The 113,714-nt window shown below is 63.1% G+C and carries 105 protein-coding genes (2 of these 105 only partly in view); 46 read left to right on the top strand and 59 right to left on the bottom strand.

Annotated features, from left to right (window positions below; translation table 11 throughout):
• The 9 genes from AC3IQ7_RS10435 to AC3IQ7_RS10395 all read right to left on the bottom strand — a co-directional run.
• On the bottom strand, positions 1-500 hold the 5' portion of the coding sequence (locus tag AC3IQ7_RS10435) for a TetR/AcrR family transcriptional regulator (protein WP_034758777.1). It extends 172 nt beyond the left edge of the window; the window shows 500 of its 672 coding nt (coding positions 1-500); its start codon is at positions 498-500; its stop codon lies beyond the left edge, outside the window.
• A 138-nt stretch (positions 501-638) separates the two neighbouring features.
• Entirely contained in the window at positions 639-1,244 is a 606-nt protein-coding gene (locus AC3IQ7_RS10430) for a phasin family protein (RefSeq protein WP_489209406.1), read from the bottom strand.
• Between the two features lie 136 nt (positions 1,245-1,380).
• On the bottom strand, positions 1,381-5,019 hold the full coding sequence (locus AC3IQ7_RS10425; protein ID WP_322428029.1) for an EAL domain-containing protein: 3,639 nt from the start codon (positions 5,017-5,019) through the stop codon (positions 1,381-1,383).
• 302 nt (positions 5,020-5,321) lie between these two features.
• Positions 5,322-6,278 (bottom strand): esterase/lipase family protein, encoded by a 957-nt coding sequence (locus AC3IQ7_RS10420; protein WP_489209404.1) that lies wholly within the window; start codon positions 6,276-6,278, stop codon positions 5,322-5,324.
• Entirely contained in the window at positions 6,275-7,915 is a 1,641-nt protein-coding gene (locus AC3IQ7_RS10415) for a GMC family oxidoreductase N-terminal domain-containing protein (protein ID WP_489209402.1), read from the bottom strand. Before AC3IQ7_RS10415 ends, AC3IQ7_RS10420 begins: the two co-directional genes overlap by 4 nt.
• 7 nt (positions 7,916-7,922) lie before the next feature.
• Positions 7,923-8,444 (bottom strand): hypothetical protein, encoded by a 522-nt coding sequence (locus AC3IQ7_RS10410; RefSeq protein ID WP_489209400.1) that lies wholly within the window; start codon positions 8,442-8,444, stop codon positions 7,923-7,925.
• 77 nt (positions 8,445-8,521) lie between these two features.
• Positions 8,522-9,727 (bottom strand): MFS transporter, encoded by a 1,206-nt coding sequence (locus tag AC3IQ7_RS10405; protein WP_489209398.1) that lies wholly within the window; start codon positions 9,725-9,727, stop codon positions 8,522-8,524.
• A gap of 103 nt (positions 9,728-9,830) precedes the next feature.
• A complete protein-coding gene (locus AC3IQ7_RS10400; RefSeq protein WP_489209396.1) occupies positions 9,831-10,733 on the bottom strand; it encodes a LysR substrate-binding domain-containing protein in 903 nt (300 codons plus the stop codon).
• The gene (locus AC3IQ7_RS10395; RefSeq protein ID WP_489209394.1) at positions 10,730-11,494 is read right to left on the bottom strand and encodes an RNA methyltransferase; all 765 of its coding nucleotides are present in this window, start codon (positions 11,492-11,494) and stop codon (positions 10,730-10,732) included. The genes AC3IQ7_RS10400 and AC3IQ7_RS10395 overlap by 4 nt, the downstream gene beginning before the upstream one ends.
• A gap of 195 nt (positions 11,495-11,689) precedes the next feature.
• Between AC3IQ7_RS10395 and AC3IQ7_RS10390 the strand changes: the two genes are divergently transcribed.
• On the top strand, positions 11,690-12,472 hold the full coding sequence (locus AC3IQ7_RS10390; RefSeq protein WP_035826389.1) for an inositol monophosphatase family protein: 783 nt from the start codon (positions 11,690-11,692) through the stop codon (positions 12,470-12,472).
• Between the two features lie 77 nt (positions 12,473-12,549).
• Here AC3IQ7_RS10390 and AC3IQ7_RS10385 read toward each other — a convergent pair whose 3' ends face one another.
• The 14 genes from AC3IQ7_RS10385 to AC3IQ7_RS10320 form a co-directional block, all read right to left on the bottom strand.
• Positions 12,550-14,778: a hypothetical protein gene (locus tag AC3IQ7_RS10385; RefSeq protein ID WP_489209392.1), complete on the bottom strand. Its 2,229-nt coding sequence runs from the start codon at positions 14,776-14,778 to the stop codon at positions 12,550-12,552.
• A gap of 62 nt (positions 14,779-14,840) precedes the next feature.
• A complete protein-coding gene (locus tag AC3IQ7_RS10380; RefSeq protein WP_489209390.1) occupies positions 14,841-15,626 on the bottom strand; it encodes a LytR C-terminal domain-containing protein in 786 nt (261 codons plus the stop codon).
• 23 nt (positions 15,627-15,649) lie between these two features.
• Entirely contained in the window at positions 15,650-16,582 is a 933-nt protein-coding gene (locus tag AC3IQ7_RS10375) for a type II secretion system F family protein (protein ID WP_099380406.1), read from the bottom strand.
• A 41-nt stretch (positions 16,583-16,623) separates the two neighbouring features.
• Positions 16,624-17,598, bottom strand: coding sequence for a type II secretion system F family protein (locus tag AC3IQ7_RS10370; RefSeq protein WP_099380407.1), 975 nt, complete (start codon positions 17,596-17,598; stop codon positions 16,624-16,626).
• Between the two features lie 6 nt (positions 17,599-17,604).
• Positions 17,605-18,951, bottom strand: coding sequence for a TadA family conjugal transfer-associated ATPase (locus tag AC3IQ7_RS10365; RefSeq protein WP_099380452.1), 1,347 nt, complete (start codon positions 18,949-18,951; stop codon positions 17,605-17,607).
• Between the two features lie 46 nt (positions 18,952-18,997).
• The gene (locus AC3IQ7_RS10360) at positions 18,998-20,158 is read right to left on the bottom strand and encodes a CpaE/TadZ family protein (RefSeq protein ID WP_099380408.1); all 1,161 of its coding nucleotides are present in this window, start codon (positions 20,156-20,158) and stop codon (positions 18,998-19,000) included.
• Between the two features lie 37 nt (positions 20,159-20,195).
• A complete protein-coding gene (locus tag AC3IQ7_RS10355) occupies positions 20,196-20,477 on the bottom strand; it encodes a pilus assembly protein (RefSeq protein WP_489209387.1) in 282 nt (93 codons plus the stop codon).
• A gap of 10 nt (positions 20,478-20,487) precedes the next feature.
• Positions 20,488-22,011 carry a type II and III secretion system protein family protein gene (locus AC3IQ7_RS10350; protein WP_322428018.1) on the bottom strand — a complete coding sequence of 508 codons (1,524 nt, stop codon included), beginning with the start codon at positions 22,009-22,011 and terminating at the stop codon, positions 20,488-20,490.
• A gap of 24 nt (positions 22,012-22,035) precedes the next feature.
• Positions 22,036-22,872, bottom strand: coding sequence for a Flp pilus assembly protein CpaB (cpaB, locus tag AC3IQ7_RS10345; protein ID WP_489209385.1), 837 nt, complete (start codon positions 22,870-22,872; stop codon positions 22,036-22,038).
• A 16-nt stretch (positions 22,873-22,888) separates the two neighbouring features.
• Entirely contained in the window at positions 22,889-24,244 is a 1,356-nt protein-coding gene (locus AC3IQ7_RS10340; protein WP_099380412.1) for a DUF8689 domain-containing protein, read from the bottom strand.
• A gap of 27 nt (positions 24,245-24,271) precedes the next feature.
• Positions 24,272-24,865: an A24 family peptidase gene (locus AC3IQ7_RS10335; RefSeq protein WP_233516341.1), complete on the bottom strand. Its 594-nt coding sequence runs from the start codon at positions 24,863-24,865 to the stop codon at positions 24,272-24,274.
• A gap of 127 nt (positions 24,866-24,992) precedes the next feature.
• Entirely contained in the window at positions 24,993-25,160 is a 168-nt protein-coding gene (locus AC3IQ7_RS10330) for a Flp family type IVb pilin (protein ID WP_099380413.1), read from the bottom strand.
• A 391-nt stretch (positions 25,161-25,551) separates the two neighbouring features.
• On the bottom strand, positions 25,552-26,241 hold the full coding sequence (locus AC3IQ7_RS10325; protein ID WP_233516342.1) for a response regulator transcription factor: 690 nt from the start codon (positions 26,239-26,241) through the stop codon (positions 25,552-25,554).
• A 43-nt stretch (positions 26,242-26,284) separates the two neighbouring features.
• A complete protein-coding gene (locus tag AC3IQ7_RS10320) occupies positions 26,285-27,985 on the bottom strand; it encodes a sensor histidine kinase (protein WP_489209382.1) in 1,701 nt (566 codons plus the stop codon).
• A 273-nt stretch (positions 27,986-28,258) separates the two neighbouring features.
• Here AC3IQ7_RS10320 and AC3IQ7_RS10315 point away from each other — a divergent pair, with 273 nt between their 5' ends.
• The 3 genes from AC3IQ7_RS10315 to AC3IQ7_RS10305 are packed head-to-tail and all read left to right on the top strand — an operon-like array spanning position 28,259 to position 30,725.
• Positions 28,259-28,756, top strand: a complete 498-nt coding sequence (locus tag AC3IQ7_RS10315) for a TadE/TadG family type IV pilus assembly protein (protein ID WP_233516343.1) — start codon at positions 28,259-28,261, stop codon at positions 28,754-28,756.
• Positions 28,753-29,361, top strand: coding sequence for a TadE/TadG family type IV pilus assembly protein (locus AC3IQ7_RS10310; protein WP_099380416.1), 609 nt, complete (start codon positions 28,753-28,755; stop codon positions 29,359-29,361). Before AC3IQ7_RS10315 ends, AC3IQ7_RS10310 begins: the two co-directional genes overlap by 4 nt.
• Positions 29,361-30,725 (top strand): vWA domain-containing protein, encoded by a 1,365-nt coding sequence (locus tag AC3IQ7_RS10305; protein WP_489209379.1) that lies wholly within the window; start codon positions 29,361-29,363, stop codon positions 30,723-30,725. Before AC3IQ7_RS10310 ends, AC3IQ7_RS10305 begins: the two co-directional genes overlap by 1 nt.
• Positions 30,726-30,739: 14 nt before the next feature.
• Here AC3IQ7_RS10305 and AC3IQ7_RS10300 read toward each other — a convergent pair whose 3' ends face one another.
• A complete protein-coding gene (locus AC3IQ7_RS10300; protein ID WP_489209378.1) occupies positions 30,740-32,596 on the bottom strand; it encodes an amidohydrolase in 1,857 nt (618 codons plus the stop codon).
• 67 nt (positions 32,597-32,663) lie between these two features.
• Positions 32,664-33,317 (bottom strand): hydrolase, encoded by a 654-nt coding sequence (locus tag AC3IQ7_RS10295; RefSeq protein WP_489209376.1) that lies wholly within the window; start codon positions 33,315-33,317, stop codon positions 32,664-32,666.
• A 219-nt stretch (positions 33,318-33,536) separates the two neighbouring features.
• On the opposite strand from AC3IQ7_RS10295, the gene AC3IQ7_RS10290 reads away from it, so the two are divergent.
• The 7 genes from AC3IQ7_RS10290 to AC3IQ7_RS10260 all read left to right on the top strand — a co-directional run bounded on the left by AC3IQ7_RS10290 (position 33,537) and on the right by AC3IQ7_RS10260 (position 38,588).
• Positions 33,537-33,779, top strand: coding sequence for a hypothetical protein (locus tag AC3IQ7_RS10290; RefSeq protein ID WP_322428010.1), 243 nt, complete (start codon positions 33,537-33,539; stop codon positions 33,777-33,779).
• A gap of 188 nt (positions 33,780-33,967) precedes the next feature.
• Positions 33,968-35,338, top strand: coding sequence for a DEAD/DEAH box helicase (locus tag AC3IQ7_RS10285; RefSeq protein ID WP_035826342.1), 1,371 nt, complete (start codon positions 33,968-33,970; stop codon positions 35,336-35,338).
• 131 nt (positions 35,339-35,469) lie between these two features.
• The gene (otnI, locus tag AC3IQ7_RS10280) at positions 35,470-36,261 is read left to right on the top strand and encodes a 2-oxo-tetronate isomerase (RefSeq protein WP_489209373.1); all 792 of its coding nucleotides are present in this window, start codon (positions 35,470-35,472) and stop codon (positions 36,259-36,261) included.
• Between the two features lie 88 nt (positions 36,262-36,349).
• The gene (locus AC3IQ7_RS10275; protein ID WP_489209371.1) at positions 36,350-37,156 is read left to right on the top strand and encodes a hypothetical protein; all 807 of its coding nucleotides are present in this window, start codon (positions 36,350-36,352) and stop codon (positions 37,154-37,156) included.
• The gene (locus AC3IQ7_RS10270) at positions 37,141-37,608 is read left to right on the top strand and encodes a hypothetical protein (protein ID WP_322428007.1); all 468 of its coding nucleotides are present in this window, start codon (positions 37,141-37,143) and stop codon (positions 37,606-37,608) included. Before AC3IQ7_RS10275 ends, AC3IQ7_RS10270 begins: the two co-directional genes overlap by 16 nt.
• Positions 37,609-37,688: 80 nt before the next feature.
• The gene (locus AC3IQ7_RS10265; RefSeq protein WP_035826338.1) at positions 37,689-38,108 is read left to right on the top strand and encodes a VOC family protein; all 420 of its coding nucleotides are present in this window, start codon (positions 37,689-37,691) and stop codon (positions 38,106-38,108) included.
• Positions 38,109-38,216: 108 nt separating this feature from the next.
• Positions 38,217-38,588, top strand: coding sequence for a TraR/DksA family transcriptional regulator (locus tag AC3IQ7_RS10260; protein WP_322428006.1), 372 nt, complete (start codon positions 38,217-38,219; stop codon positions 38,586-38,588).
• Between the two features lie 174 nt (positions 38,589-38,762).
• Here AC3IQ7_RS10260 and phbB read toward each other — a convergent pair whose 3' ends face one another.
• The gene (phbB, locus tag AC3IQ7_RS10255; protein ID WP_322428005.1) at positions 38,763-39,509 is read right to left on the bottom strand and encodes an acetoacetyl-CoA reductase; all 747 of its coding nucleotides are present in this window, start codon (positions 39,507-39,509) and stop codon (positions 38,763-38,765) included.
• Between the two features lie 176 nt (positions 39,510-39,685).
• On the opposite strand from phbB, the gene AC3IQ7_RS10250 reads away from it, so the two are divergent.
• Positions 39,686-40,552: a universal stress protein gene (locus tag AC3IQ7_RS10250; protein WP_489209368.1), complete on the top strand. Its 867-nt coding sequence runs from the start codon at positions 39,686-39,688 to the stop codon at positions 40,550-40,552.
• 19 nt (positions 40,553-40,571) lie between these two features.
• On the opposite strand, the gene AC3IQ7_RS10245 is transcribed toward AC3IQ7_RS10250, so the two are convergent.
• The 7 genes from AC3IQ7_RS10245 to AC3IQ7_RS10215 all read right to left on the bottom strand — a co-directional run bounded on the left by AC3IQ7_RS10245 (position 40,572) and on the right by AC3IQ7_RS10215 (position 47,074).
• The gene (locus AC3IQ7_RS10245; protein ID WP_099380428.1) at positions 40,572-40,928 is read right to left on the bottom strand and encodes a hypothetical protein; all 357 of its coding nucleotides are present in this window, start codon (positions 40,926-40,928) and stop codon (positions 40,572-40,574) included.
• A 174-nt stretch (positions 40,929-41,102) separates the two neighbouring features.
• Positions 41,103-41,669, bottom strand: coding sequence for a glycine zipper domain-containing protein (locus AC3IQ7_RS10240; RefSeq protein ID WP_489209365.1), 567 nt, complete (start codon positions 41,667-41,669; stop codon positions 41,103-41,105).
• A gap of 114 nt (positions 41,670-41,783) precedes the next feature.
• The gene (locus AC3IQ7_RS10235; protein WP_489209363.1) at positions 41,784-42,527 is read right to left on the bottom strand and encodes an amino acid ABC transporter ATP-binding protein; all 744 of its coding nucleotides are present in this window, start codon (positions 42,525-42,527) and stop codon (positions 41,784-41,786) included.
• Complete coding sequence (locus tag AC3IQ7_RS10230; RefSeq protein ID WP_099380431.1) at positions 42,524-43,216, bottom strand: amino acid ABC transporter permease; 693 nt, start codon at positions 43,214-43,216, stop codon at positions 42,524-42,526. Before AC3IQ7_RS10230 ends, AC3IQ7_RS10235 begins: the two co-directional genes overlap by 4 nt.
• Positions 43,216-43,899: an amino acid ABC transporter permease gene (locus AC3IQ7_RS10225; RefSeq protein ID WP_489209361.1), complete on the bottom strand. Its 684-nt coding sequence runs from the start codon at positions 43,897-43,899 to the stop codon at positions 43,216-43,218. Before AC3IQ7_RS10225 ends, AC3IQ7_RS10230 begins: the two co-directional genes overlap by 1 nt.
• Before the next feature lie 128 nt (positions 43,900-44,027).
• A complete protein-coding gene (locus tag AC3IQ7_RS10220) occupies positions 44,028-44,858 on the bottom strand; it encodes a transporter substrate-binding domain-containing protein (protein ID WP_322428002.1) in 831 nt (276 codons plus the stop codon).
• Positions 44,859-44,953: 95 nt separating this feature from the next.
• The gene (locus AC3IQ7_RS10215; protein WP_489209358.1) at positions 44,954-47,074 is read right to left on the bottom strand and encodes a serine hydrolase domain-containing protein; all 2,121 of its coding nucleotides are present in this window, start codon (positions 47,072-47,074) and stop codon (positions 44,954-44,956) included.
• Positions 47,075-47,232: 158 nt separating this feature from the next.
• Here AC3IQ7_RS10215 and AC3IQ7_RS10210 point away from each other — a divergent pair, with 158 nt between their 5' ends.
• Both AC3IQ7_RS10210 and AC3IQ7_RS10205 read left to right on the top strand, forming a co-directional pair.
• Positions 47,233-48,882 (top strand): histidine kinase, encoded by a 1,650-nt coding sequence (locus AC3IQ7_RS10210; protein WP_489209356.1) that lies wholly within the window; start codon positions 47,233-47,235, stop codon positions 48,880-48,882.
• On the top strand, positions 48,879-49,580 hold the full coding sequence (locus AC3IQ7_RS10205) for a LytR/AlgR family response regulator transcription factor (RefSeq protein WP_099380436.1): 702 nt from the start codon (positions 48,879-48,881) through the stop codon (positions 49,578-49,580). Before AC3IQ7_RS10210 ends, AC3IQ7_RS10205 begins: the two co-directional genes overlap by 4 nt.
• Before the next feature lie 9 nt (positions 49,581-49,589).
• Here the strand turns inward: AC3IQ7_RS10205 and AC3IQ7_RS10200 are convergent, their stop codons facing one another.
• Together AC3IQ7_RS10200 and AC3IQ7_RS10195 are read right to left on the bottom strand one after the other, a co-directional pair.
• Positions 49,590-50,462 carry a M90 family metallopeptidase gene (locus tag AC3IQ7_RS10200; RefSeq protein WP_489209354.1) on the bottom strand — a complete coding sequence of 291 codons (873 nt, stop codon included), beginning with the start codon at positions 50,460-50,462 and terminating at the stop codon, positions 49,590-49,592.
• A gap of 338 nt (positions 50,463-50,800) precedes the next feature.
• A complete protein-coding gene (locus AC3IQ7_RS10195) occupies positions 50,801-51,337 on the bottom strand; it encodes a winged helix-turn-helix domain-containing protein (protein WP_077401602.1) in 537 nt (178 codons plus the stop codon).
• A 443-nt stretch (positions 51,338-51,780) separates the two neighbouring features.
• Between AC3IQ7_RS10195 and AC3IQ7_RS10190 the strand changes: the two genes are divergently transcribed.
• The 10 genes from AC3IQ7_RS10190 to AC3IQ7_RS10145 all read left to right on the top strand — a co-directional run bounded on the left by AC3IQ7_RS10190 (position 51,781) and on the right by AC3IQ7_RS10145 (position 63,827).
• A complete protein-coding gene (locus tag AC3IQ7_RS10190) occupies positions 51,781-52,017 on the top strand; it encodes a hypothetical protein (protein WP_099380438.1) in 237 nt (78 codons plus the stop codon).
• 396 nt (positions 52,018-52,413) lie between these two features.
• On the top strand, positions 52,414-53,415 hold the full coding sequence (locus AC3IQ7_RS10185) for an ABC transporter substrate-binding protein (RefSeq protein ID WP_099380439.1): 1,002 nt from the start codon (positions 52,414-52,416) through the stop codon (positions 53,413-53,415).
• Between the two features lie 27 nt (positions 53,416-53,442).
• Positions 53,443-54,252, top strand: a complete 810-nt coding sequence (locus AC3IQ7_RS10180; RefSeq protein ID WP_369812242.1) for an ABC transporter permease — start codon at positions 53,443-53,445, stop codon at positions 54,250-54,252.
• Positions 54,253-54,263: 11 nt separating this feature from the next.
• A complete protein-coding gene (locus AC3IQ7_RS10175) occupies positions 54,264-55,055 on the top strand; it encodes an ABC transporter ATP-binding protein (RefSeq protein ID WP_034786306.1) in 792 nt (263 codons plus the stop codon).
• Positions 55,056-55,297: 242 nt separating this feature from the next.
• Positions 55,298-57,187 (top strand): sensor histidine kinase, encoded by a 1,890-nt coding sequence (locus AC3IQ7_RS10170; RefSeq protein WP_278318298.1) that lies wholly within the window; start codon positions 55,298-55,300, stop codon positions 57,185-57,187.
• Between the two features lie 3 nt (positions 57,188-57,190).
• Positions 57,191-58,537 (top strand): sigma-54-dependent transcriptional regulator, encoded by a 1,347-nt coding sequence (locus AC3IQ7_RS10165; RefSeq protein ID WP_070278602.1) that lies wholly within the window; start codon positions 57,191-57,193, stop codon positions 58,535-58,537.
• A 105-nt stretch (positions 58,538-58,642) separates the two neighbouring features.
• Positions 58,643-58,933 (top strand): hypothetical protein, encoded by a 291-nt coding sequence (locus AC3IQ7_RS10160; RefSeq protein ID WP_099380443.1) that lies wholly within the window; start codon positions 58,643-58,645, stop codon positions 58,931-58,933.
• Positions 58,934-59,023: 90 nt separating this feature from the next.
• A complete protein-coding gene (locus AC3IQ7_RS10155) occupies positions 59,024-59,683 on the top strand; it encodes a hypothetical protein (RefSeq protein WP_489209348.1) in 660 nt (219 codons plus the stop codon).
• A gap of 92 nt (positions 59,684-59,775) precedes the next feature.
• The gene (locus AC3IQ7_RS10150; RefSeq protein ID WP_489209346.1) at positions 59,776-62,091 is read left to right on the top strand and encodes a T6SS effector phospholipase Tle3 domain-containing protein; all 2,316 of its coding nucleotides are present in this window, start codon (positions 59,776-59,778) and stop codon (positions 62,089-62,091) included.
• Between the two features lie 113 nt (positions 62,092-62,204).
• Positions 62,205-63,827 (top strand): type VI lipase adapter Tla3 domain-containing protein, encoded by a 1,623-nt coding sequence (locus AC3IQ7_RS10145; RefSeq protein ID WP_489209344.1) that lies wholly within the window; start codon positions 62,205-62,207, stop codon positions 63,825-63,827.
• Here AC3IQ7_RS10145 and pbpC read toward each other — a convergent pair whose 3' ends face one another.
• Positions 63,828-65,924, bottom strand: coding sequence for a penicillin-binding protein 1C (gene pbpC / locus AC3IQ7_RS10140; protein ID WP_489209342.1), 2,097 nt, complete (start codon positions 65,922-65,924; stop codon positions 63,828-63,830). It abuts the gene before it with no gap.
• Positions 65,925-65,941: 17 nt separating this feature from the next.
• Positions 65,942-71,686 carry an alpha-2-macroglobulin family protein gene (locus tag AC3IQ7_RS10135; RefSeq protein WP_489209340.1) on the bottom strand — a complete coding sequence of 1,915 codons (5,745 nt, stop codon included), beginning with the start codon at positions 71,684-71,686 and terminating at the stop codon, positions 65,942-65,944.
• Positions 71,687-72,157: 471 nt separating this feature from the next.
• Here AC3IQ7_RS10135 and AC3IQ7_RS10130 point away from each other — a divergent pair, with 471 nt between their 5' ends.
• Both AC3IQ7_RS10130 and AC3IQ7_RS10125 read left to right on the top strand, forming a co-directional pair.
• Positions 72,158-73,183, top strand: a complete 1,026-nt coding sequence (locus AC3IQ7_RS10130) for an OmpA family protein (RefSeq protein ID WP_099380448.1) — start codon at positions 72,158-72,160, stop codon at positions 73,181-73,183.
• Positions 73,184-73,253: 70 nt separating this feature from the next.
• Entirely contained in the window at positions 73,254-74,201 is a 948-nt protein-coding gene (locus AC3IQ7_RS10125; protein ID WP_489209338.1) for a YihY/virulence factor BrkB family protein, read from the top strand.
• A 62-nt stretch (positions 74,202-74,263) separates the two neighbouring features.
• On the opposite strand, the gene AC3IQ7_RS10120 is transcribed toward AC3IQ7_RS10125, so the two are convergent.
• The 3 genes from AC3IQ7_RS10120 to AC3IQ7_RS10110 form a co-directional block, all read right to left on the bottom strand.
• Positions 74,264-75,460, bottom strand: coding sequence for an AI-2E family transporter (locus AC3IQ7_RS10120; RefSeq protein ID WP_416208759.1), 1,197 nt, complete (start codon positions 75,458-75,460; stop codon positions 74,264-74,266).
• 71 nt (positions 75,461-75,531) lie between these two features.
• Positions 75,532-75,843: a BON domain-containing protein gene (locus tag AC3IQ7_RS10115; RefSeq protein ID WP_046682432.1), complete on the bottom strand. Its 312-nt coding sequence runs from the start codon at positions 75,841-75,843 to the stop codon at positions 75,532-75,534.
• An 82-nt stretch (positions 75,844-75,925) separates the two neighbouring features.
• Positions 75,926-76,480: a hypothetical protein gene (locus AC3IQ7_RS10110; RefSeq protein WP_034786326.1), complete on the bottom strand. Its 555-nt coding sequence runs from the start codon at positions 76,478-76,480 to the stop codon at positions 75,926-75,928.
• Positions 76,481-76,745: 265 nt separating this feature from the next.
• On the opposite strand from AC3IQ7_RS10110, the gene AC3IQ7_RS10105 reads away from it, so the two are divergent.
• From AC3IQ7_RS10105 to AC3IQ7_RS10095, 3 genes are read left to right on the top strand one after another with little or no spacing between them, the layout of a single operon-like run.
• Positions 76,746-77,192, top strand: a complete 447-nt coding sequence (locus AC3IQ7_RS10105; protein WP_070278587.1) for an outer membrane lipoprotein — start codon at positions 76,746-76,748, stop codon at positions 77,190-77,192.
• A 59-nt stretch (positions 77,193-77,251) separates the two neighbouring features.
• Positions 77,252-77,404: a DUF3309 family protein gene (locus AC3IQ7_RS10100; protein ID WP_010396415.1), complete on the top strand. Its 153-nt coding sequence runs from the start codon at positions 77,252-77,254 to the stop codon at positions 77,402-77,404.
• Positions 77,405-77,448: 44 nt separating this feature from the next.
• On the top strand, positions 77,449-77,751 hold the full coding sequence (locus tag AC3IQ7_RS10095) for a hypothetical protein (RefSeq protein ID WP_322427991.1): 303 nt from the start codon (positions 77,449-77,451) through the stop codon (positions 77,749-77,751).
• A 150-nt stretch (positions 77,752-77,901) separates the two neighbouring features.
• Here AC3IQ7_RS10095 and AC3IQ7_RS10090 read toward each other — a convergent pair whose 3' ends face one another.
• A complete protein-coding gene (locus tag AC3IQ7_RS10090; RefSeq protein WP_489209335.1) occupies positions 77,902-79,056 on the bottom strand; it encodes a patatin-like phospholipase family protein in 1,155 nt (384 codons plus the stop codon).
• 185 nt (positions 79,057-79,241) lie between these two features.
• Between AC3IQ7_RS10090 and AC3IQ7_RS10085 the strand changes: the two genes are divergently transcribed.
• Positions 79,242-80,210: an IS1595 family transposase gene (locus tag AC3IQ7_RS10085; RefSeq protein WP_489209334.1), complete on the top strand. Its 969-nt coding sequence runs from the start codon at positions 79,242-79,244 to the stop codon at positions 80,208-80,210.
• A gap of 51 nt (positions 80,211-80,261) precedes the next feature.
• On the opposite strand, the gene AC3IQ7_RS10080 is transcribed toward AC3IQ7_RS10085, so the two are convergent.
• From AC3IQ7_RS10080 to AC3IQ7_RS10055, 6 genes are all read right to left on the bottom strand, one after another.
• Positions 80,262-80,600 carry a hypothetical protein gene (locus AC3IQ7_RS10080; protein ID WP_035826249.1) on the bottom strand — a complete coding sequence of 113 codons (339 nt, stop codon included), beginning with the start codon at positions 80,598-80,600 and terminating at the stop codon, positions 80,262-80,264.
• Positions 80,601-80,621: 21 nt separating this feature from the next.
• Complete coding sequence (locus tag AC3IQ7_RS10075) at positions 80,622-81,008, bottom strand: phage holin family protein (protein WP_034758936.1); 387 nt, start codon at positions 81,006-81,008, stop codon at positions 80,622-80,624.
• 18 nt (positions 81,009-81,026) lie between these two features.
• Positions 81,027-81,329 carry an ElaB/YgaM/YqjD family protein gene (locus AC3IQ7_RS10070; RefSeq protein WP_035826246.1) on the bottom strand — a complete coding sequence of 101 codons (303 nt, stop codon included), beginning with the start codon at positions 81,327-81,329 and terminating at the stop codon, positions 81,027-81,029.
• A gap of 58 nt (positions 81,330-81,387) precedes the next feature.
• Positions 81,388-81,948 (bottom strand): ferritin-like domain-containing protein, encoded by a 561-nt coding sequence (locus tag AC3IQ7_RS10065; RefSeq protein WP_374106441.1) that lies wholly within the window; start codon positions 81,946-81,948, stop codon positions 81,388-81,390.
• 63 nt (positions 81,949-82,011) lie between these two features.
• Positions 82,012-82,911: an OmpA family protein gene (locus tag AC3IQ7_RS10060; protein WP_489209330.1), complete on the bottom strand. Its 900-nt coding sequence runs from the start codon at positions 82,909-82,911 to the stop codon at positions 82,012-82,014.
• A 19-nt stretch (positions 82,912-82,930) separates the two neighbouring features.
• Positions 82,931-83,335, bottom strand: a complete 405-nt coding sequence (locus tag AC3IQ7_RS10055; RefSeq protein ID WP_051992010.1) for a DUF4398 domain-containing protein — start codon at positions 83,333-83,335, stop codon at positions 82,931-82,933.
• 255 nt (positions 83,336-83,590) lie between these two features.
• Between AC3IQ7_RS10055 and AC3IQ7_RS10050 the strand changes: the two genes are divergently transcribed.
• On the top strand, positions 83,591-85,627 hold the full coding sequence (locus AC3IQ7_RS10050) for an AsmA family protein (RefSeq protein ID WP_489209328.1): 2,037 nt from the start codon (positions 83,591-83,593) through the stop codon (positions 85,625-85,627).
• 192 nt (positions 85,628-85,819) lie between these two features.
• Positions 85,820-86,038, top strand: coding sequence for a YMGG-like glycine zipper-containing protein (locus tag AC3IQ7_RS10045; protein ID WP_034758955.1), 219 nt, complete (start codon positions 85,820-85,822; stop codon positions 86,036-86,038).
• 95 nt (positions 86,039-86,133) lie between these two features.
• Here AC3IQ7_RS10045 and AC3IQ7_RS10040 read toward each other — a convergent pair whose 3' ends face one another.
• On the bottom strand, positions 86,134-86,910 hold the full coding sequence (locus AC3IQ7_RS10040; RefSeq protein ID WP_099380099.1) for a Crp/Fnr family transcriptional regulator: 777 nt from the start codon (positions 86,908-86,910) through the stop codon (positions 86,134-86,136).
• A 186-nt stretch (positions 86,911-87,096) separates the two neighbouring features.
• On the opposite strand from AC3IQ7_RS10040, the gene AC3IQ7_RS10035 reads away from it, so the two are divergent.
• The 4 genes from AC3IQ7_RS10035 (at position 87,097) to AC3IQ7_RS10020 (ending at position 89,334) form a co-directional block, all read left to right on the top strand.
• Positions 87,097-87,750: an outer membrane lipoprotein gene (locus AC3IQ7_RS10035; protein WP_489209326.1), complete on the top strand. Its 654-nt coding sequence runs from the start codon at positions 87,097-87,099 to the stop codon at positions 87,748-87,750.
• Between the two features lie 166 nt (positions 87,751-87,916).
• A complete protein-coding gene (locus AC3IQ7_RS10030) occupies positions 87,917-88,159 on the top strand; it encodes a hypothetical protein (RefSeq protein ID WP_099380097.1) in 243 nt (80 codons plus the stop codon).
• Between the two features lie 183 nt (positions 88,160-88,342).
• Positions 88,343-88,489: a lmo0937 family membrane protein gene (locus tag AC3IQ7_RS10025; protein WP_010396376.1), complete on the top strand. Its 147-nt coding sequence runs from the start codon at positions 88,343-88,345 to the stop codon at positions 88,487-88,489.
• Positions 88,490-88,695: 206 nt separating this feature from the next.
• Positions 88,696-89,334 carry a YiaD family glycine zipper/OmpA-like lipoprotein gene (locus AC3IQ7_RS10020; RefSeq protein ID WP_099380108.1) on the top strand — a complete coding sequence of 213 codons (639 nt, stop codon included), beginning with the start codon at positions 88,696-88,698 and terminating at the stop codon, positions 89,332-89,334.
• Between the two features lie 215 nt (positions 89,335-89,549).
• Here the strand turns inward: AC3IQ7_RS10020 and AC3IQ7_RS10015 are convergent, their stop codons facing one another.
• Positions 89,550-92,396, bottom strand: coding sequence for a M16 family metallopeptidase (locus AC3IQ7_RS10015; protein WP_489209323.1), 2,847 nt, complete (start codon positions 92,394-92,396; stop codon positions 89,550-89,552).
• 293 nt (positions 92,397-92,689) lie between these two features.
• Between AC3IQ7_RS10015 and AC3IQ7_RS10010 the strand changes: the two genes are divergently transcribed.
• The 3 genes from AC3IQ7_RS10010 to AC3IQ7_RS10000 all read left to right on the top strand — a co-directional run bounded on the left by AC3IQ7_RS10010 (position 92,690) and on the right by AC3IQ7_RS10000 (position 95,241).
• A complete protein-coding gene (locus AC3IQ7_RS10010) occupies positions 92,690-92,965 on the top strand; it encodes a hypothetical protein (protein WP_099380095.1) in 276 nt (91 codons plus the stop codon).
• Positions 92,966-93,047: 82 nt separating this feature from the next.
• Positions 93,048-94,595 carry a TerC family protein gene (locus AC3IQ7_RS10005; RefSeq protein ID WP_489209321.1) on the top strand — a complete coding sequence of 516 codons (1,548 nt, stop codon included), beginning with the start codon at positions 93,048-93,050 and terminating at the stop codon, positions 94,593-94,595.
• 67 nt (positions 94,596-94,662) lie between these two features.
• The gene (locus AC3IQ7_RS10000; RefSeq protein WP_489209319.1) at positions 94,663-95,241 is read left to right on the top strand and encodes a DUF3617 domain-containing protein; all 579 of its coding nucleotides are present in this window, start codon (positions 94,663-94,665) and stop codon (positions 95,239-95,241) included.
• Here the strand turns inward: AC3IQ7_RS10000 and AC3IQ7_RS09995 are convergent.
• On the bottom strand, positions 95,229-96,338 hold the full coding sequence (locus AC3IQ7_RS09995; RefSeq protein WP_489209317.1) for a porin: 1,110 nt from the start codon (positions 96,336-96,338) through the stop codon (positions 95,229-95,231). The two genes, AC3IQ7_RS10000 and AC3IQ7_RS09995, sit on opposite strands and share 13 nt — an antisense overlap.
• Positions 96,339-96,657: 319 nt before the next feature.
• Here AC3IQ7_RS09995 and AC3IQ7_RS09990 point away from each other — a divergent pair, with 319 nt between their 5' ends.
• The 3 genes from AC3IQ7_RS09990 (at position 96,658) to AC3IQ7_RS09980 (ending at position 100,489) form a co-directional block, all read left to right on the top strand.
• A complete protein-coding gene (locus AC3IQ7_RS09990; RefSeq protein ID WP_099380107.1) occupies positions 96,658-98,769 on the top strand; it encodes a site-specific recombinase in 2,112 nt (703 codons plus the stop codon).
• Positions 98,766-100,157, top strand: coding sequence for a cardiolipin synthase (gene cls / locus AC3IQ7_RS09985; RefSeq protein ID WP_322427981.1), 1,392 nt, complete (start codon positions 98,766-98,768; stop codon positions 100,155-100,157). Before AC3IQ7_RS09990 ends, cls begins: the two co-directional genes overlap by 4 nt.
• A gap of 101 nt (positions 100,158-100,258) precedes the next feature.
• Positions 100,259-100,489, top strand: a complete 231-nt coding sequence (locus AC3IQ7_RS09980; RefSeq protein WP_099380090.1) for a type II toxin-antitoxin system ParD family antitoxin — start codon at positions 100,259-100,261, stop codon at positions 100,487-100,489.
• A 106-nt stretch (positions 100,490-100,595) separates the two neighbouring features.
• Here the strand turns inward: AC3IQ7_RS09980 and AC3IQ7_RS09975 are convergent, their stop codons facing one another.
• The 3 genes from AC3IQ7_RS09975 to AC3IQ7_RS09965 are packed head-to-tail and all read right to left on the bottom strand — an operon-like array spanning position 100,596 to position 103,090.
• Positions 100,596-101,414: a metallophosphoesterase family protein gene (locus AC3IQ7_RS09975; RefSeq protein WP_099380089.1), complete on the bottom strand. Its 819-nt coding sequence runs from the start codon at positions 101,412-101,414 to the stop codon at positions 100,596-100,598.
• A gap of 3 nt (positions 101,415-101,417) precedes the next feature.
• A complete protein-coding gene (locus tag AC3IQ7_RS09970) occupies positions 101,418-102,332 on the bottom strand; it encodes a diacylglycerol/lipid kinase family protein (RefSeq protein WP_489209314.1) in 915 nt (304 codons plus the stop codon).
• Between the two features lie 5 nt (positions 102,333-102,337).
• Entirely contained in the window at positions 102,338-103,090 is a 753-nt protein-coding gene (locus tag AC3IQ7_RS09965) for a phosphatase PAP2 family protein (protein WP_489209312.1), read from the bottom strand.
• Between the two features lie 146 nt (positions 103,091-103,236).
• Here AC3IQ7_RS09965 and AC3IQ7_RS09960 point away from each other — a divergent pair, with 146 nt between their 5' ends.
• Positions 103,237-103,461: a hypothetical protein gene (locus AC3IQ7_RS09960; RefSeq protein WP_010396348.1), complete on the top strand. Its 225-nt coding sequence runs from the start codon at positions 103,237-103,239 to the stop codon at positions 103,459-103,461.
• 92 nt (positions 103,462-103,553) lie between these two features.
• Here AC3IQ7_RS09960 and AC3IQ7_RS09955 read toward each other — a convergent pair whose 3' ends face one another.
• The 3 genes from AC3IQ7_RS09955 to AC3IQ7_RS09945 form a co-directional block, all read right to left on the bottom strand.
• On the bottom strand, positions 103,554-104,690 hold the full coding sequence (locus AC3IQ7_RS09955) for an AI-2E family transporter (protein WP_489209309.1): 1,137 nt from the start codon (positions 104,688-104,690) through the stop codon (positions 103,554-103,556).
• An 89-nt stretch (positions 104,691-104,779) separates the two neighbouring features.
• Positions 104,780-105,964 (bottom strand): DUF1501 domain-containing protein, encoded by a 1,185-nt coding sequence (locus AC3IQ7_RS09950; RefSeq protein ID WP_322427978.1) that lies wholly within the window; start codon positions 105,962-105,964, stop codon positions 104,780-104,782.
• A gap of 21 nt (positions 105,965-105,985) precedes the next feature.
• The gene (locus tag AC3IQ7_RS09945; protein WP_489209307.1) at positions 105,986-107,530 is read right to left on the bottom strand and encodes a DUF1800 domain-containing protein; all 1,545 of its coding nucleotides are present in this window, start codon (positions 107,528-107,530) and stop codon (positions 105,986-105,988) included.
• A 248-nt stretch (positions 107,531-107,778) separates the two neighbouring features.
• Between AC3IQ7_RS09945 and AC3IQ7_RS09940 the strand changes: the two genes are divergently transcribed.
• Entirely contained in the window at positions 107,779-108,156 is a 378-nt protein-coding gene (locus tag AC3IQ7_RS09940; protein ID WP_099380083.1) for a c-type cytochrome, read from the top strand.
• Positions 108,157-108,200: 44 nt separating this feature from the next.
• Here the strand turns inward: AC3IQ7_RS09940 and AC3IQ7_RS09935 are convergent, their stop codons facing one another.
• On the bottom strand, positions 108,201-109,115 hold the full coding sequence (locus AC3IQ7_RS09935; RefSeq protein ID WP_099380082.1) for a LysR family transcriptional regulator: 915 nt from the start codon (positions 109,113-109,115) through the stop codon (positions 108,201-108,203).
• Positions 109,116-109,210: 95 nt separating this feature from the next.
• Here AC3IQ7_RS09935 and AC3IQ7_RS09930 point away from each other — a divergent pair, with 95 nt between their 5' ends.
• The gene (locus tag AC3IQ7_RS09930; protein WP_489209304.1) at positions 109,211-110,224 is read left to right on the top strand and encodes a zinc-binding alcohol dehydrogenase family protein; all 1,014 of its coding nucleotides are present in this window, start codon (positions 109,211-109,213) and stop codon (positions 110,222-110,224) included.
• A gap of 2 nt (positions 110,225-110,226) precedes the next feature.
• Here AC3IQ7_RS09930 and AC3IQ7_RS09925 read toward each other — a convergent pair whose 3' ends face one another.
• Complete coding sequence (locus AC3IQ7_RS09925; protein ID WP_489209302.1) at positions 110,227-111,495, bottom strand: glycerate kinase type-2 family protein; 1,269 nt, start codon at positions 111,493-111,495, stop codon at positions 110,227-110,229.
• A gap of 32 nt (positions 111,496-111,527) precedes the next feature.
• On the bottom strand, positions 111,528-112,859 hold the full coding sequence (locus AC3IQ7_RS09920; RefSeq protein ID WP_489209300.1) for an MFS transporter: 1,332 nt from the start codon (positions 112,857-112,859) through the stop codon (positions 111,528-111,530).
• A gap of 147 nt (positions 112,860-113,006) precedes the next feature.
• Between AC3IQ7_RS09920 and AC3IQ7_RS09915 the strand changes: the two genes are divergently transcribed.
• Positions 113,007-113,714, top strand: the 5' portion of a protein-coding gene (locus AC3IQ7_RS09915; protein ID WP_489209298.1) for a sugar diacid recognition domain-containing protein. The gene runs 507 nt beyond the window's last position; only the first 708 of its 1,215 coding nucleotides appear in the window; the start codon lies at positions 113,007-113,009; the stop codon falls past the right edge of the window.

Raw genomic sequence — 113,714 nt, 5'->3', positions numbered from 1 at the left:
TACGACAGCCAGTAGGTGGCAACGACCACCATATTCGTCGCCATCGCGGCCACTTCCATGTCCGATGCTTCCAGCGATTGTTCGCTGCGCAAGTCTTCGCACAGCTGCGTGGCGACCTTGATCTTGTGCGCCAGGATCAGCTTGAAGTGCAATTCCAGCTTGCGGTTGCGCGACAGCAAATCGTTGAGGTCGCGATAGAAAAAGCGGTAGCGCCAGATCAGTTCGAACATCAGGTGCAAATACAGCCAGACATCCTCGATATTCGAGCGGCGCCCGTCGGGCACGGTCAGGATGCGCTCGATTTCCGCCTCGAACTGGACGAAGATCGAATTGACGATATCGTCCTTGTTACGGAAGTGGTAGTACAGGTTGCCGGGCGAAATGTTCATCTCTTCCGCGATCACGGTCGTCGTGATATTCGGCTCACCAAACTCATTGAACAGGCGCAGCGACAACTCCAGGATGCGTTCGCGGGTACGGCGTGGTGCTTTTTGTAGCATGGCGGGCAATCTCTCTGTGTTCTGCCTCAAGCATACCACCTAAGATAGCTGTAATGAAACACTCCGCCCTTAGCCGCCGGCGAAAAGCACGGGCAAGAAAAAGCCTGCTCGCGCAGGCTGGAGGGATGCGGCGCCAGCTCAGGCGGCCGGCGCTTTTTTCTTCGCCGCCGGCCTCGCCGCCGGCTTGCTCGCCGGCTTGGCTGCGGCGCGCGGTGCGGTCCTGGCCGCCGGCTTGGCCGGAGCCTTGGCGACGGCCGCTTTCGGCGCGGCTTTTGGTGCTGTTTTCGGTACGGATTTCGGCGCCGCCTTCACGGCGGGCCTGGCCGCAGCCTTCGGCCTGGGTGCCGGCGCGGCCTTGGCCGACAGCGCCGCCACTTGCCGGCTCAAGGCGTCGATCTGCACGTGCAGCGCGGCGAGGTCCTGTTGCGTGGGCACGCCGATGGTGGCCAGGGCGCGCGCGACGCGCTCTTCGAACACCTGTTCCAGCTTGTCCCAGGAGCCGCTGGCCTGCTTGCCCACGCCATCGGCCAGTTTGCTGACGCTGTCGCTGACATCGGCCACCTTGTCTTCGGCCCGCTTCTGGAATTCCGTGCCTTCCTTCACCAGCTTGGAAAACACGCGCCCGCCCTCTTCCTGCGCTTTGGCAAAGGCGCCCAGGCCCGCTTGCCAGATCTGCTGCGCGGACGAGCGCACGGCGTTCGCCAATTCCTTGTCTTCCGCCAGTTCCTTCAGTTTCTTCACCATCGCCAGCTCCCGTCAATTGAAAAGGCCATGCCACTTCATGGATACTTTTTATTCTAGTGAGCAAAACTAGAGACGGGAGTCTAATTCGATGGAAAGCTGCTACTCAACGTGCGCCAGCGCACGCGGCGGCAAGCGCCTAGGCCGCTGCCTTCACCTGGCCATGCAGCAGCTTGTGCAGGCGGAAGCCTTCGCGGATATTCTCGCGCAGCACGGCGCCTTTCCACGGCTTGGTGTAGAAGCGGTCGACGGCGCCACGGTTGATGGCCGCCATGATGGGCGTCAGGTCGGCAAAGGCCGACAACATGATGCGGAAGGTGTCGGGGCACAGGTGCTTGACCCGCTCCATGAATTCGGTGCCGCTCATGAGCGGCATGCACTGGTCGCACAGGATCACCTGCACCTTGTGGCGCGCCAGGATATCGAAACCCTCGGCGGCCGTCTGCGCCGTCAGGATGCGGTAGCCATCCTGCGCCAGGAAGTCACTGAGCACGTCGAGCATGAAAACATCGTCATCGACGATCAGCAAAGTTTGCTGCTCTTCGCCAGCGGCATCCTGCGGCGCCTGCAGCAGTTTGCCACCCATCAGCATCTGCTCGAATTCCTCGTGCGGCACGGGGCGGCTGAAATAATAACCCTGCATCTCGTCGCAGCCGTGGCGTCGCAAATAGGCCAGCTGCGCATCGTTTTCCACGCCTTCGGCGATCACTTCCAGCTTCATGCTGTGCGCCATGCTGATGATGGCCAGCACGATGGCCGCGTCGTCCGGATTGCTGGTGACTTCGCGCACGAAGGCGATGTCGATCTTCAGCTTGTCGATGGGGAAGCGCTTCAGGTAGGCCAGGCTGGAATAGCCGGTGCCGAAATCGTCGATGGAAATCTGGATGCCCAGCGCCTTGAGATTGCGCAATACGGCGATGGTTTCCTCGGCATTCGACATGAGCGAGCTTTCCGTCAGCTCCAGCTCCAGCAGTTCCGGCGCGATATCGTACTTGCGGATCGCCTTGAGCACTTCCTCTTCCAGGCCGCCAACGAAAAACTGGATGCCCGACACGTTCACCGACAGGTGCACGGGCCCGATGCTGCTGGCGCCCCACTCGCTGATCTTCTTGCACGCCTCGTCGAGTACCCAGTTACCCACGCGCACGATCAGACCCGTTTCTTCCAGCAGGGGGATGAACAGGGCCGGCGAAACCATGCCGTGACCGGGGCGGCGCCAGCGTATCAGCGCCTCGGCGCCGCTGATGCGCCCCGAAATGATATTCACCTTGGGCTGGAAGAACAGCACGAATTCTTCGTTGTCGATGGCGCGCCGCAGGGCATTTTCCATGTCCAGCCGCGCCATCGACTGCGCATTCATTTCCGCCGTGAAGAAGCGGAAGGCGTCGCGGCCCGCTTCCTTGGCGCGGTACATGGCCGTGTCGGCATATTGAATCAGGGTGTCCGCATCGACGCCGTCGTCGGGGTACACGGAAATGCCGATGCTGACCGTCACCGTCACTTCATGCCCCTGCAAGTCGAAGGGCTTGCGCATCGCTTCGCGGATCTTGTCGACCACGCCCACGGCATGCTGGGCGCCGTCGGGCAGCACCAGGATGGTGGCAAATTCATCGCCGCCAAAGCGGCCGATGGTGTCGCGCACGCGCAGGCAGTCGACGAGGCGGCTGGAAAACTGGCGCAGCAGGTCATCGCCGATGGTGTGGCCCAGCGTATCGTTGATATTCTTGAAGCGGTCGATATCCATGAACAACACGGCCACGGCCCACTGGTGCTCGGCCGCCTGCGTCAGCGAATGGGTCAGCGAGGCATAGAACTGGCTGCGGTTCGGCAAGCCGGTCAAGGTGTCGAAATGGGCCAGTTTCATCAGGCGCTGCTCCGCATCCTTGCGCTCGGTGATGTCGCGCGCCACGGCTACCAGGATCCAGCTCTGCCCCGAGCGCAGGGTGCGCCGCTGCACTTCCACCGACAGCGGCGAACCGTCCTTGCGCTGCAGCTGCAATTCCGTCATCGGCCCGCCCTGGTCGCCCGCCAGCAGCTTGTTGTACAGCTCTTCCAGCTGCGATTCTCCCTCGTGCGCGTGGCCCGGCCCCACGCGCAGGAAATCCTCGCGCTCGAAACCAAGCATGCGGCACGCCGTCTGGTTGACGTCGACGAAGCACATGCCGGCGCGGTCGACGAGAAAAATCGCGTCGGCCGTGGCGTCCATCGCCAGGCGGAAGCGGCGCAAGTCTTCATCGAGGCGGATGCGCGCCGCCATGTCCAGGGTCAGCTGCTCGTGATGGCGCTTGATTTCGTCGTACAGCAGCAGGTTGTCGTAGGCGACGGCGATCTGCGCCGCCACCGTGGCGGCGACCCGCTCATCGACTTCGGAAAACTCATTCGCCCCCAGCTTGTCGACCAGGTACAGCCAGCCGTGGCTGCGCTCGCGCGAGGCGATGGCCACGCCCAGGAAGGAATGCACGGGCGGATGCGTGTCGGGCAAGCCCAGCGCGCCGGGGTCGCCCTTCAAGCCATTGACCCGGTAGGGCTGGCGCTGTTCCAGCAAGCGGTTCAAAATACCCGTGCGCGGCGCGCTGGCGATGCGCTCGAGGTTTTTCTCGGCGCCGCACGAGGAAAAATAGCTGAGCTTTTCGGCGCCCTCTTCCAGCACGCCAATGCAGGCGTACTTGGAGACGCAGATATTCTGCGCCACCTTGCAGCCCGCCTCGATCAGGGCGCGCGGATCGCGTTCGGCGCCCAGCTCGATGCCCAGCTCGATCAGGGCCGTCAGGCGCAGGCTGACCGCCTGCAGGCTGGACAGCGAACGCGACAGGCGCTCCGTCATGACGCCCAGGTCTTCGGGGATGGCGGCCTGGCCCTCGCGCTGGCTGGCCAGCTGCGAAATCTGCTGGCTGCTCGATTCGAGTTCATCGAGGTAGCCGCTGACCTGGTGCTCGATGCCGGCCAGCTTGCCCGTGGCGGGAGGCGCCGCAGCACCGCCAGCGCCCGGCGCAGCCGGCACCTGTGGCGCCGCCGGCATCAGCCCCAGCGCCTCGTTGACGGTGCGCACGATGACCTCGGGGTCGGATGGCTTGGGCAGCACCCAGCGCACGCCGCACGCCTGCGCCAGCAGGATCGCTTCCTGCTCGCGGTAGGTAGCCGTATAAAAGATGATGGGCACGTCGGTCAGCGCGGGATCGGCATGCACGCGCGTGACAAATTCGTAGCCGTCCATGTTCGGCATAAGGATGTCGGAAATGATCAGGTCCGGCCGCTCGGTGCGCAGCAATTCCAGCGCGTCGGCGCCATTCGCCGCCTCCAGCAGGCGGTGGCCGCCGTAGCCCAGCAGCGCGGTCAGGAACTCGCGGTTCAGCACATGATCATCGACGATCAGGATGGTGGCTATGTCGTTTTTAACTGGCGTCGACGGCGCCCCGGGTAAAAAAGACTCCAGCTCCGCGACGAACAGGTCGGGTTCGATCGGCTTGCCGATGTAGCCATTGAAGCCCGCTTCGAGCAGGCGCTCGCGGTCGCCCACCATGGCCAGCGCCGTCACGGCCAGGGCCGGGATCTTGCGCAGCTGCGGGTCCTTCTTCAGCTCCGCCACCACGCCGTAGCCATCGAGCTTGGGCAAATGCACGTCGCAAATGATCAAGTCCGGCAATTCGCTGCGCGCCATGCGCACGCCCTCTTCGCCGTCATAGGCGGCCAGCGGCGTGTACCCGAAGGCACGCAGCAAATACACCATCAATTCCATATTGGTGGCGTTATCTTCGATAATCAGGATACGTGCGGACAATTAGCGCCCCCAATAAAAACTGCATGGACTCATTTTCTGCCTGCGTTCAACTTTCCGTTTGCGCGATCTACATAACAATCCTACAACATCTTGCCATACATCCAGAAAAATATCTGTCCGCAGGATGCCTGCGGAACGGCACAAGCGGCCCCAGGAGCAAATTTCCGCCGGCTGTCTTCTGACGTTAGCTTAATACAGTACGCCAGTGGAAAACAGCATTTTCTACCCCTGGCGCTGTTAAATACGGGCAACAGCAGAGTCAAAAGAGACAGTCTTGCCATGCAGATAAAACACAACAGGACTCAGGCGAAATGGGGGGCGGAAGGGGGACGGGCGACTTCGTTCTTGATAGTGATTTCTGCCAGCAGCTGGCGCAGCACGCGCGCGTCGCTGGCCAGCGCCACGTGGCCGATGCCGCCGAAGGCGAGATTGCGCGCACCGGGCAGTTGCGCGGACGACTGCGGCGCGACGATATTATCGTGATGCGAATACATCGACGTGATCAGGGCACGCGTCTCTGGCGTCTCGCTGGCGGCCAGCTGCGCCAGCCAGCCGCTCGGCGCGCCATCGACGCGGCTCATCTGGCGCGCATTGGCGCCCGCCGCCAGGTTGGCCAGCGCCGTGCCGTGGTGCGGCGTGCCGATGGTGACGATGCGGGCAACACGCTGCGCACCATGGCGGCGCAGCCAGGCGCGCGCCACCAGGCCGCCCATGCTGTGGGCGACAAGAATCACGCGGTCGCTGCCCGTGCGGGCGCACAGCGCCGCGATGGCTTGCTCGACCTGCGGCACGAAGTCCTCGATGTCGGCTCCGATCGGTTCCAGGTCGACGCCCTCGTGCGCGATGCCGGCCCGCGCCAGCTGCCGGCTCAGCTTTGTCCAGTAGCCGCGGTTGCACACATAGCCGTGGATCAGCAGCACGGGCAGACCCTGGCCAGTGATGATGTCGGCCGCATGCAGGCGCGGACGCAGCATGCCCCAAGACGACGTCCACAGGGTGGCGCGCAACTCGCCCAGGAACAGGCGCGCGGCGCCCATGGCGTCCAACTGATGTTCCGCTGGCACGGGGCTGCCGGCGCGCCGGCTGTCCCAGAAATTGCGCGCCACGACCAGCGCGCGCACGGCCAGCAGCATGGCGCCCGCCAGCAGCATGGCCAGCACCGGCGAGGCGATGCCCCAGGCCTGCATGGCCAGGTACGCCACCCCCAGCACGGCCAGCACTTGCAGCAGCATCAGCCACTTGAGGATGCGCGCGATCATGCCGTCGTCGCAGCAGACATGGGAACGGGTGCCGGCTTGCCCGTCAACTCCCGCGCCAACCCGCTGGCCAGGCGCGCGGCCAGCGCATACAAGGTCAGTTGCGGATTGGCGCCTATCGAGGTGGGAAACAGCGAACCGTCGTGGACGGACAGGTTGCGCACGCCGTGGTAACGGCCATCCGCCCCCGTCACGCCCAGGCGCGCATCGTCGGACATGGCGCAGCCGCCCATCACATGGGCCGACACCACGCGCGCCAGCAAGGCCTTCATCGGCAAGGCGCCGATGGCTTGCTTCGCCTGCGCCCAGCTCGTGTAATGGCTGGCCATTTCATGCACGGGATACACGCTCTTGGCGCCGGCGGCGAACTGGATTTCCGCCATCGACAGCAGCGCGCGCCGCACGCCATCCCAGATGAAGGGCGTGAGCGGATAGTCGAGCACGGGCGCGCCGAAGCTGTCGATCGACACGCTGCCACCCACCGCTTCATGGTGAAAGCCGTCGCGCAGCAGGGCCAGCAAGGCGTGCGCATGGGGGAACTCACGCATGGTGCGCGCATGTTCATCGCCGAAGCCGCCCATGGTGGTGGCCATCAGCAGCGGGTGCAAAGGCGGCGCTTCGAGCTTGTAGCCGATCGGGCCATCGATGGGCGCCGTGTGCAGGAAATGGTCGGAATAAATCGTCTGCGGCGCGCCCGCATAGGCCTCGACGCGCTGCTGGAAGAGGCCCGCCGAAATCACCGTCGGATGCAAAAAGGTGCGCCGCCCCAGCAAGCCGTGCGGGTCGGGCGCCTGCGAGCGCAGCAACAGCGCGGGCGAGTTGATCGCGCCGCCGGCCAGCACAAAGTGTTTGGCGCGCAGCGTCAGGCGCACGCCCGTGGGAACTTGCCCGGCGGCGTCGAGCGCCGTCACCTGCAGGCTGTCGATGCGCTCGCCCTTGAAAGTGAAACGCTCGGCGCGCGCATGCACGAGCAAGCCCGCGCCCAGCGCCAGCGCGGCGGGAATCGTCGTTACCAGCATCGACTGCTTGGCGTTGGTCGGGCAACCCATGCCACAGTAGCCGAGATTCCAGCAACCGTTCACGTTGCGCCGGATGGCGGCCGTGGGGATGCCCAGCGCACTGGCGCCACGGCGCAACAAGTCGTTGTTTTCATTCGGCGGCGCGGCCCAGTCGCTCACGTGCAGGCGCTTTTCCATCATGGCGAACCATGGCGCCATGGCGTCGACGGAATAGCCGGACAAGCCGAAATGCTTGCGCCAGTATTCCAGCGTGCCGGGCGGCGTGCGGAAACTCGACGTCCAGTTGACAGTGGTCGAACCGCCGACGGTGCGCCCCTGCAGAATATTGATGGCCTTGTCGCGCGTCTTGCGGGCAGCCGATTCCTGGTACAGCGCAGGATAGGCGTCCGCTTCGCGCATCTTGAAATCTTTCGACGACTTCAAGCCGCCCTCCTCGACGATCAGCACCTTGAGGCCGGCCAGCGCGAGGATTTCCGCCGTCACGCCGCCGCCGGCGCCGCTGCCGATGACGACCACGTCGGCCTCCAGGGTGCGGTCGGTGTCCAGGGTGCTGGCGTCGGTGACGTTCCAGCCGGCGGCCACGCCGACGGCGATGGGGTCAGGAATGGGAGATGTGCTCATGGATGCCTTATGCGCTCAGTTCGGGCAGCGGTCCCGGATAGCCGATGGCGGCCCAGTGGGCGGCATCGGCATACCAGGCGCCGAGGATCAGGTCGTGCAGGGCCAGATAGGCCGTCTGCAGTGTGGCCAGGCGGTGCGTGCGCCATGACTGCAGAAAGGCGGCCACCTGGGCGGGGTCCGCTTCGCGCCAGCCATCTTTTACGCCGGCGACGAAGCGCCGCGCGGGCGCCAGCGCCAGCAAGCCAAACAAGTCCTGCACTTCCTGCTGCGCCGCCAGCGGCAAGCCGCGGATGGCCGTGTCCACGCCGGCGATGGCGCCATCGAGCGCCGCGGCCCGCGCGGGGGTTTCCTGCGGCAGCGCGCTGCCCAGCATGGCAGGCACGATGGCCGCCAGCGCCGCGCGTGCTGCGCCATCGAGCATGAAGCGGCCCGGCGGCGCCGGCCCCCGCACCAGCCGGTATGCGGCGCCGCCGGCAGCCAGCACCCCGGCGCCGAGCAAGCCCAGTTTCAGAAACGATCTGCGTTGCATATCCCCTATCCCCTTGTTTTGTACGGCCTTTTGCAGGCCAGTGTACGCCAAAGGCAGTGGGCGTTTGAACGCAAAAACTAGAGCGGAGAGTCTAGTTTTTGCGACTGAAACCACAGCAGCAGCATGGCCAACAACGCCGCCAGCGCGCCGCCGATGGCGATGCTGGGCAAGCCAAAGGCGACGATCAGCATCCCACCCAGCGCGCCGCCAAAGGCCGTGCCCGCATTGAAGGCGGCGATATTCAGGCCCGCCGCCACGGCGTCGCTGCCCGGGCAATGCTGCTGCGCCAGGCGTAGCAGCCGCATGGTCGACAGGGTCACGAGGGCGAAGAACAGCAAGCCCAAAGTGCCGCACAGGACCAGCATGGCCAGGGGATGGGCGCGCAGCGCATAAAACCCCAGCAGATTGAGCGCCAGCGCGGCCAGGGCCAGCACGCTGGAGCGCAGCGCGTGGGGACGATCCGCGCACCAGCCGCCCAGCAGGTTGCCGCCGATGGCGCACGCGCCAAAGCACAGCATGGCGGCACTGAGCCAGCCCGCATCGAGTCCGCCCAGCTGCAGCAGGAAGGGCGACACATACGTGAAAAAGCTGAAGGTGGCCACGCTGACCAGCGCCGCCACGCCGGCCGCCAGCAGCAGGGGCGGTTGCAGGATGGCGCGCAGGCTGGCCAGCGCCGATACGGCAGCGGCCTGCTGGCGCGCGGCCGGCATGGCACAGTACAAACCGGCGCCGCCGCACAGGGCCAGCACGCCGATGGCCGCAAATACCCAGCGCCACGACGAGACGGCTCCCAGCCACGTCCCCAGCGGCACGCCGCCCGCCAGCGCCAGGGTCAGGCCCAGCCAGACGATGGACAACGCCCTTCCTGCGCGCGACGGGTCGACCAGGCTGGTGGCCGCATGCGACGCGACGGCCATGAACACGCCATGCGCGAGGCCCACGGCAAAGCGCACACCGAGCAGCGCGCCCAGCGCCGGCGCGGCCGCCGTGGCCACGCTGCCGGCCGCCAGCACGAGCATGGTGGCCACCAGCACCTGGCGCGTGGGCAGGCGCGCCAGCAGGGCCGTCAGGATGGGCGCGCCGATGGCCGCCCCCAGCGCATACGCGGCGATGGCGCCGCCGGCCGCCGCCACGCTGGCGTGCAGGTCGCGCGCCATGGGAGACAGCAGGCCGGCGGCGATGAATTCGCACAAGCCGAAGGCAAAGCTGCACAGGGAGAGCAGATAAATGGAGAATGGCAGCGTGGCGGACGGCAGCACTGTGCGCGAGGACATGGTGGACATGGCAGTTCCTGACAATCAAAAACGCCATGCTGGCCCCTGGGCCATCATCTGTAAAATATCTTATTTATCTTGAAACGAGACGCTTAACGTCTCAATTCAAGTCTCAATGGGCGGAAAAGAGCCGCAGCTGCGCCAGCAGCCGCTCGCGCACGGGCGACGTGCGTTGCGGATCCCACGCCATGTACAGGTCAAGCTGGCGCAGCGCCTCGGGCGCGCTGCTTGCCAGCGGCAGCATGACAACGCCGGCAGGCCTGGACGCGGCCAGGCTGGCCGGCAGCAGCGCGACGCCGAAGCCGGCCGCCACCAGTCCCAGCACCGTTTGCAAACGGCGCGCCTGCTGCGCCACGTGCGGCACGAAGCCCGCGTGCAGGCACAGGCTGGCCAGCTGGTCGTGGAAACCCTGGCCCAGTTCGCGCGGCGAAGCGACGAAATCGTCACCGGCCAGCTCCGCCAGGTCCACCCGCGTCAGCCCCGCGCAGCGGTGGTTCAAGGGCAGCGCCACGACGATGTCTTCGCCGGACAGGCGCTCGAAGCGCAAGCCCGGCGTGCTGCGGCCTGGCGCGCGCAGCAGGGCGATATCGACCTCGTTCTTTTCCAGCCACTCGACCTGCTGCTGCGTCGACGCTTCGCGCAAGGTGAATTGCACGGCGGGCGATGCGGCGCGGAAGGCGCGCAAGGCATTCAATACGCGGGCATACGGCGTGATGTGGATGAAACTCAGGCGCAGATGCCCCTCGATGCCTTGCGCCACGCGGCGTGCGGCGGCCACGCCCTCTTCCAGGCTGGCCAGCACCTGGCGCGCCGTGGCAAGAAACGTGCTGCCGGCGGGCGTCAAGGCAACCTTGCGGTTGGTGCGCTCGAATACAGGGTAGCCCAGCGCCTCTTCCAGCCGCAATATCGCCTGCGACAACGGCGGCTGCGCCATGTGCAGCCGTTCGGCCGCGCGCCGGAAATTGAGTTCCTCGGCGACGGCGATGAACTGGCGCAGCAGCCGGGTCTCTATCATGGGCCTTTTTTGGCGACCGCCAGGATATGCCGGGCGATGCCGCGCAGGATATTGACTTCTTCCGTTTCCAGCCCCGTGCGCGAGAACAGGCGTTTCAGGCGCGGCATCAGTTTTTTCGGATTGTCGGCGTCGAGAAAATCGATGGCCACCAGGGCCTGTTCCAGGTGCGCATACATGCCGTCCACCTGCGCCAGACTGGCCGCGTCGCCATGGAAACCGACTGGGCTGGCGACTTGTCCATCGCCGAGGGCCGCCACGCGGCATTCATAGGCCACCACTTGCGCCGCCTGCGACAGGTTCAGCGAGGAATATTCGGCATTGGCAGGAATGTTGATTAGCACATTGCACTGCTCGACGATCTCGTTGGGCAAGCCAAAGCGCTCGTTGCCGAAGATGACGGCCGCGTGCAGCTCTTCGCTGGCCGCCAGCTGGGCCGCGATGGTGCGCGGGGCCGTGACGGGCGGCGAGAATTCGCGCAATCTGGCCGACACGGCGGCCGCGTAATTGCAGCCTTCGAGCGCCTCGGCAATCGAACCGACGATGCGCGCGCCCGACAAAATATCCTGCGCGCCGCTGGCGAAGGCCACCGCTTCCGCATCCGTCAAGGCGTCGGGAAAGCGCGGGTTGACCAGCACCAGATCGGAAAAACCCATCGTTTTCATGGCGCGCGCGACGCCGCCAATGTTGCCAGGACGACTAGTTTCGACAAGAATAAATCGCAGGCGTTTGAAAAGAGACGTGTTGATTTCGGGCAGATTCATTTAAAATAGCGCTATTGCGCGGTATCGATACAGGAAATTTCGGGAAACGGAGTCACAAAACGCTGACTCCAGGCCGGGATTTTAACCACTTCGGCACCGCTCCGCTCTTTAATTCATTCTTGCACTCTATCGTACCGGCGCCGAAAGGCGACGCTGGGCGGTCGCGTGCTTTTAACGGAAGCTCACATGCACCCAATGCTCAACACGGCGATCAAAGCCGCCCGCCGCGGCGCCGCCGTCATCAATCGCGCCTCTTTTGACCTCGACCGCGTCGTCGTCACGGAAAAACAACATAACGATTTCGTCACCGACGTCGACCAGGCGGCCGAACAAGCCATCATCGAGGTGCTGTCCAAAGCCTACCCGGACCACGCGTTCCTGGCTGAGGAATCGGGAGCTTCCGCCAACTCGCACGACGAGAATGAATATCAGTGGATCATCGACCCGATCGATGGCACCACCAACTTTATCCACGGCTTCCCGCAATACTGCATCTCGATCGCCCTCGCGCATCGCGGCGTCGTCACGCAAGCCGTCATCTACGATCCGGTCCGCAACGACCTGTTCACGGCCACCAAGGGCGCCGGCGCCTACCTGAACGAAAAACGCATCCGCGTCACCAAGCTGGACCGCATCTCGAACGCCCTGCTGGGCACCGGCTACGTGGCCGGCAGCGCCCGCGCGCTGGACGAATACCTGAAGATGTACGCGATCATGGGCGAACGCAGCCAGGGCGTGCGCCGCGCCGGCTCGGCCGCGCTGGACCTGGCCTACGTCGCTTGCGGCCGCCTGGACGGCTTCTACGAAAAAGGCTTGAAGCCTTGGGATATCGCCGCCGGCGCCCTGATGATCACGGAATCGGGCGGCATCGTCGGTGAGTTCAGCGGCGAATCGGACTACCTGTACAAGGGCGACGTCATCGCCGCCAGCCCGAAGATCTTTGGCCAGATGATTACCCTCTTGACGCCATTCGCCTGATTGCCAGGCAAGGGCTGATGTAAAAAAGCTGCCGGCGTTTCCTCCTGCAGCTTTTTTTTCGCCCGTACCGCCCGCGCTCAGTCCGTGACGCCGTACGACGCCGTCGTCAGGATGCCGTTAGGCGTGCGCACCGTCACCGTCAACAGGCCGTTGCGCACGCTGTTCGCCTGGCAGGTGGTGCCGTTCTGGGTCACGTCGCTGATCATCTGCACGGGATAGATCCAGCTGGCGGAACTGGCGCTGTCGATGCTGGGCACGACAAAGCTGTTGCCGCTGACGATGCTGCCATTGCTGGACGCGAAACTGATCGTCGTGCCGGCCGGCAGCGGATTGCCGGGCAAGTCGAACACCCGCTTGGTGACATCCTTGCCGTTGACGACAAACACGGTGTCATTGTTGTCGCGGATGGCCAGCTGGAAAGTATGCACCGTGTTCTCGAACAGCGTGCCATCGACGCATTTGTCCAGGTCGATGCTGGCCGCGCCCAGGGGCGTGAAACGCGCCGTGCTGCCGGACAGCACCTGCACCAGCGCCTGGCGTATGTGCACGGTGTTGGCGACCGTCGTATTGACGCTGGAGGCCGCGCGCAGCACGCCGTTGTACTGCCCATCGCCGGCCTGGTCCCAGAGGCCGTTGCCATTCGAATCAATTTTCATTTCGCCAGTGGCACGCACGGCATTGCCCGTGCTGTAGGCATCGTCCTTCAAATTGGCATTGCTGCCAACGATGGCGCGGTCGTTACGGAACGGCTCGCCCAGGTCGACATACGTCTCGCCGCTCTCGAACAGGTTGTTGCCGTTCGCATCGGCAAAGCTTTCCTCGCCCAGCGCATAGGCGAGGATGGTCACGCGGCCGTCAGCGGGACGGGGATTGCCGGGGCAGAAACGCACGCTGCACGAACCCGGTACGCCTTTCTGCGTAATCACGGTGCCGTCCGTCAAGGTCGTGTTGACCAGGCCCGTCAGGCAGGATGCATCGATGGTGCCGCCCTCGACCGAGAAGCTGACGGCCGTGCCATCGGGTACGGGATTGTGGAAATGGTCGCCCAGGCGCGCCGTAATGGTGGCGCCCGTCGGTGCGGTACAGCCGGCAAAGTCCCCCCCTTCCGTATTGAACATGGACGTGCTCAGGGTAAAGCTGTCCTGCTCGGGGATACCGGTGGATACAACCAGCTGGTCCGACACCGTCGACAGGCCCGTGCCCTGCAGGCTGGCCGTGATGCGGATCGGCGTATTCACGGTGCCCGAAGCCACCGTGGTGCTGACGCTGCCATCCGCGCCGCTGGTCGATTGCGCCGGGTTCAGGCTCAAGCCGCCCACCGTCGTGTTGAGCGCGAAATTGACCACATGGCCGCTGACGGGATTGCCGTTCCGGTCGAGCACCTTGAAGGTGACGATGGACGATTCTTGCCGCCCCGCCCCGCCCGTGCCCTTCAGGGCAATATTTTGCGGCAGGGCCGAGACAAAGCCGATCTGGCCTGCGCTGGCCGTCTGTACCGTCAGGGTGCCCGTCTGGCTCAGGGTGGTGGCATTGAAGACGGTGCTGGCCGTGATCACGTCGGGCGCGCCGCAGCCCTTGTCGATATAGGAAGTGCTGGCTACGCCATTCACTGTATTGACGGGGCTGCTGATGGCTGCCTTGCCGGCCGTCGCGCAAGGCGAGCTGAAGACGACCGACTGCACCGGCGCATATACGGCCGGGCCATTCATCACCGTCACGCTCAGGCCGGCCGTGCCGCCCGCCGACAGGCTTGCCGGAACGACACCCACGCCACCGAGAGTCAGGGTCGGGAAGAGCACCGTGTAATTGATACTCGACGTCAACACGCTGCCATTTACCGTGGCGCTGCCCGTCAGCGCAAAAGCGCCGCTCTGGCTGCCCGCCGCGATCACGATCGTGGCCACGCCATTCGCGTCCGTCAGGGCGCTGGCCGCCCCCGGGGTAAAGGTGGCGCTCTTGTCGCTGCTGTTCAAGGTCAGCAGGACGCCCGGCAACACGGCACCACTGCCATCCTTCACGACGGCTTGCACAGTGGCGCTGTTGCCGGGACCGACCGAGGTAGTCGCCTTGCCGGCGCCGTCTTTCAGGCTCAGCGCCAGGGTCGCAGGCACGGGCACGACAGGCGTCACGGGCAGCACCGGCGTGACGGGCGGCACCACGCAACCGGGCAGGTTCGGATTGCGGCCCGGGTCCAGGGTGCTGCAATCGCTGCCGCCGGAACCGCCACCACCACAGCCGGCCAGCAACGTCACTGCCGTGCCGGCAGCCAGACACAGCGCCCAGCGCGCCGGCAAACTGTTACTCATCAATCCTGACATGCACTTCTCCCTGTTATTTTGATGCTGATCATGTGTTGCTGCTATTGTGCTCAAGCCTGGTCGCGCCCCAGGATCAGGCGGATGCCGGCGCCGCGCCCCAGGCTGGCGACCGCCACCAGTGGCACGGCCTCCCCTCGCTGCGCCAGAATTTGCCGCAAGGCATCGGCCTGGCGAGCGTTGCCGGGCGCATACAGGATCTGGCTGCGTGCCTGGCGGAAACCGGGCAGATTCGCCAACCGGCTGACCGCCATGCCATGCTCCCGCACGCGCTGGCGCATGTGCGCCGCCATGCCGCGGATGCCATTGCCGTTGATGATTTCGATCTCGGCCGGCACCTCCGGCGCGGCGGCCACGACTGGGGCGGCTGGTGCCAATGCAGCCTGCGCCGCTTGCACCAGCTGCAAGTTGTTGCGCGCCAGCGCCGTGCCGCCGGCGCGCGCCGCGGCCTGCCCGAGCATGGAGGACGCTTGCGCCAGCTCCCCTTGCAGGTAGTACACATAACCAAGGTTGTTCCTGGGCTGGGCAGCGTCCGGGTAGTCGCGCACCAGCGCCTGCAGCGCCGTGGCAGCCTGTTCCAGCCGGCCCTGGCGCGCGTCGAGCACGGCTTGCGCATTGCGCGCGCCCAGCTGCCGCGGGTCGAGGGCGAGCGAAGCGGCATACGCGCCGGCGGCCAGTTCCAGCTGACCCCGCGCCTGGTAAAACTTGCCCAGTTCCAAATACGTGGCGGCACTCTGGCCGGCGGAATGGCCGATGCGCTGCACGCCCTGTACCTGCCAGTGCGGCGCGGCGGGCGTGGCCGCACAGCCTTGCAGCAGGCATGCCAAGAGCCACCACACAGGTATCCAGTACCAGCGCAGCGTCATAGCCCGCCCATCGCCGGCAGCAGGGCGCGGCGGATCTGCAGCAGGGCCGGCCCCATGAGCACGACCAGCAAAGAGGGAAAAATGAAAAAAATCAGGGGAAACAGCAGCTTGAGCGCAATCTTGGCCGCCGTTTCCTCGGCGCGCTGGCGCCGCTTGGTGCGCAGCTCGTCCGACTGCACGCGCAGGGAAGCGGCGATACTGGTGCCGAAACGCTCCGCCTGTATCAGCAAGGTGACCAGCGCATCGACATCTTCCACGCCCGTGCGCAGGGCCAGGTTGCGCAAGGCCTTGTCCTTGGCGCTGCCGGCACGCAATTCCAGTGTCACGAGTTGCAATTCCTCGGCCAGGATCAAGCTTTTCATGCCGATTTCCTGCGCCACGCGCGCCAGCGCCGCATCCATCGCCAGGCCCGCCTCGACGCAGACGGTCATCAAGTCCAGTGCGTCGGGAAAGGTTTCGAAGATTTCACGCTGGCGCTCCTTCAGGCAATGCTTGAGCCAGAAATCGGGCAGGTAATAACCGAGGGCCGCCGCCAGCACCAGCCACAGGAACAGGTTGTAGTCGCCATGCCGCAGCAGCAGATAGGCCAGCAGGGGAAACAGCAATGCCAGCCCCGTCTTGGCCGCATAAAACAGCGCCGGTGCGGCGCTCTTGCGCCAGCCCGCATTGATGAAGCGGATGCGGATGGGCGACACTTCCCAGCCCTCTTCGGGCAAGGACAGCTTGGCCAGCGGACGGGTCAGGCTGACCAGGTGTGCCAGCCAGCGCTGGTTCATGCGGCGCGCCCTGCCCGTATCGATCTTCTGCACCTCGAGGGTATCGAGGCGCAGTTGCACCGCGTTGCCCGCAAACAAGCGCGCCAGCACCAGGACGATGCCGAACACGATCAGGAACAGCACCACCAACAGACCCATCTGCATGCCGCTCATCGTGCCACCCTCTGTCTGGTCAATTGCTTCATTTCATGGCCTCACACGCGAATCCGGACAATCTTGCGGATGACAACGATGCCAATCAGCAGCATGCCGAAGGCCATCGACACCATCTTGCGGCCGCCGCTATCGAGGTACAGCACGGAGAGGAACTCGGGGTTCGTCACCTGCATCATCAGGGCGGCGGCAAAGGGCAGCGATCCGAGCACCCAGGCCGACATGCGCCCTTCGGCCGACAGCACGCGCACCTGGCCCATCAATTTAAGGCGGTCGCGGATGATGGCGCTGATGCTGCCAAGCAATTCCGTCAGATTGCCGCCCGTCTCGCGCTGGATCAGCACGGCGATGACGAAATAGCGCAAGTCCGTGCTCGGCACGCGCGCCGCCAGGCCCGACAGGGCGTCAGCCATCGACACGCCAAAATTGACTTCGTCAAACACGGCGCGGAATTCATCGGCCAGGGGGCCCGTCATCTCGTCGCCGACCATTTTCAGGGCCGTGGGGAAAGCATGGCCGGCACGCATGGCGCGGCTCATCATGTCGAGCGCATCGGGCAATTGCAGTTCGATGCGCGCCTGCCGCCTGGCCTTGGTGCGCAGCACCAGCAGGAATGGCAGCGCCGCGCAGGCAAGGCTGAGCAGCAGGCGCAGATACCAGGGCAAGGGGCTGAGACTGCCCAACAGCAAACCCAGCAGCCAGGCCAGCAAGCTGTAGCCGAGCAGCTTGCCCACATTCCAGTCTTTGCCCGACTGCAACAGCAAACGGTCCAGCGCGGCCACGCCGGGCAGCCATTCCAGCACGCCCTGGATGCCCGCATGCGAGCTGAGCAGCCGGTCCTTGGTGATCGACACGGTTTTCTGCGCGTCGTCGCTGGCCGTATTCATCGCGCGCAAGCGGCGCGCCACGCGCCCGGCGCCGGCGCCGCGCGACTGCCAGTTGAAATACACGGCGCCCACCAGCAGCATGACCGCCAGGAAGATCAGCAAATACACCAGATACGAGAGATAGCCCATGCCGCGTCAGCGCCCGCTGCCGGTCGGCTCGAAGACGGCGCTGGAAATGCCGATGCCAAAACTCTTCAGGCGTTCCAGGAAATGCGGACGGATGCCGCTGGCCGAGAAATACCCGACGACGGCCCCGCTCTCCCCCACCCCCGTCTGCTTGAAGCTGAAGATTTCCTGCATCGTGATGACATCGCCCTCCATGCCCGTGATTTCCTGGATCGACGTGACCTTGCGCTTGCCGTCGATCAGGCGCGACACTTGCACCACCACCGATATGGCCGAGCTGATCTGCTGGCGGATGGCCTTGCTGGGCAAGTTGGCGGCCGCCATGCTGATCATGTTTTCCAGCCGCGTGATGGCGTCGCGCGGGGTGTTGGCGTGGATGGTAGCCATCGAGCCTTCATGGCCCGTGTTCATGGCGCCCAGCATGTCGAGCGCCTCGGCGCCGCGCACCTCGCCCAGGATGATGCGGTCGGGACGCATGCGCAAGGCATTGCGCACCAGCGCGCGCTGGCTCACTTCGCCCTTGCCTTCGATATTCGCGGGCCGCGTTTCCAGCCGTACCACGTGCGGCTGCTGCAATTGCAGCTCGGCCGCGTCTTCCACCGTGACGATGCGTTCCGTATGGCCGATAAAGCCGGAAATGACGTTCAGCATGGTGGTCTTGCCGCTGCCCGTGCCGCCGGAAATGAGGATATTCATCTTCGCCTTGCCCAGGCCCTGCAGCACTTCGGCCATCTCGGCCGTCATGCTGGTGTAGGCGACCAGGTCGGCCAGGCGCAGCGGATCGACGGAAAAACGCCGGATCGACATCACGGGCCCGTCGATGGCCAGCGGCGGGATGATGGCGTTGACGCGCGAACCGTCGGGCAGGCGCGCATCGACCATGGGGCTCGATTCATCGATGCGGCGGCCCACGCGCGAGACGATCTTGTCGATGATCTTCATCAAATGGGCATCGTCATTGAACACGACATCGGTCAATTCCAGCTTGCCGCGCCGCTCGACATACACTTGCTGGTGGCCATTGACGAGGATATCCGACACGGTCGGGTCCGACAGCAAGGTTTCCAGCGGGCCAAAGCCCAGCATCTCGTTGCGGATGTCGCGCGTCAGGTTCTTGCGCTCGAGATCGTTGATCACGACGGCTTCCTCGTCGAGCAGGCGCTCGACCAGGCTGCGCAACTCGTCGCGGATCTGCTCCTGCGTCAGCCGCTGCATGCTTTCCAGGTCGACGCGCTCGAGCAGCAGCGCATGGATGCGCTGTTTCAGCTCGCGGTAGCTGCGGTTGTCGATCGACGGCGCGCGCTGCGGCGTCAGGGTGGCGATCTTGCCATTGCCGAGGCGCTCGCGGATCGACAGGCTGGAGACGGGAGAAGTGGCCATGAGGGTTCCTGTTCGAATGAAGTTAGGCGCGCTGCAGCACCCGGCTCAGCCAGCCTTGCCGCACGGGTTCGGCGCTGACGCCCGTCAGGCTGGCGGCAAACTCCTGCAGCGAGCGCGTGATGGGGCTGTTCTTGTCCAGCTGCAAGATCGGCATGCCCTGGTTGACCGAAGCGGCGGCCGATGCATAGTGATTCGGCACCGTGCGGTCGATCGTGGTGCCATACGCCGCCTCCAGGTCCTGCAGGCGGATTTCGCCGCCCTTGTCGTGCCGGTTGACGATCAGGCGCACCTTGTCCTTGTCGTATTCCAGCGAGCGGAACATGCCCAGCAGGCGCTTGCCATCGCGGATATACGGCAAGGTCGTTTGCAGGATGGGGAAGATCAGGTCCGCGTGGTCGAGCGCGCGCACGCTGACCGCATCGAGGTTGCGCCCCACGTCGAGCACCACGAAGTCGTACTGGCGCCGCGCCAGCTTGATGATGGCGTCGATATGCTCGGGCTGCACTTCGCTGGCATGGGCCGGGTCTTCCGGCGCCGCCAGGACGCTGAAATTGGGCAACACATTAAGCATGCTCGAGGCGAGGAAGGACGGATCGAGGCGGTGGATGTCGCGCGTCACGTCGGCCAGGGTGGCCAGCGGCTTGTTCTCGGAGACAAACAGCGAGGCATCGCCGAAGTGCAGGTTCAGGTCCAGCAGGGCAACACGCTTGTGTCCGCTTTCCGCCAGGGCATAGCCGAGGTTGGTGGCGATGAAGGTGGCGCCGCTGCCGCCCTTGCAGGAAATGAAGGCCAGCACCTTGCCATTGCCATTGTCGCGCCGCTCGAGTTTTTCCTCGATGCGCTCGAGCGCCGGGTAGACGCTGGCGGCCGCCGCCGGCGACGGCAGCACTTCGCGCACGCCTGCACGCATGGCTTGCAGCAGGAAATCAGGCGAATGCTGCGGGCACAGCAGGATGACGGCCAGGCGCGGAAACTGATTGCTAAGGCGCTCGATGGCGGCCAGGTCGGCGCCATCGTTGCCGGGCCGGTCGAACATCAGCACATCGGGCAGCTCTTGCGCCGAGTACAGCTGTTCCAGCGGTCCGCTGCGGGTATCGACGTCGTCGGCCGGATTGCGGTTGCCGACCAGGCGGCCCAGCTCGGCCAATGCTTTTTCATCGCGGGATATGATGGCGATTTTCACGATATGCCTTGCCTGTTCTGTGATAACGGTGACATCTTCATTGGCGACCACCCACGCCGATGGTCAGGGTGCTCGATTGCGGCACGGGCGCGCTGAAGGTTTTCTCGTACGCGGTGTAGCCTGCCACCGCGGACTTGCCGTCGAGGCCGGCGACGGGGGCGCGGTTCAGTCCCGCCTGCGGGTTGATCACCTGCTGTGCCCGCAGCAAATCGACGCTGCGGCCAAACTGGCGGTCCAGGTGCGGCGTGGTGGTGCAGCCGCTGGCGGCGAACGACGCCAGCAGCACGCACAGCACGGAAAGGAATGGCGGACGCTGCATGCTCACTCTCCTATTGAAGGTCGAAGCCGGTCGCCGCGGCGGCGCCCGGTTGTTTGTCGGCGGCGGGCGGCGGCGTGGCATCGCCTTCCATCTTCCCTTGCAGGAAGAATTGCGCGCGGCTGGGCGCCACGTAGGCATCCGTCGGCAACACGTAGTCGCCGGCCAGCGGCTTGACCAGGTGCGGCGTGATGATGAACACGAGTTCGGTGCGGTCCGTCTGGAAATCGCTGCTGCGGAACAAGGCGCCCAGCACGGGTATCTCGCCCAGCATCGGCAGCGCCTTGATATTCGTCGTCACGTTGTTCTTGATCAAGCCGCCGATGGCAAAGCTCTGTCCATCGAACAATTGCACGGTGGTGGTGGCGCGCCGCGTGGTAAACGCGGGCAGGATGGCGCTGCCGGCCGTGCCGCCCGTGGTGATGCCGATGCCGTCCTTGTTGAGCTCCGACACTTCCGGCGCCACCTTCAAATTGATGCGTCCGCCATCGAGCACGGTGGGCGTGAACTTGACGGCAATGCCGAATTCCTTTTCTTCCAGCGTGATCTTGTTGGTGGCGCTGTCTTGCGAGACGGGAATGTAGATCTTGCCGCCGGCCAGGAAGCTGGCCTCCTGGCCGCTGATGGCCATGATGTTCGGTTCGGCCAGCACTTTCACGAGGCCGTCGCGCTTTTGCGCATCGAGCGTGAGGAAATTGCCGTTTTTGCCATTAAAACCGTCGATCATGCTGGGATTGCCGCTCAACAAGTTCGACAGGAAGCTGTAGGTCCAGTTGCCGCTGCTGGCGCGCGCGCCGATGCTGGCGCCCAGCTGGTCGACGAGGGTTTTCGACACTTCGGCGATCTTGACTTCCAGCATCACCTGCTGCGGCGCGGCGATGGTCAGCATATTGATCACGCTCACGCCCGGCGTGGCGGCACCGGGGGCACCAGCCACTGGCGCAACGCCGGTCGCGGCAGCCGGCGCCGCCGCCTCGCCGGCACCGCGCTGCGCGAACGCCGTGGCCATGGCCATGATCTGGCTGGCCTTGACGGCGTCCGACACCATGCCCGTCAGCACGATGGCGCCGCCGGCCGAGCTGGCCTTGAGATCGGTTTCGCGCGGAAACACGTGTGACAGCTGGGCCTGCAAGCCGTCGGCATCGACGCCGACTTCGATATCGACAATCACGGGCCGGTGATCCTTGTCCCACAGGATCAGATTGGTGCTGCCCGGTGCCAGGCCCCAGATATACAGCTCGCTGGAACTGCCCAGCAGCCTGGCGCCCGCCACCTTCGGATCATTGACGGCGATCTGCGAAACGGCGCGCGTCAGGCTGCGCAAGGTCGACTTGCCAACGGACAAGCGAATCGGCGGCCCCAGCCGGGCGATATCGGCGCCCAGCGACAGGGGCGCCGCCTGGCTGGCGGCATCCACCTTGCGCACGGCGGGCGCGGCACTGGCGCCAGCCGGCCACAGCAAGCTCGCCGTCAAGCCGCTCAGGGCCAGGGCCAGGCGCACGTGCGGCCTGGCGATACGGGTACGAAATGAGGTCATCGACTATCCCTGCTACTGGTATGGTTAAAATTGCTGGACGCGGGTATCCATGCCCGTGATCACTTTGACGCTCTCGGCCGGTGGCGCGGCGGCACGCGGCGCCTGGCGCGCCGGGGCGGCCGCGCGCGGCGCCGCGACGGGCGCCAGCGGCTTGAGTCCCAGCAGCGACTCCTTGGTGGCGCCGCCCGTGTTGACGGGCGCCGGATCGACCTGGTTGCGCAGCACCAGCGACAAGGCGCCCACGCTGCGCGCCAGGTCGAGCTTTTCCACCTGGTCCGGCGTCAATTCCAGGGTCACGGCATTGACCACCTTGGGCTTGTTGTCGTCGCGGTTCGATTCCTGCGCTACGGCCAGCACCAGGATGCGCTCGAGCACGATCTTGGAAATGGCCAGCTCGGCACCGCCGCTGGCCTTGGCGCGGTCGTCCTGGGTATTGACGAGGATGTCGACAAAGTTGCCCGGCAAGGCAAAGCCCGCCACCCCGACCACATCGTTGACGCGCACGGTCATGGCGCGCTTGCCGTCGGCCACGATGGAGGACAGGCCACCGCTCGTGCCCGGCGGCGCAAGCTTGCTTTCCAGTACCGGTTCGCCGAGGCTGATGGCCGAGCGCGTGATGCGTCCGTCCAGCGCCTTGCCGTCGGTAAAGGCGCCGGGCGGCTGCGCCCCTGCGGGCCAGTCCATGCTGCGCAGCATCAACGGACTGATCTTCGTGCCCACGCCGATATCGACCAGGGCCACGACGATCTTCTGGCTGGCGGGCGTGCTCTGGCCGCCCATCCAGATCGCCGCCGTCAGCACGGCGGCACCGGCCAGCACCAGGGCCAGCAGCAACATCAGTAAAGCACGGGTATTTCGCATCGTTTTTCCTCTGACTTCAACTTGATTTCGGTTCGCGGCGTTCCTGCACGGCCAGGTCGTCCGCGCCCTGGCGCTGATTCGCGCCGGCAAAATAATTGTTCCAGGCCCAGTCCAGCACCGTTTCACTCAACTGCACCGCGGTGCCTTCGTAGCGGGCCAGGTCGCGCACCTGGCGCAGCAGGTCGCGCGGGTAGCAGGCCAGCAAGGGCGTCGCGCTGCGCGCATGGCGCTGCAGCAAAAAGGCAAAGGCGGCCGCGTCGAATGCCACGCCGTAGGTGGCGCACGTCTGGCGGAACACGGTTTCGTAATGGGCGGCGCTGAGCGCCGGCACTTCGATCTTGTAGCCGAGACGGCGCAGGAAGGCCGCGTCCGACAGGCGCTCGGGCAGGAAATTCGAGGAAAACACCACCACCACGTCGAACGGCACCTGGAAGGTATGGCCGTTGTGCAGCGACAGGTAATCGATGGCGCGGTCCATCGGCACGATCCAGCGGTTCATCAGTTCCAGCGGCGAGCAGCGCTGGCGCCCCAGGTCGTCGATGATGAAAATGCCATTGTTGGCTTTCAGGTGCGGCGGCGCGCGGTACAGGCGCGTCACGCTGTCGAAGCGCAGGTCCAGCATTTCCAGGGTCAGCTCGCCGCCCGTCAGCACGGCCGGGCGACGCACGCCGCGCACCCAGCGCGCGTCCAGCTGCACGGCCCGCTCGATGCCGGCCGGCGCTTCCTGCTGCTGCGCCGCCGGCAGATGCAGCACCGGATCATAAAAGGGCACGACTTCGCCATCGACCATGATGGCGTAAGGCAAGGCAATGGCGCCTTGCAGCAAGTCTTGCAAGCGTTCGGCCAGGTAAGTCTTGCCGCTGCCGGCGGCGCCGTAAATGAAAATGGCACGCCCGGAATTCATGGCCGCGCCCAGCTGGTCGAGCACGGCCTGGTTGACCACCACGCCATCGAAGCTGGCTTGCACCTGCGGACGCGTGACGTGCATGTTGGCCACGCTCTGTGCCGCCACCTGCGCGTTATAGGCAGCCAGCGGCACGGGGCACGGGCCCGCGTAGGCATTGCGCGCCAGGCATTCGAGGGCGCGCTGGCGGCCGCTGTCCGTCAACTGGTAATGGATGTCGGCATCCGTGCCGCTGGCGCCGCGGCGCATGACCTCGCACATTTTTTCCTGCCGCATGAAGACGATGACGGGGTCGATCACGCCCAGGCCCAGCTTGACGTAGCTGGCCAGCTCGGGCAGGTGCAGCTGGCCCCGCTGGAACAGCACCTTGACCAGCAGTTCGACGAGGAAAAAAAAGGGCAAGCCCGTCTCTTCGACGGTGCGCGGGGCACGCTGGGACGCCGGTGCGGCAAGCAGGTCAGCAGGCATGGGAACAGCGACAGAAGACGCCAGCGATCATGCGAACATGTCCAGCTGGCCGGCGGCGGCCAGCAGCAGATACAGCGCGGTGCCGCTGGCGATGGCTATGGCATACGGCAACTTTCCGCTGGGCACGACAGGCGCGTCGATATCGGGCCGCTGCGCCGCGATGGCCCGCATGAAGCTGTTCAAGGCCATGTGATAGCTATTGCTGCCGACCTGGCGCAAGGTGCCGTGACAGGCGGCCACGGCCAGTGACAGCACGCCGCCGGCAAGCAGGCTGGCCAGCAGGCAACAGAAGACGGTGAGCGGGCCGACAAAGGCGCCCACCATCGCCATCAGTTTCACATCGCCGGCGCCCAGCGCCTTGAGCGCATACATCGGCAGCAGCAACACCAGGCCCAGGGCCAGGCCGCCCAAGGCCGGCCAGAAGCCGAGCGCGCCCGGCGTGGCCGTCAACAGGCCTGCACCAGCCGGCAACACGGCATTGAGCAACAGCCCGGCCAGCGCGCCAGTCAACACCAGGCGGTTCGGAATGCGGCGGCTGCGCACGTCGTGGTACACGGCCAGCAGCAGCAAGCCGGCCAGCAGGACCGCCGGCGACCAGGTCAGGAAAAGATCGGTGTACATGAATTATCTGGCACGCGAAGGACGATGGCTGGGCCACAAACGACGATGGCCCGGCGCCATGCGGCTGATCCGGGCCACCATCGGCGCGTGCCCGGAAAGGGGCGCGCCGCCATTGCACGTGTGCTGATTACTTGCCGGTCAACGTGGTCGAGACGCCTGTAAATACGGTCGACAGATTAGTGCCCAGCAATTTGACCGCGCCAACGATTGCAACAGCGATCAGTGCGGCGATCAGGCCGTATTCGATTGCGGTAACGCCATCTTCTTCAGCGATAAAGTTTTTGATGAAATTCATGATTAATCCATTCAGAGTGAGTTTTACAACGTCATGTGCAACTGCGGATGCGGCCAGCCAATAAATCGATATCACGCATCCTTGCATATAGACAGAAGTGCAATCAGACACACCAAGGCCATCGGCGACAATAACTGTACGTCCCCGGAAAATGAATTTCCGGGCCTGGCGCGCAATACATGCGCGCTGCCTGGAAAATCATCTTTATTCCGGATTTTTTCCGCTTTTGTCCCTATTCGCAATATCAGCCTGGCTAATTCAGCGGTATTTACCGATTGCTGATGCAGATATTATAATTAAATAAATATTGATATTAAACAGACAAAAGTAATTTTATTGCCGGTACAAAAGAGCTTTTTTTCTGCGTGACATCAGTACATTTGTACCGGCTTCAATATTCATGCGCCGCCGCAAGGCCATTCTTCAAGGCGTACACATACAGCTCGAGGCGGTTGGCCACATCGAGTTTGCTGTAAATCGACGTCAAATGGTTGCGCAGGGTTTGCTCGGAAATGAAGGCGCGCTGCGCGATGGTTTTGTTGAGTGCGCCATTGCCTTCCACCATCATGGCGACAATCTTGCGCTCCTTGAGGGTCAGCAAGGCGATGCGGGCCGCCTCGGGATCGGGCGCCGCCGGCGTCGGTGCCGGCTTGATCAGCGCTCCCAGCAGACTGCCCAGCAAGGCCTGGTCCAGGCACAGTTCGCCGCGATGCACGCGCGCGATGGCGTCGATAACCTGTGCCGCCGCCACCTCCTTGCCGATCACGCCGCGCGCCCCGTTACGCACGGCGCTGGCCAGTACTTCCTGGTCGCGCGTGCCGCTGAACATCAGCGCCCGCGTGACGCCATTGGCCACCAGCGCCGGCACGAAATCGACGGAACATACGCCATCGAGATCGACATCGAGCACGACGATATCGGGCTGCAAGCTGCAGCTCAGGGCCACGGCATCGCCAATATTGCTGACGCTGGCGACCACTTCCATCGACGGGCACGCTTCCTCCAACATTTTTTCCAGACCCCACAACATGGTCTTATGGTCGTCGACCAGCATAACGCGAATCGGATGCGGATTTAACATGGATGTATACCTTTTATGTGCCACGGCGCGCAGGGCCAGGCCCTTACACGGGAATTTCAATGCGCACCGCCGTCGCGCCGCCAGCCGCCTGGCCCACCTGCACGGTGCCGCCCAGCGCCAGCGCCCGTTCGGCGATGGAAGCGGGCATGAACGGGGCGCGCCGGGACGCTTCGGACTCGGCGGTATTCTCGATCGAGATCGACACGGCATGCGTGCCGCAGGCCAGGCGCACGCACCCCTCGCGGGCCGTCGTATGCCTGCGGATATTGCTCATGCCTTCGTTAACGATCTGAAACACTTCCGCCGCCAGCCTGTCGCTGAGGACGAACGCCCGCTCCGAGACGATCTCGATGTCGATGCCAAAGAATTTCTTCAACTGTTGCGCCTGCCGCCGCAACGCCGCCAGCAGCTCGGGCTCGTCATGCCGCTCCTGGCCGCCGCGCACCGTCTGCGCCATCTGGCGCAAGTCGCCAATGACCTGGCCGCTCATCTCGATCAGCTTGTCGAGGTCGCCCAGCAAGGGATTGCCGGCGGCCACCTTGGCCCGCAAGGCGCTCAAGCCATGGCGCAAGCCGATGTAGGGCTGGATGGTCGAATCATGCAAATCGCGGGCAATCTTCTGCCGTTCGCGGTAAGCGGCGCCGGAGGCGAGCTTGTCGAGAATGGCGATGTTCTCTATCTGGGGAAATACCTGCTCGACGATCTGCGCCAGGAACGTGGCGTCGGCCTTCGACAGCCGGTCCGTGGCCGCCAGCACATACAGGCGGCCCTGCCCCTTATGCAAAGGCAAGGGAACGCTGATGAAGGATTGCGCATCGAAGAGTTCCGTCAGGGCCGTGCCCTGCGTGGCGTCGAGGTCGAGCCGCTGCCAGGTGGCGCTGGCGCGCGCCTTGCCCTGCCACGCAGGGCCGAGCCCGAGTCGCGAACGCAGCGATGATGCGTACAGCACGCTCTGGCTGGCCTCGAACACCATCAGCGGCGCCACGGCTGCCTCGCTCATCTGGCTGACGCGCCCGCCATTGCCCCGGCTGTCATCGAGCGCCGTGCGCAACTGCCAATGCGCCGCGCCGCCCTCGCGCATGACCAGGATGCAGCTGCTGGCGCCAAAGAAGACGCGCGCCTTCTCCAGCATCGACGCCACCGTATGATCGACGCCGAAACGGGGATTCGATTGCTGGCTCACTTCGCGCAGCAAGGCCAGGCGGCGCTTGTGCTGCACGCTCAAGCCGCCCCAGCAAGCGATCATGGTGCCCAGCGCCATGACAAACGCCGTGCGCAACAGCAGCAGCGGCAAGTTCGGTTCCTGCTCCGACAGCACCGACGCCAGCACCAGCAAGGCGCAGGACGCGAGCGTTATCCGGGTGCCTTCATCGCGCCCCCGCTGGAACGACGAGGCCAGGATCGCAAAGAAAAAATAGGGAAAAAAATAACTCTCGCCACCGCCGGTGCACCACACGATCAGGCCGCACCAGCCTGCATCGAGCCAATACACCCGTTTGCCATTGCCGCGATGGAAATGCAGCAACACCAGCAATGCCGCGCCATACAGCAGGTACAGGGACAACATCACCGGGGCGAATTGCCCGGCCATACCTTGATGGCCGGAATCGATCATCAGCGTCAGCAATGCCATCACGGCCAACAATAAACGCATGCCAAAGATCATTTGCAAGTCAGCATGATCCTCCGGCGGCAAGGCCACCACGGTATTCTTTCCCCATTGCAATTGTTTCTGTTGCAGCATACTGATTTCATCTTTACAAAAATTACCATTTTCCCGGCATGCCGGAGAATGGTTAATTATTTTTTAATTTTCGTACGCCCCGCATATTACTCCCAGGATTAGAAATTAGGAATGAAAAGCCTGTCATTTACTATGTAAATTATAATAAACTTGATTTCCGCGCATTTTAATGCGACCCTCACTCGCGCAAAGCGCGCTAAAATGAGCCGAGGCAAATTGATTTGAATACATAGCCTAAATACGCAGGCGCGAGCCTTTACCTGGATACCTGAAATGATGCTCAGCAAGGCTACGCCCCGCTTTTCCCGCCCCCCGCCCGCCGGCATCGGGCAAGCTGGCGCCTCCCTTGTCGAGTTTGCCATCATCGCTCCCGTCTTCCTGCTGCTGATGATCGGCGTGATCGAATTGAGCATGGCGTATTTCGCCAATCTCACCATGCAGCATGCGGTGCGCGAAGGCGCGCGCTATGCGGTGACGGGCAACAGCGATCTCGACCCGGCCAGCAGCAACCAGCAACGCTACCAGGCCGTCATTCAAAAGATGAAAGCCAGTTCCATGGGTATCTACGACAAGGTCAATCCCGTCATCACGGTGAACGGCAGCAGCGGCACCAGCGCCGGCATGTTTGGCAACAGCGGCGATATCGTCGTCATCTCCGTCGCATACAACTGGACATTCGCCACGCCGATGATGGCCGCCTTCTACAAGGACGGCAAATCGGCCAACGTAGTGGCCGCCACCATGCGCAATGAAAGCTTTGGCGGCCTATGATGCGTTCACGCCCTGCGGCAAGACGCGCCGCGCGCGGCATAGCCGCCGTGGAATTTGCCATCGTGCTGCCGCTGCTGGCACTGCTGCTATTCATGGTGGTCGACCTGTCGCGCGCCATCCAGGCCAAGATCATCCTGCTCAATATCAGCCGTGAAGGCGCCAACCTGGCTTCGCGCTCGACGTCCGACCTGAGCGGCTCGAGCCAGACCATCATGAATGCGCTGGCCGCCAGCACGCCGCCGCTGGACATGAACAAGCGTGGCATGATCTACGTCACCAAGATCATGGGCTACACGGCGAAGAGCGGCTTGCGCAATATCGTGCTGGAACAATACCGCTGGGATGCCGGCGCGAAGTCCAGCGGCTACCTGCCAGCCAGCCAGGTGTGGCGGTGCGGCAGCTGGAGCAATGGCACGTGCACCAATATCGCCAAGGACAACGATGCCCCCACGGTGTCCTTGATGCAGAACCAGCTGGCCGACGGCGAACTGATCTACGCCGTGGAAACTTTCTACAATTTCGACATGCTGTTCGGCACCTTGAAATTTGGCAACAGCACGACGCCCATCCTGGGCCCCGACCTGACTTCGATGACGATATTCTGATGCGCATTTCCTACAAACGGCAAGGCGGACAAGTGCTGATCATGGTGGCGCTGTCGGCCGTCGTCCTGATCGCCTCGGTAGGCCTGGCCGTCGATTCGGCCCTCGGTTACCTCGTCAAGGCCAAGCTCAATGCGGCCGTCGACTCGGCCAGCCTGGCGGCGGCGCGTGGCGTTACCACGGGCAACTCGGAAACGGAGCAGCGGGCCAGTGCGCGCCAGTCGGCCAAGGAGTTTTTTGACATCAATTATCCGGATCAGTTCCTGCTGTCGACGCCGACCCTGAATCCGGTCGACGTCACGTTCAACAAGGGCACCGTCACCATCGACGTCTCGGCCACCGCCACCCTGCCCGTCTCGCTGATGGGCATACTCGGTTTCAAGACCCTGAACGTGGCCGCCAGTGCGCAAACTATCCGCAAGGACCTGGACATGGTGCTGGTGATGGATACGTCGGGGTCGCTGGAATCCAATGCCGACGCCGTGCGGGCGGCGGGCAAGTCCTTTCTGAACAAATTCAACTCCACCGTGGACCGGGTCGGCCTCCTGCATTTCGCCAGCGGTGCGCAAGTCGACCTGCAGATCAAGAAATCCGACCGTGGCTTCGATCGCACGAGCGCGAACGCCGCGATCAACAACTTCAACTTTGTTGGCGGCACGAATTACTCGGAAGGCATGTGGAATGCCCTCGATCAACTCAAGAGCATCAGCCAGAGCAATCGCTCCAGCCTGCGCGTCATCGTGTTCTTTTCCGATGGATCTCCGTCCGCCTTTTCCTCTTACTTTTTCCCCAGCATGAGTGGCAAGTGCCCGTTCGCTGGAGCGCTGGCCGTGTACGACGACTTACCATCGAGCGGTTTTGCGACAGATGGACTGTACCGTATCAATTCAACCAGCACCAAGCTCGCGCCCGAGACCGATTGCTCTAGAAACCTGATCAGTAAACTACCGGCCTGGTATAACGCACACAATTCCCCCGCCCAGGCCGACGATGTGACGCTGCGCGAATTCCCCATCGTGACCACTACGCCGCGTGCGGTGAACAACGATATGTCCACCAGAAAACTCCAGTGGACCAATATGCACCGTGCATCGCGCAACCTGGCAGAAGCGATGGCCAGCAAGGCGCGCCTGGAAAAAACCTACATCTTTACCCTGGGCATGGGAGCCGCGCTGAAGGGCAAGGCAGGGCCGGACAATGAAATCGGCGAAGACTTGCTACGCTGCATGGCCAATACGAGCGATGCGCCTACGCGTTGCCGCAAACCGGCCGAACCCGTGGGCCTGTACTGCTATGCGGCCACCGACAGCGACCTGAGCCCCTGTTTTACGCGGCTCGCCTCGGCCATTTTACGCATTTCCAAATAAGGCCTGATCACCGGTTAGAAGGCAAAGCAGCTGCAGCCCAAGGTGCCCCAGAAGCCGGAAAAATCGCTGATCGGCACGGCCGACTTGCGCGCCCGGTCGTGGGCGTGGGCGTGCACGCCGCAGGCGCCTGCGCACTGGTGCGGCAGCATGGCTTGCGCTTGCGCCGGCCTGGCCGCAGGCCGGTAATGCCCGGGCACCGCGCGCACGGGCGACCACTCGGGCAGCACGGGAATCAAAGGCGGCGCCAGTGCCGAAAATGGCCCCTGGCCGTAGACGACCTTGCCGCCCACCATGGTCAGCACGGATTCGATCGACTTGATCGCTTCTTCCGGCACCGTGAAATAATCGGCCGACAACACAGAGAGATCGGCCAGCATGCCCTCGCGGATGCGCCCCTTCTTGCCTTGTTCGCTCGAGAACCAGGCACTGCCCGCCGTCCACAGCTCCAGCGCCGTGTCGCGCGACAATCTGCCCGCCGCATCCGTCAGGGCCAGGCCGCCCACGGTGCGCCCCGATACCAGCCAGTACAGCGCCGTCCACGGGTTGTAGCTGGCGACCCTGGTCGCATCCGTGCCGCCGCCGACGGGCACGCCCGCGTCGAGCATGCGCTGCACGGGCGGCGTGGCCTTGGCGGCATCCGCGCCATAGCGTTCGACGAAATACTCGCCCTGGAAAGCCATGCGGTGCTGGATGGCCAGGCCGCCACCGAGCGCCCTGACTCGGTCGATATTACGAGGGCTGATGGTTTCCGCGTGGTCGAACAGCCAGTGCAAGCCGCCGAACGGCGTGTCGCGGTTGACCTTTTCAAACACGTCGAGCATGCGGCTGATCGATTCGTCATAGGTGGCGTGCAGGCGGAACGGCCAGCGCTGCTCGACCAGGTGGCGCACGACCTTTTCCAGCTCGTCTTCCATGCCGGCCGCCAGCTCGGGGCGCGGCTCGAGGAAATCCTCGAAGTCGGCGGCGGAAAACACCAGCATTTCGCCGGCGCCATTGTGGCGGTAAAAGTCCGTGCCGTCGCCGGGTTTCACCATGCCGGTCCACTTCTGGAAGTCCTGCAGTTCCGCGCCCTTGTTTTGTGTGAACAGGTTGTAGGCGATGCGGATGGTCAGCTGCTCTTTTTGCGCCAGCTCGTCGACGACGGCGTAATCCTCGGGATAATTCTGGAAGCCGCCGCCCGCGTCAATGGCGCTGGTTAGCCCCAAGCGGTTCAATTCGCGCATGAACTGGCGCGTGGAGTTCACTTGCAGCTCGCGCGGCAGACTCGGGCCTTTCGCCAGGGTCGCATACAGGATCATGGCGTTCGGCCGGGCGATCAGCAAGCCGGTCGGATTGCCGGCCGCATCGCGCACGATTTCGCCGCCGGGCGGGTTCGGCGTGTTCTTGTCATAGCCGACGGCGCGCAGGGCGGCGCGGTTCAGCAGGGCGCGGTCGTACAGGTGCAGAATGAAAACGGGCGTGTCGGGCGCGGCCGCGTTGATTTCATCGAGGGTCGGCATGCGCTTTTCCGCGAACTGGAATTCCGTCCAGCCGCCCACCACGCGCACCCATTGCGGGTTCGGCGTGCGCAGCGCCTGTTCTTTCAGCATGCGCAAGGCGTCGGCCAGCGACGGCACGCCCTCCCAGCGCAATTCCAGGTTGTAGTTCAAGCCGCCGCGGATCAGGTGCAGGTGCGAATCGTTCAAGCCGGGAATCACCGTGCGGCCAGCCAGGTCGATCAGCTGCGTGGCCGGACCGCGGTGGCGCATCACGTCTTCCACGTCGCCGACGGCGAGGAATTTGCCATCGGCGATGGCGACGGCGGACGCCAGCGGCTGCGTCCTGTCGACCGTGTGGAAACGGCCGTTGAGCATGATCGTGTGTGCGTGCATGGAAACTCCCCAATCAAATGAAAACACGGCCCCGCCGGCGGGCGGCGGAGCCACAATCAGCGAAAAATCAATGGCCTTCGCTGGCGTTGAACATCGATTTGGCGTAGGTCAGGCCCAGGCCATAGCCGCCGCCGTGCGCCACGGCCGTCGCCACCGTTTCATTGTAGGTCTCGCCGCGGGCCCAGTCGCGCTGCAGTTCCAGCAAGTATTGCACGGACGTCAGCGGCTGCGCGCCCGCCTGTATCATGCGCTGCATCGCCATCGCATGGGCTTCGTCGGAGACGTCGCCGCTGGCGTCGGCGATCACGTAGACGTCAAAACCCTGCTCCAGCGCCGACAGCGCGGGACCGACGATGCACACCGACGTCCACAAGCCGGCCAGCACGATCTTGCCCTTGCCGTAGCCATTCACCTTGTCGGCGATGCGCGCATCTTCCCAGGTGTTCATGCTGGTGCGGTCGATCGGCGCCTGATCCGGGAAGACGGACTGGATCTCGTCGAAGATCGGGCCGGAGAATGATTTCGCCGCCACCGTCGTCAAAATCGTCGGCACCTTGAATTCCGCTGCCGCCTTGGCCACCAGGGCCGCGTTGTTGCGCAGCAGGGCCAGGTCAATGGAACGGGTAGCGAAGGCCATCTGCGACTGGTGGTCGATCATGATCAGGGTATGATCGTTCGGGGTCAGCAGTTTTTGGGCGGCTTGGGCGGTGGCGATAGGCATGATGTTTTCCTTAGTGAAAATAATTGAATATGAAATTACGGATGTCGTTATACGGTGCTTCTGCTCCTGCCCTTGCGTCACGCTGTGTGTGCCGGGCCAGTGCTATGCAGTATGGACGAGATGATTTGAAAACAAAAACGGAAAGAATGCCAAGCTATGTGCAATTTTTTCGATAATAGAAAATAGCCGCAACAGCGGCCTGTTCATCAAGGAGTAACCATGGGATTTGAATTCAGGATCACGGCCAGCCTGACGCAGGAACAGCGCCAGCACATCGAGCAGCAGCTGGCGGCGCTGCCGCAAGCGTCAGGCGCCATGCCGGACACGGACGCCAGGCTGACGGACGCCGGCCTGTATATATGCCAGCACCTGCGCCCGGATCCGTGGCACGGCCTTGAAGCCCTGCGCGCCTGGCTCGATGCACAGGGCGTGGACTATGCCGTCGCCGAGATCGACGACTAGGCGCTGCTTTTCTTTACTTGCGGCATTGCAAAGCTGAAACAAAACAGGCGCGTTTTTGCCATGCTGTTATACTTCGCGTGTGCGGCACATATGACCAGTCCCCTTGCCGCTGTCTTTCGACCCCTAATCTGATTGCCTGCGACTGGCGCCTCACGATGGCGACAGGCCGATCTCACAATAAAGTTACCATGTCCTTTTCCTCCCTCGGATTGTCCGACGCTATCGTACGTGCCGTTACCGAACACGGCTACACCGTGCCGACCCCGATCCAGTCGCAGGCGATTCCCGCCGTGCTGGCTGGCGGCGACTTGCTGGCCGGTGCACAAACCGGTACCGGCAAGACGGCCGGCTTCACCCTGCCCGTGCTGCACCGCCTGTCGACGGACGCCAATGGCGCGTCCATCACCAGCAACACCTCGACGCGCCCGATCCGCGCCCTGATCCTGGCCCCGACGCGCGAACTCGCCGCGCAGGTCGAGGAAAGCGTGCGCGCCTACAGCAAGTACACCAAATTGAACTCGACCGTGATCTTCGGCGGCGTCGGCATCAACCCGCAAATCAAGCAGCTCAAGCATGGCGTCGACATCCTCGTCGCCACGCCGGGCCGCTTGCTGGACCACATGGGCCAGGGCACGGTTGACCTGTCGAAAGTGGAAATCCTGATTCTCGACGAAGCCGACCGCATGCTCGACATGGGTTTCATCCGCGACATCAAGAAAGTGCTGGCCGTACTGCCGCCAAAACGCCAGAACCTGCTGTTCTCAGCCACCTTCTCGGAAGAGATCAAGGCCCTGGCCGATGGCTTGCTGAACAAGCCAGCCATGATCGAAGTGGCGCGCCGCAATTCGACCGTGGAAGTGATCAAGCAAAAGATCCATCCGGTCGACCGCGACAAGAAGCACCCGATGCTGTCCTACCTGATCAAGTCGAACAACTGGACGCAAGTGCTGGTCTTTACGCGCACCAAGCATGGCGCCAATAAACTGGTCGAGCAGCTGGGCGCGGACGGCATTGGCGCCCTGGCCATCCACGGCAACAAGAGCCAGTCGGCACGCACGCGCGCGCTGTCCGAGTTCAAGGATGGCACCTTGCAAGTACTGGTCGCCACCGACATCGCCGCGCGCGGTATCGATATCGACCAGTTGCCGCACGTCGTCAACTACGACTTGCCGAACATTCCGGAAGACTATGTGCACCGTATCGGCCGCACGGGCCGTGCCGGCGCCAAGGGCGAAGCCGTGTCGCTGGTCTGCGTGGATGAGCACGAAATGTTGAAAGACATCGAAAAGCTGATCAAGCAAACCCTGCCGCGCGAAGTCATCGAAGGCTTCGAGCCGGACCTGAACGCCCGCGCCCAGCCTGTGCAATTGCGCAGCGGCACCGGCGGTCACCGCAACAACAGCCGCGCGCCAGCCGGCGCCGTGGTGCGCGTGAAAACCGGCGGCAGCGGCGCCAAGCCACGCAGCGCCGGCCCGGCGGGCGGCGGTGGCGGCGGCAACCGCTCGGGCAATGCGCCGCGTTCGGCAGCCAATCACCGCTCCGGCGGCCGCGGCCGCTAATACCCGCGGGTAAGCGTATCGCAACAATAAAAACCGTTCCAGGACTTGCTTCTGGAACGGTTTTTTTATGCACGCCACCGATTGCCGATTTGGGCTAGGATAGTGTCCATCCTATTGACCTGCGTGCCGCCATGCCGAACTTCGCTGCCAACCTCAGCATGATGTTTACCGAACTGCCGTTCCTCGACCGCTTTGCCGCCGCCAGGGAAGCGGGCTTCGATGCCGTCGAATTTCTGTTTCCCTATGCCGTCGAGGCGCGGCAGATCGCCGTGCGGCTGGAACGCCACCATCTGCAGCTGGCCGTCTTCAACTTCCCGCCCGGCGACTGGGAGCACGGCGAGCGGGGCATTTCCTGCGATCCGCGCCGGGGCGAGGAATTTCGCGGCAACGTGCAACTGGCGCTCAATTACGCGCTGGCGCTCGGGGCGAAACAGTTGCACTGCATGTCCGGCATCGTGCCTCCCGGCATGAGCCTGGAGCGGGCACGGCAAAGCCTGATCGGCAACCTGCAATTTGCGGCCGACGCCTGCCGTCCGCATGGCATCAACGTGCTGATCGAGCCGATCAACCGCTACGACATGCCCGGTTACTTTCTGAACCATAGCCAGCAGGCGGCCGACATCATCGCCGACTGCCAGCGCAACAACATCTTCCTGCAATACGACATTTATCACATGCAGCGCATGGAGGGCGAGCTGAGCAACACCATCCGCGCCCTGCTGCCCCTGATCCGCCACATCCAGATCGCCGACACGCCGGGCCGCCATGAACCGGGCACGGGCGAGATCAACTACCGCCATCTGTTCAAGCTGCTCGACCAGGTCGGCTACGCTGGCTGGGTCGGCTGCGAATACCGTCCCGCCAACGACACCGTTGCCGGACTGGGCTGGCGCGAGCAATTGACGGCCAGCGCGGGCAGCTGATCGCAGCGCGCTTGCGCCCGCACAAGGCGGGCGGCGCAGGCCGGCACGACAATACCTTTCCATGCAGTATTTCCTGTCGAGAGGTGACGTGTCTGCCCTGCCCGCCCGCCATTGCCGCGTCCATTGCATCAACCTTTGCCTGGCGATTCTGCTGTGCGGCTGCGCCACTGCGCGCCCCGAGCTGGCGCAGGTGCGCGCCCTGGCCGCCGGCAGCAATGCCCTGACCACCTTCGGCGAACTGTCGCAGCGCCACATCGACAGCTATCAGCGCGCCCGCCCCTATCTGTCACCGGCCGAAGACGCGCGCGAACGCCTGCTCGACGCACAGCGCCGCGCAGCGCAGGCGGACGTGGCGCGCCTGGCGCAGGCCGTGCGCCTGTACCTGCAGGCGCTGGGCCGGCTGGCCGATGCCGATGCCTATGACGTGCAGCCGGAACTGGCCGGCGCCGGCGCCGCCATCCGCGCCTGGCCGGGCAGCGGCATCGACGACCGCCATGTCAGCGCCTACACCTTGCTGCTGCAGCAATTGTCGCGCCTGGGCGGCGCAGCCAGCCAGCGGGCGCAGCTGGCGCAAGTGCTGCACGACGGCGATGCGCCGCTGCAAGCCCTGCTGGCCGCGCTCGACAGCTTGCTGGCGCTGTACGACAAGAGCGGCGATAACGAGCGCGACATGGTGCTCGGCTTGCTCGACGTGGAAATCGCGTATGCGGACACGCCGCAGCAGCGCCTGCTGGCCGTGCTAGCGAAAAACATGCAACAAAGCAAAACCGAGGAATACCGCCTTTATGGCCTGCGTCATACCCTGGCGCGCCGGCAACTGGCGGCACTGGGGCGCGAACACGCCCAGCTCGCCGCCGCCCTCACCACCACGGAGGCAAGATGGATGGATCGGTAGGCAGCGGCAACGAACGCCGCGAAGCAGCTCTCAGCAGCGCCATGCGCGTGGAGCAACTGGCCGACAGCCTGTCGCAGGCAGCCGTCACCCTGCACGGCGCCGTCATGCGCGCCATCCGCAGGCGCGCCAGCCAGGGAGACAGTGGCATCAGCCATAGCCAGGCGCAAGCCGTCTTCGCCTTGGAAGTGGCCTTGCGCCAGCAAGCCAACCAGCTGTATGCCGATGCGGCCGGACACACGGTAGCGGGGCTGGACACGGCACAGCGCCAGCTCAGCGGCCTGCTCGACACGGTGCGCCTGCGCATCGCTCGCAACGACGAGGTGCGGCACTGGATCAGCCTGGCGACGAGTTTGTTGCACCTGGGCAGCGCCGTCCTCGCCGGCAATCCCGAGCGCATCCTCGGCACCCTGGGCAAGGTGCGTGAGCGGCTGCAAGAGATGGCGCCAGACTGATTGAAATCGGCCAGCAAGCGCCTATACTGGGACGTCCCCGCCTGGCAATCGTGCCTGCGGGGCGACCAGAGGAGACCAACATGCGTATCGAACCGTATTTGCAATTCGATGGAAACTGCGCGCAAGCGCTGGAATACTACCGCCAGCACCTGCATGGCACCGACCTGTGCCTGATGCCGTATCGCGGCACGCCGATGCAGGAGCAAGTCAAGGAAGACTGGTATGACAAGATCATGCACGGCTCCGTGCAGCTGGGGCCGACCATGCTGATGGGCTCGGACGGCGGCTGCAGCGAAGATGGCGCCAAGGGCATGCACGGCAGCTCGATCTGCCTGACCGTCGATACGCCGGAAGAGGCGGAACGGGTGTTCGACGCGCTGGCGCGTGACGGCAACATCCAGATGCCCCTGGAGGAAACGTTCTGGGCCAAGCGTTTCGGCATGCTGAAAGACCAGTTCGGCGTCGCCTGGATGGTCAACTGCCTGAAAGAACCAGCATAGAACGGCCCCTGCCCGCCTGCGCCGCGTCAAACGCGGCGCGGGTAGTAGCGCAAGCAGAGTCGCCCATCCTGGACTACCATATAGGACAGACGCCTATCGGGGACAGCCATGAATGGATTGCCGCAAGACCAGCTGCAGCGCCTGCAGGGCGTGCTGGAGCAACGCAAGCTGGCGTTGCTGGAACAGATCGAGAACGAAGCGGCCGAAGCGGACGCGCGCGCCTCCCTGCTCAATGAAATCGAAGCCTCGCCGGCCGACAACGCCAGCGTGCGCACCTTGAACGCCCTCGTCAGCGAAGCGGCCGAGCACAACCAGGCGCAGCTGGCCATCATCAAGCATGCGCTGGCCAAGTTTGCCGATGGCAGCTACGGCCTGTGCGACAACTGCGGCGAGGCCATCGGCCTGTCGCGCCTGAACGCGCGCCCGGAAGCGCGCCTGTGCATCGATTGCCAGACGCGGCTGGAAAAAACCCAGCGCTGAGTCACTGACCGTAGCATGACGGCGGTGCAACAACAAAGGGCAAGGCATCGCTGCCCTGCCCCGTGTTTTTCAGCGTGACTGCCATTGCCTTCCGTCCTGCGCCAGCGTCTGTGCGCCGGCTGGGTGGACGGGTCTCCTCTACTGTCATTGCCTCTGTGCAAGCTACACGCTTGCTTAACTCATGTGCTGTCCGCCATTGATGGCGATGTTCGCGCCCGTGACGAATGCCGCCTCGTCGGACGCCAGGTAAGCGACCAGGGCAGCCACCTCGTCCGGCTCGCCCAGGCGGCCCAGGGGAATCTGCGGCAGGATCTTCGTTTCCAGGATATCGGCGGGCACGGCCGTCACCATCTGCGTGCGCAGGTAACCGGGCGAGACCGTGTTGACGGTGATGCCATGGCGCGCCACTTCCAGCGCCAGCGCCTTGCTGAAGCCATGCACGCCCGCCTTCGCGGCCGCATAGTTGCACTGGCCAAACGCACCCTTCTGCCCGTTGACGGACGAGATATTGATGATGCGGCCCCATTTTTTTTCCAGCATGGGTTCCAGCACCTGCTTGCTCATGTTGAACAGGCTGTCGAGATTGGTGCGCATGACCTCGGCCCAGTGCGGCAACTCCATCTTGCGCATGCTCTGGTCGCGCGTGATGCCGGCGTTGTTGACCAGCACGTCGATGCGGCCAAACTGCGCCAGCACGCTTGCCACGGCCTCGCTGCAGGCATCGAAATCGCCCACGTCGATGGCCAGGGGATGAAAATAATACTGCTGTGACTGCTGCGTGTCGAGCCAGCTTGCCACCCGTGCATTGCCCGGCGTATGCGCCGCCACGACGGCAAAGCCCGCCGCATGCAGGCGGCGGCACAGGGCCGTGCCCAGTCCGCCCATGCCACCCGTGACCAGCGCTACCTTTTGTTCTTTCATGATTGTCTCTCTCCGCTTGTTATGGTTGTTCTGCGTGGCATCAAGTGTAGGAGCAGTTTTTATCGTCAGCTTTGCGCCAGATCAAGTGCCCAGCCTGTCAAGCATGGCGCATGCGTGCGCGGCCGCCTCCCCGTCTGTGCCAGAATGGCCACTACTGCACAGCGAGAGGCCAGGCCATGACATATAAAACCGTATTGCTCCACATCGACGACGGCGCCGGGCGCAATGCCCGCATCGAAGCGGCGGCCAGCATCGCCCAGGCGTGCGGCGGCCACCTGACGGGTGTGGCGCTGACGGGCGTGTCGCGGCTGCTGTACCAGAACCAGCCCGACCTCGATGCGGATCCGAACCTGAGCTTGCATCTGAATTTCCTGCGGGAACGGGCGACGCGCGCCCTCGACGGTTTCGAGGCGCAGGTGCGCGCGGCCGGCGTCGCCTCGTTCGAGCAGCGCGTGCTCGACGACGAGGCGGCGGGCGGCATCAGCCTGCTGGCCCGCTATGCGGACCTGGTCGTCATCAGTCAATACAATGCCAAGGATAAGTCGCCGTCCGTGATGCGCGACTTTCCCGCCTATGTGCTGCTGCATTCGGGCCGTCCCGTGCTGATCGTGCCGTATGCGCCGCCGCTGCCCCTGCTGGCGCCGCCGGCGGCCGCGCGCAATGTGCTCATTTCCTGGAACGCCAGCAAGGAAGCGAGCCGCGCCGTGAGCGCTGCCCTGCCCCTGATGCAGCGGGCCGGGCAAGTCCACGTGGCCATCTTCGACGCCCAGGTGCATGCCGCCGAACACGGCGAACATCCAGGTACCGAGCTGACGCACTACCTGGCGCGCCACGGCGTGGAAGCGCGGCTGCATTTGCTCGATGGTGGTGGCGTGCGGCGCGGCGATATCGGCGAAGCACTGCTGTCGCATGCGGCCGACCTGTCGGTCGACTTGCTGGTGATGGGAGCGTATGGCCATTCGCGCCTGCGCGAAACCATCCTGGGCGGCGTCACGCGCACGATTCTGCAAAGCATGACGATCCCCGTGCTGATGGCGCACTGAGCCAGTTGAAAGCGACGGGCTAGCCGCCCTGCCAGGGCTGGCTGCGGATCTTCGCCACCTGGCGCTGCGCCAGCCATTGCCACAGCTGCAGCGCGTCGCCCTGCGGCAGGGCCGACATGTGGCGCGGCGTGGCCAAGGCGATTTCACAATCGCGGTCCGACCATTCCTCGAAAGTGACTTCGCCTCCGCTAGCGACTTCGACCTGATACATCAAGCCATCGTCGTAGCCGAAACGCAACAGGACGGCGGCCGGGCTGCCGTCCTGCGTGACGCCGCCGCGGTAAACCTCGGCCAGCGCATCGGCCAGCTGTGCCGGAGAGGGCGCGCAGATGTCGCGCCCATCGGCCCGTGTCAGAATGAACCATGCCTGTGTCATGACGCGCCCTCCTATTCATACTCGTTAGCATGCGAGGCAAGTACTACGGGCAGTCACCTTGGTCCAGTGTCACTTCGGGCGCGCGGAAACTATCCCTGTCGGCATTGTTTACCAATAATTAGCAATACTAACAAGGATCATACCTAAATTTCATGCGGTGCGGAATTTATGGATTCACGCCACCAGCACGGGAATGCTGAGCGGGTCGAAATCATGCCAGTCGCCATTCGCGATCGTGCCTTCCGCTTCCTCGATATGCTCGGCGCCCAGCCGGTGCAGCGCTTCGAGCGCCCGTTCGCGCTCGTCGAGGCCGCCCAGCGCCACGGCGATCAGCATGCCCGGATGGCGTGGCTGACGGCGGTTTTCACCATTCTTTTCGCCATTTTTCTCGGGCTCGCCCGCCTCCTTCATCTTGTTGAAACTATAGAGCGAGCCTACGTGGGCGCCCACCAGCGCACCCACCACGGGACCCAGCGGCCCCGTCGCCAGGGTAGTGGCCGCGCCGATGCCCGCGCCCAAAGCGGCCCCGACGGCCACGCCTTCCACCACGCCCTCCGGCGTCTCTTTCGCGCCCGGCGACATGTCGCGGTCGCCGCCGAGCGCGTGCAAGTCGTGCTGGCCCGGCTGGTTGACAAAGAAGGCGCTGATGCGGCTGTCGGGAAAGCCCGCCTGGTTCAGTGCGACGCGCGCGGCGTCGATCTGTTCCTGCAACTGAAAATGACCTGCGATGATGCGTGACATGATACGGCCCTCCTCGTCGGCTGCTGGCGCACCATGCGCCACTCCTCTAGCGTGCGCTCACCGACCGCGAAATACCGTTCGCTTACGCACACAGCCGCTCACTCATGTATTTACTCATGTGCTCACGCCAAACGGGCTGCGGATATCGGAAAGGAATTGTTGTGCGCGCGCATGTTGCGGCCGCGCAAAAAAATCTTCGGGCGTGGCCCGTTCCAGCACTTGCCCGTGATCCATGAACCAGACGCGGTCCGCCACCTCGCGCGCAAAGCCCATCTCGTGCGTCACGCACACCATCGTCATGCCGCCCTGCGCCAGGTCGCGCATCACCTGCAGCACTTCGCCCACCATTTCCGGGTCCAGCGCGCTGGTCGGTTCATCGAACAGCATCAGCGGCGGCTGCATGGCCAGCGCGCGGGCAATCGCCACGCGCTGCTGCTGCCCGCCCGACAGGGCCGCCGGCATGGCGCGCGCCTTGTGCGCCAGGCCCACCCGCTCCAGCAGGGCCAGCGCTCGCTCCTCCGCCTCGCGCCGGGACAGGCCGCGCAAGCGCTGCGGCGCCAGCGCGCAATTATCGAGTACCGATAAATGGGGAAACAGGTTGAATTGCTGGAAGACAAAACCGATGTGCGAGCGGAAGGCATTCACGTCCAGCCCCGGCGCGTAAATGTCCTGGCCGGCCACCGTGATGCGGCCTGAAGCGATCGCCTCCAGGCGGTTGATGGTGCGGATCAGGGTCGACTTGCCGGAACCGGACGGCCCGCACACGACCAGCACCTCGCCCTTGGCCAGGTGTTCATTGATGCCGCTCAAGGCGTGATAGTCGCCATAGTATTTGTTGACGTTGTCAAAGGTAATCATGCAGCCGCTTTCAAGAGTCGCGCCTGGCGCCGCTCGAGCCAGAAGGCGGCGCGCGACAGGCTGAAACATAAAACAAAGTACGTCATGCCCAGCAAAAAATACACTTGCACGGGTTTCGTCAGCACCAGGCCGTTGACTTGTGTAGCGATGAACGACACTTCGGCCAGGCCGATGATGGTTCCCAGCGAGGTTTCCTTGATGGTCGAGACGAACTGGTTGACCAGCGAGGGCAGCATGTGGCGCAGCGCCTGCGGCAGCACGACCTGGCGCATGCTGTCCAGGTAGTTCAAGCCCAGGGAACGGGCCGCCTCCACCTGTCCCTTGGGCACGGCTTGCACGCCGGCACGCACGATTTCCGCCAGATAAATGCCGTCGAAGATGACGAGGGCCGCCAGCATGGTGCCGAATTGCCCGCTTTCATGGCCCGTGATGCTGGGCAGGAAGAAATACGCCCAGAAAATGACGAGCAGCAAGGGGATGCCCCGCACCACGTGGATCAGCGCGGCGACGGGCCAGCGCAGCAGCCGCCACGGACTGATGCGCGCCAGCCCCAGCAGCAAGCCAACGGGCAGGCTCAGCACCAGCGCCAGGCTGGCCAGCAGCACCGTCAGCGCCAGGCCGCCCAGCGGCCCCTCGGGATAGCGGCCTACAAGAAAATACAGCCAGTAGTCATGGATCAGTTCCAGCATCAGGACACCTTCCTTTGCAGCAAGGCCGCCAGACCCGCGATCACCAGCGAAACGGCCAGATACGCAATGCTGGCGAAGAAAAAGGCCTCCACGCTGCGGAACGAGGCCGCTTCCACGCGCTGCGTCTGGTACATCAGCTCGGCCACACCGATGACGGTGGCGATGCTGGTGTTTTGCCACAAATTCAGGGTTTGCGACAGCAGCGGCGGCGCGGCCAGCCGCAGCGCCTGCGGCACGATGCACAGGCGCATGGTGGCGAGAAAGCTGAAACCCAGCGCTCTGCCCGCCTCGAATTGCTGGGCAGGAATGGCGCGGATGCCGCTGCGGATGTCTTCCGCCATGTAGGCGGCCGTATATAAGGTCAGGGCCGTGATGGCGCTGACGGCTTCGATATTGCCGGCATACAAGCGCTCCTTCCACGTGTCGGGCAGTAATTCGGGCGCACCGAAATACCAGAACAAGAAGTGGGCCAGCAAGGGCACGTTGCGGATCAGCTCGACATACGCGGCGCCCAGGGCATTGAGCAGACGCGACGGCGCCAGGCGCAGCATGGCCACGCCGCACGCCAGCGGCAAGGACAAGAGCAAGGTGATGCCCATCAGTTGCAATGACAGCAGCAGGCCGGACAGCAACCAGTCGCGATAGTCGCCGGCCAGCAGAAAGTTCAGATCAAATTGGAACATGATAATGAAATATCATTGATGCCTAAGAAAACCGTAGCGAGCGGCAGTGATTTGTGGCCGAGAAGCGCAACCGTGCTTGAGCACGGTGAGCATCGCAGGCCGCAAAGCGCGCCGCGCAGTCGGTTTGCTTAGGCAGCAATCTTGTCCGATTCAATTTTGAATGTACGTTTCTGGAACTTCACATTGCTCGTGGGGCCATACCATTTGAAAAACAGTTTTTCCGCTTCGCCCGACTTTTCCAGTTCCCGCAGCACCTGGTCGACGGCTGTTTTCACGCCCGTCTCGCCCTTGCGGATGCCGAAGGCAAACACTTCCTGGCTGATGTTTTGCGGCAGCACAATATAGTCTTTTTGCGCAGCGCCCAGCTTGGCGTAATTGTTGAGCAGCGAGACTTCATCGTCGACATAGCCGACGCCCTTGCCTTGCTGCAAGCCCAGATAGGCCTGACCCGCCGTCTCGAACGTCACCACGTCCACGCCAGGCACGGCCTTGCGGATATTCGGTTCCTGCGTGCCGCCCTTGACGGTCAGTACTTTCTTGCCGGCCAGGCCAGCGACCGTCGTGATATTGCTGCTTTTTTTCACCAGCACGCGCTGGCCCGTGTAAAACGTGGACAGGGAAAAATCGATCAGCGCTTCGCGTTCCTTGTTATGCGTCAAGGACGCCGTCAGGATATCGATGCGGCCCTGCTGCAATTCGGGAATGCGGGCGGCCACGGCCAGCTGCTTGATCACCGGCTTGACGCCCAGGCCCTGGGCGATGGCGCGGCACAGGTCCACTTCATAGCCGACCAGCTGGCGCGACTTGGCGTCGATGAAGCTGTTCGGCTCGTCCGTGCCCAGGGTCCCACAGACCAGCTCGCCCTTTGCCTTGATGGCGGCCAGTTGGTCCGCTTGCGCCACCTGCGTGAAGGCGATGGAAGTGAAAAGAAGCGCGGCGAAGTGAAGGCGGGTCTGCATGGAATTCCTCTGGTGGACAATGAATGCCGCCATTAGACCGCAACGCTCTTATTTCCAAAAAGGAATCTTTTCACCCATGTTTATGCAGATTTCATCTAAGGCGCCAGCGCCTTCGTCTCGCCACCGAGGCGGATGATCGCTGCCTTGGCCCCCACGGCGCCCGGATAGCGGGGATCGAGCTGCAGCGCCTGGCGATAGGCCTCGACGGCCTGCGGGTGCAAGCCTTGCTCCACATAAAACTCGGCCAGGCTGTCCTGCAGGTTCGCGTCCTGCGGATGCAGGCTGACGGCCGCCTGCAGCACGGCCATGCCTTGCGCCACGGCGCCGCTGCCTTTCAAACGATACGCTTCCAGGTTCAGCGCCGCGGGGCTGGCCGCACCCAGCGGGTCGCGGGCCAGCGCCAGGCGCAGGGCGGCGAGGGCCGGTTCCGTCTTGCCTGCGCGCAGCAAGGTCAGGCCTTGCAGCGCATGCGCGCGGTCGCTGAGCGGATACAGTTCCACGGCCAGGCGGCTGGCCGCCAGCGCCGCGTCTGTCTCGCCGCGCGCGGCCGATGCTTGCGCCAGATCAAGTAACTCGGGCACGAAATCGGGATAGGCGCGCTGGCCGCGGAAGGCCGCGCGCAGCTGGCTATCGCGTGCGGCGATGGGGACGGACGCTGCCGGCCAGGCGATGGCGGCCGTGCGGTCCCAGCTGGCGGCCAGGGTCACGATGGCTTGCTCGAAGGAGGGGGCGAAGCGGGGCAAGTCGCCGGCCTTTATGCCTTGCGACAACTGGATATAGTCGCGCGCAAATGCCAGCGCGCCGCCGCGCGCATATTGATTCAGCTCGACGCCCGCGTCGCGTAACTGTCTGGCCATGCTGGCGCCGGCCGTGAGAAACACGCGCCCCCCTGCGGGATGGCGGGCCGCTTCGATGTAGGCGCGCGCCGCCCTGGCGTCGGGCGCCAGCGCTTGCTGGTTGATTTGCGTAAATGCCTCGCGCGTGGCGGCCGCATCGGCGTACGCTTCATTCGTACGCTCGGCATACGCCCGGCCTTCCTCGAACAGGCCTTGCGCCACCTGGTACGCGCGCTGCGCGCCCGCATCGGCGATATACGTGTTCAGCTGCCACGGTTCGCCCGTGACCACTTCGAACAGGCGCTGCACGAAGGCTTCCGGATTGACGCGCTCGAGATTGGACGCAACGGCAAGGGTGAGTTTGCGCGAGGGAAAGCTGTACAGATAGGTGACGGTTTCCGGCTGCTGGCCGCTGTGGGCAATGGCGTAGCGCCCGCCCGTGGGGAAGATTTCCCAGCCCATGCCATAGTTCGTCAAGCGGCCGGCGCGCGTGGCCATCGGCTGCACCATGGCGGCCACGCTGGCCGCCGACAGTATCTTGCCGGCATGGACACCCCTGCCGAACGCCAGCATGTCGGGCACGCTGGCGCGCGTGCCGCCGGCCGAAAAGCGGCTGCTGATGTCGACGAATTCGGAATTCTTCCACTCCTTGCCGGCCAGCCGGTAGCCGCGCACGCGGTGGGCAATCACGGCGTCCGGGTCATCCAGGACGGTGGCGTCCATGCCCAGCGGCCCCCACACGTGGCGCCGCATGTAGCCGCCATAGCTTTCGCCCGAGGCGCCCTCGATGACGGCGCCCAGCAAGTTGTAGCCATAGCTGGTGTAGCGGAAGCGCGTGCCCGGTTCGGCGATCAGGTCGAACTGCTCGAAGACGGCGATGGACTGGCGCGTATCCTTGTGCTCCTTGAAATGCTGTTCCACCTGGCTGTTGCGGTAGGCATCGATGCCGCCCAGGTGACCCAGCAGCTGGCGCACCGTCACGGGGAACGGCTTGACGGGGAAGTACGGCACATAGGTTTGCACGGGCGCATCCAGGTCGATCTTGCCCTGTTCGACCAATTGCAAAATGGCCACTGCCGTCATGGGTTTGGTGACGGAAGCCAGCCGGTAGCTGGAACGGGCCGTGGCCGGCACGCGGTTTTCCAGGTCCGCATAGCCATAGCCTTTTACCCATTCCACGTCGCCCTGGCTGAAACCGACGGTCACGCCTGGAATGCGTTCCGCACCCATGCGCTGGGCGACCCAGCCGTCGAACTCCGCCAGGCGCGCGGCCAGCGCAGGAGCGGGAACAGCAGTGGGCGCGGAGGCGGCCTGCGCCACGCCGCAGAACAGCGCCAGCGCGCCGGCGAAACCGTAGTATTTGCTGCTTTGCATAGTCATGATTCCCTGGTGAGGGCCGTGTCCACAGCACGGCGCTGATGCATGGTAAGTGTCTTTCACACACTATTGGCGGACCGTGCACGAAATGCACGCAGCCCGCACGAACGGCACCGAAATGGATGAAAATGTTGCAAAGGGGTAGCACATGAGCAGCTACAATGCCCGCCATGCCCTCCTTCTTCCGCTTCCTTCTGCTGTGCTGCCTGGCCTTGCCCTCTTTCGCCTGCGCCATGACTCCGCTCTGGCTGGACGAAGGCTGGCGCGCCTGCGGCAACCCGCCGTCTGTGCCCGCCGCCACGCTGCAGCAACTGGTGCGGCCGGGCCAGCTGCTGTGCGTGGAACGCGATGTCACTCTGGCCGCCTCGCCCTCGTCGACGCAGCTGCTGGTGCTGTCGGCGCTGGCCGCCAGCGAGCTGTGGCTCGATGGTGTCTTGATCGGCAGCAATGGTCAGCCGGCCCGCCAGGCCAGCGGGGAACGCGCGGGCGACATCGATTTCGCCATCCACCTGACGCCACAGCAGTTGGCCAAGGGCAAGCACCACCTGCGCCTGCTGCTGTCGACGCAGCAGGTGCCGGCGCACCTGGCGTCGCCCTTTTATGCGCTGTACCTGGTCGACCGGCACGACTACCGCACGGGGCTGGCCTGGTACCGGCTGCCGCCGCTGCTGCTGGCCGGGGCGCTGGGCGCCGTGTCCCTGCTGTTCCTCGGCTTGACGGCGCTGTATCAGCGGCAACGGCACTGGGCCATGTTTGCCGCGCTGTGCCTGCTGGCGGCGCTGCTGCTGGTGGCGGAACTCTGGCGCAGCTTTGCCGGCTATGCCTACCCCATGCACATGCCGCGCCTGTACGCCGTCAGCGCCCTGACCTGGCTGTTTTCCGCCTTGCTGCCCCTGTATTTTTATACGGCCTACCGCCTGCCGCGCTGGCCACTGGCGGCGGCGGTGCTGCTGGCGTGCATCGCGCTGGCCGGCGCGCTGCCCACGCATTTCGACGCGCGCTGCTGGTGGATGTTTCTGACGGGCCTGGCAGCGAGCCTGGCGCTCAGCCTGATCGCCGTGTGGCGCCGTCTGCCGGGCAGCCGCGGCGGCACCTTGATCGCGCTGGCCTCGTGCGCCCTGTTCCTGCTGACGGGCAGCCAGTTTGCCGAAGGCGGCTTCGCCCTCGTCGTGTGCTTCCTGCTGCTGCCTTTATGCGCGCAATTGCTGGCGCAGTTGTTGCGCGAACGCAGCAAGGCAGCGCGCGCCCAGCAGCTGGAAAACCAGCTCTTGCGCAAAAGCATGCAGCCGCACTTCCTGATGAATTCTCTCAGCCTGATCAGCGAACTCAACGCGCAATCGCCGCAGGCAGCCGAAACCTTCATCGAGGCGCTGGGTGCCGAGTTGCGCATGCTCAACGAATTTGCCCAGCAGCCCAGCATCGCCCTGACGCAGGAACTGGCCCTGTGCGAGAATTACCTGAGCATCATGGGCACGCGGCTGCAGCAGCCGTGCAGCCTGCAACTCGATGGCGAGGCAGCGGGCATCACCGTGCCGCCCGCCCTGTTGCTGACGGCGCTGGAAAACGCGTTCAGCCACAACCGCTACCGCCACGGCGCGGCCTTTGTCTTGCGCATCGCACAACATGCGCAAACGCAATTACTTACCCTGCTCCTGCCCGAAGGCGAGGCGCGACAGCATGCGGGCGGCGGCGTGGGCGAACAGTACATCCGCGCCAGCCTGCACGCCGTGTTCGGCGATGCGGCCCACTATGCCTGCGAACAGCAGCAGGCAGGCTGGCGCCTCACCTTTACCTTGCCGGCGGCGCCATGAATGTATTGATACTGGAAGATGAACCGCTGATCGCGCAAGGCCTCGAACGCGAGGTACGCGCGCATTTCGGCGCGCGACTTCGCAATCTCGTGCTGCATGACAATGTGCCGCAGGCACTGGCCACCCTGGCACAGGAGCAGGGGCAAGAGCGGGTCGACTTGCTGCTGCTGGATTTGAACCTCCATGGAGGGGACGGCTATGACCTGCTGCGCCTGGCCGCCGATGCACGCTTCCAGACCATCATCGTCTCGGCCCACGCGGAACGCTCGATCACGGCGTTCGAGTTTGGCGTGCTCGACTTCGTTGCCAAGCCTTTCAGCCGCGAACGCCTGCACAAGGCGCTGCAGCGCTATACGGGACGACACACGGACGCCGCTTCGCTGGCCGTCAAGAAACGGGGCGCGCTGGAATGGATCGTCATGGCCGACATCGACCACGTGCAAGCCGATGGCCACTACAGCAATATCGTGCTGCGCAGCGGCGAGCAGTGCTTTCACGACTTGCCTATCGACAAGCTCATGGCCCTGCTGCCGCCCCACTTCCTGCGCGTGCACCGCTCCTACATCGTCAACAGCCTCGGTTTCAAGCGGCTGCAGATCGCGGCAGGCGGCAAATACGCGCTCGACACGCAGACGAGCACGGGCATTCCCGTCTCGCGCAGCAGCTATCCCGCGCTGAAACAGCGGCTGCTGGGTTAAAGTTCCCGCTTACCAGTGCTGGGCAAAGTTGGGGAATGGCGAAGCCATGTGCTCGGGTTCCACGGGCGGCGCCATCCAGTCGCGCGGGTCGACCTTGTAGTATTGCAAGAATTGCGCGTACAGCTCCTCGTGGTGCTCGGCCATCTGGTACGGCTTTTCAAAGAAGGTTTCCGTGGCCACGGCAAAGAATTCGGCGGGATTCGTAGCGCCGTAATGGTCCATCACGCTTTGCTGCTGGTACATGGCGTCGTGGCGCAAGTTGTCGAAGTCGCGCGACAGCACCGTGGCCCAGCTGCGGTAGCTCGACACGCTGGGCAGGTACGGCGCGCCATTCGCGGCGCCCGATTCGCTGTCGAGCTGGTGGGCAAATTCATGCAGCACGACATTGTGGCCATCGCTCCAGTCGGCCGCTCCCCGCTGCACGTGGTCCCAGGCCAGCACCACTCTGCCATCGCCCCAGGATTCGCCCAGCAGACCATTCGCCGATGGCGTCACCACGCCGCCCGGCCCCACTTCATCGCGCGTGACGATGAATTCGTTGGGATACACGAGGATGGTGTCGAGTTCCGGATACACCTGGGTCTGGCGGTTCAGCAACAGCAAACAAGCCTGGCCGGCGATGGTGTAGCGCATCTCGTCCGTGATTGCCAGGCCGCCGCAACCGACGAATTTCTTTTGATACAGGAATTGCACGACGAGACGGCGCAACTGCTCCTGCAGCGGCGCCGGCATATGCTTGTAGACAGGAATATTCTTTTCCAGCACGGCCAAGCCTTCAGCCGGCAGGGGCTTGTCCAGGGCCCGCTTCAAGCGCCAGCGGGGAAACCACAGCGACAAGACGATGGCGGCCGTGACGAGGGCGATCCACAACAGCGGATTCATGCGGAATCCCGTTTCAGGCAAGGCAGTGGCGGACACGATAACAAGGCGGCGTAGGCAGACAAGGACAAGCTCCTTCGAATGAACCCGCATCGGAACGGGCGGGCAGTCCAGCCCACATGGGGGTGATTAATATCTTTTCAATCCGCCAAGATCAAAGGGCTGGCTCCAACGCCAAAAGCCGGGGCGTAACCCGGCTTTCATTCTTTCATTACAACGTTCCAACGCCTGGCAAAACCGTAGCGAGCGGCGATGATTTGTGGCTAAGAAGCGCAACCGTACTCTAGTACGGTGAGCATCGCAGGCCGCAAAGCGCGCCGCGCAGTAGGTTTGGTCAGGCGTTATTCTGCAGCTTTCTGCTGTGGCGCACCAAACAAGGCAGCTACCAGCGGGTCGCGCGTCACGGGACCGCGGTTGACGCGGATGGCGTAATGCGTGTCATCGGCCAGGATGTGGAAGTGGCGGCCGCTGCCTGCCATGCTTTGCTCGCGCAAGCCTGGACGGTCCTTGCGCGGTGGCGCGCCTTCGCGTTTTGGCTGGACGATGGCGGCCAGGAAGGCACGCACGCGCTCAGGGTCTGGCGTCAACTGGTACACTGCCTTGCCCAGATAGGTGGCGGTGCCTTCGATGTAGCGGGCCAATTCGATCACGCCCGCTTCGCGCAGGTCGCGGATGTATTTGCGGGCGCCCGATGGCGAAAACTTGAGGAACCAGGCAATTTCGTCGGCCAGCATCTCGTGCAGCGACAATTCGCCGATCAGCTTTTGCATGTTTTCGATGCGGCGCAGGGTGGCCGACGTCGAACGCACGCGCTCGATCGGGGCCATGGAAATGGGATTCATGCGTTCCGGGGGAATGGGTGCTGCGCGTTCTACCATTTGCGAGCCTTTTTCGGGGCTACGAAGTTCCTGGTGCGCTGCCTTTAATTCGCTCTTCACGTGAGACTGAGTCATTGCATGCATTTGAATACTCCTTTTAAACGATTGCCGGTAGCCCGGATTGTTAAGTTCTTGGCAATTTTTATACCAGAACACCACGAATCCTGAGCGTCTGGACACAGAATGCCCGTGTCGGCGGCTACGGTCTGTGCGTTAACGAACATTAGAAGCAAGAAAGTGAAAAATATTGCCCTACCGAATCATTTCTCGCATGGCATCTAAAAATGACATCTAAAATCCCTGTATGACTAACGTGTGCTTCGTTTCGTGGCGCAAAGTGAAATAGCGAACAGAAGCGGAAGCGCCATTGCAATAAATTCAAGCTTCGCGCGCGGCGCCTGCCGCCCGCATCGCGATCCTTCGACTCTTGCAAAGGAAACATCATGAAAATACCTGCCCTGTTGGCCGCCGCCTTGCTCGTCACCCTGTCCGCCTGTAAAAAACCGGCCGAGGCGCCCCTGCCCGAAACGGCGCCCAACCCCGCCTCCACCCCACAAGTGATGCCTGCCCCCGTCACGCCAGCCATGCCGGAAGCGGGTCCCGGCAGCACGACGCCGCCTGCGCCGCTGACCGATCCCGCCACCGCGCCCGCCCTGCCGCCCGCCACGGCGCCAAAGTAAGGCCGGCGCACGGCATCAATACCGGCGCCCGCGCGGCGCCATCCCTACTCCACGGGGGAGTTACGCGTTGCCAGCCTGTTTGCAACGCGTTTTTTTACGATTGGAGTCGGCCACGCCCTGAAGGTTCACCGGCATGCGGCCCCGCCAGCCCACCTCGAAGCGGCCACCCGAAAATGCGGCTATCCGCACAGCCTTTCCCCTCGCCGTGCGGAAAGACGGAATCTCGCCATTTCCCATTTTCAATAGATTCAAATTAAACCTTTATAAACAATCACTTGCAATAAACGCCAAAATGCGCTCCACTGGCACGGAAGATGCTTTTATATTTTCATAACCGCCATCAGAGCGGCAGCCTGACCCACTATATAAAACCATCTACCTTTTGGAGACAACAGCATGGCACGCACCTTCCGCATCTCGTCCTTCCTGAACACCAAGGCACTGACCGTGGCCGTCGCACTGGCCGCGCAATTCCCGCTGGCCGTCCATGCCGCCGACCTGGTTCGCCTGGGCAACCTGAAATTCGCCCATTACGGCGCCGTCGCCTACATGAAGGAAATCGCACCGAAATACGACTTGAAAATTGAAGAGCGCATCTTCGCCAAGGGCCTCGACATCGTGCCAGCCATGATCGCCGGCGAAATCGACGTGTCCGCCAGCGCGCTGGAAGCGGCCATCACGGGCCGCGCCACGGGTTTGCCCGTGTACCTGGTGGGCGGCTTCGCCAAGGGCGGCGTGCAGATCGTCGGCCGCCCTGACCTGAACATCAAGGGGATTGCCGACCTGAAAGGCAAGAAAGTCGGCGTCACGCGCGGCGGCCCGCAGGAAATCCTGCTGTTTGCCGAACTGACCAAGGCCAAGCTGACCTGGTCCGACAAGCCGGGCAAGGACGTGCAGATCCTGTACATGGGCTACCCGGACTTGAACCAGGCCCTGCTGACCAAGGACATCGACGTCATGAGCCAGTCGGAGCCATACTCGACCCAGGCGATCCACAAGAAATACGGCGCGGCCATCATCAAGCCTTACGACACGCCGCTGGGCGAGCCCGTGCGCGCCCTCGTGATGACGGAAAAAATGTACAAGGAAAAGCCGGCCGTGGCCCAGCGCTTCATGGATTGCTTCGTCGCTGCCACGCGCGCCTTCCTGGCCGACCCTAAACTGGCGGAAAAATACGTGCGTGAATCGATGTTCAAGAACCAGATCACGACCGACGATTACCGCGACGCCATCGACAACGCCATCTTCACGGAAGACATCACGCAAAGCCACGTGCAGCTGACCACCGACTACATGGTGAAATTCGGCGTGGGCCGCATGGCCAAACCGCCTGCCGCCAAGGATTGGGTCAAGCTGGATCTGCTGGAAAAAGCCAAAAAGTCCTACGCACCTCGCTAATCTGAAAGTATCACAATGAATATTCAAATGATGAAACGCTTCGCGCACGGTGCCGCCGTGCCCGTCGCCGTGCTGCTGCTGTGGCAAGCCATGTCGACATTCGGCTGGATCAACCCGCAAATCCTGCCATCGCCCGTGGCCGTGCTGGTGAAGTGGTATGAATACCTGGTGCCGATGGAAGCCTACACGCCCGAAACGGGCAATTACCTGGTGTGGATGTTCTCCGGCGAATTGCCGCATGACGCCTGGGCCAGCCTGTCGCGCGTGCTGGGCGGCTTTGCCATCGGCGCCGGCCTGGCCTTGCCATTGGGCTTGCTGATGGGCACCAACAAGACCATCTATAAACTGTTCGACCCGCTGGTGCAGGTGCTGCGCCCGATTCCGCCGATCGCCTACATTCCGCTGGCAATCCTGTGGTTCGGCCTGGGCAATCCGCCCGCCTTCTTCCTGATCAGCATCGGCTCCTTCTTCCCCGTGCTGATGAATACCATCGCCGGCGTACGCCAGGTTGACGGCATCTACATCCGCGCCGCGCGCAACCTGGGCGCCAGCCAGATGACCATGTTCCGCCGCGTCATCCTGCCGGCCGCCACGCCGTACATCCTGGCCGGTGCGCGCATCGGCATGGGCACGGCCTTCATCGTCGTGATCGTGGCGGAAATGATCGCCGTGAATAGCGGCCTCGGCTTCCGCATCCTGGAAGCGCGCGAGTACTTCTGGTCCGACAAGATTATCGCTGGCATGTTTACCATCGGTCTGTTCGGCCTGGCCATCGATATGGCCATGAATGCCCTGAATAATCATTTGCTGCAGTGGCACCGCGGCCTGGAACACTAAGAGGAACGGCCATGACCACGATCAATATCAATGCAGTCAATAAAATCTTCACCACGGGCGGCGCGGACGTCATCGCCCTGAAGGATATCAACCTGGAAATCGCCAGCGGCGAGTTCATCTGCCTGCTGGGACCATCCGGCTGCGGCAAGTCGACCCTGCTCAACGCCATCGCCGGCTTTTCGCAGCCGACGTCGGGCCAGATCCTGGCCGGCGGCAAGCTGATCACCGAACCCGGTCCCGACCGCGGCATGGTGTTCCAGGAATACGCGCTGTTCCCCTGGATGACCATCGAGAGCAATATCGCTTTCGGCCTGGAAATCGCCGGCAAGACGCCGGCCGAGATCAAGGAACGGGTCGACATGCTGCTGAGCATGCTGGGCTTGACGGAATTCCGCGCCCGCTACCCGAAAGACTTGTCGGGCGGCATGCGCCAGCGCGTGGCGATTGCCCGCGTGCTGGCCCTCGATTCGCCGATCATGCTGATGGATGAGCCGTTCGGCGCGCTGGACGCCTTGACGCGGCGCAACCTGCAAGATGAATTGCTGAAAATCTGGAAAGTCTTCGGCACCACCATCGTTTTTGTGACGCACTCGATCGAGGAATCGATCTACCTGGCCGACCGCACCATCGTCATGACCTACCGTCCCGGCACCATCAAGCGCGACGTGGCCATCGACCTGCCCCGCCCGCGCGACCCGAGCGACCCCGAGTTCAACCGCCTGAAGCGCATGCTGGGCGAGATGGTGATGGAAGAGCAGCAGCGTCATCACAATGCGGAAACGATGGCAAGTACCGCCGATTAGTGGCTGGTAGCGTCTGACCAAACCTACTGCGCGGCGCGCTTTGCGGCCGGCGATGCTCACCGTACTAGAGTACGGTTGCGCTTCTCGGCCACAAATCATCGCCGCTCGCTACGGTTTTGTCAGACGCCGAATATTTGCATGTCATATATAGATCAGGATTCGCCGATTCAAGGCGAATCCCACCGTACACTACAATACCGCCTTGGCGGCCCTCGCGCGCTTAACCCGACACACGGAGCACCATGGCATTCGGCAAACGGACCCTGAGACCCGCGCTCGGCCCCCTGCTGGCCGTGGGATCGCTGGTCGTGCTGACGTGGGCGTCGTATGCCTGGGTCAAGCAGCGCCAGCTCGATGAATTGCACCGCACGCTCGATTCGCGCGCGGAACTGTATGCGGCATCCATCGGCGGCGCCCTCAACAAGTACGAATTCCTGCCCCTGGCCGTGGCCCAGAGCGATGCCGTGGCGCAATTACTGGAACAGCCCAGCGCCGACAAGGTCACGCAGATCAACGCCTACCTGGTCGACATGAACCGCCGCGCGGGCGCCTTTGCCGTCTACGTGCTCGATGACAAGGGCACGACCCTGGCGTCGAGCAACTGGCAAGACCGCAGCTCGTATGTCGGCGTCAACTACGGTTTCCGGCCCTATTTCAAGGATGCGTTCGCGGGCGGCATCGGCCGCTTCTACGGCATCGGCGCCTCGACCTTCGAGGCCGGCTATTTCATTTCGCAACCCGTGCAGCGCAACGGGCGCATCATCGGCATCGTCGCCGCCAAGGTCAACCTGGACTGGATCGAGCAATCGTGGCGCACACCGGGCGCGGGCGAACAGATCTGGGTCAAGGACGCGAATGGCGTGCTAATCCTGGCCACCACACCCGCCTTCAAGTTCAAGACACTGGCCCCGCTGTCGGCGGACGCCAAGAACAACATCAGCGAACAGCGCCAGTTCCTGCAAGAAAACCTGCCCATCTTGCCGCACCGGCTGCGGCGCCAGTTCGCCGATGGCGCCAGCGTGATGACCCTGGAACGTCCGCAGACGGGCGATACGCCCGCCCTGTCCGGCAGCGCAGACTATCTGGCCGTGAACCGCGCCCTGGGCCCGCTGCAATGGCAAATCACCGTGCTGGCCGAACTCGACCAGGTCGACGAAGCGGCGCGCAACGCGGCCATCGCCGCCGCGCTGGGCTGGGCCTTGCTGCTGCTGGCCCTGATGTATGCGCGCCAGCGCCGACGCCGCATCGCCGACAAGCTCAATGCGCAGCAAACCCTGGCGCGCGCCTATGAACAGCTGGAAATCAAGGTCGAGCAGCGCACGGCCGACCTGGTGCACGCGAATGGCCGCCTGCAAGCCGAGGTGGCCGAGCGCGAGCGGGCCGAACAGACCCTGCGCTATGCCCAGGCGGAACTGGTGCAAAGCGGCAAGCTGGCAGCCATCGGCCAGATGGCGGCCGGCGTGACGCACGAGCTGAACCAGCCGCTGGCCGCCCTGCAAACGTTTTCCGACAATGCCAAGGTGTTTCTGGCAAGGGGCCGCATCGACGATGCGCTCGATAATCTGTCGACCATTTCCGACCTCGTCAAGCGGCTCGGCTATGTGACGTCGCAATTGAAGGGCTTTGCGCGGCGCAGCGACGATGCGCGCAAGCCCGTCAGCGTGCGCCAGGCATTTGCGCAAACCATGCTGCAAATCCGCACGCGCAAGCATTCGCAGCGCCTGACCCTGCATGAAAGCTGGCTTGAGGACGACATCATCGTGCTGTGCAACGCCATCGGCCTGGAACAGGTGTTTACCAACCTGATCACGAATGCCATGGATGCCGTGCCGGAAAGCGAGCCCGTGCAAATCTGGTTCCAGGTGCGCCGCGAAGGCGACCTCGCCGTGCTGCATATCACCGATAATGGCCCCGGCATCCCGCTGGCCTCGCTCGACAAGATTTTCGACCCCTTCTATACCACCAAGGAACACGGGCTGGGCTTGGGATTGTCGATCAGCGCTGGCATACTGCGCGCGGCCGGCAGCGCCTTGGCCGTGCGCAACCGCAGCGCGCAGGAAGGGGGCGGCGCACAATTTACCATCACCCTGAGCTGCGCCCCGGGGGAGAATAAGATAGAGACGAAGGAATAGGGAATGCACGAGAATAATTTTGAAGGCATGCAAGTGCTGCTGGTGGAAGACGATGCCGTCGTGCGCAAGGGCGCCCGGCAATCGCTGGAACTGGCAGGCCTGCAAGTGACGGCCGTGGCCACGGCCGAAGAAGCGCTGCCCTACCTGGTGCCCGAATTTGCCGGCATTTTATTGAGCGATATCAAGCTGCCCGGCATGGATGGCTTGAAACTGCTCGATATCGCCGTGGCGCAGGATGCCAGCCTGCCCGTCATCCTCGTCACGGGCCACGGCGACGTGTCGATGGCCGTGGGCGCCATGCGCCGTGGCGCCTACGATTTCATCGAAAAACCGTTTTCCGCCGACTTGCTGGTGGAAGTGTGCCGCCGCGCCCTCGATAAACGCCACCTGGTGCTGGAAAACATGAACTTGCGCCGCCAGCTCGAGCAGCGGGTCGGCATCGAAGCGCGCATCGTGGGCCGCAGCGCGGCCATGGCCAAGGTGCGCCAACTGGTGCTGAACCTGGCGCCCAAGTCTGCCGACATCATCATCCTCGGCGAAACGGGAACCGGAAAAGAACTCATCGCCCGCTGCCTGCACGACTTCAGCGAGCGGCGCGACCACCCTTTCGTAGCGATCAACTGCGGCGCCCTGCCCGAATCGATTTTCGAGTCGGAACTGTTTGGCCACGAGGAAGGCGCGTTTACGGGCGCGCAGCGCCAGCGCATCGGCAAGATCGAATACGCGAACGGCGGCACCTTGTTTTTGGACGAAATCGAAAGCATGCCGCTGGCCCTGCAAGTCAAGCTGCTGCGCGTGCTACAGGAACGGCAGGTCGAGCGGCTCGGCTCCAATAAATTGATTTCCGTCAATTTCCGCGTCATCGCCGCGGCCAAGGAAGACTTGAATGTGCTGGCGGAACAGGGCAAATTCCGGCCCGACCTGTATTACCGCCTGAACGTGGCCAGCCTGACCCTGCCTGCCCTGCGCAACCGGCGCGAGGATATCCCCTTGCTGTTCGAATTTTTCGTGCTGCAGGCGGCGCTGCGCTATGGCCAGCCGGCTGCCCTCGTCAGCGGCGAACTGATCTCCTCGCTGATGGCGCAGCGCTGGGCCGGCAATGTGCGCGAGCTGCACAATGTGGCCGACCGCTTCGTGCTGGGCTTGCTCGACGATACCCTCAGCCCGGCCGGCTGCCGCGAAGCCTCGCTGGCCGAGCAAGTCGACACTTTCGAGATTTCCATCATCGAGGAAGCCTTGCGCCGCCACAATGGCAACGTCATCGACGCGGCCGCCAGCCTGAATATTCCGAAGAAAACCCTGTACGACAAGCTCAAGCGATTTGATATCTCGACGGAGCAATTCCGATAATCAGTAGCAACCAGCCGACACAAGCATGAGGCCGCGTCCTACCCGTGCCGGCGGTATCCTGTGTGAGAATGCAAGCTCTTACTCATTTCTGCACAGGACACTGCCATGAAAACCGCCGCTCTCTTGTTGGCCGCCACCCTGATGACCGTCGGCGGCGCCTGGGTGCAAGCCCAATCGACGACGAATCTGAACCAGACGGGCAACCACACCAACAATCCGAATGATTCTGGCCAGAAATCGGACCAGTCCGACAAACTGGACAACAAGGGCAAGCTGGTCCACGACGCCAAGCCCGCCAAGGCGCGCACGGACAAGCGCACGCGGCGCGGGAAGCCCACAGCGCCGCCAGCGTCCACACCGGCTGTGCCCAGCATCCCCGTCGCTCCCACGAAATAGTGTCAGCGCTGCGCCACGTTGCTTCCAGGCACGCTATCATCGCGCCTTTGCAAGATAGCCAGGAAAACAATGAAAGCAGCATGGTGTGGAATGATAGCGGCAGGCGTATTGGCCGCCGCGAGCGTACAGGCAGCGCCCACGGTGGGCGAGTGCATGGAACTGACGACGGGCATCAAGTTCAGCAAGAACAATGGCGACGCGCAAGTCAACGTCGAAGAAACCTTTGAAGGCAAGAAACAAAAGGGCACGCAGCTGATCCTCGACGGCGGCGTGCTGCTGGCCACGTCCTACCAGGACATCCGCGATGGCCAGGTATTCCTCACGGGCAACGTCCACTATAATGAAGACGGCACGGTGCGCAGCAAGAACGTCTACACGCCGCAGTCCGCCATCCCCGCGACCATGCGCCCCGGCCAGGAAGTGCGCGTGCAATTCACGGACACGCAAACGAGCACCCACTACCCGCTGGCGGGCCTGTCCGACAAGATCACCACCTCCACGCGCACGGACGAGCGCAACTTTTCCATCACCTTCCTCGGCTGGGAACGCCTGGAACTGGGCGGCCGCCGCTTCCCCGACGCCTGCAAGTTCGAACTGCGCGACGTCGGTGGCAAGAGCAAAGGCAAGAGCGGCGAATACGTGTGGTACGCGCAAGGCTACGGCGTGATCATGACGGACAAGCTGGACAAGGATGGCGACGTGCAGCCCGCGTATCGCATCGCGCTGACGAAGATCATCAGTGCGCCGTAAGGCCGCCTTCTTTTCCGCAATGCTTGCGTAAACGCAATTAATCCGCCATCCCGCCCCTCTACACTGACCTGTCTGGTCAGCATGGAGCGGCGATGGCGTATCCCAAACTTCCCTACACCAGCGGCATGAGTAGCGCCCTGCTCCATTGCGGCCGCCTCAACGACGCCATCGTGCGCATCCGCCCTGAGCTGCCGGGCAACGTCATCGTCATCCATGGCGTCAACGACGTGGGTACGAGTTTCAGTGCCGTGGAAAAAGGACTCTGCCAGGGACTCGATGCGCGCATGTATGGCGGCGGGCACGTGTTCACCCCAGCCACCTACCGCCTGCCACAGGAGGCCGACAAGCGTGAAGTGATCGCCGATCCGGACGCGGTCTACTTCAAGCGCAAGCATGATGACACGACGTACAGTCCCGTCATCCCGTTTTACTGGGGCTTTCGCGAACGCAGCAACGCCAGCAAGGTGGTCAACGGCCAGAACACGGACCGCTACGGCAACCGCCTGGACAAGGATATGTCGAAGAACGGCGGCCCGTTCGGCAATGCCACCAATACCCTGCCCGACATGTGGAACAAGGGCTTGTTTTCGCCGTACGACGTGGGCGGCGACCCCGTGCGCCCTTTGAAGACGGCGCCTGGACGCATGTACATGGTGCTGGCCGCCAAGCGCCTGGCGGCGCTCATCGCCATGATCCGCGACTACGACAGCAACGATGTCGTCTCCATCGTGGCGCACAGCCAGGGCTGTCTGATCTCGCTTCTGGCACAGGCCTTCCTGCTCGACGAAGGCAAGCGGCCGGCCGACACGCTGATCCTTACGCATCCGCCCTACAGCCTGGTGGAAGACACGACCATGTTTTTCGGCGCGGCGGAAACGAGCCGCATCTTTGGTGGCGGCCGGGATGCGGCGATGGAAAACCAGTACGACGCCATCAGCAACCGCCAGACCCTGCATGCGCGCCTGCAAACCCTGGTGCAGATCGTGCAAGGCGTGGTGACCAAAAAGCACGCCACGCCCGCCTTTGCGCAGATCAAGGATCATGCCGTCTGCCACGGCATGGCAGGCGCGGCATGGCGCGCGGAAGCGGACCGAGACAACCGGGGCAAGGTCTACCTGTACTTCTGCCCCGAAGACATGACTGTAGCGCTGGATAATATGCAGGGCATCGGCTGGCAAGGCATACCCGACCACATCGACGGTCATGGCCTGTCCAAAACCAAGGGCAAGACGGACAAAAGCATCTGGGGTGACGGTCCCACCTACTGGGACAAGGAATCCCAGCATCGCCAGCCGCTGGCGGAACTGGGCAAGGGATTTTACCAGCGCGTCTTCACCAACAAGCAACGCCTTGACGCCGCTGGCAAAAACAATGGGCCGGTGCTGGTGGGCCAACCGCCGCACGACTTCGCCCTGCGCCTGGATGGCGAGGACGACCATGCCCACGTGGCCGGCGCCAACCGGGGCCACCGCGGCAACCATGCCGAGTCACAGTGGCCGCCCGTCAAACCAAGTAAATGGAATATCTTTTCCACGGAAACGGGACGGCGCGAAGGCTTGCGTACGATCAATGGCGAAGCCTTGCGCGTACCCGGGAAAGCCGTGCTCGACGGCGGCGAGATCCGCCCTGGTAAGTTCCCGAGGGATTCCGACCAGGCCAGGCTGCCGCGCGACCAGCAAGGACCGTGCGAGGAAGTCGACCCGATCGATGCGGCCATCGCGGTAACCAGCAAGCAAGGTTTGCGCATGCGCAGGCAGGAAGTCATCGCCGATCCGCGTCCGAAGCAGCATCGCATTCCCGAATACGGCGTCGGCAGGTTCGGCGCGGGCGAGCACGAGCAAGTGGAAAAGGCCCTGAACGTGGGCAAGGAAGCGGGCGACCAATGCAAACTCGACCGCGTCTCGCGCCATCCGGGCGGCGGCGACATGCTGCTTGTGAATCGCGAAGAAACCCCGAACGAGGCGCGCAAGCGCTGGCAGAACGAGGTCAGTCCCAAATCCTTCCACGGCGCCATCATCGGCAATGCGGAAAACCACCGCAACGTGACGGCGTATGACGTGGCAATCGGCGGTGGCAAGGCGAGCAGCGATCCGAGGTTTTACCAGTATTTGTGTGCGGTGGCGGATTGGCGGCTGAAAACCGATGAAAAAATATCACGCCTATCGATATTGAAGTGGGATACCTTTGCAAAAAATTTCGCGGTTTACTTGTCTGCCGAGCCTGCGGCGCGTAAGGCAATTATCGTAGGTAATGCGCGCTATTACAGTTCGGGAGAACTTCCCGCTTGTATTCCCGCCCTACATGAGGGCCTGCCTTCCACCGTTGTATGTGAAATAGTCAACGGCAGGCGTACTGATTCAGTCGTCACGCCGGTCGTCCATAAAGCCAGCGACGAAATACCAAGATGAAAAGCTTATTCCTCCGCTTGCAATATCCGCTGTATGCAGTCGCCAGCGTACTGGCACTGCTATTGCTTTGGTCATTACTGATCAGCCCATCACCTTTCTTGCTGGAGTCCACGATGAGCAGCAAAGTCTTGAAGTACCTGCATGGGCTGTTGCTGATCCCGCCTCTCGTGGCAGCCACATTGCTAGGCTCACGCTGGCTGCACTCGTCCAAGCCTATGGTCGTCGCAAAGCCGCAAGTGCAGCAGATGGTGCCCAGCGAACAGGAAAAGCGGGAATATGTGCTGGAGGTTATCGGTCTCGGCGTCACCCTGGACAAATACCGACAAGGGAAATTGTGGGAAGCCCTGCAAAAGGGAAATGCCTATGCCAGCATCCGCGAACAAGACAAGAAGAAATATCCATGGAGCAGCCTGGACAAAGCAGGCACCAGTGGGGGACGCGCAGGCGACTCGCTCGAAAATGGCGCGCTGAACACCCCTATGTATTTTGCCGTGCCCATCTTTAACGCCGAAGGTCCCATTGCAGATCCTGCGCTGCAAGATACACCACACTCGCCCATTATGGGTCTGGCAGGTAGCACCGCCTCTTCCGGCATGCACTGGCATCTGTTTGTGGCGGGGCCACGACGCTTCGAGGAACATCCCGAGCATATTCTAGAAGATGTTTTCGCATTTTTTGACGCCCATCCTGACGTGCCATACATCATCTTGAATTCGCATGATGGCATGGAATCGCGCGATATCAATCGCAGTCCCAACACTCCCGAATTGCTCAAAGATGGCTACTACATCCCCGAAATGCCCGACACCTCCGCCCTCTTCGTGCTGGCCCGGCGTGAACGCATCGATGCCGTGCGCAAGTTCGCCTACGATGACGCGCCGCCCGAGGACAGCGTCGATGACTTGAATACCTACGGCGTGGCGCGGCGCCTGTATCTGGCATATGACAAATTGATGCGAGCAGTGCCCCATCCAGACAAAAAAGAAGACCCGAGTGCATTCACCCAGCGTCAGCCCTCAATCGCCGAATGGCTCCCCGTCGCCGCGCAATTCGCGCAGCGCTCCGATATCCGCGGCACGGGCAGCTTCAGCATGCTCGACAGGCTCCAGCACAAGACCTACCAACCGCCCAAAGACTGGCAACCCACGCCCTGGTTTCCCTTGCCCTTCAACAAGGAACAACTGGCGCAGCTGGACCGCCTGCCTACCTTCGGTTTCATCCACCGGCCCACGTTTGTCAGGATGACGGATGAGCGCGGCAAGCCCCTGACGCGGCGCGATCAGCGCGAGCAAGCCTTGCAGGCGGGCTGGCAACAAGCCTTGCGCAGCTTGCCGAAAGCCGAGCGCCCCGCCGCGCCGACGCGTCTGGTCGCCGCCACCGGTGGCAATCAGGCGCAGCTGGTGGCGCTGCACAAGACCTTGCTGAGCCATGCGGAAGATGGTGGCACGGAACTCGACAGTGGCAAGCCGCAGCAGTGGATAGATACGGACCAGCGCCTGGGCAACACGGGCGCGGCCACCCTGTTCGTGCAAATGGCCATCGCCGTGATGGGCAGCTACCGCGATGGCGGCGTCAGCGCCGTGGTGAACCTGCGCAACCCGGACGAAGCGACCATCGTGCTGGTCAGCCCGCCGTCGGACGAAAAACGCCGCACGCAAAAGCATCCGCACGGCGGCGATGTGCTGCGGCACCACGTCACGCCAGCCATCGACCCGGCGAATTATCCGGCGAACTGATTATTTACCCTGCACGGCAAGCTGTGCCAGCGCATTGCCCCGCACCTGAAACGCCACCTGCGCCACCGTCTTGCCTGCATCATCGACGAGCGCCAGCGCATGCTTGCCGGGCACGGGGCGCCAGCTGATGCTGTCAAGAGCCGCGCCCATGTCCTTGCCGTCGAGCACCCAACGCAAGGCGTGGCTGCCCTGGGCCTGGAAAAACACGCGCTGCAGGGCGGGCGGGATGTCGGGGTCGATGGCGAGGATACTGTCTTCGGCCGGATACACGATGGCGGGCGGCTTCACGGTGTCGCCCAGCACGGCGATGACGGGGCTTTCCGTACCAAAGATAAACCATTCGCGGCGCGGCGCTTCCAGCGCAGGCTGGTACGCCACCATCTGCTGCAATACGCCTGGCGGCGCTTTCGGTGCATGGCTGGGCATGTTCCTGTGCAGATAATCCATCACGTCGCGCCACACGGGCGCGGCGCCCGTCACGCCCGACACGTCCCACATGGGCTTGCCGTCGAAGTTGCCCACCCAGACACCCACCGTGTAGCGCGCCGAGTAACCCATGCACCAGTTGTCGCGCATGTCCTTGCTCGTGCCCGTCTTGACGGCGCTCCAGAAATTCGTCCCCAGCTCGTTGCGCAAACCAAACGTCATGCTGCGCGCGGCGCGGTCGGCCAGGATGTCGCCCACGATGAAGGCGGCGCCTGCCTCCATCACGCGGCGCCTGTCCTTGCCCGCTTGCCCCGGCTGCAGGCTGGCGGTGCTGTACAGCCCGCCGTTGGCCAGCGCGCGGTAGGCGTTGGCCAGTTCCAGCAGGGTCACTTCGGACGAACCCAGCGCCAGCGAGGGGCCGTAGTATTCGGCCGCTTCCGTCAGGCTGGACAGGCCCACGTCCTTCAGTCGATTGTAAAAGCCGTCCTGCCCCGTCAGCAGCACTGTACGCACGGCAGGAATGTTGAGCGAGCTGGCCAGGCTGGTGCGAGCGCTGACATAGCCCTTGAAGTTGCGGTCGTAGTTTTGCGGCGCGTACATGCCCGATGCCGTGGCGACATCGAGCGGCGAATCGTCCATGACGGACGCGGCCGTCATCAGCCGGCGCTCGATGGCCAGTTCATACAAGAACGGTTTCAAGGTGGAACCGGCCTGGCGCAGGGCCGCCACGCCATCCACGTGGCTGCCGCCCGCATTGCCCACATAGGCGAGGATTTCTCCGCTGCGGTTGTCCAGCACGATGATGGCGCCATCGTTGACATTGCGCTCGCGCAATGACGCCAGCTGCTGGCGCAGATTTTCCTGTGCGAAACGCTGCAAGGGGCCGTCCAGGGTGCTGGCAACTTGCGCACCCGGCTGTTTCAGCAACTGCTGCGCCACTTGCGGCGCCGGCGCCAGTTCCGCGTAGACCGCATTGCGCTGCAGGGCCGTCTGCACGCGCTGGCCGATCAGCTGGCAACTGCTGTCCATGCGCCACTCTTTCGCCAGCGCGCAGGCGCGGCGCGTGACGGTGGCCGGCGGCGCGTTCGGCGCCCGCACGAGGCTGGCCAGGATGATGGCGTCCGTCTGGTTCAGTCCCGACGGCGCCTTGCCGAACAGGCTGTACGAGGCGGACGCGATGCCTTGCAGCTCGCCGCGGAACGAGACCAGATTCAAATACGCTTCGAAAATCTGCGCCTTGCTCCAGCTGTCTTCGATAGCCTGGGCGGCACGTATCTGGTCCCATTTCTGGCGCAGGCTGCGTCCGCCCGAGGACGCCTGCAAATCCGCGTCCAGCTGGCCCGCCAGCTGCATGGTGATGGTCGAGGCCCCCCGGGGCTTTTTCGAAAACAGATTGTCCCAGGCGGCCGTGGCCAGCGCGGACACATCCACGCCGCCATGACGCATGAAGCGCTGGTCTTCCGCCAGCAGCACGGCCTGCTGCACGGCCGGTGAAATATCGGACAGCGGAACCCACGGCAAGCGCCGTACCTTCATATCCACGCGCAACGATTGCAGGGGCACGCCGCTGCGGTCCAGCAATTGCGCTTCCGAACTGCGGTACGCGGCCTGCACCTGGGCCGGCGTCAATATCGCTTCAGCGAAGACCGGGCCGGCCAACAGGCCGCCCATCAGTAAAACAAACCCTTTCACTGCGCCACCTTCACATTCGCGTTCGGCGACTCGCCAAACATTTCGGGCGAATACATGGCCTCGATGCGCGTGGCTGGCAGGCTGAAATCCCCGGCATTGTTCAGGCGCACCGTGTATTCCACGCTCCAGTTACCCTTCGGCACGAAGGCGTAATAGGCGCGGAAGGCGTCGAACGCCCGTTCCTCGAACGTGGGCCAGACCCAGCCCGTGGATTTTTCGCCGGCCGTCAGCAGCTGCGAATCGCGGCCCAGGCCATTGCCCAGCACCGTGGCGCTGGCGGGGATCGGGTCGTCGACCACCACCCAGCTCATGTCCGCCTGCGCCGACAGGTCCAGGCGCACGCGGTAGACATCGCCGCGCGACCATTGGCCCGTGGTTTTCTGTTCCACAGGCGTAATGGTTTTCTTGATCGTATAACCGCTGGAGACGGGCGCCTTGAGCGGGATGGCCGCCAGGCTTTGCACGGTGGCCCAAGGTTTGCCGGTGCCGCTGTGCGCCAGGCCCAGGGTATCCATGCCTTTCGGCCACGCTTGCAGCACGGGGCCGACCTTCGCCGCGCCATTCCACACGAGGGCTTGCGTATCGCTGCCCAGCTTGACGGCGCTGGCGCCCGTCACGGGCGTGGACTCGAATTTGGCCGAGAATTTATTGATGGCCAGGGTGCCCCAGGCGTTGGCTACCGTCGTATCCCAGCGGCCCTTCTGCTGGCGGCCCATGCTGCCGCGCACCAGGCGGCCGATGTCATCCTTCCACGCCGGGTCGTCCATCACGGCCAGCAGCAGGCGGTTGGCATTGACGTCGCCGGAGACCATCAGCCACCACCAGTTATCCTTGCGCTCGGTGGAGAAGCCCATGGTCGTGCCCTGGAAATTCAGGCGCGAACGCAATATCTGCTGCGCCTCGGCCAGCAGCGCATCGCGGCGCGCCAGGCTTGGCGTGCGTTGCAGCAACAAGCTCCAGTCGATGACAGCCGAGGTAGGCCACAGGTTCGGGTTGATGCTGATACTCTCCAGGGCATCGGGCGGCACCTTGTTCGAACGCGACAGCGCTTCCAGCGCAGCAAGTTTGCGCACGGCCAAGTCAGTCGTGTCCAGCGCGGAACGGCGCACGATGCGGCCCTGCACGAAGGCCGTCAAGGCTGCTTCCATGCGGTTTTTCGTCTGTTCCGGAATCGCGTAGCCCGCTTCGCGGGTTGCCGACAGCACATACGCCGTCAGGCTGTCGCTGCCCTGTTCCATGATGGGGAAGTATTTCAGCATGCCATCGCTGTCCAGGTAGGCCGGCAGGCTGGCAGCCAACTTGTTCCACGCCTCCTGGTCTTGCAGGGCGATGGCTTTCGACGTGTTTTGTTCGAAGCACGTGTAGGGATAGGCGGCCATGTACTCGCGCACGCCGGGCAGCTCGCCACCGAGCTTGGCGACAAAGCTGGTCTGGATACCGCCCCGGCCCGGCAAGGCGCCGGCCGGCATTTGCACGGACATATTGACGGGCTTGTCGATCTGCTGCAAGGTTGCCTGATACGTGCGCACGGGCGTCGCCTGGCCCACTTTCTGCGTGATTTTCAGTTTATCCGTGTGGCTTCCCGCTTTCGCGCTGATATCCCACACGACCGTTTGCGCACCGAGCTGCACCTGGTAATCCCAGCCCGTTTCACGCGCTTCGCCGGCCGCCAGGGTCAAGCTCTGGCGCGGCAAGGCCTTGCCAGCCGCGCTGGCGTTGAGTTCCACGTTCAAGGCGGCGGCCGAGGTGTTACGTACCGTAAATCCTGCGCGCAACTGGTCGCCTTCGCGCACGAGGGTCGGCAAGCCCGACATCAAAATCAAATCTTGCGAACTGCGGATATCCGTGCTGCCCGTACCGAACAATTCCTTGCCCGCGCTGGCGATGGCCACGATGCGGAATGCCGTCAGCGAGTCGTTCAGCGGCACTTGCACGGTCGCTTCGCCCTTCGCGTCGAGCTTGACGGTGCCCTTCCAGAACAGCAGGGTATCGAACAATTCGCGGCTCGCGCCCTTGCCGCCGCCACCGCCGGCCGGGAAGGCCTTGCGGCCGAAGTGGCGCTTGCCGATCACCTGCATCTGCGCCGTCGCCGTTTCCACCTGGAGGCTGCGCTGCGCCATCATGGTATCGAGCAATTTCCAGCTATCGTTGGGCATCAGTTCCAGCAAGCCCGTGTCGACGGCCGCCAGCGCCACTTCGGCGCCGGCCGGCAACGGCTTGCCATCGGCGCGGCGCACGCGCACGGACACTTCCGCCTTGTCGCGTGTTTTATACACTTCCTTGTCGGACACGACCATGACGTTCAGTTCATGCGCCTGCCACCCCACGTTCAGCGGTGCAATGCCCATCTTGTAGGCCGGCTTGCCCAGGTCAACCAGCGCCGTGGGCTGCACGCCATCGACCCTGCCCCGCACGACAAACACGGACACATACACATTCGGTGCGTAGTTCGGTTTGACCGGGATATTCACCACCGGTTCCCGGCCATTGAGCTGGCGCACATAGGTGTCGAGGATGCCTTCGCGCTCGACCGTGATCAGGGCCGTGCCCGCCCGGAACGGCATGCGCACCTGCAAGCTTGCTTCCTGGCCCGGTTCATAGCGTTTCTTTTCCGGCAGCACATCGATGCGGTCATTGTCACTGGCGTTGAACCACCAGTCGCCGCTGCCGGCCACCCAGGTTTCGCGGTTGGCGACGGCCGCATTGCCGGCGGCATCCTGCGTGCGGGCGCGCAAGACCAGATTGCCGCTGGCCGGTGCCTTCACGTCGCAAATCAACAGGCCCTTGTTGTCCGTCTTGCCCGAACACGCAGGGCCCAGCTTGACCACTTCGCTGCTGTTTTCATACGCATAGAAGCCGCCGATCAGCCGCCGGCGGTGCGAATAGCTGTTGCGCTGGAAGAAATCGACGGCGACCGGGGCATTCGCCACGGGCTTGCCATTGGTGCCGAGCACGGCCACCGTGAACTTGAAGGCATCCTTGCTCAAGGCCCAGGCATCGGGCTTGATGCCGATCACATAGTTTGACGGCCACAGCGGTACGCGCGTGGCGACCGAGGCCGTCTCGCCATTCGCATCCTGGAACGCCATTTCCGCCACCAGGTCGCGCGGCGTGGACAGTTGCGGCAGCTGGTCAATGACGATGCGCGCGCCGCCCGCCTTGTCCAGGGTCAAGCTTTGCGTGCGCGCGGCAGCTGCACCGGCGCCGGCTCGCCCGCCATGGCCTTCATCCTGCCACTCGCCCTCATCGTCGTCGTAGCCCGTGCCCTGTTTCACAAGACCTTCCTTCACGTCGCCATTGCTGAAACTATAGTCAGGATAGTCGGCAAACGTCACGCTCTTGTCTTGCAGCACCGTGCGCAGCTTGACGGGCGCATTCGTGGCGGCGCCGCCGGCCAGATACGTGATTTGTGCATCGAGGGCCAGCTGATTCGCCTGCACGGCGGGCGCTTTCGGTCCCTGCAGCACGGCTTTCATGGTGGGCACGCGGAACGCTTCCACGCGGAAACTGCCGGACGGGCGTCCCGCCATGGTGACGCTGTATTCTCCCTGCTTGGCGTCGGCGGGGATGACCCAGTCGCTTTCCGCCGTGCCGCTGGCGGACCAGCGCAGGGGCAATTGATAGTTCTGGTCGCTGCCCTGGTGCGTGATGACGACGGAGGTGGCGCTGCCGGGGCCGTTATTCTTTTCAACCAGGCTCATGCCCTCGCCCGTGTGCTTGCGGATGAAATGCTTCATGTGCACGGTTTCGCCGGCGCGCAGCAAGGTACGGTCGAATACCGTCGCCAGCAGGGTGTTGTCGGCGCGCGTGTCGTCCGTGGGCAAATTGAAACGCCAGGCTTCGATGCCGCCGACCCAGTCCGACAGGGTGAACGTCATGTCGCCGCCGCTGCGCGCACTGATAAAGTAGCGGCCATTGTTCTTGCAGCTGGAATTGGCCAGCTCGCCGGGGATGTGCGCCACGCCGTCCGCGCCCGTGGCGCCTTGCCACAGCAGCTTGCCGGCGCAGTCGCGCACGGCCACTTGCGCTTTCGCAACTGGCGCGCCCTTGTCGAGCGACGTCACCCACACGAGCGACGATTGCGCGCCATGCTTGAAGTGGGCCGCCAGGTTGGTCACCAGCGCGGCTGTGCGGATGTAGGCCGTCGTCGGTTTGCCCAGCAACGCCTTGCCGAGGATGGGACTGGCCAGCTCGACCACATAAAAGCCCGGTTTCAGCAAAGGGATGCCGATCACTTCAAAGGTCTTCTTGCCATCGGGGCGCGGCAGGCTGATGGGACGCGTGCCGGCCGCGCCCCCCAGCACGGATTTGCTCATGTTGCCCGCATATTGCGCGTACGGCTGCCAGTATTCGCCGCCGTCGCCATTGCCGGTCAGGCGCTGCATCCACTCGATGATGAATTTGTCGTCATTGTCGGGCACGCGCAAGGTGGCGCCCGTGGCGGCAGCGGATGGCTGCGCGACCTCCTTGCCCGACAGCACGGGCTCGATATTGCGCACGGTGACGGGCAGCAAGCCGTCGCCCTTCGCTTCGATGATGCCGAACGGGGCCGGGAATTTCAGCAGCGGCGGCTGTTCGCCCGTGCGCACCGTCATGGGGAAGCGCGCGCGGTTGAGCAAGGCGCGGCCAGCGTCATCCGTCAGCTTCGGCGGCAAGTTCAGCACGAAACTGGCTTGCACGGGGAAGGGGCCATTGAACGTGGCGCCGTACAGGAATTCCGCCTTTTCTTCGCCTTTTGAAATCGTCGGCGCATACGTCTTGCCGCCGCCCTTCAGGGTCATGGCGCGCACCTGCGCCGCGCTCACGGGGGCGGAAAACTGTACGCGCATGGGCAGGAAGGGTATGCACTGTTCCTTCGGATTGCTGCGCTCGCAGCTGAACTTGGCCGTGAAATCGGGCCGCGTCTTGAACTGCAGGGTTTGCGCCTTGTCCGTGGCGATGCCGCTGGCGCTGGCGATGCCCTCGCCCCACACGAGCGACACCTTGGCGTTGGCGGGGAAGCTGCGCTTGCATTGCAGCACGGTCACGGGCAGCGGCGGCGCGCCCTTGCTGGCGACGGGCATGCCCACTTTCCACAGCGTGCCCCGCTTCTTGAAATATACGGTCAGGTAGCGGTCGAGAAAACTCTTGCGCAGGGTCAATACCTGCTCCAGTTCCTTGCCTTTGAGCAGACGCACGGGAATTTTTTCATTGATCCCGTCGGCGCGGCAATACGCGTTCGCGGCCACGCTGGCGTCGTTCGGCGCGGCATCGAGGCCCAGCACGAAGATCTGGTTTTCATCGATGTACGGCTGGCCGTCATACGGTACGGCCTCGACGATGGCCGGCCCGCCCGTGGTGAAACGGTAGGATGTGCTTCCCTGCAAGGGCTTGCCGGCCAGGTCCTTCAGCCCTGCTTTCAAGCTAAAACTGCACGCCACGCCGGCCGGCAAGTCGCGCTCGAAATCGTAGTTCCAGTTGCGCTCGTCGGCCCAGCGCCCCGCGCCCGCCACGACGGCCGGCTCGGCCTTGCCGCAATCGATGGCGAACGGCGCGGGCAAGCCCATGTCGCCGAAAGGCACCATCGGCGTGGCGAACTGGGCACGCACCTGGCGCACGGCCTTGACCGTGCCGCTCGGTGAAAACAGGGACACGCCGCTATCGGCCCAGGCTGGCATGGCCAGGCCCAGCGACAGCAGCAGACCCAGCGGGCCCAGTTTGCCGGACAGCGGGGAAGAAACAACATGGGGCAGGTCAGACACGGGTGACTCCTTGATGAAAAGTGGCGGAGCTGGCTGCGGCGCGCAAAAGTTGCCCGGAAGAAGCCCGGCAAGGCAACAGAACGCGGCAGGAATACAACATCAATGTAATATTAGTTATCAAGCTCATCATTGTTGCTAATATACAGTGGCACGCTGGTAACAAGTCGTACGATTGCCTCTGGACGCGGCGCCAGGAAGTGGCCGTGATTGCAAAAATTTCCCGAGACTAATTAGTTTTTTTCAACACGGAAGTCTTTGTCGTGAATCTGCAACACCATTGATATACAACAATGCTTTGTGCGCCAACGCACCGACCGCTTGAACCTGCAACCGTATTCTCTAGTCCAACAGCAGTGCATTTATCGCAAGAAAGCGCACCTGGAATTGTTGTCTACCTCTAGCAATAGCATGTCTGGCAGTTGTCGCATTGATGCAGTAGGGAAAATCTCTTATCAACGTTGGGAGTTACTTGTGAATAATCTAAAAAAAATCGCCGTTGCCGCCGCAGTTCTGTGCTCCGCCCTCGGCGCACAGGCCCAGGAAATCAATCCCTCCTGGTACATTCAACCTAGCCTCAACGCACTCAAGCCAGATTCCGACTTCGCCACGGATAAAACCGGCTATGGCGCAGGCTTGCGTTTCGGTAAACCCGTTTCGCCGGACTGGGATATCCAGCTGGGCACCACGTATGCCCGTTCCAAGGATGGCGGTCAGCGCTACCAGCAAAATACGCTGGGCGTAGACGGCTTGTACATGTTCTCGCGCAAAGCCTTCCGCCCCTTCCTGCTGGTTGGTGCCGGCATGCAGCGCGACAAGGACACCAGCTTCGCTTTTGGCGAACGCAGCAAGAGCTCGCCTTACGCCAGCGTGGGTCTGGGCTTCCAGTCCACGATCAACGATCAATTGTCGTTCCAGGCTGACGTGCGCAATGTGCACGGCTTCCTGCGCGGCAATACCTTCGATCCGAGCAGCAAGTCCAACAACTACTATGTCACCGTGGGCCTGAACTTCGCGTTCGACAAACCACCTGCACCGCCGCCGCCACCGCCACCGCCGCCAGTGCGTGAAGAAGTCGTCGTGGTCGTGCCGCCACCACCGCCACCACCGCCGCCACGCTTTGAAAAAGTGACGATGGCGGCTACGGAACTGTTCGCGTTCGACAGCGCCAAGCTGGGTCCGACACAGACCAAGCTCGACGAGATCGCCCGCGTGCTGAACGCGTCGCCGGACGTCAACAACGTTGTCATCAGTGGTTATGCCGACCGCATCGGTTCGCCCAAGTACAACCTGAAACTGTCGCAGCAGCGCGCTGATGCAGTCAAGGAATACCTGGTCGGTCACGGTGTCGCCGCCAACCGCCTGACGGCCGAAGGCAAGGGCTCCACCAATCCTGTCGTCACCTGCGATAACAAGAAGCGTGCCGACCTGATCAAGTGCCTGGAACCAAACCGCCGCGTTGAAGTGGAACAGATCACCATCGAACGCCGCGTGCAGTAAGCTCGACAGTGGTACGCCACTTGTGAATAGAAAAAGGGGCTCGCGCCCCTTTTTTGCATTGAAAGCCATCATGAATATTTCTACCCGCTATCCCAAGCTGGCCGGCCTGGCGCCGTTCAGCAAGCAGATGCGCAGTGTCCTCGTCTGTTCCGTCACCGAATGGCTGGAACACCGCGCCTCGAGCAAGGGCGCGGCCCTCGCCTATTACACCCTGTTTTCCATCGCCCCCATCCTCGTGCTGGTGATCGCCATCGCCGGTTTTTTCTATGGCCCTGCCGCCGCGCGCGGCGAGCTGATGGGACAACTGCAGGGCTTGCTGGGCACACAGGGCGCCGAAGCCATCCAGCTGGTGTTGGCCGGGGCGAAGAACCATGAACAGGGGCGCATCGCCACCCTCATCGCCAGCGCCCTGCTGCTGTTTGGCGCCACCAGCGTGTTTGCCGAGCTGAAAGCCAGTCTCGATGAAATCTGGCAAGTGCCGCCGCTGAAGGAAGCGGGCGCCTGGGACATGCTGCGCACGCGCCTGCTGTCCTTCGGCCTGGTGCTGGTACTGGCCTTCCTGCTGATGGTGTCGCTGGTGGTGAACGCGGCCATGGCGATCCTCGCCAACTTCTGGGAAGGCGTGTGGAAAGACACGGCCGTGCTGTTTACCATCCTGTCGAACCTGATCGGCTTTGCCGTCATCGCCAGCCTGTTTGCCGTCATCTATAAAATGCTGCCGCGCGTGCGGCTGTCCTGGCGCGACGTGCTGATCGGCGCCATCGGCACGGCCTTCATGTTTTCATTGGGAAAATACGCGATTGGCGTGTACATCGGCAATAGCGGCGTGGCCAGCAGCTATGGCGCGGCCGGGTCCCTGGTGGCCCTGCTGCTGTGGGTATATTACTCGGCGCAAATTTTCTTTCTCGGTGCCGAGTTTACGCGCCAGTTCGCCCTGCAACTGGGCAGCATGAAGGATATGCCGAAGATGGACGATGGCGATGTGCAAGTCAAGATATTGAAGCGCCACCAGTCCTGATTCCCTCGCTCCACATGCGGAAACGGCACCCGCGGGTGCCGTTTTTCTTGCGTTGTAGCAAATTACTCGCCCAGCAATTCCGCCACCACTTCCATGCCCTGCACGCGCTCGGCCACGACCTTCACGATGACGATGATGGGCACGCCCAGCAGCAAGCCCCAGACGCCCCACAGCCAGCCCCAGAACAGCAGGCTGATGAACACGGCCGTGGGATTCATGCGCGCGATGCGCCCCGTCATCCAGGTGGTGACAAAGGTACCCACCAGGGTGGCGATGGCCATCGACGTGCCCGTCACCAGCAAGACCATTTCCAGCGATTCGAACTGCAAAAAGGCGACCAGGCCCGTGGCGATGGTGATGAGCAAGGGGCCGAAATACGGCATGATGTGCAGCAAGCCGGCCACGATGGCCCAGGCGCCCGCATTTTCCAGGCCGATCACGCGCAGGGCGATCCACATCAGGACGGCCAGCAAGCCATTCGTGACGAGCAGCATGAACATATAGTTCTGGATCGACGTATTGATGTCTTCCAGGATGTGCACGGTGACCTTCTTGCGGCTCAGTGACGGCCCCGTCAGCTTGACAAGCTTGCGCTTGAAGGTGTCGCCCGACAGCAGCAGGAAAAACACGAGGAAGATGACCATGGTGGCCTGGCTGAGGAAGCCCACCAGGCCCAGCGAACCGGCCCAGACCCAGTCCATGATCTTGAAGTTGGGCGCCTCGGCCGCGGCGGCGCGGCGGTTGTTGCGGCGCGCTTCGGCGCCGGCGGCCACTTGCTCGATTTCATTGGCCACGGCCTGCATCTTCTGGAAGGTGCTGTTCTTGCCGCCCGTACTGGCGGCGATCAGGCGCGACAGTTTATGCGTGGCGGCCGGCAGTTCTTCCACGATGGATTCGAATTCGCCCTGCACGCGCTCGACCACGACGAGGGAGCCGAACAGGATCAGGGCCGTCACGGCCGTGGCGCCGATGGCGCGCGGCAGGCGCAGCTTTTCCAGCCAGGCGACGACGGGATTGAGGGTATAGGCAATGAAAATGCCGAAAATGACGGGAATGAGGAATTTCTGTGCCCACTGCAGCGCATAAATGAAGCTGACGGTGGCGATGATGCCCAGCGCCATGCCGCGCGCATTGACATGCAGCGGCAAACGCAGGGATGCGTCTGGCTGCTCCACGGGCGCGCCGGGAGGTGGCCCGGCAGGCTCGGTGGAGGCAGCCGCCACCGGCTCGGGCGGGGTATCTGTAGGCTGGATATGCATGCGATTCCCGCGACGGTCGGTGGAGGCCGCAGGGCCAGCCATGGGGCTGGCCGCTGCGGCAGGTCAGGCCATTACTTGACGCGGATGTCGTTTTTCACCGACTTCACGCCCTTGACGCCACGGGCGACTTCGCCTGCCTTGGCGGCATCCGAAGGCTGGGCCACGAAGCCGCTCAGCTGAACCACGCCCTTGAAGGTCTCAACGTTGATTTCCGTCGATTTCAGGGTAGGCTCATTGAAGATGCTGGCTTTCACTTTGGTGGTGATGGCCGCGTCGTCGATGTACTCGCCCGTGCCTTCCTTGGTTGGGGTCGAAGCGCAGCCTGCAACAGCGAACAGGGAAGCGACGAAAAGGCCAGTAGCGATAGATTTAGTGAATTTCATGGTTTTTTCCTTAGGAGTGGTCAATCAATGTGCTCACAATGAGCTTCTTATACCAGTGTGGTGACTGCGCGCCGGAGGGAGCTCAGTAGCCAAACTGGGTTTTTGCAGCCTTGATACAGTCATCCTTGGCTGCGCCGGCTAATGCATCGCATTTTTCTGTCGCGACCTTGTACTCGGCTTTTCTTTTTGCTTCACGCGCATCGCTGCGCGCTTCGATCACTTTCTTGTCCGCCTTGGCGTCGGCCAGGGCCGCCACCTTGGTGGACTTGGCCAGCTTGACGCAGACATCCTTGTCGTTGCCCGTCAGCGCATTGCAGCGCGTCAGGTCGACGTCGTAGTTGGCATCGGCAATCTTGATGCGCGCCTTGGTGTAGGCACGCAGGGTATTCGTGTATTGCGCCTGAGCAACTGCTTCATCGTAGGTGCGCACGGCCTTCGCTTCGGCGATGCAGACATCCTTCGGGTTGCCCGTGATTTTTTCGCATTCGGCATGTGCCAGCTTGTAATTCAGGCCCGCCTGCTCATTGGCCGCCTTGTAGGCTGCTTTTGCTTCCGGCGTGGCAGCCACTGCCTGGCCGCCCCAGGCGGCGCACGCCAGGCTGACGACGATGGCGGTGAAGAGCTTATTCTTGTTCATGTATTTCTCCCTGGTGGTAGCAAGCATGTCTGCTTGGCATGACTACCGTTTTACGTGGATCGCCGCCGCTCTTCTGTACGCTGCCGTACACAAGTAATTTATTTTGAAAGCGGAAGGCAGACAGGGAGAAATAACAACGTTTTGCCGGATCACCGTGAAGAAAAATATCATTTCGACACGAAATAAGTACGTGCGGCAGCGTACAGACTGGCGACAGGGGCATGACTAAGATGGCACTACACCCTCACCTCGTCAGGAGAATAAAATGAAAACCAACGCCACCTTGGCTGCACTGATGCTCGCCGCCACCGCCGTACTGAGCGGTTGCGCAACAGGCCCGTCCCAGTCACAACAGTATTACCCGGCCAACCAGCCTGAATCGGCCATGTACGGCACCGTCGACTCCATCCAGATCGTGCAGGGTGGCGGACAAACCAGCGGCGCCGGCGCCGTCGTCGGCGGCATCGCCGGCGCCCTGCTGGGCAATACCATCGGTTCGGGCGGCGGACGCACGGCCGCCACCGTGGCGGGCGCCGTCGCCGGCGGCGTCGTGGGCAACCAGGTGGAAGGCCGCAGGCAGCAGGCGCAGGCTTACCAGATCAGCGTACGCCTCGACAACGGCGAATACCGCACCGTGGTGCAGGACAACGCGAATGATTTGCGCCCGGGCAACCGCGTGCGCGTCGTTGACGGCCGCGTCTACCGCTATTAATCCCCTGGCCGGGCTTGTCCGCAAGCCTGCACCGGACCATGCACCAACAAGGAGATACCATGGGCACCATCATTCTGATCATCTTGATCCTGGCCCTGGTCGGCGTCCTGCCCACCTGGCCGCATAGCCGCAACTGGGGTTACGGCCCCAGCGGCATCGCCGGCCTGGTCGTAGTGATACTGATCCTGCTATTACTGACGGGCAGGTTGTAAAAAAAGGCGCTACGGCGCCTTTTTTATTTCAAGGAGGAAATATCATGACTATCCACAACACACTCTTGGCCACCCTGCTCGCCTGCAGCCTGGCGCCATTCGCGCTGGCGCAGACGGCCACGCCGCAGCCGGGCGACCCGCAACGCTGGTACCAGGAAGACAGCACGGCGCAAGCCCAGCTACGCACCCTGCGCAAGGAAATCGCCGCCGCCCTGGCGGAAGCCAAGAAAGCCTGCCGCTCGGAACCATCCTCCGCGCGCGCCAGCTGCCTGAAGGACGCGCAAGACACGTATCGGCAAGACATGGCGAACGCGGAAAAACTGCGCGAGGCAGCCCATCCGCAGTGATAAGCCGCTCCCGGCAACACCTGATAAAACCGTCGCGAGTGGAAGGGAGAGGTGGCTAAGAAGCGCAACCGTACAAAGGTACGGGGGCACCGAGCCGGTGAGCATCGCAGGCCGCCTATACCGACGCGCAGCAGGTTTTGACAGGCGTCACTAAGCGGCGTCGCGCTCGTAAGGCGGCAACTCGTGCACAACCAGCGGTGTGTCTTCCGTCACAAAAGCCAGCCAGCCGGCCGCCTTGATCGCGCGCAAGCCATCCTGGTAGCCCTGCTCCCAGCGCCACTCGATGGAGCCCTTGGAAAAATTGATGTCCTTGGCCGCCATATGCCAGTCGCGCCCCGCGTATGGCAGGCGCACGATGTGCATGGTGCTGTCGCAGCCCAGCGCAACGAGCTCTTCTGTCTGCTGCCGGTTATGCTTTGTGTCGGGCAGGCCGGCGTACAGTTCGCGCAATTTGCGCTGCAAGGTGTGCGTATTGACGTAATCGGCGATATGCCGCTTCGAGCGCGACGCGAAGGTGACGTCCTTTTGCCGCGTCTGCACTTCGTCGAGGGTGCTCGGTTCCGGCCCTTCCGAGCTCCACAGGTCCACCATGAAGACCAGGGTGTCGACGTGGGGCGTATCGTCGAGCACGGTTTCCAGCGGGGTGTTCGAGTACAAACCGCCATCCCAGTATAAATCGCCATCGACGCGCACGCCGGCAAAACCGGGCGGCAAGGCACCGCTGGCGCGGATGTGATCGGCCGTCAGGGACTGCTGCTGGCTGTCGAAACTGGTGAGGCTGCCGCATTTGACGCGCAGGGCGTTGACCGTCAGGCGCATGCCGCCAGGCTGGTTCAGGTAATCGAAATCGACCAATTCCTCGAGGGTGCTGGCCAGCTCGCTGGTGTCATAAAAACTGGCCTCTTCCGGCTTGACGGCGATTCCGGCGGAAAACAGGCTGAAGGTGCGCGGCTTGAAGAAGCCGGGCACGCCGCGCAGCACCGTATCGAGCGTGGCCAGCCAGATGTTCGAGCGGCGCTGCTGATCCGATACCAGGTTCATGTCGATGCTGTCGCGGTGCGCCACGCGCTGCCAGAACTGTTTCAGCCGCACGAGCCGGTCTTCGTGCTTGTTGCCCGCCAGAATGGCGGCATTGATGGCGCCAATCGAGGTGCCCACCACCCAATCGGGCGCCAGGCCATGTTCGTGCAGCGCTTGGTAGACGCCCGCCTGATAGGCGCCCAGTGCGCCGCCGCCTTGCAGCACCAGCACGATGCGCAGGCGCGAGGGATTTAACTGATTGATCGGTGTCTTCGAATTCGTCATCAAGATGGCCCTCTGTCCGCCGCGCGGATGCGGCGTGAATCATTGTAAGGGATTGCGTCGGTCTGCGCCGGACGTTGGGTACGGGCAAAAAAAAACGCTCTGTCATCGACAAATAGGGGAAATGCCGGAATCTTCCTTTGGCAGCGCTGTCTGACTCTGCATACTTACCACACAGGGAGCAGATCATGCAGCCAGCCGAATGGATCCGTTTTATCGCCCAGTTTGCTCACCTGAACCGACGCCAGCGGCAGACAGGCATGGCCCTGCTGTGTGGCAACGCACCGCACGACGCGACCGTCGCGTTGCTGGAAAGCGTGGCGCAGCCGCGCTTGGCCTGTCCCGCCTGCCGCTCGCCTCACCTGCACCGGCATGGCCATGCGCACAGCTTGCAGCGCTACCGCTGCGTGCCTTGCGGGCGCACTTTCAATGCCTTGACGGGCACGCCGCTGGCCCGCTTGCGTCACAAGTCGCTATGGATCGCGTATGCCGATTGCCTGCTCGACTCCGCCTCAGTGCGCCAGGCCGCTCAGCAGCTGGGATTACACCGCAACACCACGTTTCGCTGGCGCCACCGCTTTCTCAGCGTGGCGAAGACGGACCGGCCGCATGGCCTGCATGGCATCGCCGAGGCCGATGAACTCTACGTGCTGGAATCGGAAAAGGGATCGAGGCAGATGACGCGTCCGGCTCGCCGCCGGGGCGGCCATGCCTTTAAACGTGGTATCTCGAATGAGCAAGTCTGCATCCTGGTGGCGCGCGACCGCACGGGCCAGACCCTCGATTTCGTCACGGGCAAAGGCGCGTTGACGAAGGCGCAGCTGCACCGATGTTTGTTGCCCGTTATCGACAAGGATGTTCTGCTGGTAACGGATGGTCATGCGGCCTACCGGGCGTTTGCGAGGGAAGCGGGTATCAGCCACGAGGCCGTCAACTTGCGCGCCGGCATCCGTGTGCAGGGCGCCGCGCATGTGCAGAACGTCAATGCGTATCACAGCCGCCTGAGACAATGGCTCGGTCCGTTTCATGGCGTGGCGACGCGCTACCTGCCAAATTACCTGGGCTGGCGCTGGATACTCGACGCCGGGCGCATCCGTTCACCAGAAACGTTATTGAAAGCAACGCTGGGAGCATTCCCACATTTGATGGTGACATAGCCCAAAAAAAACGCCGTCGATGACGGCGTTCCTGTACAACACGGCTGGCGTTCAGCGCTTGCGGCGCAGCCAACTGGCGGCAACGGCGGCCACGGCCACGAGGACCAGGGCCGGCTTGACCAGCTTCTTGCGTCCGATAAAGGACAGCGCCGTCAGCACGTAAGGCATGGCGCCTTGCAAACGCATGCCGCCCGGCGCCAGCAGCGATTCGACCCGGTGGCCGGCAAAGCCGACCGCCGTCTCGACCACGCCCTGCAGCATCGACTCGGGACGCAATGCGTAGCCCACGTTGGCGCGCGCATGCACGATGCCCACGCGGTACATTTCGCCCTGGGCGATCAGCAGGCGCTTGCGGGCGGCTTGCGCCGCCAGTTTGTCGTTTTCCGACATGAATTCTCCTCGTGAGGCCGCTTACATCAGCATGTCGCGGTCAGCCTTCAATTCCGCCATGGTGGCCGGCATGGACAGCTTTCCTTGACGCAGCATGGCGCGCGCATACATGACCAGCGCAATGGCCAGCAGTACGAACACGACCGTCATGATCGCCAGGATCTTCCAGCCCAGGCTATCCCAGGCCAGGAAGACGATCAGCACGCTGCCGTAAGCGATGGCAAACAAGCCCGCCACGGTCGCCAACGCGAAAATGACAATCAGCTGCAGCATGTGATTGCGCACTTCCGACAGTTCGATGGTGGCCAGTTCCAGCCGCGACAACATCAGTCCGACGGCGTTTTTGGCCAGGCCGGCAACCGAGCCGATCAATCCCGGCCCCTGGTGAGACGAAGCAGACTTGTCCATATCGCTCCTGACAGTGGATTACTTGCGGCCCAGGATGAAGCCGACCAGCACGCCGACGCCAGCGGCGACAGCCACGGTACGCCATGGGTTTTCCTTGACATAACCGTCAGCTTGGGCAGCCATCTGCTTGGTGGCAACGATGGCCGACGCTTGCGCTTCATGCGCCTTGGCCAGCGCGGCGTCGAGGGTTTTCATGCCCTTGACGCGCACTTCATCGGCTTTTTCGCCCGTCAGGGCGGCAGCGGCGCTGAACAGGGCTTGCGCATCCTTGACCAGGGTTTTGACATCGTTATTAACGGTGGTGATATTGTTTTCCAACATGGTTTAGCTCCTTAGCTGTGGATGAATGTAGTTACTATACCTACTTTACTCAAAAACACTATTCCATTAGATCGCGCATATCATCGGCGTGCTCTTCCTCGACAGCCATGATTTTGATCAACAAATGGCGTGTGGTCGGGTCTTTGTCGCCGATTTTCACGATCATCTGGCGATATGACTCGATCGCTACCCGTTCCGCGATCAGATTGGCACGCACCATGCTCTGCACGTCTTCAGAGTCATCATACTCGGCATGGCTACGCGCAAGCAATGTTGCAGGATTAAAATCTGGCTTGCCATTCAATTGCACGATGCGTTCGGCCAGCCAGTCGGCGTGTTCCTGCTCCTGCTGCGCATGTTCCAGGAACTCGGCCTTGATGCTGCCGTTGTCGCGTCCGCTCACCGTGTAGTAATGGCGTTTATAGCGCGCAATACACACCAGTTCGGTGGCCAGCGCCCCATTCAACAGGGTGATCAACTCCTGACGGTCGCCCTGGTAGCCGGCCGTCACGGCACCGTCGTCCAGGTTTTTGGCGGCAGCGCGGATGGCGGCCGTATCGATGCCAGCTGGAATCTCAACAGATGTTTGGGTCATGATGTTTCCTTTCAAGTCTTGCATGGGTATCCACCGGCCAACCTTCGGCCGGTGCTGCCTTTCTACTGCCGCGTCAACTGACGCAGCTTAACGGCGGGCGGGAATGGCCGTGTTGTCCTCGGACAAGACGATTTCCACCCGGCGATTCAGCTGGCGGTTCGCCGCGCTGTCATTGCCGGCGGCCGGATAGGCGGCGCCATAGCCTTTCGTGGCGATGCGGTCGCGGCTGATGCCTTGCTCCAGCAGCGCATTGCGCACGGATTCGGCGCGGCGTTGCGACAATTCCAGGTTGTGCGCGGAACCGCCCGTGCTATCCGTAAAGCCTTCGATCAGCACGGTGCGCTGCGGGTTGTTTTTCAGCACGTCGGCCAGCTTGCGCGCCGTATTCGCGCCATCGGCCGTCAGGTTCGCCTTGTCCGTGCCAAACAGCACGTCACCCAGGGTGATCACCATGCCGCGTTCGGTTTTCTTGGCGGCCAGGTCGGCCAGCTGCGCTTCGAGTCCGGCGGCGCGGGCTTGCGCATCGCGGGCCGACGCTTCGGCCGCTTGCGCCTGGGCCTTGGCCGCTTCCGCATCCGCTTGCGCCGACTGGGCGCGGGCCGTGGCCTGGTCAGCTTGCTGCGTGCGCGCATCGAGGCGCAACTGGTCGCGCTGCTTGCCGGCGTTGGCGATATCGGCTTCCGCGGCTTTCTGCTTGGCAACTTCTTGCGCCGTGGCTATCTTTTGCTTGGCCAGGTAGGCCAGCTTGTCGACTTTTTCGTTATCTTCCTGGCGCGTGGCGGCCGCGTTTGCCGCTTCCAGGGCAGCGCTCGCTTCGCGGAATTCGCGTGGCGCATAGGTCGACACGATCGGGTTCGATTGCGCCGCCATGTAGTCGCCGCGCGTCTGGTCGAGCAGGCTGGTGGTGGTCGGTGCGGAGCTGCAGGCGGCGACAAAAGCGGCCATGGCCAGCAGGCCGGGAATGGTGGTGTAAGTAGCTTTTTTCATGATGGGGTCCTGTTATTAGTTATTGTTTTGGGGCTTGCTGATTGGCACGGTCGAGCTCTTCGCGCATGACGCGGATGTTCTCGTTGATTTCATCGGCGGCGCTGGTGGCCTTGGCCGAGTTGGCCTTGCTTTGCGCCAGCTTGGCGTCTGCTTGCGCCTGGTCGGCCAGGTCGCGTGCCGTCTTGTAGTCGCGGTCTTTCAGGGCCTGGTTGGCCATGCGCATTTTTTCGCGTGCCGAGCGCATTTCATCTGGAGCCAGGTCGGCGGCGCCGGCGCTGGCGGCGTTATCGACGGCGGCGCGCGACACGGCGACGTCGGCCGTGGCTGGCGTTTTCAGGCTGGAGCAGCCCGTCATCAGAACGACGGCGGTGGCGCAGGCGGCCAAGGCGGCCAATGGGGACATCTTGAAATCTCGGTTTGTCATTTTTCTTCTCCTGGAGAATGTGAAGCATGGGGTAGATATCGGTACATCTGGAATCAGGAACTGCGTTTGATGTATGACGTTATAGGCTCCGGTTCCCCGCATATCCGTTCGGTGCCGCACATAGAGTAAGAAATCGACAATACTTGCATGGGCAACGTGCGCCAGCGCACGTGTCCGCCAGCAAACCCTGAAACAGGCCCGGCTTTGAAGCGATTCCTGTAGCATCGCAACTACTTGTCCAGAAAGAATCAGCTTATGCCGCTCTCCCGTCGTCAGAAAATCACCCTCGTCAGCACCGCCGTGCTGATCGCCCTGCCCGTCACCGCCTCGCTCATCCTGCTGAACATGGACTGGAACCGCGCCAAGCCCTGGCTCAATGCGCGCGCCAGCGAAGCGCTGGGGCGGCCGTTCGCCATCGAGGGCGACCTGGCGCTGACGTGGCAGCAGCCAACTAGCGCGGGGCAAAAAACCTGGCGCGACTATCTGCCCTGGCCGCATCTGCAAGCCAAGGACGTGCGCCTAGGCAACCCGCGCACCATGGCGGACACGGATGGCCAGGCGCAACTGGCCAGCGTGAGCCAGCTGGCGTTCTCGCTCAATCCGCTGGCCTTGCTGGACAAGAAAATCATCATTCCTCAATTGCGCTTCGACACGCCGCAGGTGCGCTTGCTGCGCAGCAAGGACGGCAAGAACAACTGGACCTTCGACAAGCAGGACCAGCCGTCGCCATGGCAGCTGGAATTGCAAAGCGTGGTCTTCAGCAAGGGCACCGTGACCCTGGACGATGGCGTCAGCAAAACGGCGATGCGCGCCGATGTCGACACCATCGCGGACGATGCGCGCTACGGCATCGCGTGGACACTGTCCGGCACCTACCGCGGCGAAACCGTCAAGGGCGGCGGCAAGGCGGGCAGCGTGCTGTCGCTGCAGCGGCAAGGCACGCCCTTCCCCATCCAGGCCGACATGCGCGCGAGCGGCAGCAGCGTGGCCATCGAAGGCACATTGACCCGCCCGACCAACCTGGCCGCGCTCGACGTGCGCCTGAAGCTATCCGGCCCCAGCATGGCGCGCCTGTATCCCTTGACGGGCGTGCTGCTGCCGGAAACGCCGCACTTCAGTACGGAAGGCCATTTGACGGGCACCCTGGCGCCGCGCGGCGGCGAGTGGGTCTACGACAAGTTCAGCGGCAAGGTGGGCTCCAGCGACATCAGCGGCAAGCTGGCTTTTTCCGCCAGCACGCCGCGCAAGCGCCTGACGGGTGAAGTCCATTCGCGCCTGCTGCAATTTTCAGACCTCGGTCCGCTGGTGGGTGCCGATTCCAGCGCCAGCAAGAAGGAACGGGGCGTGCCGTCGACGCAGCCGGCCGGCCGCGTGTTGCCGGTGGAAACCTTCAAGACGGAGCGCTGGACCAGCCTGGACGCCGACGTGCGCTACACGGCGGACAAGATCACGCGCGATGCCGAGCTGCCGATCAGCAAGCTCGACACGCATGTGGTGCTGACAGATGGCGTGCTCTCGCTCACGCCCCTGAATTTCAACGTGGCGGGCGGCACCCTGACGTCGCAGATCAAGCTCGACGGCAGCGGCAAGGTCATCGCCAACGGCATCGCGGCCGAACTCAAGGCCAGCGCCCGCCATCTGCACATCCAGCAACTGTTCCCCCGCCTGCCGGCCCTGCAAGCGAGCGTGGGCGAAATCAATGGCGACGCCTCGCTGTCGGCCACCGGCAATTCCGTCGCCACCCTGCTGGGCAGTTCGAACGGCGAAGTGCGCGCGCTGATCAACCGGGGCAGCATCAGCAAGCTGCTGCTGGAAGAAATGGGCTTGAATATCGGCAGTGTCGTGCTGGCCAAACTGTCTGGCGACAAGCAGGTCAGGCTGAACTGCATGGCCGCCGATTTCGTTGTCACCAAGGGGCTGATGCGCACGCGCCAGTTCATCGTCGACACGGATGATGCCGTCCTGAGTATCGACGGCACGGTGAACCTGGCCGATGAACGGCTGGACCTGACCCTGCGACCGGACAGCAAGGGTTTGCGCATCTTTTCGCTGCGCTCGCCCCTGTATGTGCATGGCACCTTCAGCAAGCCCGACGTGAGCGTCGACAAGGGCGTGCTGGCCCTGCGCGCCGGTGGTGCACTGGCGCTGGCCGTGGTGGCGCCTGTGGCGGCCCTGCTGCCGCTGGTGAATACCGGCCCCGTCGAGGATAGCGAATGCGCGGCACTGCTGGCCCAGGCGCGCGTGAAGCCGGTGGCGCCGAAACCGGGCAAGGCGCCGCGCAAAAGCCGTTGAAGGAGATGAGCAGATACGGCAGCCGTGCGCGATTACAATTGTTACACCCCTATGTGCGTTGCCGAACAGACCCTGCCTTGCCAGAATCCTATTCTGTGATCGTGCCTGAAACACCCAAGACGTGGCGATACGAAGTCCTACCGGCCCATACCATGCCGGCGCCACGAGGTCCGAATTCATAGGAGAACTATCATGCAAATCATTAAAAAAATCGCCGCTACCACTTCCGTTGCCGCTTTGCTGCTGAGCTTGACTGCTTGCGCCAACATGTCCGGCCAGGATAAAAACACCGCCATCGGCGCTGGCGTCGGCGCCGTTGCCGGCTCCGTGCTGACGGGCGGCAGCGCAGTCGGCGCAGTCGGCGGCGCCGCAGTCGGCGGCGTGATCGGCAACCAGGTCAAGCCGAAGTAATCGTTGTCTCAAAAGCGGGGTGGGTGCGCAGGCGCCCGCCCCGCTTTTTTGCGTCCGGCTTCCATTGATGAAATTGAAAAGTTATTCTGAGGAAATTAGACGAAGACGTTGGCCATGCCGATGGCGCCGCTGTCCTTGACCAGCTCGTAACAGCGGCAGGAAACGGCTTCCAGGCCGGCAGAATCGAGGATCTCGATATTGCCGCGGCTGTAGGTGATGAGTTTTTGCTGTTGCAGCGCGCTGGCCGCCTTGGTCACGCCGACCCGCCGCACGCCGAGGGTGTGGGCGAGAAATTCATGCGTGAGGTGAAATTTTTCGGACTGCAGGCGGTCGCGCGTGATCAGCAGCGAACGGGCCAGGCGCGCTTCGAGCACGTGGAAGCGGCTGCACACGGCAATCTGGATGGCTTGTGCCAGCAGGGTGTCCGTGTAGCGGTACAGCAAGCGCTGCAGGGACTCGAGCTGGGCGAACTCGGCGCAGAACTCGGCCCGCGCGATACGGCTGGCCGTACCGGAACGTTGCACCACGGCACGCACTTGCGCCAGGTCATGACCGAGCGCGACGGACGCGCCCAGTACGCCTTCGCGGCCGACGGAGCCCACTTCCAGCGTCATGCGGCCCTCCGCCACGGCCAGCAGCGAAATCAGGCAATCGCCGGGAAAATAGATGTGGCCGATAGGCTGGCCCGGTTCGTACAGCACCTCGCCCACCTCGACCGTGACGGTATCGAACAGCGCCGTCAGGTGCCGCAAGTCGTGCTCGGGCAGGCTGGCCAGCAAGCGGTTGCCGGCGTCAAGCGCGCCCACGGGCGAACCCAGGCCGGATCGGCCTGCATCGCGGGACAGGGTCATGCTGGCAGTCGTTGGTGGCATTGCTTTTCCTTGGTGTCGTTACAACTCGACATAATTTTTACTTAGCCTACGGTGCAGTACAGGCCCTGTATGTACGGTGACGCACGGAAGCGGAGCAAGCGGCACAGCACACTGGCAACAGACGCAAATAACACGCAGAACACGCATGACCCTTTTTATTATTTTAAAAAAACCAAGGAGCCTTCCATGACTACCACCACCAAATCCCTTCATCCGCTGATACTTGCCGCCGCCGTCGCCGTCCTGCTGTTTTGCGGCGTCGGCACGGCTGCCCTGATGGGCTGGCTGCCTTCCTCCCAGGGCGATAGCCAGCCGCTGGCGGCCAGCACCTCGGCCGAGCAAATGGCCAACCTGCAGGCAAACCAGCCGCAAGCGAACTTGCAACCGTCCGTAACGCAGCCGCTGGCCGCCCTGCCACAGCAGCAGCAACAGCAACCACAGCAGCAGCCGGTGCGCCAGCCGCAGCCGCAGCCACAATACGCGGCCGCCCCGGCGCCGCAGGTGTGCAGCAATTGCGGCGTGATCGAAGCCATCCATGAAGTCAATACGCGCGCCGAAGGCAGCGGCGTGGGTGCGGCCGGCGGCGCCGTCGTCGGCGGCTTGCTGGGCAACCAGGTCGGTGGCGGCCACGGCAAGCAACTGGCCACCGTGCTGGGCGCCGTCGGCGGCGCCGTGGCCGGCAACCAGATCGAAGGCAGCGTGCGCGCCACGCGCAGCTACAACATCGTCGTGCGCCTGGATAACGGCAAGACGCGCACCGTGCACCAGAGCGCCGCGCCAAACTGGCGCCAGGGCGACCGCGTACGCGTCGTCAACGGCGGCTTGCGCGCCATGGGCTAAGCAAACCGCGGCGGCGCCGCTGCCGCGATTAGTTGCAAATAAAACACACGCCCGGCCTGTCCGGGCGTTTTCTTTTTGGCAATGTTCGTTGGCGTACAGATGAGCTTGCCGTCGCGCGAGATGATGCATTCAGGAAAGTTCAACGAAACGTCATCAAGGAGTAGCCATGCAAGACGACAAGACAGGCAGCAACAGGATCTGGCTGGGCTTTATTGGCGGTGGTTTGCTGGCCACCGCGCTGGGCTTCTGCGCGCTGGACCTGGCGCCGCAAGCGGGCGGGCCCGTGTTCGGCGTCATGCTGCTGCTGACCGGCGGCATGGTCAGTTGCCTGGCAGGCGCCGTCGGCATGGCCGGCATGCTGGCGTGGGTGCCGGGCATGGCCGATGAACAGGCCGACCGCTCACGATAGTTGAGACTTGTGTACGACAGCGTACAGAACGCAAGGGAAACAAAGTAGACACTTAGTCATGGCATCAGCGTTCAGCGACCCAGTCGCCGCGCAATGACAAGAACCGATGACGGCGCCACGCGCCAGCGCCTGCAAGGCCACGGCAGTCGCCGTCATCCACACATTACTCTCGGAGGACACATCATGCTGTATACAATCGCCGTCGTACTCATCATTCTTTGGCTGCTGGGCCTGGTAACTTCCTATACCATTGGCGGCTTCATTCACATCCTGCTGGTGGTCGCCGTGATCATGGTGCTGCTGCGCCTGATCAGCGGGCGCGGTTTATAGCCCAGGCCGTTAGTCTGGCCTGACAAGAGCGGCGCGCGTGCAAACGGGCGCCGCCTTTTTGCCTGCAGTGTGCGTGCACTGGCACGCCGCGCCATTTTGCAGTAACGTGTGCAGGTAATTCCTGGGTATGTCCCAATAACAAAACAAGGAGAAAATCCATGAAAGAAACATTCAAAAAAGGCCCTGGCGCCAAATCCCTGATCGGCATGCTGGTGATCGCATTGGCCGCCACCGGCTGCGCGGACATGTCCTCGACGCAACGTGGCACGGCCACGGGCGCCGGCATCGGCGCGGGCCTGGGCGCCTTGATCGGCGGCACCACCGGTGGCGGCAGCAGCGGCCGCACGGCCGGCGGCGCCCTGCTGGGTGCGGCCGCTGGCGCCGTGGTCGGCAATATCTGGTCGAACCGCATGGAAAACCAGAAGCGCGCGATGGAACAAGCGACACAGGGTACTGGTGTGCAAGTATCGCAGACGGCCGATAACCGCCTGAAAATGGAAATTCCAAGCGATATTTCCTTCGACACCAACCGCGCCGACATCAAGGGCAACTTCCGCCCCATCCTCGACCGCTTTGCCGCCACCCTGAACGAAAACCCGAACACCACGGTCAGCATCATCGGCCATACGGACAGCACGGGCAGCGATTCCATCAACGAACCGCTGTCGGTGGAACGCGCCGCCCACACGCGCGACTACCTGTCCATGCGCGGCGTCTCGCCGACCCGCGTCGTCACGGAAGGCCGCGGCGCCCGCGAGCCGATCGCCTCGAATGCGGATGCCTCGGGACGCGCACGCAATCGCCGCGTGGAAATCTACGTAGCAGAATTAGCCCCACGGGGGTAACACCGAACCAAACCTACTGCGCGTCGGTATAGGCGGCTTGCGATGCTCACCGTACTTTAGTACGGTTGCGCTTCTCGGCCACCTCTCCCTTCCGCTCGCTACGGTTTTGTCCGGTGTCGGGACGTTGACATCAAAATCAAGATCGTAAAAAAACCCGCTGGCAAGGTCACTTGCCAACGGGTTTTTCTATTTAAAACAGCTTATTTTGAAGTAGCTTATTTCGACGTCGTTGCCTTGGCGCCGCTTTCGCCCTCTTTCGCCACCTTGGCGAAGTCGCCCGCCACCACCACCGACACGGCCGAGGGCTTCAGGTATTCGCGCAGGCCCTGGTTCACTTGCGCCAGGGTCAAGCCGGCCACTTTCGCTTCCAGGTCCTTGTCGTACGCCATGGTGCGGTCTTCGGCAAGGTAGCCGGCCAGTTCGCGCGCCAGGCCAGCGTCTTGCGTGCGGCCCACTTCTTGCGATTGCAACCAGCCTTTCTTCGCCTCGGCCAATTCCTCTTGCGTAAAGCCGTCGGCCAGCACCTTGGCGATTTCCTCGCGCAGCGCCGCTTCCACCTTGACGGTGTTTTGCGGCGCGCTGATGGCGTACGCCATCCAGTAGCCGGCCGGTTCGCGCGACGGCACGCTCACTTGCGAGCCGACGCCGTACGACAGGCCTTCCTTCTGGCGGATGCGGTCGGCCAGGCGGCTGCGCAAGGCGCCGCCACCGAGCATGTGATTGGCGATCAGCAAGGCCGGATAGCTGGCGGCATCATCCTTGAGGGGAATCGGCTGGATGGCGAACAGCACGCTGTTCGCCTTGTCCGGCGTTTCCAGGGTGACTTTCTCGCCGCTGACGGGCTTGACGGCGTCGGGAATGCGCACATACGGCTGCTGCGCCTTCCAGCTGCCGTACAGGCTGGCTACCTGCGCCTTCAGCGCGGCCGGGTCGAAGTCGCCCACGGCAGCAAAAGTCGCGTTGGCGGCGCCATAATAGGCGCCATGGAAGGCTTTCACGTCGGTCACCTGGATGGCTTTCCATTGCGCCAGTTCGGCCGGCAGGGTGGCCACGTGGCGCACATGGCCTTCCGGCGTGGCGTCGAGCAGGCGGCGGAAGGCGTTCACGGCCAGCGGTTGCGGTTCAGGCAGCTCCTGCTCCGCGCGTCCCACGCGCTCGCGCTGCAATTCCAGGAATTCCGTTTCGTTCAGGGCCGGCTTTTGCAGCACTTGCGCCAGCAAGTCCATGGCGGCCGGCAAGTTCTCGCGCTTGCCTGTCAGCATGGCGGTGACACCCTCGGCGCCGCCCGAAATCGCCACTTGCATGCCCAGCTGGTCAAACTTGTCCTTCACTTCCTGGCGCGACAGTTTATCCGTGCCGCGCGACAACAGATTGGCCGTGTAGACGCCTACTTGCGCTTTGCCGCGCAGGTTTTCTTCGCTGCCGATCTGCAATTTCAACACGACGCTGACGGTGCTGCCCTTGGTTTTCTTCGGCAACAAGGCGCCCTTCAAGCCGTTCGGCAAGGTGAAGCGCGTGGTGCGCGCTTCGATATTGTCGGGGCTGGGGTCGAACGCTTCGCCCTGCGCCACGACGGCGCGGCCCGTGTAGCCGGCCAGTTGCGGCGCCACGTCGGCGTAGGCCGGCACGACGGTGCGGTCCGGCGCATCGGTCGGGATGAAGCGGCCCAGGGTACGGTTCGAGCTCTTCAGGTATTTCTCGGCCGCCGCCTGCACCTGCGCTGTCGTCAGCTTGTCGAGCTGGTCGCGCTGCAGGAAGAACAGGCGCCAGTCGCCTGCCGCCAGCGACTCCGTCAGGGCGATCGTCAGGCGTGCCGTATTCGAGGTGGCCAGTTCGATCTGTTTGTTCAATTGCTGTTTCACGCGCGCCACTTCCGCATCTGTGATGGGCTGCGATTTCAGCTCTTCCAGTACTTTCAGCATGGCCGCTTGCGCCGCATCAAGGTTGCCATCGACGGGCACCAGCGCGCCGAACAGGTTGTAGCCCGGCTCCAGGTTGCTCACGGAGTTGTATTCGATCTTGCTGGCCAGCTTGGTTTCCACCAGCGCCTTGTGCAGGCGGCCGGCCGGGGCGTCCGTCAGCACGTGGCCCAGCACTTCGATGGCGACGGCGTCCGGGTTGCCGGACGGCGCCACGTGGTAGCCGGCGCCGACGAACTGCGTGCCGCCGCTGCGGCGCACCGTCACGGCGCGCTCGCCATCCTGCACCGGTTCGGCCGTGTAGGTCGGCTCGATCACGCGCGTCGGTTTCGGGATCTTGCCGAACAGCTCATTGATCTGCTTCAAGACCTTGGCTTCGTCGAAGCGGCCCGCCACCATCAGCACGGCGTTATCCGGCTGATAATATTTATGGTAAAACGCGCGCAAACGGGGAATATTCACCTGCTCGATGTCGGAACGGGCGCCGATGGTCGACTTGCCGTAGTTGTGCCAGTCGTAGGCGATGGCCTGGATGCGTTCGCTCGTCACGCCGATCGGGTCGCTCTCGCCCATCTCGAACTCGTTGCGCACGACGGTCATTTCGCCCTTTTGCGTCTTCGGATTCCACAGGTCGTTCTGGTCGATGGCCGCGTTGACCATGCGGTCCGCTTCCATGGCCAGCATCTGGCGCAGGTTGTCGTCGTTGGCGGGGAAGGTGGCGTAGTAATTGGTGCGGTCATACCAGGTGGTGCCGTTGAACTGGGCACCCGTCGAATTCAGGATCTCGACCGGGGTCTTGGTGCCCTTCTTGACGCCGAAGTTGGCGCTGGGCTTGAACAACAAGTGTTCGAGCAAGTGGGCCATGCCCGTTTCGCCATAGTTTTCATGGCGCGAACCGACCAGGTAGACGATATTCGTCGTCAGGGTCGGCTTGCTGGCATCGGGGAACAGCAGCACGCGCAAGCCATTGGCCAGGCGGTATTCGGTGATGCCTTCGACGGACGTGACTTTGACGGCGGCGGCGCGGTTGGGCGCAGCCTTGCCGGCTTTCTGGATCGGCGCCGCTTCCACCGGGGTGGCGGCAAGGATGAATGAAGGCGAGAGGATGCCGGCGGCAAGCAGGAGGGCGGTAATGGGTTTCAAGGCAGAGTCCTGGTAACACTACGTTATAGATGTGCGCAAGCAATCGGCGCAGGCGCGATGTGATACGAACGCAAGAATAGTCACGGGGCCCGCGCTGCGTCTTCGCCGCCACGTGAAATTATTGCTATTTCGTAATTTACGGCATACGTATCACTTATGCAAGTCCTGTCATCGAGCGGTTATGCGCCCGTGTTATACTCCACGGTTCCAGAACTATCTGCCTGTATATGAGACGAGCTCTCGTCCTGCTCTGCCTTTTTGTTTTCATCGCGTTACCCCAGGCGTTCGCCAGCATGGCCTACGCCAGCCCTTCCCCATTCCAGCATGCAATTGCGGCCGGCACTACCGCCACGCCCGCCTTCAGCATCGATTGTGCCGACGCCAGCCTCCATGCGGACCTGCCTGGCGACAGCTGCGATAGCGAAGAATGCGACAACGACCCCATCACGCTGTACCCGACCTCGCGCCAGGGGGCGCCGTTTTGCGCCATCATTTGGCAAGCGGGACCGGGCGCACTTGCCGAAGCGGACGTGCGGCTGGCCACCCGGCCGCCGCGCGTCCGCCCCTGAAGACATGCATGCAGCACCCACACGCCCGGGGCTTTAGCCGCCAGGCACGCTTTACACTGATCGACTTTACAAGGTTACACACATGGAATGGTTATTTGACCCGACAATCTGGGTCGGCCTGCTGACGCTGGTCGTACTGGAAATCGTACTGGGTATCGACAACCTGATTTTCATCGCCATCCTGGCCGAGAAACTGCCGCCGCACCAGCGCGACAAGGCGCGCGTGCTGGGCCTGACCCTGGCCCTCGTCATGCGCCTGGGCCTGCTTTCGCTGATTTCCTGGCTGGTGACATTGACCACGCCGCTGTTTTTTGTCTGGCAATTCTCGTTCTCGGGACGCGACCTGATCCTGCTCGTCGGCGGCCTGTTCCTGCTGTTCAAGGCTACCACCGAGCTGCACGAACGCCTCGAAGGCGTCACGCACGCCCAGACGGGTCCGAAAGTCTATGCCGGCTTCGGCCTCGTGGTGGCGCAGATCGTCGTGCTTGACGCCGTGTTTTCGCTCGACGCCGTCATCACGGCCGTCGGCATGGTGGAAAACCTGTACGTGATGATGGCGGCCGTCGTCATTTCCATCGTCGTCATGATGCTGGCCTCGAAGGTGCTGACGCGCTTCGTCAACGCCCACCCCACCGTCGTCGTGCTGTGCCTGAGCTTCCTGCTGATGATCGGCCTGTCGCTGGTGGCCGAAGGCCTGGGCTTCCACATTCCGAAAGGCTATCTGTACGCCGCCATCGGTTTCTCGATCGTCATCGAGTTCTTCAATCAGCTGGCGCGCCGCAACTTCCTCAAGCTGCAGTCGAACGCCCCGCTGCGCGACCGCACGGCGCAAGCCGTATTGAGCCTGCTGGGCGGGCGCAAGGGCCGCGAAGCCGTGGAAGAGCACGAAGTGAAGGAATTGCCCGATGTCTCCGCCTTCGGCGTGGAAGAGCGCAACATGGTCAGCGGCGTGCTGACCCTGGCCGAACGCTCGATCCGCTCCGTCATGACGCCGCGCGGCGACGTCTCGTGGGTCAACCTGAATGACAGCAGCGACAAAATGCTGCAATTGCTGCGCGAAACGCCGCACAGCATGATTCCTGTCTGCAATGATGACCTCGACAACGTGGTCGGCATCGCGCGCAGCAAGGACCTGATCGAAGACCTCGTATCGCGCGGCAAGATCGACCCGGACAGCATGCGCGAAGCCGTCGTCGTGCCGGAAGCGGCCGGCGTGCTGAAAGCCATGGAAACGCTGAAGCGCTCGCGCGGCCAGCTGGTGCTGGTGGTCGACGAGTTCGGCACCGTGCAAGGCGTGTTGACGCCGATCGACATCCTGGAAGCCATCGCCGGCGAATTCCCCGACGAGGACGAGCAACCCGACGTGGAAGTGCTGGGCCCCGGCCACTGGCGCATCGACGGCGCGACGGACCTGCATTACCTGGAGCAAGTGTTCGAGACGGAAACCCTGGTCAGCGAAGACGGCGAGTACAACTCGCTGGCCGGCTTCCTGCTGGCGCACTTTGAAAACATGCCGGCCGTAGGCGAAGTACTGGAACTCGATGATTTGCGCTATGAAATTCTCGAGGCGGACGAGCGCCGCATCGCCAGCGTGGACGTACGCCGCATCGAACCCGATCACAGTTTGTAACACAATGGCAAGCGTGCCCCGCTTGCCATGCCGTATGCTGGGGTCTGCCTTTTCTGGAGACGCCAACATGAAACACTCTTTGCTACGCCTGACCCTGCTGGCTTGCGCCGCCTTGGGCAGCCAGGCCAATGTCATGGCCGCATCGCAGGCCGCCACCATCAAGCCGGGCCTGTGGCAAGTCGACAGCAAGATGGCGTCGCCGGACGCCGCCACCGACAACGCCATGTCCATGGTGCTGCAGCAACTGGGCAACCTCCCTCCTGATCAACGCAAGCAGCTGGAAAACATGGCGGCCAGCCGCGGCATGGCCATGCCCACCGTGGGCGCCGACGGCGCCGTGCGCGTGACGGCCTGCGTGACGCCGGACATGGCGGCGCGCAAGCAGATTCCCACGGGCCAGCCCGGCGACTGCAAATCGAAAAATACGGATATCGCGGGCGGCATGAACGTGTCGTTCACCTGCGCCAACCCGAAATCGAGCGGCGAAGGCAAGGTGCTGTTTACGGGCGACCAGGCATTTTCCATGCAGCTGGCGGTGACCACCAGCGCGCGCGGCACGCCGGAACAGGTAAATGTAACGAGCAACGGCAAGTGGCTGGGGGCAAGCTGCCCTGCCCCATCGGCGACCGCGGCTCAGAAGCCGTGACGGAAACCCATGTTAAAAGCGGCGTCGCCGCGGCCCGCATCGCTGGCATTGCCCACCGTGTAGCGGGCGCCGTTCTTGTTGTGAATCTTCGCGTAGGACGCGTAGAAATCGCTGCGTTTTGACAGGGAATACGTGAGGCCGACGGCCACCTGGCTGGCGTCGCGGTTGGCCAGGTCGCGGTCATCCTTGCGCACCCAGGACGCCAGCAGCTTGAAGCCGCCCACGGGTACGGACACGCCCAGCAAGGTGTCGCGGCTGTCCGACGACGACATCGACAGGGCCAGCGCGCTGTAGGCGTTGTTCGGGTCCCACGGCGAACTGCCATAGCCCTTGTTCATGCCCACGGCGGCAAAGGCGGTGGCCACTTTCAGGTCGATATTCGCGGCGATCAGGGTGTTGCGGGCCGACATGTCGATGGCGGGCAAGGTGCCGGAAGCGAGGATGAGGTTATTCTTGCGCTGGTGCGACACGCTGACATTCACGGCGCCGGCCGAATAGCCTAGGGTGGCGCCATACGCGCGGTTGTTGGCATTGCTGTACGGCGACTCGCCAAAGCTGTAGATGGCGCTGGCGGTCACGCCGCGCAAGGCGGGCGTCACGTATTTGACGGTATTGTCATAGCGTTTCATGCTGTAGCCGGCCAGGTTGCCGGCGCTGCCGGCCATGCCGCCCTTGAACGGGTCGGCCACATCGGTCAGGGCCAGGTAGTGGGGATTGTACTGGCGCCCCAGGGTCAGCGCACCCAGGCGGCTGTCGAGGCCCACGTAGGCCTGGCGGCCGAACAAGCGGCCTTCTTCCGACTGGCCCGTGTCGTTCTGCACGCCAGCTTCCAGGGTAAATACGGCGGACACGTCATTGCCCAGGGCTTCGCGGCCCTGCACGCCTAGGCGCGAGCCGGACGCGACGCCGCCGGACACCTTGGTGCCGGCGCAATTGGCGGCGCAGCCGCGCTCGGCCACGATGCCCGCGTCGAGCACGCCGTACACGGCAACGTTACTGGATGCGGCACTGCCTGCGCCATCGGCAGCCTGGGCCGGTGCAAAGAGCAGCCACGGCCCCACCCCTATCACAGCAAGCGCAAAATACGAGGTCTGCATGATAAATATCTCGGTAACGTGAATTGAAACTTCCCGGTATTGATCAGGACATGCGCTGTGTGTCTGATCTTAGTGTTACCTTATCCTCGCTTTTTGTCCAGCCATCCGTGCGTTGTACAACAGAAACTTCAGCTTAGTCCCTGACTACGCGTCGCGTACTGACAACACGCAAGAGTGACCATGATTCAGCTAATTTGCGGCAAAATGGCGTGAAATGCAGGCCCTGCCGTAAAGCAATGTTCGGTGGCGAACGTTGCGCGATTTGACGCAGGCGGTACACTACTGGTTTTACCGACAGCGGCTCGCCCGTTTTTTCTGCATGCTAGCTATCCTCGAACGCATTGACCCCAACTCCAGCAATATCGACTTGCTGGTGGAATTATTCAACTCACTGCGTCCCAAGCGCTCGCACGACAGCGCTACCGCGATTGCCAACGTGCGCACCCTGCGCCAGCTTCTCAAAGGTAACCCCGCGCAAGCGCGCGCCCTGCACGAATACGTGCTGCGCGTGCTGGCCGCGCGCCGCCACGCCAGCCTGTACACCGATATCGGCGTACTGTCGAACAGCGGTTTCTTCACGGAATTGAAACGCCGCATCGCCTACCGCATGCTGCCGCCCGCCCTCGGCGACGAATACCTGAACGACGCGCTCGACCAGGTGCTGTACCTGAAAACCGATTATTTGTGGATCAGCAACGTGCCCGCCACGGACTGGCTGGAACTGTTCGACGTGCTCACCAGCGACGACATCGAACTGGCCGTCGGCGATGGCAACATCATGCTGCCAGGCATGCTCGACGCCATCCGCACCCTGTCCTACCGCGTCTGCGCCATGGGCCTGGAACCGGAATTGACGCGTTTCCACAATGAAATTGAAGTGTTCCAGTCGCCGTTCATGGTGCAGAACACGGAAGTGAACGCCTACCTGGACGCCTACACGAATTTGCTGCAAGGCGACATCGAGCACATCGAGGATGCGCGTCATTTGCTGGTGATGCTGGACCAGTGCGACGCCGTCATCGCCAAGATCCGCAAGAAGGCGCTGTACCAGGGCACCAGCATTCCCCTGACGTATTTATTGGTGGCCTTGGCGCAAAGCATCGAGCGCCTGCGCAAGCTGCTGTTCCTGGTCGACACGAGCGGCGAGCTGCCGGCATCGAACAACGTGGACATCGCCGCCATCACGGTGGACGCCACGCAGGACTTGCTGCACCCGCAACCGGTCAGCCGCCGCCGCGCGGGCGCCGTCGGGCTGGCGCTGGAACTGATACGCGCGCATAACCACAAGTACAAGGTCAGCGACCTGTTTTCCGACAATATCAACTTGTTGGCGCGCAATGTGACGGAAAACGCCAGCCGCACGGGCGAGCATTACATCGCGGAAAACCGCCGCGAGATGGGCGCCATGTTCCTCTCGTCGGCCGGCGCGGGCGTGATCATCGGCTTCATGGCCCTGTTCAAGATATTGATGTCGTATTTGCGCTCGGCGCCGCTGGTCGAAGCCTTCATGTTCAGCATGAATTACTCTATCGGCTTCATGTTCATCCACTTGCTGCACTTCACGGTGGCCACCAAGCAGCCGGCCATGACGGCCTCGCGCATCGCCGCCGGCCTGCACAGCAAGGATGGACGGAATATCGACCTCGACAGCATGGCGGAACTGATCAACAAGGTCTTCCGCACGCAAAACATGGCCGTGCTGGGCAACCTGGCAACCGCCATCCCCACGGCCTGGCTGATCGCGCTCGGCTACAAGGCGATCACGGGGCACAATCTGGTGACGCCGGAAAAAGCCATGCACTTGCTGCACGATATCGACCCCATCGGCAGCCCCGCCATCTTCTACGCCATGATCGCCGGCGTGTGCCTGTTCGTGGCCGGTCTGATTTCGGGCTACTATGACAACCAGGCCCTGTACACGCGCTGGGCGCAGCGCATCGCGCAATTGCGCGGCCTGGGCCGGGTGATCGGCCAGGAACGCCTGCAACGGCTGGGCTTGTATCTGGAAAACAACCTGGGCGGGCTGATGGGTAACTTCTATTTCGGTATCCTGCTCGGTTCCATCGGCACCCTCGGTTTCCTGATCGGCTTGCCCATCGATATCCGCCACATCACCTTCTCGGCCGCCAACTTTGCGACGGCCCTGGTGGGCCTGGACCACAACATGAGCTGGCAACTGGCCGTCAAGTCGCTGTCGGGCATCTTCGCCATCGGCACGGCAAACCTGCTGGTCAGCTTCGGCCTGGCCCTGTGGGTCGCCCTGCGTTCGCGCCAGGTACGCTTCAAGCACGGCATGCAATTATTGAAGATTCTGGGCAAGCGCTTCCTGCGCTCGCCCATCGTCTTCTTCTTCGGCTCGAAAAACCCGCCACCTTTGGCACTGGTCGACGAGTCGGCAAACCTGTCACCCACGACCAAGGCTCAAAAATGACCGCTAGTCGCATGCAACCCTGCCTCACCGCCCTACTGCTGTGCTGGACCCTGGCTGCATGCGCCTCGCTGCCCAATGTCAAGAATCTCAATACCACCCTCGAACCGGTGGCCAAGCCCAATGTGATCACGAGCAAGGGCGCCTTGCTGAACGTCAACAGCCGGGCCGCCCTGCTCAACAAGCGCTGGGCCAGGTCCGGCATGGACCTGAAAACCCAGGCCGCGCTGGAAGAGGCGGCCACGGGCGTGCCTTTGATCAAGGGCAACAAGGTGACCCTGCTGTTTGACGGCCCGCAAACCATGGCCGCCATGTTCCAGGCCATCAGCGAAGCGAAAAACAGCATCAACCTGGAAACCTATATCTTCGACCAGGACCCGTTGGGCCTGAAGTTTGCCGACATGCTCATCGAAAAGCAGCAGGCGGGCGTGACGGTCAACGTCATCTACGACAGCGTGGGCACCCTCGGCGTGCCACAGGCGTTCTTTGAGCGCATGCGCGCGGCCGGCATTCACCTGGTCGCCTTCAACCCCGTCAATCCCGCCAAGCTCAAGGGCGATGACTGGAAGATCAACAACCGCGACCACCGCAAGGTGCTGATCGTCGATGGCAAGATGGCATTTACGGGCGGCATCAATATCAGCGATACCTACGCGAAAAGCTCGCTGTTCCGCTCGAAATCGAAAGCCACCGACAAGAAGGACGTGGGCTGGCGCGACACCCACGTGAAAGTGGAAGGCCCGGCCGTGGCCGCCTTCCAGTGGCTGTTCATCCGCACCTGGGCCCAGCAAGACCAGGCCGACTTGCCGGACGCCAATTATTTCCCTGTACTTTCCGAAGTGGGCGACAAGCTGGTGCGCGTCGTGGCCAGCGAGCCGGACGGCGGCTTTGAAATCTACAAGGCGTACATCCTGGCCATCCAGGAAGCCAAGAAATCCATCCACATCACATCCGCCTATTTCGTGCCCGACCAGCAGACGGTCGACGCGCTGGTCGCGGCCGCCAAACGGGGCGTGGACGTGACCGTGGTGCTGCCCGGCGTGTCCGACAGCGGCCTCGTGTTCCACGCGGGACACGCGCTGTACGACCAGTTGCTAGCTGGCGGCGTCCGCATCTTTCACTTGAAACTGGCCGTGCTGCACGCCAAGACAGCCGTCATCGACGGCGCCTGGTCGACCGTGGGTTCGACCAACATCGACATGCGCAGCTTCCTGCACAATAGCGAGCTGAACGTGATCGTGCTCGGCGACAGCTTCGGGCGCGAAATGGAAAACGCTTTCCAGGAAGACTTGCGCGATTCGGAAGAAATCACCAAAGCAAAATGGGAAACGCGGCCCATCTCGGACCGCATGAAGGAGTGGGCGGCGCGTTTCATGAACTACTGGCTGTAAATGTAGGCGTAGTTCAACGGCTGGATATTCGCACTGATATGCACTATATTGCACCAATAGTATGACGATCGTCGTATTGCTCATTTCTGGAGTTGACCATCATGGGAACCGTGCGCAAGACCATTACCTTGACGGACCAGCAAGACGACTGGATCAAGGCGCAAATTGACGCCGGACGCTATACCAACGACAGCGAATACATCCGCGATCTGATCCGGCGTGAGCAGGAGCGCAGCGCCGAACTCGACGCGATCCGCGCGGCGCTGCTGGAAGGAGAGGCCAGCGGCGAACCCCAGCCTTTCGACGCCAGGGCATTCAAGCAGCCAGCGTAGATCGGATTAGCGGAGCGTAATCCGACATCACCACAACCATTACCAAAGCCAACAATATTGTCGGATTACGCCCGGCTTCGCCGCGCTAATCCGACCTACAGGAAACCTACAGCGGCCGCAAGCTGGCCCACACGCCGCCCTGGCGCTCGAACGCTTCCGTGCTGACTTTTTCAAAGTCGGCGCTGTCTTCATTCCAGCTGTAGCGCTCGACCCGGATGCAACTGTTTTCCACGCGCAGCACATTGAACGAGTTCGACTCGCCCCTGCCCCGCGTGGATGTGGCCGTGCCCGCCTGCACCATCAGGGCAGCGTAGCCGGCGATCTTGTAGCGTTCGGCCGTGTTGCCCGCCACGCTGGCATGCAAGTGTCCTGCCAGCAGCAGATCCACGCCGCATTCGGAAAACATTTGCAGCGCCTGCGGGGCGCGGTCGACCAGGTCATCCTCGTCGAAGTGCTCGGGCAAGTCAAACGGATGATGCGTGACGATGATACGCGTCAAACCGGGCGGCAAACGGCCCAGCCGTTCACGCAGGAAATCAATCTGTTCGTGACTGATGCGCCCATCCTTGAAGGTCAGGGAGCGGGCGGTATTGATGCCCAGCACGGCGATTTCCTCATCCACATATTCGGGCGACAAATCGTCCGTCACATGGCGCCGGTATTTCACCAGCGGCGTCAGGAAGCGGGAAAAGACGTTGTACAGCGGCACGTCATGGTTGCCCGGCACCACGATCTGCGGCCCCGGCAAGCTGTCGAGAAAGTGCCGCGCCTGTTGGAACTGGGCGCTGCGGGCACGTTGCGTCAAATCGCCGGAGACCACGACCACGTCCGGTTCCAGGCGCTCGACGAGCGCGCGCAAGGGCGCCAGCAGGTCCGCGTCGACCCTGCCAAAATGCAAGTCAGACAAATGCACGATGGTACGCATGCCTTACTCCCCAGTCGGTGCCGGCGCTGGCACCAGCACCGCCAGCGCGGCCGGGCGGATGCGGTACTGCAGCGGCGTATTCATGATCGTCACCTCGCCATCGGTCGCCACGCGCAGACGGCGGTGATGCGTCGCGATTTCCAGGTCGGTGGCCGTCAGCACGTCAAAATCCTTGGCTTGCGACAACTTGCCGAACAGCGCGTGCAAGGCCAGCTTCAGCAAGCCCAGGCGGCCCGGACGCTGCGCCACGTACAGGCTCAGCTGGCCGCCATCGAGCCGCTCGCGCTCGCCGATATTCAAGCCTTCCATCAGGTATTCATTATTGCCGATGAAAACAAAGGGCGTGCGCCGCGCATGCACGGCGTCCTTGAGTTTCAATTGCACGCTGAGGAAGGGATAGCGGCGCAAGGCCGCCAGCAGCGCCCAGCTGAAGGCCAGCCACTTGCCCCGTCCCAGCCGGCGCTGCTGCTTTTCGCGGTCGCGCACGATGTCCGGATACAGGCCCAAGCTGGAATTGTTCAGGAAGATGCGGCCATTGACTTCGCCCACGTCGACCTGGTGCGGCACGCCCTGCGCCACGTTGGCAATCGCCGCATCGAGCTCGAGCGGAATATTCAAATCCTTGGCGAAATGGTTCAAGGTACCCAGCGGCAAGACGCCAAACGGCGTGCCGCTGCCGACCACGACGGAAGCGACGGCGTTGATGGTGCCGTCGCCACCACCGGCCACGACGATGGGCGCGCCATCGCGCAAGGCTTGTTCGGCCGTGGCGATCATGTCTGCGCCGCTGGCGGCCAGGGTGATGGCGGCGTCGAGCCCCACGGCGGCGAATTTCGCTTCGAGCTGCTGCGCCCAGTCAGGCGCATAGCCGCAACCGGCACCCCCGTTGATGATGACTGCAATCTTGCTCAGGATCACTCCCCTTATTTGGTTTGCCGGATATGCCGGCGGCGGCGCAGGGTCGACACGCCGGCGATGCAGATGGCCAGCCAGCCATAGCTTTCCGCCATGGCCGCCAGCACATCGCTCAGGTAATGCGCGCCCAGGTAAATGCGGCTGAAACCCACGAGTGACGCCATCAGGAAGGCGCCCAGCGCGATGGCGATGCGCTTGCCCCACGCGCCTGGCGCCGTCTGGCAAATCAGGTAGGCGGCCAGCAAGCCGTACAGGGCTGTCGAGGTGGCCGTATGCCCGCTCGGAAAACTGTACGTGCTCAAGGCCGTCTGCAGGATGGGTTCGTCAAAGCTGGGCCGCGCGCGGACAAAAATGTACTTTAGCAGCAGGTTCAAAAACATGACGCCCGGCATGGTGATGACCAGGGTAAACAGCCAGTAATCGGCGCCCTTGCGGTGCAGATACCAGCCCAGCAAGAGGGCCAGGGTGATGGCGCCGATCACGCCATGCATGTGCGTGACGACCAGCAGGCAACTGGTGATCCACGGCACGGCATGCTGGTTGAACCAGTGCGCCACCTGCAAGTCGATCACCGTGATCTGCTCCATGCCCATCACGGCTTCGGCGATCTCGTGAAAGACCACGATGGCCACCAGCATCAAGGCCACGCCCACCGTCATATGCAGGCCCAGCTCGCCTTCGGGCGACAGGCGCGCCTCGACAAAGCGGCGCAGTTTCGTGGTCCAGCCCGTGGTCATGCCCATGTCATTCTTCTCTTGCAAACTACTTACTCCTCAAATCAAGCGGGATGATCAAAAAAACCACACCAATAAAAAAATACTGTTTATTCATACAGTAGCTGTGTATTCATACAGTAGTTATGCTATTCTGATGACTCGTTCAACACATCTCCCTCAAAGGAATTGTCATGGCAACATTGAATAGCGGTTTTGGCTCACGGTTCGGCCTGGAATACGCCCCAAGCTCTTTCCTCGTCCGCATGGGCAAGCGCGAAATCCTCGTCTGCCGCGACTTCCGCAAGCGCTACTACACCGTCAATCCCTTGATCGAGTGCGGTACGGGCATCGAGCCGGGCTATGTTGAAGTGCTGCTGATGCGCCGTTGGTTGTTGATCTTATCTAAAGCGCATTAAGTTCACCTTAACCGCGTAGCGGTCTAGGTACTCCGTCCGGCCACGCCGGGAACGCCTCAGTACCGGCCAGCAGCACGCTGGCCGCCCCCTCACTACTGTGTGCGTTCCGGTGCGGCCGGACTGGCAGGTGTTTCAGCAGTTGCGCCGGCAAGCGCGTTGGCAGCTACGTTGGCAGGCGGTACGCGGTCAGACACATTCGCTTCGTACCACAAGGTCACGAACAGCACCATCACGACGGGGCCGATGAACAGGCCCACGAGGCCCAGGGTTTCCACGCCGCCCAGAATGCCGAACAGCACGGCCAGGAAGGGCAAGCGGGTGGCGTTGCCGATCATGCCGGGCCGCACGAAGTGGTCGGCCACAAACAACACCACGGTGCCCCAAGCGGCTACGCCGATGGCGGCGCCCACATTGCCCTGGAAGATCAGCAAGGCAGCCGCGCACAGGTAAGCGAGCGGCGCACCGAACGGGATGATGGCCAGGATGCCAGTGGCAAACGCCCACAGGGCCGGTGACGGCAAGCCGGCGATGGCGTAGGCGATGCCGATCAGCACGCCTTCGGCCAGGCCCACCAGCACCAGGCCGTTGACGGTCGCACGGATGGCGGTAGGAATCTTTTGCGCATAGCGGCCCCACCGTTCGGGGCGCAGGAAATGGCTGCCGACGGCCGTGATCTGACGCGTCAGCGCTTCGCCATCCTTGTAAAAGAAAAACAGGCATAAAAACGCCAGTCCGAAGTCGACCAGGCGGTGGAACACGTCCGCGCCCAGCACCTTGAGCATGTCGCGCGCGGAATGAAAGCCGCCCACGGCGCTGCCCGCAAAGAAGTGGCCGAGGCCATGGGGCTGGCTCAGGGTGGCTTGCCACCAGTCGCCGATGGCGCTGCCGGCCAGCGGAATGTTCGCCACCCATTGCGGCACGGGCAAGCCGTCGGTGTTCGCATGCACGACGAAATTGGCCAGCACGGGCACTTCGCGCGCCGCCTGCGCCACGCCGAACAGCACGGGTATGATGAAGATGCAGGCGAACGCCAGGGTCAGCACGGCTGCCGCAATGATGGTGCGCTGCCCCAGCGCCGCGCGCACGCGCAGGTACAGGGGCCAGGTGGCCACGCACAGGATGCCGGCCCACACGAGCGGCAAAAAGAAACGCTGCATGACGAACGCCGTCACGGCGATCAAGGCCAGGGAAAAGCCTGCGCTGACAATGTCGCGCTGGGTATCGTTCATGCCACTCCATTCGTGCCCGGCGCCACAGGCCGCCAGTATTCGCTATGCGCCAGTTGCGCAGGCGTAGCGTAACACGGAGGTTCGCAGCATCACACCAGCCCCAGCTCCACCGGTTTCACGCCGGCGAACACATGGTCGAGCTGCGCCGGGGTCAAGCCGAAGGTGCGGCGCAGCAAGCCGCCCAGCACGGCCCGGTATTCATTCAGCACGGGCATGTCGCGGTTCTGGAACAAATTCGCCTGCGCAATCGCCACCTGCTCGCCCGCCACCTGTTTGCCTTTGATTCCGCCGCCCAGCACCCAGAACACGCTGCCGTGGCCGTGATCCGTGCCGCGGTTGCCGTTTTCGCGAAAGGTGCGGCCAAATTCGCTGACCACGACCACCACCGTATTGCGCCAGGCGCTGCCCATTTCCTGCGAAAACGCGGCCAGGCCCCGCCCCAGCTCCTCGAAGCGCCCCGCCAGGTAGCCGCTGGCGCCGCCCTGCCCCACGTGCGTATCCCAGCCACCCACGTCGACGAAGCCGAGCTTGTATTTGTCCTTCATCAAGCGGGCGATGCGCTGCGCTTCCAGTTCAAAGCCCTTGGTACTGATGGCGTTGCGGTTGGCCGCCTGCATCTCGCCCGTCAATTCCTTGGTCACATCGTCGCGCACGGCAAAGCCCGCGCTGACCGGTTGCTGCAGGGGCGTGCCCTTGTACATGGCGGCGATGACCTGGCTTTGACGCGCATCAATGCCCGCCTTGCCCACGGAGCGCAGTCCCATGTTCGGCACTTGCACGCCGCCTTGGAAAATCAGGGGCAACTGGTCGGTGAAAGAAATGGCGTGATTGCTGCTATTGAGGCTTTGCGCCAGACGGTTCAGGAAACCCGAGCGGAAGTCGCGGCGCCCGCCGATCTCCTGTCCCAGTTCGATGCTGTCCTGCGTCTCGAAATGGCTGCGCGTCAAATCCGTCGTGCCAGCGAACGGGATGAAGGCCGCCTCGCCGCCCGTGAACATGGGATAGATGGTTTCGCGCAAGGCCGGATGCAGGGCCCAGTCCGCGTTCAAGGCCAGCGCGCCGTTGTCCTCGCCCGGTTTCGCGATGGCGATATTCGGCCGCGAGGCATAATAAAAATCGCTGCCGACCGGCACCAGCAGGTTGTTCGCGTCATAGCCACCACGCAGGAAGACGAACAGCAGCCTGGCATCCGTGGCGGGTGCGGCCAGCAGACTGCCCGCGTGAGTGAACAAGGGCGCGGCGGCCAGGGCTTTCAGCAAGTCACGACGATTCATGGCGATTCCTTCAGTTTCAACTTAGCGGTGCATCATTTCAGGGGATGACAGCAAAAAGGTATTCCACTCCTGCGGCGAAGCGGCCTGCTCCAGGGCCTGGCGCGTCGCCAGACTCAGGCCTGGCTGCAGCGACTGGTAATACAGGGCGCTGGCCAGTTGCGGGAACGCGACCTTTTCCTGCGGCTGCGGGCCATCCGTCTTGAACAGGCCGGCGCTGCCCGAACCGATGGTGCGGGCAATATCGAAGCGCGTCGTCATTTGCCCTGGGCTGGCCCAGGAGGCGTCCGTCAATGGATAACCGTCCGGGGTCTGGCGGCCGTACAGGGGCTGCCCCATGCGCGAAAGCCAGCTCAGCATGGGGCCCGCGTTCAGGATGGGCTTGTCGTCATAGCTGAGGCGCACGGCCGACACCACGTAATGCATGGGGTCCTTGAATTTCTTGCCCAGCGATTGCCGGAACTCGGGGCTGTCGAACATCGTCTGCAGCACGTCGGCAATCATGCCGTCGCTGTGCTGGAAGGTGGCCGCCATGCGCGCCACCAGCGCTTCGGGCGGATTGTCGCCGACGAAATACTGGGCCAGCTTGCCGCTGATAAAGTGCGCCGTGGCGGGACTGCGGCTCAGGCGATCCAGCGCTTCATCAAGCTCGGCCAGCCCCCGGCCCTTCACCGTTTGCCCGAGGAATTGTTTATCGCCGTAATCGTGGCGGTTCGGGTTGAACTCGAACAAGCCCTTGCGCACATATTGCGACTGCAGCGCCGGTTTCACCTTCGGAGTGTCCGCTCCCAGATTCACGCCCACCCCGGTCAGGATGCGCGCCAGCTCCTGCACGTCAGCCTGGCTGTAGCCGCCGTTCACCCCCAGGGTATGCAGCTCCATCAGCTCGCGCGCATAGTTTTCATTGATGCGCTTGGCGGCGTTGGCTTCATTGTCCAGGTAGCGCAGCATGGCCGGATGATGGACGGTCGCGCCCAATAAGTCACGGAATTTCCCCAGTGCATGTGGTGCGATAGCGTTCGCCTCGTAATCGCCCACCATGGCGCGCAAGTTGTGCTTGCCCTGATGCACGCTGAAATGGTTGAGCCAAAACCAGCTCAGTTGCTGCTGCAACTGGTTAGGCGAATACACGTCCAGCAACAGCGAGCGCGTGGCCGCCTCGCGTGCCAGGCGATTCAGTTCCTGCTGGTAATCCTTTTGCGCCTGCTGCTTTGCCATGTCGTCCATCACGCCGGCCGCATCCTTGCGCTTTTGCTCCATAGAAACCACCAATTGATCGAGCGGCACCTGGCTGATGGTCATGGCGTCGATTTGCGCCTGCACGGCGGGCGGCAAGCTGGCTTTGCCTGGGTGCAACTGCGCCTGCAGCCAGGCGTTCCAGCCTTTGTCCTGCACCTGGCGCACGCTGCCCCCGTTCACGCCCCAGCTGACCCGTTCCAGCATGGCGATGTCCTGTGTGGAACTAGTCTGCGCGCGATGATCGGACTGGACGGCAGGTCCGGTCGCGGCGCAGCCGGCCAGCAAGAGCAGGGAAATCAAGGTCGGCGGCAAGAATCGGTGTGGGGTCATGGCAGTCCTTCGAGCGGTTTCATGCAGAATGCTTGAGGGTACGCCCAGGTTGACCTGCGCATGATTGCCATTTGCAACGAGTTGTAATCAAGCAGGATTGTTCACCAGCCCTGCGCTCGCGGGTACGGGCGCATTATGATGAATAATCTCGGATAAAATGTTATCGGGAGAATTGCGTATTGCAATGGCAGCGCCGTATTTTCTCTCGAACCAGACATTATCCATACAATACGTCCACATTAAAAGAAATGAAAATATTATTTATCGCTGCATTAGGAACGTTATCGCTGATTCAAACGCCGTCAGCCCTGGCGGAGAATCTGAATGGGAAAACGCTGTATGTCCAGCGCTGCGCCGTGTGCCATGGCGCGGAGATCAAGGGCACCGGGCCATTGGCGAATAAAAGCACGCCTCCCACGCCTGACCTGACAAGCGCCGCGTTCAAAAAACGCCTGAAGGATTATCCGGGCGTAATCGTATCGTCGGTCATACTGCGTCCGAATGGCGATTTGATTCCAAAGACCTTGAAAGAGAATGGCGTCAAGATCGCGCCATATGCCTGGCGGGTAAAGGATTTTCGCGATTTGAATCAATACATGAGTGAAGTGATTTTAAAGAATCGATGATATTCAGATGCGCGGCGGGCACCTCGCGAAGGAATAAGCTCCGCTCAATCATGCTGTTTCAATAGCTGCGCACATTTGTCGCGCAGGAAATCGCGCAACTGCAGCACCAGCGGCGTCACCTGCGCCCGGTGCGTGCAGACCAGGTGCAAGGGCGTCGCTTCGCCCGCCACCTCGGGCAACAGCGCTTGCAAACGGCCGGCGACCAGGTCGCCAGTCACGTCGAGCCGCGATTTGTAAGCGATGCCCAGGCCCGCCACGGCCCAGCGGCGCACCAGGTCGGCGTCGTCTGCGCTGCGGTTGCCGCTCACGGACACCGTCACTTGCTCGCGCTGGGGCAGGCGGTAAAAGGTCCAGCGGTCATGCAAGCCGTCTTCCAGCGCGAAACGCAGGCAATTGCGCTGCGACAAGTCTTCCAGCGCCAGCAGGGGGCCGTATTCGCGCAGGTAGGCGGGAGACGCTACCAGCACCCGGTCGTTGGCGGGCGCGATCGGCATGGCGATCAGGCTCGAATCGTCTTGCTGGCCATAGCGGATGGCCACGTCGACTTGCTGGCGCACCATGTCGGCCACCCGGTCGCTGACGCTGAGCTGGTACTGCAGTTTCGGATGGCGCAGCTGGAACTCGTCCAGCCAGCCCAGCATCAGGTTGCGGCCCAGGTCCGATGGCATGGCAATTTTCAAGGTTCCGCCGAAACTGTCCTTGCTCGCCAGCAGCGCATCGTGGCCTGCGCGCAGCAGGCGCAAGGCTTCGCGCGCGTGCTCCAGGTATTGCGTGCCTTCCGGCGTCAGGCTCAGCGAGCGCGTCGTGCGAGCCAGCAGGCGCATGCCCAGTTCCGCTTCCAGGCGCTTGACGGCGGCGCTGGCCAGCGCGGGCGAAATGCCGAGTTCGCGCGCGGCCGCCGACAAACTGCCGCGGTCGGCCGTGCGCACAAATACCTGCAAGTCATCGAGTCGCAGCAATTTTCAGCATTCCTTTGAAAGTGTTTCGGTACGCGCCCCCTGTTTCCAGGCCGGCATTGCCACCATCATACGGTATCCACTCAACGAGGAAGAACATGAAAGCCATCGCCTACCACCACAGCCTGCCCATCACGGATGCCAACGCCCTGCTCGACATCGAGCTGCCCGTGCCCGCCGCCACGGGACGCGACCTGCTCGTCGCCGTGCACGCCATTTCCGTCAATCCCGTCGATACCAAGGTGCGCAAGAACCGCGCGCCGAAAGACGGCCAGCCGGAAGTGCTGGGCTGGGATGCGGCCGGCGTCGTCACCGCCGTCGGCCCCGACGTGACCCTGTTCCAGGTGGGAGATAAAGTCTGGTACGCGGGCGCCATCAACCGCCCCGGCAGCAACAGCGAATTCCAGCTGGTCGACGAGCGCATCGTCGGCCACATGCCAGCCAGCCTGGACTTTGCTCCGGCTGCCGCCCTGCCGCTGACGGCCATTACGGCCTGGGAATTGCTGTTCGACCGCCTACAGCTCAGCCGCGACAAGAGCCTGACGGGCAAGTCCCTGCTGGTGATCGGCGCGGCCGGCGGCGTCGGTTCCGTGCTGGTGCAACTGGCCCGGCAATTGACAGGTGTCACCATCATCGGCACGGCGTCGCGCGCGGAAACTGCCGACTGGGTGAAGGAACTGGGCGCCCACCACGTGATCGACCACAGCCTGCCGCTGGCGGGGGAAATCACGCGCCTGGGTTTGCCGCTCGTCGATTATGTGATCAGCCTGAACCAGACCGACAAGCATTTCGAGCAAATCGTGGAACTCATCGCGCCGCAAGGCAAGTTCGCCCTGATCGACGACCCCGAGCACATCGATGTGCGCAAGTTCAAGGGCAAGAGCGTGTCGCTGCACTGGGAACTGATGTTTACCCGTTCGCTGTTCCAGACGGCCGACATGGTCAAGCAGCATGAATTGCTCGATGAACTGGCGCAGCTGGTGGATGCGGGTGTCATCAAGACCACCCTGGCCGAGCGCTTCGGCACGATCAATGCCGCGAATTTGAAACGCGCGCATGCCCTGCTGGAAAGCAATACGGCGAAGGGAAAAATCGTACTCGAGGGCTTCTAAACTCAGCTGATCAGGATGGCCCGGAAATCATTGACATTCGTCAAGGTCGGGCCCGTGATCACGCTATCGTCCAGCGCCTGGAAGAAGCCGTGGCCATCGTTGTTGTCGAGGCTGTCGCGGGGCTTGATGCCCAGCGCCCAGGCCCGTTGCAGGGTGTCGGGCGCCAGAACCGCGCCGGCGATGTCTTCCTGGCCGTCGACGCCATCCGTGTCGCCGGCCAGCGCGTGGATGCCCTCGTGTCCATCGAGCGCGATGCCCAGCGCCAGCAGGAATTCCACATTGCGCCCGCCGCGGCCATTGCCGCGCACGGTGACCGTCGTTTCGCCGCCCGACAGCAGCACGCACGGGGCGGGAAACGGCTGGCCCCGCAAGGCCGTTTGCAGCGCGATGCCAGCCATCACCTTGCCCACGTCGCGCGCCTCGCCTTCCAGGCTGTCGCCCAATATATACGGCGTGACGCCGGCCGCGCGCGCCACCTCTGCCGCCGCTTCCAGCGCCATCTGCGGCGTGGCGATCAGGGTCGTCTGCGAGCGCGCCAGGCGTGGGTCATCGGGTTTCACGGATTCGCCGCGCCCGCTTTCCAGCGTTTTTCTTATGCTGTCCGGCAATGTGATCCCATAGCGGCGCACGATGGCCAGCGCATCCTCGCACGTCGTGGCGTCGCCCACCGTGGGGCCGGAAGCGATGTCGCCCAGCTTGTCGCCAGGCACGTCGGAAATGGCCAAAGTGATGACTTGCGCCGGATGGCAGGCGGCCGCCAGACGCCCGCCCTTGATGGCGGACAAATGGCGGCGCACGCAATTCATTTCGCCGATGCTGGCGCCCGACGCCAGCAATGCGCGGTTCAAGGCTTGCTTGTCTTCCAGGCTGATGCCCTCAAGGGGCAAGGCCAGCAGGGACGAGCCGCCGCCCGAAATCAAGCACAGCACCGTATCGTCCGCCTGCAAGTTGGCGACCAGATCGAGCATGCGGCGCGCCGCGTCCATGCCGGCCTGATCCGGCACAGGGTGCGACGCTTCCACGATCTCGATGCGCACACACGGCACGGCATAGCCGTAGCGCGTGACGACGAGACCGGACAGCGGCCCCGGCCAGTGCTGTTCCACGGCTTGCGCCATGGCGGCCGACGCCTTGCCGGCGCCGATGACGATCAGCCGGCCCTTGGGCGCAGGCGGCAAATGGGGCGGGATGCAGTGCGATGGCTGGGCCGCTGCGATGGCGGCCTGGAACATGGCTTGCAGCAAGGCGCGCGGCGCCGCGGTGGTCGTCATTGTCAATTCCTCCAGTTCGATGGCAGCTTCGTTCAACGGTTCACGATGCGCGCGGGAACGCGCAGCACCAGTATGGCGCCCAGCAGCATGACTGCGGAAAGAATATACAGGGCCACGTCGGTGCCGCCCGTCGCATCCTTGATCCAGCCGACGAGGAAGGGGCTGACGAAGCCCGCCACCTGGCCCAGCGAGTTGATCAGCGCCAAGCCGCCGGCCGCCGCCGCGCTGCCGAGAAACGCCGTCGGCAAAGGCCAGAACATGGGCAGGCCGGACAGCGCACCCATGGTCGCCAGCGACAGGCCGATCAGGGCGATGACCACGTTGCCGTGCGCCTGGGTGGCCAGCAGCAAGCCGCACAGCGCCATCAGCAGGGGGCCGCTCAAATGCCAGCGGCGTTCCTTGTGCTTGTCGGCCGAACGGCCCACCCAGATCATGAAGATGCTGGCACACAGGTAGGGAATGGCGCTGATCCAGCCCACGGCCACGGGGCTGGCGAAACCCAGCGACTTGACGATGGTGGGCAGCCAGAAGTTGATCGCATACACCCCCATCTGGATACAGAAATACACGAGGCCCAGCATCCATACGTGCTTGTTGCGCAACACGCTGGCAAAGGTGTCGGCCGTATTCGCGCTGTTGCGGCGCTGGCGTTCGTCCTCGTCGAGGTCGGCGCGCAGCAGCTGCTTTTCTTCCGTAGTCAGCCACTTCGCCTGGGCGATGCCGTCATTGAGCAGCACATACACGAGAAAGCCCAGCAGCACGGTGGGTATGCCTTGCAGCAGGAACATCCATTGCCAGCCAGCCAGGCCGCCATGGCCCGCGAACGATTGCATCATCCAGCCCGACAAGGGGCTGCCCAGCAAGCCGGAAATGGGAATGGCCGACATGAACAGGCCCATGATGCGGCCCCGGCGCGAAGCGGGATACCAGTTCGTAAAATACAGCACGATGCCGGGGAAGAAACCCGCCTCGAAAACGCCCGTGATGAAGCGCAGCGAGTAAAACGCGGCCGGCGTGGTGACGAACATCAGGCAGGCAGAGGCGATGCCCCAGGCAATCATCAGGGTGCCGATGACCTTGCGCGCGCCCAGGCGGTGCAGCAGCAGATTGCTGGGCACGCCGCTGGCCACGTAGCCGATGAAGAAAATGCCCGCGCCCAGGCCGTACACGCTTTCGCTCCATTGCAGCGCATCGAGCATTTGCAGCTTGGCAAAGCCGACATTCACCCGGTCCAGGTAGTTGAACAGGTAGCAGATGAAGATGAAGGGAATCAGATGCAAGGTGACCTTGCGGTAGGCGCCTTCGCGCACGCGGTCCTGCGCGGACGCGCCGGCGGACAGGCTGGCGCCTGGTTGGGTGGTCATGGGTGTCTCCTGACTATTTTTTTATGGGATGTGACCAGCCCATCGTACAATCGACGGCAGAAACAGTCATCGTGCGGATGCCCTAAGAAATTGGGCATTCAGTCCGATGATTCCATGCAAATGCACAAGATCATAAGGCGGACACCCATGCCGAGCATCGACTTTCCCCTGGCGCAAGACATCGTGCGGCGCACCATGCACATCATTCCCTTCAGCGTGAACGTCATCGATGCGCGCGGCGTGATCCTGGCCAGCGGCGACCCGCAGCGCGTGGGGGACCTGCATCCGGGCGCGCAACTGGCGCTGGCCCGGCGCGCCAGCGTGGAAATCGGCGCGGCCGACATGGCCAGGCTGCCCGGCACGCGGGCCGGCATCAACCTGCCCCTGACGGTGCGCGGCGAGATTTGCGGCGTGCTGGGCCTGACGGGCGAACCGGACGCCGTGCGCCAGTTCGGCGAACTGGTGCGCGCCATGGCGGAAATGATGCTGGAGCAGGCGCGGCTGGTCAGCGAGCTGCAGCACGAAAAACGCTACCGCGAGGAATTCGTGTTCCAGCTCGTCTACCGCACGGGCATTTCGGACGCCAGCATGCAGGCGTGGGCGGCGCGCCTGGCGGTCGATCTGCGCGTGCCGCGCGCCATGTTCGTGCTGGAAATTCCCGCTGCGGGAGACGGCCCGGGCGAGCGGCTGGACCAGGTGCTGACGCAGCTGCAGCAAGTGCAGTCCGACCTGTCGGCCCGCTGGCCGTCACTGCTGATGGCCGTCGTCTCGCCGGGCGAACTGGTGCTGCTCGACGCCTTTCCCGCCAGCGGCCCGCAGCAGGCGCGCGCGGCACAGGCCAGGCAGCGCCTGCTC

Source organism: Janthinobacterium sp. GL_088 (assembly GCF_057837845.1).
The sequence above is the reverse complement of the archived record's forward strand: the minus strand, read 5'-3'. Positions and strand labels throughout refer to the sequence as shown.

Coding starts and splice junctions, on each gene's coding strand:
- AC3IQ7_RS10430 (WP_489209406.1), bottom strand. CDS start 1,244: ATGGTGAAGAAACTGAAGGAACTGGCGGAAGACAAGGAATTGGCGAAC.
- AC3IQ7_RS10420 (WP_489209404.1), bottom strand. CDS start 6,278: ATGATCGCGCGCATCCTCAAGTGGCTGATGCTGCTGCAAGTGCTGGCC.
- AC3IQ7_RS10415 (WP_489209402.1), bottom strand. CDS start 7,915: ATGAGCACATCTCCCATTCCTGACCCCATCGCCGTCGGCGTGGCCGCC.
- AC3IQ7_RS10410 (WP_489209400.1), bottom strand. CDS start 8,444: ATGCAACGCAGATCGTTTCTGAAACTGGGCTTGCTCGGCGCCGGGGTG.
- AC3IQ7_RS10405 (WP_489209398.1), bottom strand. CDS start 9,727: ATGTCCACCATGTCCTCGCGCACAGTGCTGCCGTCCGCCACGCTGCCA.
- AC3IQ7_RS10400 (WP_489209396.1), bottom strand. CDS start 10,733: ATGATAGAGACCCGGCTGCTGCGCCAGTTCATCGCCGTCGCCGAGGAA.
- AC3IQ7_RS10395 (WP_489209394.1), bottom strand. CDS start 11,494: ATGAATCTGCCCGAAATCAACACGTCTCTTTTCAAACGCCTGCGATTT.
- AC3IQ7_RS10390 (WP_035826389.1), top strand. CDS start 11,690: ATGCTCAACACGGCGATCAAAGCCGCCCGCCGCGGCGCCGCCGTCATC.
- AC3IQ7_RS10385 (WP_489209392.1), bottom strand. CDS start 14,778: ATGAGTAACAGTTTGCCGGCGCGCTGGGCGCTGTGTCTGGCTGCCGGC.
- AC3IQ7_RS10375 (WP_099380406.1), bottom strand. CDS start 16,582: ATGAGCGGCATGCAGATGGGTCTGTTGGTGGTGCTGTTCCTGATCGTG.
- AC3IQ7_RS10370 (WP_099380407.1), bottom strand. CDS start 17,598: ATGGGCTATCTCTCGTATCTGGTGTATTTGCTGATCTTCCTGGCGGTC.
- AC3IQ7_RS10355 (WP_489209387.1), bottom strand. CDS start 20,477: ATGCAGCGTCCGCCATTCCTTTCCGTGCTGTGCGTGCTGCTGGCGTCG.
- AC3IQ7_RS10350 (WP_322428018.1), bottom strand. CDS start 22,011: ATGACCTCATTTCGTACCCGTATCGCCAGGCCGCACGTGCGCCTGGCC.
- cpaB (WP_489209385.1), bottom strand. CDS start 22,872: ATGCGAAATACCCGTGCTTTACTGATGTTGCTGCTGGCCCTGGTGCTG.
- AC3IQ7_RS10340 (WP_099380412.1), bottom strand. CDS start 24,244: ATGCCTGCTGACCTGCTTGCCGCACCGGCGTCCCAGCGTGCCCCGCGC.
- AC3IQ7_RS10335 (WP_233516341.1), bottom strand. CDS start 24,865: ATGTACACCGATCTTTTCCTGACCTGGTCGCCGGCGGTCCTGCTGGCC.
- AC3IQ7_RS10330 (WP_099380413.1), bottom strand. CDS start 25,160: ATGAATTTCATCAAAAACTTTATCGCTGAAGAAGATGGCGTTACCGCA.
- AC3IQ7_RS10325 (WP_233516342.1), bottom strand. CDS start 26,241: ATGTTAAATCCGCATCCGATTCGCGTTATGCTGGTCGACGACCATAAG.
- AC3IQ7_RS10320 (WP_489209382.1), bottom strand. CDS start 27,985: ATGCTGCAACAGAAACAATTGCAATGGGGAAAGAATACCGTGGTGGCC.
- AC3IQ7_RS10315 (WP_233516343.1), top strand. CDS start 28,259: ATGATGCTCAGCAAGGCTACGCCCCGCTTTTCCCGCCCCCCGCCCGCC.
- AC3IQ7_RS10310 (WP_099380416.1), top strand. CDS start 28,753: ATGATGCGTTCACGCCCTGCGGCAAGACGCGCCGCGCGCGGCATAGCC.
- AC3IQ7_RS10305 (WP_489209379.1), top strand. CDS start 29,361: ATGCGCATTTCCTACAAACGGCAAGGCGGACAAGTGCTGATCATGGTG.
- AC3IQ7_RS10300 (WP_489209378.1), bottom strand. CDS start 32,596: ATGCACGCACACACGATCATGCTCAACGGCCGTTTCCACACGGTCGAC.
- AC3IQ7_RS10295 (WP_489209376.1), bottom strand. CDS start 33,317: ATGCCTATCGCCACCGCCCAAGCCGCCCAAAAACTGCTGACCCCGAAC.
- AC3IQ7_RS10290 (WP_322428010.1), top strand. CDS start 33,537: ATGGGATTTGAATTCAGGATCACGGCCAGCCTGACGCAGGAACAGCGC.
- AC3IQ7_RS10285 (WP_035826342.1), top strand. CDS start 33,968: ATGTCCTTTTCCTCCCTCGGATTGTCCGACGCTATCGTACGTGCCGTT.
- otnI (WP_489209373.1), top strand. CDS start 35,470: ATGCCGAACTTCGCTGCCAACCTCAGCATGATGTTTACCGAACTGCCG.
- AC3IQ7_RS10270 (WP_322428007.1), top strand. CDS start 37,141: ATGGATGGATCGGTAGGCAGCGGCAACGAACGCCGCGAAGCAGCTCTC.
- AC3IQ7_RS10265 (WP_035826338.1), top strand. CDS start 37,689: ATGCGTATCGAACCGTATTTGCAATTCGATGGAAACTGCGCGCAAGCG.
- AC3IQ7_RS10260 (WP_322428006.1), top strand. CDS start 38,217: ATGAATGGATTGCCGCAAGACCAGCTGCAGCGCCTGCAGGGCGTGCTG.
- phbB (WP_322428005.1), bottom strand. CDS start 39,509: ATGAAAGAACAAAAGGTAGCGCTGGTCACGGGTGGCATGGGCGGACTG.
- AC3IQ7_RS10250 (WP_489209368.1), top strand. CDS start 39,686: ATGACATATAAAACCGTATTGCTCCACATCGACGACGGCGCCGGGCGC.
- AC3IQ7_RS10245 (WP_099380428.1), bottom strand. CDS start 40,928: ATGACACAGGCATGGTTCATTCTGACACGGGCCGATGGGCGCGACATC.
- AC3IQ7_RS10240 (WP_489209365.1), bottom strand. CDS start 41,669: ATGTCACGCATCATCGCAGGTCATTTTCAGTTGCAGGAACAGATCGAC.
- AC3IQ7_RS10235 (WP_489209363.1), bottom strand. CDS start 42,527: ATGATTACCTTTGACAACGTCAACAAATACTATGGCGACTATCACGCC.
- AC3IQ7_RS10230 (WP_099380431.1), bottom strand. CDS start 43,216: ATGCTGGAACTGATCCATGACTACTGGCTGTATTTTCTTGTAGGCCGC.
- AC3IQ7_RS10225 (WP_489209361.1), bottom strand. CDS start 43,899: ATGTTCCAATTTGATCTGAACTTTCTGCTGGCCGGCGACTATCGCGAC.
- AC3IQ7_RS10220 (WP_322428002.1), bottom strand. CDS start 44,858: ATGCAGACCCGCCTTCACTTCGCCGCGCTTCTTTTCACTTCCATCGCC.
- AC3IQ7_RS10215 (WP_489209358.1), bottom strand. CDS start 47,074: ATGACTATGCAAAGCAGCAAATACTACGGTTTCGCCGGCGCGCTGGCG.
- AC3IQ7_RS10210 (WP_489209356.1), top strand. CDS start 47,233: ATGCCCGCCATGCCCTCCTTCTTCCGCTTCCTTCTGCTGTGCTGCCTG.
- AC3IQ7_RS10205 (WP_099380436.1), top strand. CDS start 48,879: ATGAATGTATTGATACTGGAAGATGAACCGCTGATCGCGCAAGGCCTC.
- AC3IQ7_RS10200 (WP_489209354.1), bottom strand. CDS start 50,462: ATGAATCCGCTGTTGTGGATCGCCCTCGTCACGGCCGCCATCGTCTTG.
- AC3IQ7_RS10195 (WP_077401602.1), bottom strand. CDS start 51,337: ATGGTAGAACGCGCAGCACCCATTCCCCCGGAACGCATGAATCCCATT.
- AC3IQ7_RS10190 (WP_099380438.1), top strand. CDS start 51,781: ATGAAAATACCTGCCCTGTTGGCCGCCGCCTTGCTCGTCACCCTGTCC.
- AC3IQ7_RS10185 (WP_099380439.1), top strand. CDS start 52,414: ATGGCACGCACCTTCCGCATCTCGTCCTTCCTGAACACCAAGGCACTG.
- AC3IQ7_RS10180 (WP_369812242.1), top strand. CDS start 53,443: ATGATGAAACGCTTCGCGCACGGTGCCGCCGTGCCCGTCGCCGTGCTG.
- AC3IQ7_RS10175 (WP_034786306.1), top strand. CDS start 54,264: ATGACCACGATCAATATCAATGCAGTCAATAAAATCTTCACCACGGGC.
- AC3IQ7_RS10170 (WP_278318298.1), top strand. CDS start 55,298: ATGGCATTCGGCAAACGGACCCTGAGACCCGCGCTCGGCCCCCTGCTG.
- AC3IQ7_RS10165 (WP_070278602.1), top strand. CDS start 57,191: ATGCACGAGAATAATTTTGAAGGCATGCAAGTGCTGCTGGTGGAAGAC.
- AC3IQ7_RS10160 (WP_099380443.1), top strand. CDS start 58,643: ATGAAAACCGCCGCTCTCTTGTTGGCCGCCACCCTGATGACCGTCGGC.
- AC3IQ7_RS10155 (WP_489209348.1), top strand. CDS start 59,024: ATGATAGCGGCAGGCGTATTGGCCGCCGCGAGCGTACAGGCAGCGCCC.
- AC3IQ7_RS10150 (WP_489209346.1), top strand. CDS start 59,776: ATGGCGTATCCCAAACTTCCCTACACCAGCGGCATGAGTAGCGCCCTG.
- AC3IQ7_RS10145 (WP_489209344.1), top strand. CDS start 62,205: ATGAGCAGCAAAGTCTTGAAGTACCTGCATGGGCTGTTGCTGATCCCG.
- pbpC (WP_489209342.1), bottom strand. CDS start 65,924: ATGGGCGGCCTGTTGGCCGGCCCGGTCTTCGCTGAAGCGATATTGACG.
- AC3IQ7_RS10125 (WP_489209338.1), top strand. CDS start 73,254: ATGAATATTTCTACCCGCTATCCCAAGCTGGCCGGCCTGGCGCCGTTC.
- AC3IQ7_RS10120 (WP_416208759.1), bottom strand. CDS start 75,460: ATGCATATCCAGCCTACAGATACCCCGCCCGAGCCGGTGGCGGCTGCC.
- AC3IQ7_RS10115 (WP_046682432.1), bottom strand. CDS start 75,843: ATGAAATTCACTAAATCTATCGCTACTGGCCTTTTCGTCGCTTCCCTG.
- AC3IQ7_RS10110 (WP_034786326.1), bottom strand. CDS start 76,480: ATGAACAAGAATAAGCTCTTCACCGCCATCGTCGTCAGCCTGGCGTGC.
- AC3IQ7_RS10105 (WP_070278587.1), top strand. CDS start 76,746: ATGAAAACCAACGCCACCTTGGCTGCACTGATGCTCGCCGCCACCGCC.
- AC3IQ7_RS10100 (WP_010396415.1), top strand. CDS start 77,252: ATGGGCACCATCATTCTGATCATCTTGATCCTGGCCCTGGTCGGCGTC.
- AC3IQ7_RS10095 (WP_322427991.1), top strand. CDS start 77,449: ATGACTATCCACAACACACTCTTGGCCACCCTGCTCGCCTGCAGCCTG.
- AC3IQ7_RS10090 (WP_489209335.1), bottom strand. CDS start 79,056: ATGACGAATTCGAAGACACCGATCAATCAGTTAAATCCCTCGCGCCTG.
- AC3IQ7_RS10085 (WP_489209334.1), top strand. CDS start 79,242: ATGCAGCCAGCCGAATGGATCCGTTTTATCGCCCAGTTTGCTCACCTG.
- AC3IQ7_RS10080 (WP_035826249.1), bottom strand. CDS start 80,600: ATGTCGGAAAACGACAAACTGGCGGCGCAAGCCGCCCGCAAGCGCCTG.
- AC3IQ7_RS10075 (WP_034758936.1), bottom strand. CDS start 81,008: ATGGACAAGTCTGCTTCGTCTCACCAGGGGCCGGGATTGATCGGCTCG.
- AC3IQ7_RS10070 (WP_035826246.1), bottom strand. CDS start 81,329: ATGTTGGAAAACAATATCACCACCGTTAATAACGATGTCAAAACCCTG.
- AC3IQ7_RS10065 (WP_374106441.1), bottom strand. CDS start 81,948: ATGCAAGACTTGAAAGGAAACATCATGACCCAAACATCTGTTGAGATT.
- AC3IQ7_RS10060 (WP_489209330.1), bottom strand. CDS start 82,911: ATGAAAAAAGCTACTTACACCACCATTCCCGGCCTGCTGGCCATGGCC.
- AC3IQ7_RS10055 (WP_051992010.1), bottom strand. CDS start 83,335: ATGACAAACCGAGATTTCAAGATGTCCCCATTGGCCGCCTTGGCCGCC.
- AC3IQ7_RS10050 (WP_489209328.1), top strand. CDS start 83,591: ATGCCGCTCTCCCGTCGTCAGAAAATCACCCTCGTCAGCACCGCCGTG.
- AC3IQ7_RS10045 (WP_034758955.1), top strand. CDS start 85,820: ATGCAAATCATTAAAAAAATCGCCGCTACCACTTCCGTTGCCGCTTTG.
- AC3IQ7_RS10040 (WP_099380099.1), bottom strand. CDS start 86,910: ATGCCACCAACGACTGCCAGCATGACCCTGTCCCGCGATGCAGGCCGA.
- AC3IQ7_RS10035 (WP_489209326.1), top strand. CDS start 87,097: ATGACTACCACCACCAAATCCCTTCATCCGCTGATACTTGCCGCCGCC.
- AC3IQ7_RS10030 (WP_099380097.1), top strand. CDS start 87,917: ATGCAAGACGACAAGACAGGCAGCAACAGGATCTGGCTGGGCTTTATT.
- AC3IQ7_RS10025 (WP_010396376.1), top strand. CDS start 88,343: ATGCTGTATACAATCGCCGTCGTACTCATCATTCTTTGGCTGCTGGGC.
- AC3IQ7_RS10020 (WP_099380108.1), top strand. CDS start 88,696: ATGCTGGTGATCGCATTGGCCGCCACCGGCTGCGCGGACATGTCCTCG.
- AC3IQ7_RS10010 (WP_099380095.1), top strand. CDS start 92,690: ATGGCCTACGCCAGCCCTTCCCCATTCCAGCATGCAATTGCGGCCGGC.
- AC3IQ7_RS10005 (WP_489209321.1), top strand. CDS start 93,048: ATGGAATGGTTATTTGACCCGACAATCTGGGTCGGCCTGCTGACGCTG.
- AC3IQ7_RS10000 (WP_489209319.1), top strand. CDS start 94,663: ATGAAACACTCTTTGCTACGCCTGACCCTGCTGGCTTGCGCCGCCTTG.
- AC3IQ7_RS09995 (WP_489209317.1), bottom strand. CDS start 96,338: ATGCAGACCTCGTATTTTGCGCTTGCTGTGATAGGGGTGGGGCCGTGG.
- AC3IQ7_RS09990 (WP_099380107.1), top strand. CDS start 96,658: ATGCTAGCTATCCTCGAACGCATTGACCCCAACTCCAGCAATATCGAC.
- cls (WP_322427981.1), top strand. CDS start 98,766: ATGACCGCTAGTCGCATGCAACCCTGCCTCACCGCCCTACTGCTGTGC.
- AC3IQ7_RS09980 (WP_099380090.1), top strand. CDS start 100,259: ATGGGAACCGTGCGCAAGACCATTACCTTGACGGACCAGCAAGACGAC.
- AC3IQ7_RS09975 (WP_099380089.1), bottom strand. CDS start 101,414: ATGCGTACCATCGTGCATTTGTCTGACTTGCATTTTGGCAGGGTCGAC.
- AC3IQ7_RS09960 (WP_010396348.1), top strand. CDS start 103,237: ATGGCAACATTGAATAGCGGTTTTGGCTCACGGTTCGGCCTGGAATAC.
- AC3IQ7_RS09955 (WP_489209309.1), bottom strand. CDS start 104,690: ATGAACGATACCCAGCGCGACATTGTCAGCGCAGGCTTTTCCCTGGCC.
- AC3IQ7_RS09950 (WP_322427978.1), bottom strand. CDS start 105,964: ATGAATCGTCGTGACTTGCTGAAAGCCCTGGCCGCCGCGCCCTTGTTC.
- AC3IQ7_RS09945 (WP_489209307.1), bottom strand. CDS start 107,530: ATGACCCCACACCGATTCTTGCCGCCGACCTTGATTTCCCTGCTCTTG.
- AC3IQ7_RS09940 (WP_099380083.1), top strand. CDS start 107,779: ATGAAAATATTATTTATCGCTGCATTAGGAACGTTATCGCTGATTCAA.
- AC3IQ7_RS09930 (WP_489209304.1), top strand. CDS start 109,211: ATGAAAGCCATCGCCTACCACCACAGCCTGCCCATCACGGATGCCAAC.
- AC3IQ7_RS09925 (WP_489209302.1), bottom strand. CDS start 111,495: ATGACGACCACCGCGGCGCCGCGCGCCTTGCTGCAAGCCATGTTCCAG.
- AC3IQ7_RS09920 (WP_489209300.1), bottom strand. CDS start 112,859: ATGACCACCCAACCAGGCGCCAGCCTGTCCGCCGGCGCGTCCGCGCAG.